Source organism: Micromonospora sp. NPDC048842, assembly GCF_040649935.1.
In the GTDB taxonomy this organism is placed as follows: Bacteria; Actinomycetota; Actinomycetes; order Mycobacteriales; family Micromonosporaceae; genus Micromonospora; species Micromonospora hortensis.
On sequence record NZ_JBEZGK010000003.1, the window covers coordinates 229,261 to 344,603 of the forward strand.

The following is a 115,343-nucleotide window of genomic DNA, read 5'->3' on the forward strand; positions in this document are numbered from 1 at the left end:
CGAGTTGCAGCCGGAGATGTTCGTGGAGGTGTCCCCGGAGTTGGCCGCCGAACGTGGTCTCACCCACCTGGGTTGGGCGCACCTGGTCACCGCCCGTGCGGCTATCGAGGCGAAGGTGCTGGTGACCGATCGGCTCACCCCGCTGCGGGTGGACGGTCGGATCATCCACCAGGTGTGGTTGCCGTACCACTTCGGTTTCGAGGGCCTTGTCACCGGTGACTCGGCCAACGATCTGTTCGGCATCAGCCTGGACCCGAACGTGCTGATCCAGGAGAGCAAGGTCGGCACCTGCGACGTCCGTCCCGGGCGACGCCCGAAGGGCGCCGAGCTGCTGGCTCTCGTCGTCGACTACCGGCGACGGTCCGGCGACCTCAGCCCGCACTACCCACCGCAGGTCACGACCGACTCCGCCGACAGCGGCCCGGACCAGGAGGTCTGACCCATGCCCCACGCCAACGCCCTGTACGGGCCGCTGGACCCCGCGCCGGACGCCGGCTACGAGAACCCGCCACCGCGGATGGGGTTCTTCACCGACACCAGCGTCTGCATCGGATGCAAAGCGTGCGAGGTGGCCTGCAAGGAGTGGAACGGCGTCCCCGAGAGTGGGCTCGACCTGCTGGGCATGTCGTACGACAACACGGGCGCGCTGACCGCCAACTCCTGGCGGCACGTCGCGTTCGTGGAGCAGCCCCGCTCGGCCGGCTGGGCGACCCCGGCGTTCGCGGGGGACCCGGACGGGCCGGCGATCAGCCCGGTGACGGCGGCGGTCGGCGCGCGTACCAGCACCGACACCGGAACGGACCCCGGCCTGGACACCGGCTCGCCGGCCGCGGCGGCCCGCATGTCGGGCGGGCCGGAGTTTCTGGGGATGCCGGGTGCGCAGCCGCCGGGGAAGGGCTCGGGCGCGGAGGAGCGGACGGATTTTCGCTGGTTGATGATGTCGGACGTGTGCAAGCACTGCACCCACGCGGCCTGCCTGGATGTCTGCCCGACAGGTTCCCTGTTCCGGACGGAGTTCGGCACAGTGGTGGTGCAGGAGGACATCTGCAACGGCTGCGGTTACTGCATCTCCGCCTGCCCGTACGGCGTCATCGATCAACGCAAGGACGATGGTCGGGCGTGGAAGTGCACGCTGTGCTACGACCGGTTGGGCGCTGGCATGACCCCGGCGTGTGCGCAGGCGTGTCCGACGGAGTCGATCCAGTACGGGGAACTGGACGAGTTGCGGGAGCGGGCCGCCGCGCGGGTGGCGAAGCTGCATGAGCGGGGCGTGCCGGAGGCGCGGTTGTACGGGCACGACCCGAACGACGGCGTCGGTGGTGACGGAGCGTTCTTCCTGCTGCTCGACGAGCCGGAGGTGTACGGGCTGCCACCGGACCCGATAGTGACCACCCGGGACCTGCCGGCCATGTGGAAGCGTGCCGGCCTGGCGGCGATGACGATGGCGGTCGCCACCGCGGTCGCGTTCCTGGGCAGGCGGCGATGACGCGCAGTGGCGAGCAGCTCACGGTGCCGGCGGCCGACTTCGCCTCCTACTACGGCCGACCGGTACTGAAGCCGCCGGTGTGGAAGTACGACATCGCCGGCTACCTGTTCACCGGAGGCCTTGCCGCCGGCAGTGCGCTGATCGGCGCGGGCGCCCAACTGACCGGACGCCCCGGGCTGCGCACTGTGGGCCGTTGGACGGCCCTCGGCGGCGTCGCCGCCAGCACGTACCTGCTGGTGCACGACCTCGGCCGGCCGGACCGGTTCCACCACATGCTCCGGGTGGCCAAGGTGACCTCGCCGATGTCGGTCGGCACCTGGATTCTCGCCGCGTTCGGCCCGCTGGCCGGCGTGGCAGCGGTCGCCGAGCTCGCACCGCTCCTTCCGCAGCACGGTGTGCTCGGCCTCGCCCGTCGGATCGCACCGCCCATCGGCAACGTCGCCGGCCTGGCCGCCGCGGCCACCGCGCCGGCGCTGGCCACGTACACCGGGGTGCTGCTCGCCGACACGGCGGTGCCGTCCTGGCACGACGCCTACCCGTCGCTGCCGTTCGTCTTCGCCGGCAGCGCGCTCGCCGCCGCGTCCGGGGTCGGACTGATCGCGGCACCGGCCGCGGAGACCGCCCCACTACGACGACTCGCGCTGGCCGCCGCGGCCATCGAGTTTGGCGGAGGGCACCAACTGGAGCGGCAGGGCCTCACCAGCGAGCCCTACACGCACGGACGCAGCGGCCGGCTGGTCAAGGCGGGACGCGCTCTGCTCGCCGTGGGCACCGCCACCGCGCTGGTCAGCCGACGCAGCCGGGTCCTGGCGGCGATCTCCGGCGCCGCCCTCGTGGCATCGTCGGTCGCCACCCGGTTCGGCGTCTTCGAGGCGGGACGGGTGTCCGCCCGCGATCCGAAGTACACGGTCGTGCCACAACGGGAGCGGCTCGACGAGAAGCGGTCGGCAACCCCGCTCTGAGCGGATCGGCGAGACGGAAGGCGCCCCTTCAAGGAGGGGCGCCTTCGGTTTCGGCGCAGGCGGTCTGGCCGCCGCGCGTCAGCCGGTGAACAGCTTCGCGGCGGTGATGGCGGTCTGGACGATGCCGTACCCGAGTAGCACCGCGACCAGCAGCCACGACAACCAGAGCCGTCCGGTCTGGTTACCGACGCGCGGCGGCGCCGGCGGCTGGCTGTCCCGCCCGAGAGCGACCGGCTCGGTGACGGTGGCCTTCGCCACTGGCGAGGTCGGCCCTCGGTTCGGTTCATGGAACCGCTCGGGCACGGAACGCACCAGCAGGTTCGCGATGAACCCGATGGCGAGGATGCCGACCATTGTGAACAGCGCGGGCCGGTACGCCGCAGCGGTGAGGGTGCCGGGCTTGCCCTGCGTGTCGAGGATTCCGTTGACGATCAGCGGGCCGGCGACACCCGCGGCCGACCAGGCGGTGAGGATCCGGCCGTGGATGGCCCCGACCTGGAAGGTGCCGAACAGGTCACGCAGGTAGGCGGGCATGGTGGCGAAGCCGCCGCCGTAGAAGGAGATGATCGCTGCGGCGATCAGCACGAAGACAGCGGTAGCGGAGTGCCCGGCCACGGCGAGCAGCAGGTACAGCACCATGCCGACGCCGAGGTAGACCATGTAGATGGGCTTGCGGCCGATGAGGTCGGACGTCGTCGACCAGACGAACCGCCCCGCCATGTTGAACAGCGACAGCACTCCAACGAAACCGGCCGCCGCCGTCACCGAGACCGTGGTGGCGGTCCCGTTGTCCCGGAAGAAGTCCTGGATCATCGGGCTTGCCTGTTCCAGGATGCCGATGCCCGCTGTGACGTTGCAGAACAGCACGATCCACAGCAACCAGAACGACCGGGTGCGCACGGCGTTCGACGCGGACACGCTGGCCGTCGTCACCAGAGGCCGGGCGGCGACGCTCGCGGGGTCGAACCCGGCGGGCCGCCAGTCCGGTGCCGGAACCCGGACGTTGAACGGGCCGAACATCATGATCACGAAATAGCCGATGCCGAACGTGACGAAGAGCGCCACGAGGGCATGTCCCGACGCTACGGCGGCCGGGTTGTTGGGGTTGTAGCCGGAGTCGTAGAGGGAGAGCAGTTGGCGCGCGAGCGGCCCGGCGACCAGGGCGCCGCCGCCGAACCCCATGATGGCGAGCCCGGTGGCGAGGCCGGGGCGGTCCGGGAACCACTTGATCAGTGTGGAGACGGGCGAGATGTAGCCGATGCCGAGCCCGATGCCGCCGATGACGCCGTATCCGAGGTAGAGGAGCCAGAGTTGTTGGGTCGCGATGCCGAGCGCGCCGACCAGGAACCCGACGGCCCAGAAGCACGCCGAGACGAACATCGCCCGGCGCGGTCCGTTCCGCTCCACCCAACGGCCACCCACCGCCGCCGACGAGCCCAGCATGACGATGGCGATACTGAAGATCGCCCCGATTGCCGTCTGGCTGACGTCGAAGTGCGCGATGAGGGAGTTCTTGTAGACGCTGGTCGCGTAGACCTGGCCGATGCACACGTGCACGGCCAGTGCCGCGGTCGGGATGAGCCAGCGGCTGTATCCCGGGGGAGCGACAGTGTGCCGAGGATCGAAGACCGACAGCATGGGCATCGTCCACACCTCCTGCGGCTGAGTAGGCCGCGACGTTGCCGAGCTGTCCGACCCGGCAGTTGGCCGAGGGGCGCCGCCGCAGTGGCGGCCCGGCGCACGTCTGGCGTCAGCCGTTGACCGGCTCAATCTCACGTTACGTGGCGATGAGTTCGCGCCAGGTCGTTACCGAGAAACGCGGAAACGGGGGCGGGCCAACCGGCCCGCCCCCGCTCTGCTGGCGTACGGCTCAGTGGATCGCGGCCTTTGCCGCTGCCTCCTCCTGGGCGCGTCGTTCGTCCCCGCTGAGGGTGTGCAGCGGCTTCTCCTTGATGAACAGCACGACGATCAGCGCGAGCAGCGCGATCGGCGCGCCGACCAGGAAGAGGTCAGCGGTGGCGATGCCGTACACGTCCTGGACGATGCGCAGCACCGGCTCGGGCAGGGTGGACAGGTCGGGCACCTCGGCGGAGCCACCGCCGGCGGTCGCCGCCGGGCCGAGCCGTTCGGTAGTCAGCGAGGTCACCCGACTCGCCAGGACCGCGCCGAGGGCGCTGACTCCGATCGCTCCGCCCATGCTGCGGAAGAACGTCAGCACGGAGGTGGTGGCACCGAGTTCGTGCGCCGGCACGTCGTTCTGCGCGGCGAGCACGAGGTTCTGCATGAGCATGCCGACGCCGACGCCCAGCACGGCCATGTAGATCGACAGCACGACGACGCTGGTATCGGCGTCGATGGTGCCGAGCAGCAGCATTCCGACGGTCATCACCGCGGCGCCGGCCACCAGGTACGCCTTCCAGCGGCCGTACTTCGTGATGAGCTGACCGGCCACCGTCGACGAGACGAGCAGACCGAAGATCATCGGAAGGCTCATCAGGCCCGCGACGGTGGGCGACTTGCCCAGCGAGATCTGGAAGTACTGGGACAGGAAGACGGTGCCGCCGAACATCGCGACACCGACCAGCACGCTGGCGATGGTGGCCAGGGAGACGGTGCGGTTGCGGAAGATGCTCAGCGGGACGATCGGCTCCGCCGCCCGCGACTCGACGACCACGGCCAGCGCCAGCAGAACCAGACCGCCGATGACCATCACCGCGGTCCAGCCGGAGGCCCAGTCGAACTTGTTGCCGGCCAGGGACGACCAGATCAGCAGCGTGGAGACGCCCGAGGTGATGAGCAGGGCGCCCAACCAGTCGATCTTCGCCTTGCGACGGACGACCGGCAGGTGCAGGGTGCGCTGGAGAAGGGCGATGGAGATGATGCTGAACGGGACGCCGATCAGGAAGCACCACCGCCAGCCCAGCCACGACGTGTCGACGAGCAGGCCGCCGATGAGCGGACCGGCGATGGTGCCCACACCGAAGACCGCGCCGAAGATGCCGGCGTAGCGGCCCAGCTCACGCGGCGGGATCATCGCCGCCATGACGATCGTGGCCAGCGCGGTCATGCCGCCGGCGCCGATGCCCTGGACGACACGGCTGAGCAGCAGAACCTCGACGTTCGGCGTGAAGCCCGCGATGAGTGAACCCACAACGAACAGTCCCAGCGACAACTGGATCAGCAGCTTCTTGCTGTACAGGTCGGCCATCTTGCCCCACAGCGGCACCGTCGCCGTCATGGCGAGCAGTTCGCTGGTGACGATCCACGTGTAGACGGTCTGGCTGCCGTTCAGATCCGCGATGATCCGCGGCAGCGCGTTCGCCACCACAGTGGAGGCGAGGATGGACACGAACATGCCGACCATCAGGCCGGAGAGGGCCTGCAGAACCTCCCGACGCGACATGCGCGTGCCGACGTCGGCGGTGTCGGCGGGCGGGACGGTGGTGGTCATTGACGCTCCCTTGTCGGGTTTGTGGCGCAGTGGCTGGCCCCGGAGCTGATGCGGCGGGGCGGGGACCTGCGGGTCAGGAGGGGGACGGCGGATCCGGCAGGCCGGCGGCGATCGCGGCGAACGCCTCGTCGACGAAGTCGTGCAGGGGCCGGGCGTCGTCGCCGGCGGCCCAGCGCAGCATCGCGGTGCGGAAGGCGGCACCGGCGACAGCGACGACCAGCGGAGGGTGCCCGTGGTCGAGGCCGACGCCGAGGCGGGTGGCGACGACCGTGACCATTGCCTGCTCGGTCGCGCTGTTGCCGGCCACCAGCCGGGGCAGCAGTGCGGGGTTCTGGGCGATGACAGTCAGTCGCAGCCGCCACAACTCCCGGTCGGCCTGGATCGAGTCGATCGACTCGTCGAGGGCGACCCGCACCGCCTGCAACGCCGACACCTGCGCCGGGGCGGCTGCCAGTCGCGCCACGACCGGGTTGCCGTCGAGTGCAGGGTCGTCGGTGAGGGCCTCGTCCTTGCAGGTGAAGTAGTTGAAGAAGGTCCGTGAGGACACGTCGGCGGCCTCGCTGATCTCTTCCACAGTGACGTGCTCCAGGCCGCGTTCGGCGACCAGCCGCAGCGCGGCGGCGGTCAGCGCGGCCCGCGTCTGCGCCTTCTTGCGGTCGCGACGTCCGGGCGCAGCGTGGTCGGTGTCGGTCACGCCGGCGAGATTAGGAGCGAACTTGCACAGCCTGCAAGTTTTTAGAGTGTGAAGTGATCTTCCTGACTCGTGACCTGGACGCGTACCGACTGGTCCGGTCGCTCGGTGCGGGGCACGGCGCCGGTGGTCTCCAGGATGAGCGCGGCGACCAGGTCCGGGTCGTCGCTCATCGGCACGTGCCCGCAACGGGGAAGCGTCACGACCCGCGCCGCCGGCAGGCCGGCCCGGGCGCGCTCGGCCTGGTGGACGCCGAATATCCGGTCGCAGTCCCCCCAGCCGATGGTCACCGGCACCGTCGCGTCGGACAGCCGAGGGCAGTCGAAGCGATAGTCGCGGGCGGCCCGGGCCACGGCGTTGAAGCCGACGCCGCGTCGCAGGGCGAGCGCGTCGCCCAGCGCGCGCTCGACATCCAGCAGCGTCGGGCGGGCCATCAGCGGCGCGAAGCACAACGCCCGTAGGTACGCCGAGCGCAGTGCGACCCGCATGACCGTGGTGGGCAGGTGCGAGTTGGCCCGCAGCAGCCGGAGGATGGCCAGCGCCCGTCGGCGCTCCGCCGGTGTGAAGAAGCCGGCGGGGGAGAAGGCGGTGGCCGAGGCGACAGCCCCGGTGGCGGCAAGCTCCAGGGCGATCGCCCCGCCGAGGCTGTAGCCGGCGACGTGCGGACGCTCCAGCCCCCACTCGGTCAGCGCCGGCAGGACCCCGGCCACTGTGGCGGCCATGTCGGCGGGCATGCCGGTGCCGGGCACCGGGGAGTTCCCGAAGCCGGGCAGGTCCAGCGCGAACACCTCGTGGTGGGCGGTGAGCCGGTCGAACACCGGCTCCCACGCCTGATGGCGGTGACCGATGCCGTGGATGAGCACGAGCGGCTCTCCGCTGCCCGCACGTCGGAAATGAATGCTCATGACCGCTCTCCCACCGACGTCCTGCCAAAGGAACGCCCGAGCTGGCGTACCTCGTCTTCCATCTGGCCGACCATGGTCTGGCCGCCGAACCGGGTGATCAACGCGTCCGAGAGGCCGCTCAGCACCACCGGCCGCAGCGCCTGGACCAGGGCGAGCGACCGCGGCACGTACACCTTGCGCTTGCGGCGCTCGATGCCGCGGAGCAGGGCCTCGACGCACTGCTCGACGGGCACGACTGTGGACAGCGGCCACGGCAACCGGCGCAGCGCGGTGCGGAACGACGCCAGGTCGTCACGGATGTCGCGGACCAGGTCGGTGTCGATCCAGATCGGATGCACCGTGCCGACTGTGACGCCGCGTGAGCGTGTCTCCAGGCGCAGCACGTTGGCGAACTGCTCCACGCCGGCCTTGGACGCGCAGTAGGCGGCCATCCCGGGCATCGCCGTGAAAGCGGCAGCCGACGAGACGATCAGGACGTGGCCACGGGCGGCGGTGACGTGAGGCAGCGCCGCGCTGACAGTGCGGATCGCGCCACAGAGGTTCACCTCGACGGTACGGACCAGCGCGTCGACCGGCCCCACCGCGACGGTGCCGAGGTTCGCGATGCCCGCGTTGGCCACGACGACGTCGATGCCACCGAGATGGTCCACAGTGGAGGCGACAGCGGCATCCAACGCCGTTTGATCGGTGACGTCACACTCGTACCAGTGCGCGTCGAGGTCGGCGCTGAGCTGTTCGAGCAGCTCGCCCTCCAGACCGACGAGGGCGACCCGGGCCCCGCGGGCGACGGCCTCGCGGGCCAGTTGCGCCCCGATGCCGCGCGCCGCGCCGGTGATGAGCATGGTCTTGCCCGCCAGGTCATACCGCATCGGCGTGCTCCCGCTCCGATTCGTTGGGCGTGCTGCCGGTCGAGGCGATCTGATAGTCGGCCGGGCGGAACCGGCGTAGCCGCATGCGGAAACTGGTGGCGAAGCCCGGCCAGATGGTGGTGTTGCGGCCGGTGGCGTCGAGGTACCAGCTCGAACAGCCGGTCTGCCATACGGTTCCGGCCATCTTCTGGTCGACCCGCTCGGTCCAGCGTCGTTGCGCCCGCGCGGTGGGCTCGATGGCCTGGATGCCAGTGGCCCGCATGTGACGCAGGGCCGCGAGCACCAGATGCAGCTGCGCCTCGATCATCAGCACCACCGAGGTGTGCCCGAGCCCGGTGTTCGGGCCGAGCAGGAAGAACAGGTTGGGGAAGCCGGCGATGGTAGTGCCCCGGTACGCGTGCATGCTGGGGGTCCACGCGTCGCCCAGGCTACGCCCGCCCCGACCGTGGATGCGCCGTACGACGGGGGAGTCGGTGACGTGGAAGCCGGTTCCGAGGATGATCGTGTCCGCTCGGTGGTGGACGTCGTCGTCGGTGACGAGACCGTCCGGCACGATCCGGGCGATGCCGGCGGTGACCACGTCGACGTTCGCTCGGGTGAGCGACGGCCAGTAGTCGTTGGAGATCAACACCCGCTTGCAGCCCATCGCGTAGCGGGGGGTGAGCTTGTCCCGCAGGATCGGGTCGGGGACCTGACGCCGCAGCGTACGAACTGACAGGCGCGAGGCGAGGCGGTTGACCGCGGGGTGCAGGAAGCCCAGGCCCATGCTTTCGCGTACCAGATAGAGCCCCGCCCGGGCGGCCCGCTGCGCACCGGGCACGGTGCGGAACGCGGCCTGCTCGACAGCGCTGATCCGGCGCGACATCCTCGGCATGATCCAGGCGGGGGTGCGCTGGAAGAGCATCAGCTTCTCGACCGTCGGCTGAATCTGTGGCACGAACTGGATGGCTGATGCGCCGGTGCCGATCACCGCGACGCGCCGGTCGGTCAGGTCGTGGTCGTGCCGCCATCGGGCGGAGTGGAACACGGTGCCGGCGAACTCGTCGATCCCGGGCAGGTCGGGGACGGCCGGGTCGCTGAGCGGGCCGGCGGCACAGATCAGGACCCGGGCGCTGTGGTCGCCGCCCGAGGTGCGCAACAGCCAGCGTTGGCGCTGGTCGTCCCACAGCGCCTGCCGCACCTCGTGGCGCAACCGCAACCTCGGACGTATCCCGAAGCGGTCGACGCAGCCGCGTAGGTAGTCCCAGATCTCCGGCTGGCTGGAGAACGTGTTCGACCAGCCGGGGTTGGGGGCGAAGGAGAACGAGTAGAGGTGCGACGGGACATCGCAGGCGCAGCCCGGGTAGCTGTTGTCACGCCAGGTGCCGCCGACGTCCTCACCCCGGTCGAACACGAGGAAGTCGGTGAAGCCGGCCCGCTGGAGGCGGATGGCCGCGCCCAGGCCACCGAAGCCGGCGCCGATGATGGCAACGTCTGTCTCCATTCACTCCTCCGTGAAGTCGGGCGCGCGAGTCGTGTCGGCCACCGGCGGCCAGGGTGGATCGCCCACGCCGGTGATTCGTACGCCGCCCCACGGATCGACCTCGGCCAGTCGGGCCGCCCGGACGCGGTCGGCGATGCGCACCTCGACGTCGCGCCGGCCGGAGCGCAGCAGGTGGGCCACCCGTGGCTCGGGCTCGATTCGCCCGCCCCAGTGGAAGCGACCGTCGACCGGCTCCCACCGCCCGCTGAGGTGCACCCGGACTGCGCTGCCCTCGATACCCGCCGGGCCGTGGTAGCTCACGGCACGATCCGCTCGTGGGCGCGGGTGAGCTCGTGCGGCAGGTCGGCGCTGGCCCGCACCCCCTCGATGCCGCTCCACAGCAGGGCGGTCAGGTAGTCGGTGAGGGCGGCCCGGCTGATCGGCTGGCCGTGCGTGGTCCACCAGTCGCCGACCGCCTGCACGAAACCCACAAGGCCGTACGCCCAGGGCTCGGCGGGACCGGCGTCCAGGCCCAACGTGCGTAGTCGGTCGCCGATCACCCGGGCGAGCCCGGCGGCCACCTGCCGGCTGGTGCCGGCGATCACCTGGTGGATGCCGGGGTCGCCGGACTGGTGTATCAGGAACCGGTAGAGCCTCGGCTCCGACTCGATCACGCCCAGGTAGGCGTCGATCGTCGCTTCGACCAGGCCACGTTCTTCGCGGACCTGTTCGATCGCGGGCGCGATGGTGTCGACCATCCGGGCCGCCACCACCTCGCTGACCGCTACCCAGAGCTGCGACTTGTCGGCGAAGTAGCGGTACAGGACCGGTTTGCTGACGCCCGCGGCGGCGGCCACCTGTTCCATGTCGACCTCCGGCCCGTGCCGCAGCAGCGCCTGCACGGCGGCACCGACCAACTGCTGCCGTCGTTGCTCACGATGGTCTGCCCAGCGGTCTCGGCGGCCGTTGCCCTTCGCCTTCGGACTGCCGTCGGGGGGCGTGGCCGGCGGATCGGGCGCATTGACATCGGTGAGCGGCGATTGCATGCTACTACTCGTAACAGTTACTGGTCGTCACGTCAATATGGAGGAGCCATGGAGGCGGCGGAAACCGGGCGCGCGGCGGTCGCCGAGCGACTACTCACGTCCTCACTGCGGACCAGCTACGACCCCACCGTCGAGATCGACTGGAACGCCCCGCACACCCCCGGCGCCTACTGGCTCCCGCCAGAGCGCAGCAGCCTCTACGGCACGTCACTGTGGGAGCAGCTCAGCGAGGAGCAGCGCGTCGAGCTGACCAAGCAGGAGGTGGCCAGCGCGGCCAGCGCCGGGCTGTGGTTCGAGACGATCCTCATGCAGATGCTGATCCGTGAGTACTACCGCGCCGACCCGACCAGCAGGCAGGCCCAGTACGCGTTGACCGAGGTCGCCGACGAGTGCCGGCACTCCATCATGTTCGGCCGGCTCATCGAGGCGATGGGTTGTCCGGTGTACCGCGCCAGCACTGTGGACCACCACCTCGGACGCTTCCTCAAGGCCACTGCCAGCGGCCCTCGGATGTACGCCGCGATCCTCATCGCGGAGGAGATCCTCGACGCGTTCCAGCGCGAGATCATGGCGGACGAGTCGCTCCAGCCGCTCATCCGGATGGTCTCCCGCATCCACGTGGTGGAGGAGGCGCGACATGTCCGGTTCGCCCGCGAGGAACTGACCGCCGCGGTCGCGGCCACCGGTCCGGTGGGCATGGCGTACGCCCGGCTGTTGGTCGGTCGCGCCGCCTCCACGATCGCCAACCGCCTGATCCATCCCGACGTGTACACGGCGGTGGGCATTCCGCCCGCGGTCGGTCGGGCCGCTGCCCGCGCCAACCCGCACTGGCGTGCCACCCTCCGCTGGTCCGCGGCACGGGTACACGCCAACCTGGCGCACGTTGGCCTGGTGGCTGGGCCGGGGCGTCTGCTGTGGGCCCGCGCCGGGCTGATCTGACCCGTTGCCCCTCAGGGGGCGGCATGGGGTGGGCCGATCCCGGCCGGACCCCACGCCGCCCGTGTGGGCTCACTCGCTGCGGGCGAAGCCACCCTTCGGCGCGATGATCTCCAGGTTCGTCCCGTCCGGGTCGTTGAAGTACGCGACAGCGGTGCCGACCGCCGCCGGCGGCTCCACCTCGCCGGACGCGAACGTGTACGGCTGTCCGAGGAACTCGAACCCGGCCTCGCTCATCCGGTCGTAGACGGCGCGCACGTCGTCCACGTGGAAGCACAGGTGCATCGAGCCGGGCCGGTTGGCAGCCACCTGGGCGGCGTCGCCGACCGGCTCCTGGAACTGGATCAGGTCGATCCCGAGGTTGTCGAGGTTGAACGTGGCGTACCGCAGCTTCGTCGTCGGCAATCCCTGTGACTGCGCGAAACCGGCACCGTGCATGCTTTCGTCCCGAACGACCGGTTCCGCGCCGAGCAGGGCCTGATAGAACGCGACCGAGCGGTCGAGGTCACTCACCGCGATCCCGACGTGCGCGGCCTTCTTCAGCCCGATGGACACGGTCGAGGGATTGGGGAATGCCATCCTGACTCTCCTTACCAGCGCTCTTTGTCGCCTGTGTTGATGCTGATCTTCCTGGCGTACCCAGGGCGAGATCAGTTCATGCGACGTCGCCGTCAGGCCCGTTCGACCCGCGCCTGCTGGTGATCGGTCAGCCGCAGCCCCACGCCGCGCACGACATCGATGGTGGCCCCGGTGCCCAGGTCGTGCAGCTTGCGGCGCAGCCGCTTGACCAGCGACTGAACGTCCGCCTTGCGTTCGCGCCCCTCATCACCCCAGACCGACCGGTGCAGCTCGGCGTAGCTCCAGACCCGTGCCGGCTCGGTGATCAGGCAGGTCAGCAGGTCGTGTTCCAGGCGGGTGAGGTCGATCTCACGTTCCCCGCAGCGGGCGCTGGAGCGGGCCGAGTCGATCACCAGGGCGGCGACCGGCGTCGGTTCGGACGGGACGGCTACCTGCTGCGGGGCGGCGATCAGCCGGCGCAGCTCGTCGAGGTCGGCGACCAGCAGCAGCGGTGCGATGCCGTCGAGAAGCTCCGCGAGCCGGATGCGCTCGGCCGGCGACGGGGTCACCGCGATCAGCAGTGGGAACGGCTCGTCGGCCGGATCACCCCTGTTCACCGTTGCCTCGTCCTCGGCCACCGCACCACCCGGGATCGATGGGCATCCCTGCCCAGCTCTCGTCACGGTTCTGACAATGATTGGCAAGCGTGCCGCCAGCCAGGGCAACTCTTAGCGACAAGTTGCTCACGGCAAGTTCTTGATCGTCCGTTCTTCTCGATCATAGTGTCCACTCGGGCAACCGGCGTGACCCGCGCGGTGCATGGGGGAGGTCTCACCATGGCCCATTACACCCTGGGTCGTTCTGAGGGAGGCAGCACCGATGTTCAGACGTCCACAATGGCGGCGCGCGGCCAGATCACTGGTGAGCGCCGGCGCGGCGACGATCCTCGCCGCGACATGCTTGGCCACGATCAGCTCGGGCGCGCAGGCCGCGCCGGGCGGTGCGATGGGGGCGGGCGCCCAGACCGGGGACAAGATCCGACCGGAGCTCGCCAAGCAGCTCCAGGCCAAGAGTGAAGGGGACTTCTGGATTCGGTTCAAGGACCGGGCGGACCTGAGCAAGGCCAGCGCCATCACTGACTGGTCGAAGCGTGGTACGGCGGTGGCGGACGCGCTGCGCAAGACCGCCGCCGCGAGCCAGGGCAAGATCCGGGCCGACCTCGACAGCTCGGGCACCAAGTACCAGACCTTCTGGGCCACCAACGCCATCAAGGTGAACAGCGGTTCGCTGGCGATGGCCAAGAAGTTCGCCGGGCACTCGGAGGTCGAGGGCCTCTACGCGCCGGTCGCGTACAAGGTGCCGGAGACGACCAAGGGCACCGACGAGAAGACGGTGAACGCCCTGGAGTGGGGCATCGCCAACATCAACGCCGACGACGTCTGGTCCCAGTACGGCGTCAAGGGCGAGGGCATCACCGTCGCGAACATCGACACCGGGGTGCAGTTCAACCACCCGGCGCTGGTGAACTCCTACCGGGGCAACAACGGCGACGGGACGTTCGACCACAACTACAACTGGTTCAACGCCGCCAACGCCACCGGGGCCTGCGCCACCGCCCCCTGTGACGACGATGGCCACGGTACGCACACGATGGGCACCATGGCCGGCTCCGACGGCGCGAACCAGATCGGTGTCGCCCCCGGGGTCAAGTGGATCGCGGCGAACGGTTGCTGCCCCAGTGACGCCGCTCTGGTCGAATCCGGTCAGTGGATGCTCGAACCGCTGGACCTCAACGGTCAGAACGCGGACGCGAGCAAGCGCCCCAACGTCATCAACAACTCCTGGGGCACCCAGGACCCGTCCAACGAGCCGTTCATGGAGGACGTGACGAACGCCTGGGCCGCGTCCGGGATATTCGGCGCCTGGTCCAACGGCAACAGCGGGCCGGCCTGCCAGACCAGTGGCTCGCCGGGCAGCCTCGTCAGCAACTACTCGACCGGCGCGTACGACAGCAACAACAACGTCGCCGGCTTCTCCTCGCGCGGCGCCGGTCAGAACGGCGAGATCAAGCCCAACATCTCGGCCCCGGGCGTGAACGTCCGGTCGAGCATCCCGGGCAGCGCCTACGGCAGCATCAGCGGCACCTCGATGGCCTCACCGCACCTCGCGGGCGCGATCGCGCTGCTGTACTCGGCGGCACCGTCGCTGGTCGGCGACGTCAACGCGACCCGCGCGCTGCTCAACGGCGCCGCGATCGACAAGGCCGACGACCAGTGTGGTGGCACCGCCGCCGACAACAACGTCTACGGCGAAGGCCGACTGGACGCCCTCGCGTTGCTCAACGCCGCCCCGACCGGCGACATCGGCACGCTGGCCGGCACTGTCACCGACGCGACCTCCGGCGCCCCGATCGCCGGCGCGACACTGACGCTGACCGGCGCGTCCGATCGTGAGCTGACCACCGGTGCCGACGGCACGTTCTCCACCCAACTGCCCGTCGGCGACTACCAGGTCGCCGTCGCGGCGTTCGGGTACGCCAGCACCACCAGGACGGCAACGGTCGCGAAGGGTGCCACCACGACGCTCAACGTCGCCCTCACGGCGGTGCCGAGTGTCACCGTCAGCGGAGCGGTCACCGACGGCTCCGGCCACGGCTGGCCGTTGTACGCGAAGGTGACAGTGACGGGCGTGTCCGGTGTCTACGACTACACCACCCCGTCGAACGGTCGCTACAGCATCAAGCTGCCGGCCGGCCAGACGTACACCCTGAAGTACGAGCCGCAGTACCCGGGCTACCAGACCGTCACCAAGGAGGTCGTTGTCGGCTCGGGCAACGCCACCGCCAATGTCGCGGTGCCGGTGGACAGCAGCGTCTGCACCACCGCGCCGGGGTACACGACCGGCTCCGACGGTGAGTACGAGACCTTCGACGCCACTACCACGCCGGCCGGCTGGACCGTCGTTGACAACGCGGGCAGCGGTCAGGTCTGGAAGTTCACCGACGACGGCGACCGGGGCAACCTGACCGGCGGCACCGGCAACTTCGCGATGATCGACAGCGACAACTACGGTGCCGGCACCAGCCAGGACACCTCCCTGGTCAGCCCGGTGGTCGACCTGACCAGCGTCACGGCCCCGGTCATCCGGTTCAACCAGGACTTCAACCAGCTCAACGACGACACCGCCGACGTGGATCTGAGCATCGACGGCGGTGCCACCTGGACCAACGTGCTCCGGCAGGAGACCGACGTCCGGGGACCGAAGCTGACCGAGATTCCGATCCCGCAGGCGGCCGGCCAGGCGCAGGTGCAGGTTCGGTTCCACTACTACGACGCCTCGTACGAGTGGTGGTGGGAGGTCGACAACGTCCTGATCGGCAGCCAGGTCACCTGCGTGCCGGTCGACGGCGGTCTGGTCGTCGGCAACGTCCGCGACAAGAACGACAACAGCTACGTCAACGGCGCGACAGTCACCAGCAAGGACCGGCCCGCCGAGAAGGCCGTCACAGTGGCGACCCCGGACGACCCGGGGCTGGCGGACGGCTTCTACTGGCTCTACTCGTCGCTGACCGGCGAGCACCCGTTCACGGCGACCGCCGGCAACTACGTCAGCCAGACCAAGCCTGTCGACGTCGAGGCCGACTGGGCGACCACCGCGAACTTCCAGCTCGCGGCCGGTCGACTGGCGGTGACGCCGACGCAGCTGAGCGCGACGCTCCAGATGCCCAACGGCAAGACGAGTAAGACGTTCACGGTGACCAACACCGGCGGCGCGCCGGTCGAGTTCAAGTTCGGTGAGCGGGACAACGGGTTCGAACTCCTGCGGGCGGACGGTTCCACTGTCACCCGGCAGCAGGTGCTCGGGTCCAGCGGCGCGCCGGAGCAGCGGCTCACCGTACCGACGTCGTTCGCCGCCAAGGCGTCCGGCAAGGAGGCCAAGGCGGCTGCCGCGGCGGCCGGCCCGCAGGCGGCGCCGTGGACCGACATCGCCAACTACCCGGCCACGATCATGGACAACCGGGTGGTGAACCTGGACGGCAAGGTGTATTCGATCGGTGGCGGCGACGGTGAGGCCTCCACCACCAAGAACTACGCCTACGACCCGGCCGCGCAGACCTGGACGGCGATCGCCGACCTTCCCGGCGCGCGTAACGCAGTGACAGCGGGCGTGGTGAACGGCAAGATCATTGTCAGCGGTGGCTGGGGCGACGCCGGCCCGGACTCCGCCACCTGGTCGTACGACCCGGGGGCCAACACCTGGACGGAACTGGCCGACAACCCGGCACCGCGGGCCGCGGCCGGTCAGGCCGTCGTCGACGGCAAGCTGTACGCGGTCGGTGGCTGCACGACGGCGGCCTGTCTGCCGATGTCGAACAGCGTCGTCCGGTACGACCCGACCGGTGACAAGTGGGAGGCGATGGCCAACTACCCGAAGTCGGTGGCCTTCGCCTCCTGCGGCGGGATCGACGGCGTCCTCTACTGCACCGGCGGCAACGATGGTTCCGTCGCGCAGAAGTCCAGCTACGCCTTCGACCCGGGCGCCAACACCTGGACCGCCGTCGCCGACGCGCCGGCCGACAACTGGGCCAGCTCGTACGCCGTCGCCAGCGGCAAGCTCCTCGTCGTCGGTGGCTCGCAGGGTGGGGCCATCAGCAACGCCGGCTTCGCCTTCGACCCGGCCGCCGGTTCGTGGTCCAACCTGCCCAACGCCAACACCGCGCGGTACCGCGGCGGCGCGGCGTGCGGCTTCTACAAGATCGGCGGCTCGTCCGGCAGCTTCAACGCGGCTCCGGAGAGCGAGGTGCTCCCGGGCTTCGAGGGATGCTCCGAGTCGGCCGCCGACGTCAGCTGGATGACCATCGACAAGTCGGCGGTCACCCTCGCACCGGGTGCGAAGGTCACTGTCACCGTCGGTCTGACGGCGAACGTGGACCAGCCGGGCACCTACTCCGGCGCGGTCGCGATCTCCGAGAACACCCCGTACTCGGTGGCGCCGGTCGCGGTGACCATGACCGCGAACCCCCCGAAGACCTGGGGCAAGCTCATGGGTACGGTCACCGGCACCAGCTGCCAGGGTGCGACAGCGCCGCTCGCCGGCGCGGTCGTGCAGGTCGACTCGTGGGCGGCGTCGTACACCTTCGCCACCGACGCCGAGGGCAAGTACGCCTACTGGGTGGACCGCCGCAACAATCCACTCACGATGATCGTGGCCAAGGACGGCTGGAAGCCGCAGACCCGTCAGACCAGGATCGACACCGCCGCTCCGACTGTGGAGAACTTCGGGTTGGCGCCCATCAAGTGCTGACGCCTGAGCACTAGCCGAAGAAGTCCGGCCCGCCTGGTCCCCGACCAGGCGGGCCGGACCGCGCCCGGGGTGATCAGACGGGAGCGAGCCGGAAGCCGACGCCGCGTACCGAGTGGATCGTCGCCGTGGCGTTGAGACTGGCGAGCTTGCCGCGCACCCGGCGGATCACCGAGTGCATGTCGGAGCCCCGGCCGAGGTGCCGGTTGCCCCAGACCTCGAGGTGCAGGCGCTCGTAGGTCCAGACCTGACCGGGCGCGTGCACCAGGCAGAGCAGGACGTCGTGCTCCAACCGGGTCAGGTCGATCTCCTGGTCGCGCCACCGCAGCACCCGGCGGTCGGAGTCCACGGCCAGATCCGGTGGTGGTGGCTGTGGGCTCGGCGCCACCTCGGCGAGCGCCACAGTGGTCGGGGGAGCCGAGGCGGCAGGCGCCTCGACCACCCCGAGGAACTCTCGTGCCTGGTCGACTGTCGAGACGATCAGGAAGGCGTCACTGCCGCCGAGCAGCCGGGCCAGATGTCGCCGCTCGGCCGGCGAGGATGCGATGCCGATGACCAGGCTGGCCACTGGAATTCCCTGCATGTGCCAACACCTTCCGGTTCCCCAACTCACTCCGGATGGATTTTTCGCGCCGCCGACCGAAATATCGATCGGCGTCCTGACCCTAGTGGTGGCTGATCTCGGCTGGGTAAAACATAGTTGCATGTAAGCATGTGAATCCCGCGGCGCCGTCCAGGTCCACCCGGCCCACCGCCGACGATCCGCTTTTCCGGAAGCGGTGGGAGTGGTTGTGACAGAACCAAGACAATTCGCGGACGGGGTACGGACCTGCCGAAGCGAGCATGGTCGCCATGTCCATCGGATCGTTGTACTCCGTCGGGCGGTCGACGCCCGGTCCGGCGCGACCGCTGCCCCACGCCCGCGCGGCGGTGCCACTGGGGCTTCGACTGCTCGCGGCGGCGCTGTCCGGTCTGGTTGCCCTGACCCTCACCGCCGCCGTCTTCGTGCGAACGTACCCCGGGCAGTGGCTGGACGGGGTGCTCCTGCCGCGCGCCGAGCGGGGCGGAGGGTACGAGCAGCAGACAGTGCTGGTCGGCCCGGCCAAGACCGTGCTGGCCACCTTCGGCAGCCCGAGCCTCATCGCGGCCCTGCTCGGCGTGGTGCTGCTGCTGGGTGTGCTCCGTCGCCGGCTGGTGGCGGGGGTCGTCGGCGTGGGCATGGTCGTCTGCGCGGTGCTGCTGGCCGGCGCGGTGAAATCGGAGCTGCCCCGCCCGGATCTCCAGATCCTGAGCTCCACCACTCACAACAGCTTCCCCAGCGGCCATGTCGCGGCGGCGACCGCCCTGCTACTGGCGTTCATGCTGGTCCTGCCCGGGTGGGCCCGGCGCTGGCTGGCGGCGCCGGGCGCGGCGGGTGTCTCGGTGATCGCCTCCGCCACGATGATCGCGGGCTGGCACCGGTTCAGTGACGTGCTCGGTGGCGTACTGCTGGGGGTGACAGTGTTCTGCCTGGCGGCGGCAGCGTTGGCGACCTGGTCCGACGGCCGCGACACGACCGGGGGTTCGGACGGTGGCAGCCTCTGGCGCAGGCTGGCCGAGGCGGGGGTTGGGCTGGTCGTCCTGGTCTGGGCGCTGCTGGTGGTTGTTCCCGGTCTGGCCGCGTCGGTGCAGCGCGGCCTGTTGATCGCCATTGTGGCCGCGGCCGCGTCGACGATGTTCCTGGTGGGCGCTGTGGTGTTCCTGGTGCGTTCGACGGATTTCGCGGTGCCGCTCTCCCCGCGGAGCCCCACGCAGCCACCGCCAACGACCGAAACCCGAAAGATCTCATGATGGGATACTTGACGACATGTCCCAGGTGCTGTTGATCGAAGACCACCAGACGGTGCGCGACGGACTGCAGTTGGCGCTCACCCGACAGGGCCACACCGTGCATGCCGTGGGCACCGGTGAGCAGGGGTTGGAGCGGCTGCGCACGACCCCGTCCGATGTCGTGGTCCTCGATCTCATGCTGCCCGGGATGGACGGGTTCGAGGTCTGCCGCCGGATCCGGCAGCTCGGCGACCTGCCGATCATCATGCTCACCGCCCGCAACGACGACATGGACGTGGTCGCGGGCCTGGAGGCTGGCGCCGACGACTACGTGGTCAAGCCCGTGCAGGCCCGGGTGCTGGAGGCGCGCATCCGCGCGGTGCTGCGACGGACCGGTGGCGACTCGCGGCGCGGCGGCGAGCGGACCGGCCTGGAACAGCACGGTGAGTTGACCATCGACCGGGCCGCGCTGGTGGTCAGCAAGGACGGGACGCCGGTCAGCCTCGCCCCGACGGAGCTGCGGCTGCTGCTCGAACTCTCGCACACGCCGGGCCAGGTTCTCAGCCGCCAGCAACTGCTGGAGGCCGTCTGGGAGCACGGCTATCTCGGCGACTCGCGACTCGTGGACGCGTGCGTCCAGCGGGTACGCGCCAAGATCGAGGCCGATTCGTCGGCACCGGTCTACATCCAGACCGTGCGTGGTTTCGGATACCGGTTCGGGCCGCTGTGACACAGTGGCGCCGGGTCGGCGCATGGGTCTCGGGTCTACGGGTCCGGCTCGTCCTGGCGTTCGCGCTGCTGGGCGTGACCACGACGGTGGCGGTGGCCGGTGGCAGCTACTTCCAGGCTCGGACCGTCATCCTCCAGCAGGCGCAGGACGCCGCGGTGATGTCGCTGACCGACCAGCTCACCAAGGTCTACCCGATCGCCCAGCTTCCGCCGACCCAGGACGACCTAGAACTGTTGGCCCAGCGCCTCAGTGACCGGGAGAGCTTCGCGGTGGTCGTCTACCGGGACATGCGGGCACAGGGCGGCGGCGAATTCGCCGACCCGCTCACCCCCGAGCTGCGGCAGAAGGTCCGTGACGGTCGCATCGCCTGGCAACGGGTCTCGCTCGCCGGACAACCCGCGCTGCTCATCGGTACCCAGTTGGCGCTCGACCGCCCGGACGGCACGTCCCGCCCGTCCGGGGTGGAGGTCTACTCGGTGCGCAATCTCGTTCCCGAGCAGCAGAGCGTCGACCAGCTCGCCACCAGGGCGTGGTGGACCGGTGGCCTGTCCCTGGTTCTCGCCGTCCTGCTGGCCCTGCTGTCCGCCCGCGGCGTCCTGCGACCCGTCCGCGACCTCAGCCGGGCGGCGCGCCGCCTCGGTGAGGGCGACCTGAGCACCCGGTTGACGGTTCGGGGTGCCGACGAGCTGGCGGATGTGGCACGGACCTTCAACGACACAGCGGGCACGCTGGAGCGGCAGGTCGGCGAGCTGCGGCGGTTGGAATCCGACGCCCGCCGCTTCGTGGCCGACGTCTCGCACGAACTCCGGACGCCGCTGGCCGCGATGACGGCGGTCACCGACGTGCTCGACGAGGAGGCGGAACACCTGCCCGGAGACGCGGGCCGGGCCGCCCGGCTGGTCAGCCAGGAGACCCAGAACCTCACCCAGTTGGTAAACGACCTGATCGAGATCAGCAGGTTCGACTCCGGCACCGCGCGGCTCGCCCTGGACGACGTGGACGTGGCCGCGGCGGTGACAGCGACCCTGCGGATCCGCGGCTGGCTGGACCGGGTACGAGCGGAGTTGCCACCCGGCATCGTGGCTCGACTCGACCCCCGCCGACTGGACGTCATCGTCGCCAACCTGGTCGGCAACGCCTTCCGGCACGGTGCCGAGCCGGTGTCGGTGCGACTGAGCGCCGACCGGGACTGGGTCACCATCGAGGTGGCCGACCGGGGGCCGGGACTGGACCCGGAGGTGTTGCCACACGTCTTCGACCGCCTCTACAAGGCCGACACCGCACGAACCCGCTCCGAGGGAAGCGGTCTCGGCCTCGCCATCTCCTGGGAGAACGCGCGCCTGCACCGCCACGGCGAGCGCCGGGGGAGTCTCGTCGCGGGCAACGGCACCCACGGCGGCGCGGTGTTCACCCTCCGCCTGCCCCGCGAAACGGCGGACACCGGAGGTGCCCGGTGACCGGCCGACGGACGGGCCGCGCGCTGCTCGCCGGCGGACTGCTTCTGACGCTGGTCGCGGCGGGGTGTGGGGTACGACCCAGCGCTGTCATCACCGGCCGTCCGCCGATCAGCGGCCCCGCCCAGGGCAACTGGCTCTACCTGCTCGCGCACGGCGAACTGGTGCTGGTCCTCCGCCCGGTCAACGGGGACCCGTCGCCCGCCGCCGCGCTCTCGCTGCTCGCGGCCGGTCCGCAGGAGAACGAACGCGCCCAGGGTTTCACCAGCGACGTTCCGGCCGGCCTCGACCCGGTCACTGTGACGGCGGGAGCCGATCAGGCCGGTGACCTCACGGTGCGGGCGAACATCGCCGCGCAGGCGTTGTCAGCGCACGCGGTCGACCAGATCATCTGCACGACGGTCGCCGCCGCGGCGCAGGTCAGCGCGGCGAACACCGCCACCACCGTCACGATCGTCGGGTCGGACGGCGTCCAAGCGCCCCGGGCGTGCCCGATCAGGTGACCGGGCACGCCCGCCGACTCACACCAGATGGTCGACCGCGCGTTCCGGCCGGGGCAACCCGCTGTGGTGGCCGTGGTCCTCATCGGCCAGCGCGCCGGCGATCAGGATGTCGATCAGGGAGGCGAAGCCGATACCGGCCTGCTGCCAGATCTGCGGGAACTGGGACGCGGCGGTGAAGCCGGGGAACGTGTTGACCTCGTTGACGATGGGCTCGGGCGACCCCTCGGTGGGCAGGAAGAAGTCGACCCGCAGCAGCCCACGGCAGTCGAGGGCCTGGAAGGCGCGAATCGCACGGTCCTGAAGCACCTCGGTGGTCGCCGCGTCGAGCGGGGCGGGAATCTGGAAGATCGCCCCGCCGTCGTACTTCGCGTCGTAGTCGAAGAAGCCGGCGCCGGTCACGCTGATCTCCAGCGGCGGGCCGGCCTGTACCCGGCCGTCCGGGTGCTGGAGGACCGCCACGTCGATCTCCCGTCCCCGCGCCCCCTGCTCGACGAGCACCTTCGGGTCGACCTGGCGGGCCTGTTCCAGCGCGGCGGGAACTCCCGCCCAGTCGTCCACTCTGACGACGCCCAGGCTCGACCCGGCCCGGGCCGGCTTGACAAAGACCGGCAGTTCCAGCCGACGCTGGTCCTCGGGCGACAGGGCCTCACCGGGACGCAGGGTCACCCCCGGGCTGACCCGCAGGCCCTCCGCCGCGAGGAGCCGCTTGGTGACCCCCTTGTCCATGCCGGCGGCGCTGGCGAAGACACCGTTGCCGACGTACGGCACGCCGAGCCACTCCAGCAGCGACGACACGGTGCCGTCCTCGCCGTACGGGCCGTGCAGGGCCGGGAAGACCACGTCCTGGGCACGAAGGACGCGCAACGCCGCAGGCAGAGGCGTCGGTCGACCGCCGACGTGCCACCCGCCCTCGCGGTCGATGAGCACCTCGGTCACCTGGTACCGCTCACGGTCCAGGTGGGCGAGGATGCTCGCCGCCGAGCGACAGGACACCTCGTGCTCGCCGCTCTGCCCGCCGTACAGCACTGCCAGTCGGGTTGTCATGAGTTCCGTGCCCTTCCGTGGAGGTGCTCGCGGGCCACCCGGGCCCCGATGCCGGTCAAGATCTCGTGTGGGTTGGTGTCGGCCCAGCGGGCCCACTCGACGACCGTCGGAGGGTGCTGGTCGCCCTCGGCCGGGCCGAACACCACGACCGGGTCGCCGATCGTCACGGGAAGATCCCCGGCGTCGACCACACACTGGTCCATGGCGATGCGCCCGACGATCGGGCACCGCCGGCCGGCGAGCCACACCGAGGCGCGGCCACCCGCGGCCCGGGGCAGCCCGTCGGCGTAACCGAGCGGCAGCAGCGCCAGCGTGGTCGGTGCGCCGGTCACGTGCTCGGGCCCGTAGGAGACGCCAGTGCCGGCCGGCACCCGCTTGACGTTGACAACGCTCGTGCGCAGGGTCATCGCGGGGTGCAGCCCGAACTCGCCCGGACCGCTCACGCCGAACGGGTCCACGCCGTAGAGGGCGATCCCGATCCGGCAGAGGTCGAATCGGGTCCGCGGTGCGGAGAGGGCGGCCGCCGAGTTGGCCAGGTGAACGAGATCAGGAGCCAGGCCGGCCGACCGTGCGGTCCGCAGCGCCTCCTCGAAGGTCGCCACCTGACGGGTGAGCGCGGGGGCGCCCGGCAGGTCGGCGTCGGCGAGGTGGGACCACACCCCGCGCACCCGGATCCCACCCTCTCGCTCGTACTTGCGGGCCCAACCGACCAACTCGGGCCAGTCGTCGCCGGCGGCCCCGTTGCGGGACAACCCGGTGTCCGCCTTGAGCTGCACCATCGCCGGTACGCCGAGCAGACGGGCCGCGTCGGCGACGGCGTGCAGGTGCGTCGTCGTGGACACGCCGACGTCGACGCCACTCTTGATCAAGATACCGAAGTCGTCATCCGGGCCGTGCAGCCAGCTCAACGTGGGCGCTGTCACACCCTCCTCGCGCAGGGTCAGCGCCTCGGCCGTCGAGGTCACTCCCAGCCAGGAGGCGCCGGCGCGCAGCGCGGCCCGGGCCACCTGCGCCGCGCCGTGGCCGAACCCGTCGGCCTTCACCACGGCCATCAGTCCGGTGCCGGTGACCGACGCGATCGTCCGCACGTTGCTGGCGATCGCGTCCAGGTCGATCAGGGCTTCGGCGAGGGCGCTCATCCGGCCGCCTCCACCCGTCGCGAGCCGGGCAGCGCGAACAGCCAGCCCGCGCGAGCCGCCAGCAGCCCGCGGTGAACGGCCAGGCTCAGAGCGATCACCAGCCCGCTCAGCAGAATCGGATAACCGAGCACGATCAGGCCCTGAGCGGACCCACCCAGCCCGGAAACCGGTGCGAGCAACAGCCGGTGCAGCAGGGCCAGGACCGGCATGTGAATGACGTAGATCGGCAGGGTGATGCGGCCGAGCCTAGCCAGCGGTTCGCTGAGCGCCGAGCACCGCGACAGCCGGGCAGCGGCGGTTATGCCGAAGATCACTGCCACCACGGAGACCGCCGGCCATACCCCGAACCACTGCTGGGCGCCGGTTGCCGCCATCGCGGCGAGCGCCAGGACGTAGCCACCCGAGGTCAGTAACAGCCGGCGGCGGGTGGCGGTGGCGGCCCACTGCTGGATCTGCGGCCGCAGGTACAGGCCGGCGAGGAAGAAGATCAGATTCTGGTAGAGGCCGGCGCGGTTGCCCGGCGTGTCGAGCAGGCCGGCGGCGGCGACGGCGGACAGCGCGGCGGCGGGGACCAGGACCAGCGCCCGGGGCACCCGGCGGGTCAACTTGGCGATCGTGAAGTACAGCGCCAGGGCGTACAGGTACCAGAGGTTGGACGGCGTGATGGTGAACTGCTCCAGCAGGCCGAGCGCCGAGGTGGCCCGGTCGGTCGGCAGTTCCGGTGCGGCGGCGAGGACCACTGTGTGGATCAGCAGCCAGACGGCGTACAGGTAGAGGAACCCGGCGATCCGGCTGCGGGCGACGACCCGCCACGGCCGCTGGGCGGCGTTCGCCGCGAAGACGCCCGAGATGGTGAAGAACAACGGCATCCGCAGCGGAAGGAACTGCTCACCCAGCGTTCCCCAGAAGCCCGGCACCGGTACGCCGATGTGCCAGTCGATCTGGAGGTAGTCCTTCACGACGACGTGCCACAGGACGACGAGGATGATGCAGACGCCCTTCGCGGCATCGGCCCACTGCGCCCGGTGTGATCCGGCGGCGGGTGCGGTCGCGGAGGCAGAGGTGGATCCGGTCCGTTGGCGGTGGCGGAACCGGACGCGTGGCGCGTCGGGCTCCGGCTCGGCGGGCCGGGATTCGGTGGGAGAGAGCTGTTGGATCACTCACCGAAAGCTGCCAGCCGGATATCCGCACGTGATCCACGAATTGTCATGGTCCGGTAATGGACGCCGTCGGACCCGATCCGTAGGCGGTTCGGAGCCGCCCCCGGCGGACGCCAGGCGGCACTAGGCTCGTTGCGGAGGTGTCGAACATGAAGCTCGGGCTGCACTACTGGAACTACTCGACTCCGGCCGACCCGGCCGCTATCGCACCGACCCTGGCGCAGACGGCGACAGTCGCCGAGCAGGCCGGCGTCGCGTCGTTCACTGTGATGGACCACTTCTTCCAGATGGACGCGGTGTTCGCGGCCGACGAGCCGATGCTGGAGGCGTACACCACGCTCGGCTACGTCGCGGCCATGACCCAGCGGATGACGCTGGGCGTACTGGTCACCGGCGTGATGTACCGCTACCCGGGGTTGCTCGCCAAGACCGTGACGACCCTCGACGTGCTCTCCGGCGGCCGGGCCCGCCTCGGCATCGGCGCCTCCTGGTACGAGCGGGAGCAGCTCGGGTTGGGTGTGCCGGTCGTCCCGGTGGCCGAGCGGTTCGAGCGGTTGGAGGAGACGCTGCGCATCTGCCTTCAGATGTGGAGTGCCGACGACGGCCCGTTCAACGGGAAGCACTACCAGCTCGCCGAGACCATCAACTCGCCGCAGCCGTTGAGCCGCCCGCGACCGCCCATCATGATCGGTGGTGGCGGCGAGAAGAAGACCCTGCTGCTGGTGGCCCGGTACGCCGACGCCTGCAACCTGTTCGGCCGCAGCGGTAGCGACGACATCGCGCGCAAGCTGGATGTGCTGCGCGGGCACTGCGCCGCCGAGGGTCGCGACTACGACACCATCGAGAAGACGGTGGTCGCCGCCCAGGCGCCGCTGGACGACACCGACGCGTTCCTCGCCGAGGTGTCCGAGTACGCCGCGCTCGGGGTGAGCGAGGTGCAGGTGACGCCGGATCGGGACCCGATCGAGTTCGCCCGGCGGCTCGGCGACGAGGTGCTGCCCCGGCTGGCCGACATCGGTTGATTCCGCCTCGACCGGTGTGGGTGCCATCGTGAACAAATAGCCAATTCCTGGTGGCTCAACGGCGCGCCCACACCGTCTGTGGCTCCACAAACGACGTCGTCGGCGCGAATGAGCCGAATCACATCCGGTGGTTCGCTTCGACTGCCGGAAATTGTTCGACGACGTGCCAGGTAGCCTCTCCGGGTGTCGCAGATGTTGCCGCTTCTTGTTACCGATCGGTATGACGTCGTCGAGCTCATCGGCCAGGGTGGAATGGGTCGAGTGTGGAAAGCCCGCGACCGAATGCTGCAACGGGACGTCGCCATCAAGGAAATCGTTCCGCCCCCTGGTCTGACCATTGAGGCGCGACAGGAATTGCGGGTCCGGTCACTTCGGGAGGCACGGGCAATCGCGCAACTCGACCACGTCAACGTCGTCCGGGTCTTCGATGTGCTGTTGAGCGCCGACGGTGACCCGCAGATCGTGATGGAGTACGTGCCGTCCCGTTCGCTGCACGACACGATCACCACCGACGGTCCCGTCCCGCCGGTGCGGGCGGCCGAGATCGGGCTGGCCGTGCTCGGCGCGCTACGCGCCGCCCACCGCGCCGGGATCATGCACCGCGACGTCAAACCGGCGAACATCCTCGTCGGTGCGGACGACCGGATCGTGCTCACCGACTTCGGCCTGGCCACCGCCGTCGAGGACGTGAACCTCACCCTCAGCGGTGTGGTGCTCGGCTCGCCCGCGTACGTCTCTCCCGAACGGGCCATGCGGGGCACTGTGGGTCCGGAGGGGGATTTCTGGTCGCTCGGCGCGACCCTGTACGCCGCCGTCGAGGGCCAGTCGCCGTACGCCCGGCCGTCGAGTCTGATGAGCCTCACCGCCCTGGTCACCGAGCCGCCGCCCGCGGCGCGACGGGCGGGACCGCTCGCGCCGGTGCTGGCCGGTCTGCTGCGCAAGGACCCGGCCGAGCGGATGGACGCGGACGCGGCCGAGCAGTTGCTCCGGACGGCGCTGGACGGCACACCCCGGCCGCCCATAGCGGTGACGTGGCGTCCGGCGCCCGCCGCGTCAACGGCGATCACGGCCCATCCGGTCGACACTCCCGACGTACCCCGGTCGTCGGCCCCGGTGGCCGCGGATCGTGCCGGTCGGGGACCGGCCCGCCGACGGCGGACCTGGCTTCTCGGTGGCCTCGCGGCAGTGGTCGCACTCGGCCTGGCGGTCGGGGTTCCGCTGGCCACCCGCCGTGCGTCGCGGCCGGCCGGGGGAGGGGCCGAGTTGGTGGACGCCGCAGTGCCGGGTGCGCCGTCGACGCCCGCTGCCGCACCGACGACCGCTGCGCTCCGACCGATCTCGTGGTCGGTCTACCGGGACAGCAGCGGCTTCTCGATGCCGGCGCCGCGCGACTGGCAGATCGTCCGGCGCGGGCAGCGGGTCGAACTGCACGAGCCGGGCGGCGAACGGATGCTGGTCGTCAGCCAGACCGACTCGCCGCGCAACGACCCGTTGGCCGAACTGGCCGGCCCGGCCGTCGGTGAGCGGTACCGCGACTACCGCCGGGTCGAGCTGCTCGCCGTCAACTACCAGCTCAAGGCAGCCGACCTGGAGTGGGTTTACACCAGCGAGGCGGGTACCGCGATGCGCGGGCGCCAGCGCACCTTCACGACGGAGAAGCGTCAGGGTTACCGCATCGCCTGGTTGACACCCGAGTCCGCCTGGGAGGTCGCCGGGACGGACGCGTTCCGGGAGATCACCGCGGGCTTCCGGCCGGCGTCGACGGCGGGTGGGGCCACCCCGTCGGCCACGCCGGACCGTCGAGTGTCACCGACCCCGAGCGTGCCCCCGGCGCGGTCGGGCAACCGGCTCGTCGGGGTGGCGAGCAAGCGGTGCCTGGACGTGAGCGCGCCGGAATCACCCGACCCGGTCCGGCTCGGGATCTGGGACTGCCGGGACGCCCGCGCCTCCCACCAGCTCTGGGCGATGCGCTCGGACCGGAGCGTGCAGTTGGGTGGGCGTTGCCTGGACGTGCTCTCCGCGTCCAGCGACGCCGGAGCGGCGATCCAGCTCACCACCTGCAACACGACCCCGGCGCAACAGTTCACACTGAACGAGGCCGGGCAACTCGTCAACGCGCACAGCGGACTGTGCCTGGGCACTGTCGGTCAGAGCACCGCGAACGGCGCGATGATCGAGCAGCGCAGCTGTAGTGCCGGCACGAGCCAACTGCAGTGGACCCGGCGATAGCGCCAGGACGCCGACGAGGGCCCTCCTCCCGGTGCTGCGGAGGACGGCCCTCGTCGGTGGTGGGGTCAGGCGACCGCTGCGGGGAATCGTTCCCAGACCCGGTGCGCGGCCATCAACTGCTGCACAGCGGTCAGCGCCTCGGCGCCCGAGCCCGCCGCCACGACGCCCGGGGTGCCGGCGACGCCGGCCTGCTCCAGCACTGTGACGCCGGCGCCCCAGGCGCCGATCGCCTTGGCGTGCCGCCAGCACTCCTCGACGAGCAGCAGCACGCGGGGGTCGACGGTTGCCGGGTCTGGCGTGCCCGCCTTGGCGTCGCGGGCGGGCAGGGCGTCCGGTGCGGGCGCCGGTGCTCCGGCCAGCAGGACCGCGTCGAACTCGACCGACCGGCCGGTGGCGAAGGTGCGCTGCACCGGCAGGTCACCCACCAGGCCGCCGTGCGGGGCGATCAGCAGCGGCACCATACCCGCGCTGAACACCGCCTGGCGGACCTCGTCGACGCCGTCCAGGTCGCCGTCGGGGTCGACGACGATCCCGACGGTGCGGCCATCGCTCGGCCACTCCCGACCGACCTGCGACAGCGCCGGGCTGGGCGTGACGTCGGGGAGCGGCACTGTCGGCTGGGGTGCGGGCAGGCCCAGGCCGGCGGCTACCTGCTCGCACAGCACCGGGTCGATGTTGGCGAGGCTCTGCAGCTGGCGCTCCTTGATCGCTTGGTGGTAGCACTTGCCCAGCTCGAAGGTGTACGCCCGGATGATGTGTTCCTTCTCGACCGGCGACATGCTCAGCCAGAACAGACGGACCTGGCTGTAGTGGTCGTCGAACGAGGCGGGGTTGGCGCGTACCTTCGGTGCCTGCGCGACAGTGACCGGCACGTCGACGAAGGCGTGCTCGGCGTCCCCGGCGGGGAACGGGTTGCCGCCGTCGAGCGAGTTCGGTCGGTACGGTGCGACGCCGCCGTGCACGGCGTGCTGGTGGAAGCCGTCGCGCAGCATGTCGTTCACGTCGGCGTGCGGGCGGTTGATCGGGATCTGCGTGAAGTTCGGCCCGCCCAGCCGGGTGAGCTGCGTATCGAGGTACGAGAAGAGCCGGCCCTGCAACAGCGGGTCGTTGGTGACGTCGATGCCTGGGGGCAGGTGACCGAGGTGGAAGGCGACCTGTTCGGTCTCGGCGAAGAAGTTCGTGGGCGTCCGGTTGAGCACCAGCTTCCCGATGGGCTGCACCTCGGCCAGCTCCTCCGGCACGATCTTCGTCGGGTCGAGCAGGTCGATCCCGTCGAAGGTCTCCTCGGGGGTGTCCGGGAAGACCTGGATGCCCAGCTCCCACTCGGGGTACGCGCCGGCCTCGATGGCGTCGTAGAGGTCGCGTCGGTGGAAGTCCGGGTCGATGCCGCCGAGCAGCTGGGCCTCCTCCCAGGTCAGTGAGTGCACGCCCAGCTTCGGCTTCCAGTGGAACTTGGCCAGCACCGTCTCCCCAGCCTCGTTGACGAGGCGGAAGGTGTGCACGCCGAAGCCCTCCATCGTCCGGTACGAACGCGGAATGCCCCGGTCGGACATGTTCCAGATGGTGTGGTGCTGCGCCTCGGTGTGCAGCGACACGAAGTCCCAGAAGGTGTCGTGGGCGCTCTGCGCCTGCGGGATCTCCCGGTCGGGGTGCGGCTTGCCGGCGTGGATGATGTCCGGGAACTTGATCGCGTCCTGGATGAAGAAGACCGGCATGTTGTTGCCGACCAGGTCGAAGGTGCCCTCGTCGGTGTAGAACTTCGTGGCGAAGCCACGGGTGTCGCGGACCGTGTCGGCCGAACCCCGCGAACCGAGCACCGTGGAGAACCTGACGAAGACGTCGGTCTCACGGCCCTTCTTGAGGAAGCCGGCACGGGTGACCGCCTCGGCGGTGCCGTACGCGGTGAAGACACCGTGCGCGCCGGCGCCCCGGGCGTGCACCACGCGCTCCGGAATGCGTTCGTGGTCGAAGTGCGTGATCTTCTCGCGGAGGTGGTGGTCCTGGAGGAGCACCGGGCCGCGCGGGCCGGCCTTGAGCGAGTGGTCGGTGTCGCGCAGCCGTGCCCCGTTCGCTGTCGTGAGGTAGGCCCCCTGCTGACCGTTCGCGATCGTCGGCGCGCCGGTCTCCGCGCCGGTCGGCGTGCGCGTCTGCGGTGCCCCCTGTTCCGGCTTCGGCGGCAGCGGGTCGTGCGGCGTCGTCGGCTCCTCGATCGGTGGCGGCGCGCTCCCCGGCGCACCGGGGATGTCGGGGGTGAGGGCGTCGGCGATCTTTCCTGAGGCGGTCTTCACGACGTTCTTGACCGCCTCGGCGGGCTTGCTGGAATCCACTGAATGAACCTCTCCATGGCGCGTGTGCGGGCCGGCGCCTGCCCTGCTACCCCAGGTCAGAGGGTCGAAACACGACTCATCTCGGCATCCTGCGCCGGGACTGGTGATTTCGCCGATGCCGGGATCGGCCAGGCAGCCAAAACTGACATACGTCGATATCCCTCGACTTTAGGGAGTGCCCGACGTGTCCTCACCAACCACCACCCGTCCCCGTTCCGTCGCAGCCCGTGCCACCCGGCTCGCCTTGGCCGCCGTCCTGGCCGCCGGCGGCGTCGTGGCCGGATCGTCCGGCGCCGCCCAGGCCGCCGGCCCGTACGAGCGAGGCCCCGCCCCGACCACAGCGATCCTGGAGGCGAGCCGCGGCCCGTTCGCGACGTCCTCGCAGAGCGTGTCCTCGCTGAGCGTCACCGGCTTCGGCGGCGGCGTCATCTACTACCCGACCAGCACCAGCGAGGGCACCTTCGGCGCCATCGCCATCTCGCCCGGTTACACCGCCGCCTGGTCCAGCATCAGCTGGCTCGGACCACGCATCGCCTCGCACGGTTTCGTGGTGATCGGCATCGAGACCAACAGTCGCCTGGACCAGCCGGACAGCCGGGGCCGGCAGTTGCTCGCCGCGCTGGACTACCTGACCCAGCGCAGTTCGGTGCGCACCCGGATCGACAGCAGTCGACTCGCTGTGGCCGGTCACTCCATGGGTGGCGGGGGCAGCCTGGAGGCGGCCTCGTCGCGGCCGTCGTTGCAGGCCGCGGTGCCGCTGGCACCGTGGAACCTGGACAAGAGCTGGTCCGAGCTACGGGTGCCCACGCTGATCGTCGGTGGGGAGAGCGACAGCGTCGCGCCGGTCTCGTCGCACTCGGTGCCCTTCTACAACAGCATCCCGGCGTCCGCCGAGAAGGCGTACCTGGAGCTGAACGGGGCGAGCCACTTCTTCCCGCAGACCACCAACACGCCGACCGCGCGGCAGATGGTGGCCTGGTTGAAGCGGTTCGTCGACGACGACACCCGCTACGAGCAGTTCCTCTGCCCCGGCCCGAGCGGCTCGCAGATCCAGGAGTACCGCAACACCTGTCCCAGCGCCTGACGGCGGTCACGGGGCGGTCGCCGCTGGCGGCCGCCCCGTCCACGTGCGTAAAGGGGGCATTGAAGGTCTTGACGCCAAACCCGAGAAACGTACACTGCGAGTGTAAATAAACACCCGCCACGACAGAGGGATGGGTGATGGAGCGCGGCCTCGAACTGCACCACATCGGCGTCCGTTTCGGCGGCCTCACCGCCCTCGACGACGTGTCCCTGCGGGTGCCACCCAACCGGGTGGTGGGCGTCATCGGACCCAACGGCGCCGGCAAGACCACGCTGTTCAACGTGATCTGCGGCTTCGTCGCACCGGAGACGGGCTCACTCACCCTCGACGGCCGGCCGCTGCGGCCACGGCCGCACCGGCTGACCCGGCTCGGCATCGCCCGGACCCTCCAGGGCACCGGGCTCTTCGCCGGGCTGAGCGTGCTGGAGAACGTGATGACCGGCGCTTCGCACACCGCCCGTGCCGGCTTCGTCCCGGCGCTGCTCGGGCTGCCGGCCAGCGACCGCGACGAGCGCCGGCTGCGCGCGGACGCCCTGGCCATCCTCGACGAGCTGGGCATCGCCGAGCACGCGGGGGCCGCGCCGGCCACCCTGCCCTTCGCCGTGCGCCAGCGGGTCGCCCTGGCCCGCGCGCTCGCCGCCCGGCCCCGGCTGCTCCTGCTCGACGAGCCGGCCGGTGGCCTCGGGGCGGACGACATCGCCGAGCTGGCGGAGCTGGTCCGGCAACTGCCCCGACGGGACACCGACCCCTGCGCCGTGCTCCTGGTCGAGCACCACATGGACCTGGTGATGGCCGTCTGCGACGAGCTCGTGGTCCTCGACTTCGGTCGGGTCATCGCCGCCGGCGCCCCGGACGAGATCCGCGACGACCCCGCGGTCACCGACGCGTACCTCGGTGCCACCGTCGAGGAAGAGGTCTCCCCATGAGCGGCACCGATCTGCTGGTCGTGCGGGGGCTGGTCGCCGGTTACGGCGCCGCGCCCGTGTTGCGGGCCATCGACCTCACCATCCCGGCCGGCACGATCGCCGCTGTCGTCGGCGCCAACGGCGCCGGCAAGACCACCCTCCTGCGCGCGCTCTCCGGCATGATCCGCCCGGCCGCAGGTCAGGTCCTGCTGGCCGGGGAGGACCTTCGCGGTACGCCGGTGGAGCAGCTCGTCCGACGCGGCATGGCGCACGTCCCGGAGGGCCGGGGCGTGATCAGCGAGCTGACCGTCGACGAGAACCTGCGGCTGGGCGGGCTGTGGCGACGCGACCGGGCCGACGCCGGGCGGGCGCTCGACGAGGTCTACCAGCTCTTCGAGCCGCTGGCCCGACGCCGCCGGCACCTCGGTCACCAGCTCTCCGGCGGGGAGCGGCAGATGCTCGCGCTCGGTCGGGCCCTGGTCGGCCGGCCCCGTCTGCTGTTGCTGGACGAGCCGTCGCTCGGCCTGGCGCCACGGGTGGTCGCCCGGACCATGGCCCTGCTCCGCCAACTGCGCGACCGCACCGGGCTGACCGTCCTGCTGGTCGAGCAGAACGTGCGCAGCGCGCTCGCCGTCGCCGACCAGGGCGTCGTGATGTCCCTCGGTCGGGTGGTGATCGCCGCCCCGGCGGTGCAGCTACGCGACGACGTCGACCTGCGCCACGCCTACCTCGGTTTCTGACCACCACCTCGTCCCCCGGAGGGAGAACTGTTGGACCGCTTCGTCTTCCTCACCGTCGACGGCCTGTCCCGGGGCGCGGTGTATGCCGCGTTCGCACTGGCCCTGGTGCTCATCTGGCGGGCGGCGCGGGTCGTCAACTTCGCCCAGGGAGCGATGGCCGTCGCCGCCGCGTACGTCGCCTACACGGTCAGCACCGCCACCGGTTCCTACTGGCTGGGCTTCGTTGTCGCGATCGTCACCGGCCTGCTGCTCGGTGCGCTGGTGGACCGGGTGGTGATGCGGCACGTCGATCACGCCTCACCGCTCAACCCGGTGATCGTCGCGCTCGGGCTGGTGCTGCTGATCCAGGCCGTGCTGGGCATGGTGTACGGCAGCGAGTTCCGCCCCGCCGAGGCCCCGTTCAGCCGCTCCGCCCTCACTGTGGGCGGGGTCGCCGTGCTGTCCCCGTACGACCTGTTCGTCTTCGCCACGATCGGCGTGGTGGTCAGTGGCCTGGCCTGGATGTTCGCGCGTACCCCGGTGGGGTTGCGGATGCGCGCGGCGGCCTTCGCTCCGGAGGTCTCCCGGCTGCTCGGGGTCAACGTCGGTGGGATGCTGACCCTCGGCTGGGCGCTCGCCTCCGGGGTGGGCGCGCTGGCCGCCATGCTGGTCCTGCCGACCGAGTTGGGCCTGCACCCGCACGCCATGGACCTGGTGTTCGTCTCGGCGTTCACGGCGGCGGTGGTCGGCGGGCTGGACAGTCCACCGGGGGCGGTGGTCGGTGGGCTGGTGGTGGGGCTGCTGCTCTCCTACGTGAGCGGCTACGCCGGCAGTGACCTCACCCCGCTCGCGGTGCTGGTCCTGCTGCTGGCGGTGCTGCTGGTCCGGCCCGGTGGGCTGTTCGCCCCGGTCGCGGCGAGGCGGGTGTGAGCGCCACGAAGGCGGCAGTGCCGCCGACGGAGCAGCTCGACGACCCGGGCGGCCGACCGGTCGACCGGCGACGCGGCTCCACACTGCTGCGCCACCTCGCGGTGGTGCTGGCCGCAGGGTTGCTGCTGGTGGCGCTCAGCTACTCCGTCGAGCCGTTCCGCAACTTCCAGCTCGCCACAGTGGCCGCCTACCTCTGCGCGACCGCGGGGCTGACCGTCCTCACCGGGCTCAACGGTCAACTGTCGCTCGGGCACGGCGCGCTGATGGCCACCGGGGCGTACACGGTGGCGCTGTGCCAGACCGCGTTCGCCGACCGGGGGATGACCGGCGGCTGGCTGTTGCCGCTGTCGTTGGCCGCGGCGATCGTCAGCACCGTCGCGGTCGGCGCTGTGGTCGGTGTGGCCGCGGCCCGCCTGCGCGGCCCCTATCTGGCCGGGGTCACCCTCGCGGTGGCAGTGGTGGTGCCGGCGCTGGCTGTCACCTTCGACGGCGTGTTCAACGGCGAGCAGGGGCTGTCGGTGCCGGTGGAGCCGCCGCCGCTGTCGCTCGGCCCGTACTTCCCGTACGAGCGGTGGCAGCTCTGGGTCACCGGCGCGGCCACCCTGCTCGCGTTGCTGCTGTTGGCGAATCTGGTCCGCAGCCGGTACGGGCGTACCTTCCGGGCGGTCCGCGACGACGAGGTGGCGGCCCGCCTCGCCGGCATCCACGTGGCCCGCACCCAGGTCCTCGCGTTCGTGGTCAGCGCGGCCACCGCCGGGCTCGGCGGCGCGCTGCTGGCGGTGCTCGCGCAGAGCGTCTCACCCGGCGCGTTCTCGCTGACCCTGTCGCTGTTCCTGCTGATGGCCGTGGTGATCGGTGGCCTGGGTCGACTGACCGGCGCGTTGTGGGGGGCCGTCCTGCTGGTCGCCCTGCCCGATCTGACCCACTCGGTGACCGAGATGCTCACGCTCTCGCCCGCTGTGGCGCAGCGGCTGGAGGGCAACCTCCCCCTGGCGATCTTCGGTCTCACCCTGATCGTCGTCATGATCGCCGCCCCCGGCGGTGTGCAGGGTCTGCTGTCGCGTCTCGGCCGGGCGTTGCTGGCCAGGCGGCCGACCCGGCGTTCCTGAGCTGTCCTCGGTCCGGCCTCGGCCGGGCGCCCCACCACCACACCGTTCCCACAGACAACCGGACCGAGAAAGGTCGGTGTTTCCCATGCACCGTAAAGCGCATCGCGGCCTCGCGATCGCCAGCACCCTTGCCCTGCTCATCACCGCAGCCGGCTGTAGCGGCGACGACGGCCCCGGCTCCGGCGGGGCGTCGGTGCCGGGCGTCACCGACACCGAGATCGTCGTCGGCACCCACATGCCGCTGACCGGTCCGGCCTCGGCCGGCTACTCGAAGATCGCTCCGGCGACGAAGGCGTACTTCGACTACGTCAACGCCAACGGCGGAGTGCACGGCCGCAAGATCACCTACAAGATCATGGACGACGGCTACAACCCGGCGAACACCCAGCAGGTGGTCCGTCAGCTCGTCCTCCAGGACAAGGTCTTCGCCGTCCTCAATGGTCTGGGCACGCCGACGCACACCGGTGTGCTCGACTTCCTCAAGAGCAACCGGGTGCCAGACCTCTTCGTCGCCTCCGGTAGCCGCAGCTGGGACCAGCCGGACAAGTATCCGGGCACGTTCGGGTTCAACCCGGACTACACCGTCGAGGGCAAGATCCTCGCCAACTACGCGAAGGCGAACCTGGCCGGCCAGAAGGTCTGCTTCCTCGGTCAGGACGACGACTTCGGCCGGGACAGCCTGGCCGGCGTGGAGAAGGTGCTCGGCGCCGGTGCCGTGGCGGTCAAGCAGACGTACGTCACCAGCAACACCAACGTGGCGCCGCAGATCGGCGCGTTCAAGGCGGCCGGTTGCCAGGTCGTCGTGCTCGCCACAGTGCCCGGCTTCACAGCGCTCTCCGTCGGCACGGCGGCACGGCTGGGCTTCAAGCCGCAGTGGCTGGTCTCCAACGTCGGCGCCGACCACCCGACCCTGGCCAAGCAGCTCGGCGCCGCCGCGCCGCTGCTGGAGGGGATGGTCGGCACCAACTACCTGCCGATGCAGAACGACACGGCGAACCCGTGGATCCAGCTCTTCACGAAGGTCAACAAGGAGCACAACGGGGACGCGCCGTTCGACGGCAACACCGTCTACGGCATGTCGGTCGGCTATCTCTTCGTGCAGACGCTGCTCGCCGCCGGCAAGGACCTCACCCGGGAGAAGGTGCTGGGGGCAGTGCAGAAGGGCGGCTTCCAGGGCCCCGGGCTGGTGCCGCTGCGCTTCTCGGCCACTGATCACTCCGGGTACGGCGGCCAGCGGTTGAGCCGGGTGAGCGGGGGAGTGCAGACCTACTTCGGGCCGGCGTACGAGACGGACGAGGCGGACGGGGCGGTCAACGAGTACACCGTCGCCCCGGCCGCGCCGCCGGCGAACGGGGTGCCGACCGTCTCCTGAGGCCCCGCAGCCCCGACGTCCGACCGGGCGTGGTTTCCCCCGACCACGCCCGGTCGGACTGCTGCGCGCGTGCTGCCGGAGCGGCCTGTCGACCAATCGTCGAAGGCGTTGACCGATACCGATCGACGCTCCTACTATCTGCACCGTGAATGCATATTCGGGCCGACTCGCGGATAGGGTCGCCATCGTCACCGGCGCCAGTCGGGGGATCGGTCTGGCCATCGCCCAACGCCTCGTCGCCGAGGGCGCGCGGGTGGGTCTGACCGCCCGCCGTCCCGAAGGGCTGGCCGAGGCGGTCGCCACCCTGGGCGGTTCGGCACACGCCCTCGCGGTGCCGGGTCGGGCCGACGATCCCGAGCATCGGGCCGCCGCGGTGAGCCAGGTGAGCGCGGCGTTCGGGCCGGTGGATCTGCTGGTCAACAACACCGGCATCAACCCGGTGCACGGCCCGCTGGTCGAGCTGGACCTGGCCGCGGCCCGCAAGATCCTCGACGTGAACGTGGTCGCCGCGCTCGGCTGGGTGCAGGAGGTCTGCGCCGCCGGCATGAGCGAGCGCGGTGGCTGCGTCGTCAACGTCTCGTCGATCGCCGGGCTCGGCCCGTCGCCCGGCATCGCCTGCTACGGGGTCAGCAAGGCCGCGCTCAACCACCTCACCGCCAGCCTCGCCGTGGAGCTGGGGCCGACGGTCCGGGTCAACGCGGTCGCCCCCGGCGTGGTGAAGACCCGCTTCGCCGCCGCCCTCTACGACGGGCGGGAGGCCGAGGTCGCCGCGCGGTACCCGCTCGGGCGCCTCGGTCTGCCGTCGGACGTGGCCGGCGCGGTCGCCTTCCTGGCCTCCGACGACGCCAGTTGGATCACCGGGCAGACCATCGTCTGCGACGGCGGCGTCTCGCTGACCGGCCGGGCCGGATGACGGCGTCGGCGGAGCGTCCGGAGCCGCTGATCAACGGCTGTCTAGACTCGGCGGTGCGTCGGGGGACGTCGTGGCGGTGAGGGGGCGAGGGCGGATGGACGCAGTCGATGTGGCGGGCCGGGTCGACGGGCGCACCGCCCGCGCCGAGCGGACCCGCGCCGCCATCGTCGAGGCGCACCTCGCGCTCATCTCCGAGGGTGACCTCCGCCCGACCGGGGAACGCATCGCCGAGCGGGCCGGCATCTCGCTGCGCACCCTCTGGACCAACTTCAAGGACATGGAGACGCTCTTCGAGGCCAGCGGCGCGGAGGTGCTCCGCCAGCAGGACGCCGCCTACCGGCCGATCTCACCGGGGCTGCCATTGGCGAAGCGGGTCGACGCGTACTGCCGGCAGCGGGCTCGACTGCTCCAGCTCATCGCGTCGTCGGCGCGGGCCGCGCAGATGCGTGAGCCGGTCTCCGAACAGCTGCACCGCAACCGTCTCAAGCACATCGAACGGGTCCGCGACGAGGTCGAGGAGCTCTTCGCCGTCGAGCTGGCCGAGGCCGGGCCGGGGCGCGAGCAGTTGCTCAACGCCCTGGTGGCGGCGAGCACCTGGCAGGCCTGGTCGATGCTGCGTTACGGGCTCGGTCTCGGCGTGGACCAGGCCCGCGCGGTGATGGCCCGGACCGTGGGCGCCCTGCTGGCCGAGGTCGCGCCCGACTGATTCCGGCCCGGCCCGATATCGCCCCCTCTTTCCATTCGGTTTCCGATGGGTAACACTGGCAGGCATGGTTACTGCATCAAGAGTGCAACTAACCGTGCTGCGTGGCCGGGACGACGAGTGCCGGGCTGTCCGGAGCCTGCTCGACGGCATGACCAACGCCGGCGGTGCCCTGCTGTTGCGCGGAGAGCCCGGATCGGGCCGGACAGCGCTTCTCGGCTACGCCCATCGGCACGCCGAGGGTGGCTGCACAGTGCTGGCCGGCAGCGGGCTCGCCGAGGAGGCCGCCCTGCCGTACGCCGGCCTGCAACGTCTGGTCGACCCGGTGCTCGACCGGGCCGCCTCGCTCCCTGGGGAGCAGCGGCAACTGCTGCGGCGGGCACTGGCCGGGGAGAGCTGCCCGGCCGACAGGCAGTTGACCCTGTCGATGGCGGTGCTCGGGCTGCTCGCCGCCGCCGCCCGGGACCGGCCGTTGCTCGCCACCATGGACGACATCGACCGAGGTGACCCGCAGACCGCGCAGGTGCTGGCGTTCGTGGCCCGCCGACTGCGGCACCTACCGCTCGCCGTCCTGCTCACCGCGGACGTCACCGCCAACCTCGACGGGATACCGGCACACCGACTGCGCGCGCTGACCGAGCACGAGAGCAGCGCCGTCCTCACCGATCGACTCGACCGGCTGACCGGGCGTGAGGGCGTCGACCGGCTCCCCGACCGGCCAGCCGCGTCGGCCCTTACCGCGTTGGCCACGATCGGCGGCGGCAACCCGCAGGCCCTGGTGGACCTCGCCGAGGTGCTCACCGCGGGGCAGTGGCGGGGCGAGGAGTCGCTGCCCGCCGCGCCACCGGCGGATGGAGCGCTGGGTCGCGCGTACCGCGCCCGGCTGGACCGGCTGCCCCCGGAGACCCGACGGGTGCTGTTGCTCGCCGCGCTCGACGAGGACGGCGAGCCGGGCACCCTGATCCGGGCCGCGTCGGCCGCCGGCGCCGAGGTCGAGGCGCTCGCACCGGCGGAGGTCGCCGGCCTGGTCCGCGTCGAGCAACGAGGTGTCACCTTTCCGCAGCCGCTGGTGCGCACGATGATCGCGGCCAGCGCGCCGCTCGCCGAGCGGCGCGCGGCGCACCGACTGCTCGCCGAGGTGCTGGTAGCGGACGGGCAGCGGCTCCGCCGGGCGATGCACCTCGCCGCCGCGACGGCGGGTGCCGATCCGGTCCTCGCCGCCGAGCTGGAACAGGCGGCGGTCGGCGGATCCGACGGTTGGGCCGCCGCTTCGGTGGCCCTGCGGTGGGCCGCCGAACTGAGCGACCAGCCGAGGCTGACCGTCACCCGTCTGCTGACCGCCGCCCGGTACGCCTGGGCCGGGGGGCAACCCGACGAGGCCCGGCTGCTGCTCGACCGCCTCCGCGCGGTCTGCGTCGACCCGGTCGTTCGAAGCCGCGCCGACCTGCTCCGCGGTGAGCTGGAGCTGCGCTGCGGCACCGCGTCGAGTGCGTCGGCCACGCTGCTGGCCTCCGCCGCGGCGGTGGACGGCACCGACCGTGCCCTGGCGTTGACCGGGCTGGTGCGGGCCGGTGAGGCGGTCTGCTTCACCGGCGACCAGTACCGGTACGCCGAGGTCGGCCGCCGGGCGCTGGCGTTGCGGCGCCCGGACGACCCGCCGGCCCTGGAGGTCATGGGCTGTCTGATCGCCGGGGTGGCGGCGACTCTGCGGGGCGACCACGAGCGAGCCGGGCCCGCGCTGCGCCGCGCCGTGGTGCTGGGCGACCGGCTGACCGGTTGGGCGTTGACCCCCACCGCGCTCAGCTGCGCCGCGGCGGCCGGGCTGCTGGTGGCCGTGGACGGCGCGGCCCACCGGCTCGCCGAACGCGCCGTCGAGCTGGCCCGGGAACGAGGTGAGCTGTCCATGCTGTCGCGGGCGTTGGAGCTGCGGGCGGTCGCCGAGTACTGGCTGGGTCGACACGAGGCGGCGGCGGAGACCTCCCGCGACGGGTTGCGCGTCGCTCGGGCAACCGGGCAGGTCAACTGCGCCAACGTCCATCTGGGCATGCTCGCCGTCCTCGCCGCGATCCGGGCCGATCGGGAGACCAGCCTGCGGCGGATCCGCGAGATCGGCGAGTCGCCGACGCCGGGCAGCCGCCCGCACGCGCTCGCCGCGTGGGCCCTGGCGGTGCTCGACCTGGTCGACGGCCGGCACGCCGAGGCCGCGGAACGGTTGGCGTCGCTGGCCCGGCTCGGCACGCGTCGAGGTCAGGTCCTGGTGCAGGTGATGGCGACCCCGTACCTGGTGGAGGCGGCGGCGCACCTGGCGCACCGGCCGGCGGCGACGGCCGCGCTCGCCGCGTTCGACAGGTGGGCCAGCAGCACGGCGAGCCCGTTGCGCCGGGCCCTGTCCGCGCGGTGTCACGCACTGCTCGCCCCTCGGGGCGGCGCCGATGCGGAACGGGACTTCCGGGCGGCGCTGCGCCTGCACCCGACCGAGGCCGGCACGTTCGAGCGGGCCCGCACCGAACTGCTCTTCGGCCAGGAGTTGCGCCGCAGTCGACGCCCTCGCGACGCGCGGACGCACCTGCACCAGGCCCGCGAGATGTTCAGCCTGCTCGGGGTGGAGTGCTGGGCCGAGCAGGCCACCACGGAGCTGCGGGCGGCCGGGGAGTCGATCGGTCCGCCGGACCTGCCCGCGGCGCGGTTGTTGACCGGCCAGCAACTGCGGATCGCCGAGTTGGTCGCCGAGGGCGCCACCAACCGGGAGATCGCCGCCCGGATGTTCCTCTCCACCCGTACTGTCGATCACCACCTGCGCAACGTGTTCCACCGGCTGGGCATCCGTTCGCGGACCGAGCTGGCCCGCGCGTTCACCGCCGAGCGGCACGTCGGTCTGGCCTCCGACCGGTGAACGTCCGGTCTGGACGCGTTTAACTATCACCGCTAGTTTGAGCGTCATGGACCTCACCCTCTCCGCCGAGCAGGCGGCGGTCCGCCAGCTGGCCGCCGAGTTCGCCGACCGCGAGCTGCTGCCGCACGCGGCCGCCTGGGATCGCCGCGAATCGGTCGACCCCGCCATCGTCGGCATGCTCGGTGACCTGGGCTTCCTGGGGCTGACCATCGCCGAGACCGACGGAGGTTCCGGCGGCGACCACCTCGCGTACTGCCTGGTCCTGGAGGAACTGGGCCGGGGCGACTCGGCGGTGCGCGGCATCGTCTCGGTCTCCCTCGGCCTGGTCGCGAAGTCGATCGCCGCGCACGGGAGCGCGGAACAGCGCGCCGAGTGGCTACCGAGGCTCTGTGCCGGCAGCGCACTCGGCTGCTTCGCGCTGACCGAGCCGGACAGCGGCTCGGACGCGGCCGCCCTGCGCACCCGTGCGGTCCGCGACGGCACCGACTGGCTGCTCACCGGCACCAAGACGTTCATCACCAACGGCACCACCGCCGAGGTCGCGCTGGTCTTCGCCCGCACCGGCGGCCCCGGGCACCGAGGAATCAGCGCTTTCCTGGTGCCCACCGACAGCCCGGGGCTGACCCGGCGGGAGATCCACGGCAAGCTCGGCCTGCGTGGTCAGGCCACCGGCGAGCTGGGCTTCGACGAGGTGCGCGTACCCGACACGGCCCGCCTCGGCGCCGAGGGCGCCGGATTCCGGCTGGCCCTGGCCACCCTCGCCAAGGGTCGGATGTCGGTGGCCGCCGGATGCGTCGGCATCGCCCAGGGTTGCCTCGACGCGGCGGTCGCTTACGCCGGGCAGCGCACCCAGTTCGGCAAGCCGATCGCCGGACACCAACTCGTCCAACAACTGCTCGCCGCGATCGCTGTCGACACCGCTGCGGCCCGGCTGCTGGTGTGGCAGGTGGCCGACCTGATCGACAGCGACCAGCCGTTCGCCACCGAGGCGTCGATGGCCAAGCTCTTCGCCAGTGAGGCCGCCGTCCGCGCGGCCAACAACGCGGTCCAGGTCTTCGGCGGGTACGGCTACATCGACGAGTATCCGGTCGGCAAGTATCTACGCGATGCCCGGGTGGCCACGCTCTACGAGGGCACCAGCCAGATTCAGCAACTCCTCATCGGACGCGCGCTCACCGGCGTCAACGCCTTCTAGTAGCTGTAGGGAGATCCGGCATGAGAGTCTTCACCTCGTTCGAGGAGTTGGCCGCCGCGACCGGCGAGAGCTTCGGGCCTGGTCCGTGGCAGCGCATCGAGCAGAGCCGCGTCGACCTCTTCGCCGACGCCACCGACGACCACCAGTGGATCCATCTCGACCCGGTCCGAGCCGCGGCGGGGCCGTTCGGCGGGACGATCGCCCACGGGTACCTCACCCTGTCGCTGTTGCCGGCGTTGGCGGGCGGGCTCTACCGGGTCGAGGGGGTGGCGATGGGCGTCAACTACGGGCTGAACCGGGTGCGCTTCCCCGCGCCGCTGCGGGTCGGCGCCGCCGTACGCGCCACCGCCACCATCGCCGACGTGTCGCCGGTCAGCGGCGGCGTGCAGTTGGTCGTGACGGTCACAGTGGAGAGCGACAGCGGCGGCAAGCCCGTCTGCGTGGCCGAGACCGTGAGCCGGCTCTACCGTGCCGTGGAGCGGTGACCGCGCCTCCGCGAGCTGACGGGGCGCCGACGGATTCCGTCGCCGCCCCGTCGCCGCACCGCACTGGCAGTCGGTGCGGACCGAACTGGTCTTGTTACTTGCGCTGGTCGCCAGAGTGATAGGGAAATCGTAATCGAATAGAATCCCCCTCGCCAATCCGGGATTGCGTGACACCCCCCGATTCCAGGACGACGATCAGTGCTGCGGGTAACAACACCGATGCCGTTTCTGGTGTGCATCACACACCCCCTCCCAGTCCTCCTCCGTGTCGTCGATCGCGTCGGGTCGTCGAACGTTGCCGCACGCCTAGTCGCGCTGTGGCTGCTACCCGACACTCGCCGATCGGCGTCCACGGAACTAGATATAGTCCCCCATGGATTGTTTGCCAATCATGTCGCCAGGCTGACAAACAACTCCGTGACGGGGGACATCGTGGGCAGACCTGAGCGGCCGCTCGACCCGGAGGCAGGCGAGCTGGAGCGGTTCGCGCTCGACCTGCGCCAGTTGCGGACGAAGGCAGGTTCGCCGACCTACCGTCAACTGGCCAGACGCGCGCACTTCTCGGTGACCACCCTGGCGAAGGCGGCCAGCGGGGAGACCGTGCCGAGCCTTCAGGTGACGCTGGCGTACGTGGCCGCCTGCGAGGGCGATCCGGCTGAATGGACCGAACGGTGGCACAGCCTGATCGCCAGCGTGACGTCCGCCGGGACGGCGGGGGGCAGCCGCGGGCCGTACTGGGGGATGGCAGCGTTCCAGCCGCAAGACTCGGAATGGTTCTTCGGACGCGAGCGCCTGGTGGCTCAGCTCTGTGAAATGCTCACCCGCCTCCGATTCGTCGCGGTTTTCGCCCCGTCCGGTGCGGGCAAGTCATCCCTGCTACGAGCGGGTCTGATAGCGGCCGTGGTCGAGAATCCGGTGAAGGGTCAGCCGGCCTGGGCCACGGTGCTGATGACGCCCGGCGAACATCCCATCGAAGAACTCGCGTTTCAGCTCGTCAAGGAACAGGACCTGGCTCGTGAAACGGTCCAGCGTCAGTTGGCCGATGACCCGGCCAGCATTCGCGCGACGCTCGAGCACATTCTTGACGCCCGTCCATCGGTGGCGAACATGCTCATCGTGGTGGACCAGTTCGAGGAGCTCTTCACCCTCTGTCGCGACGAAGAGGAGCGGTCGGGGTTCATCGCCGCGCTGCTCGCCGCGGCGGAGGTCCCCAGGGTCCGCGTGGTGCTGGGAGTGCGAGCCGACTTCTATGGTCGGTGTGCCGCCCATCCGGCCTTGGTGGCCGCTCTCCACGAGCACCAACTGTTGATCGGCCCGATGGACGGTGCGGATCTGCGTCGAACCATCACCGGCCCCGCCGAGCGCGCCGGGCTGCTTGTCGATCCGGCGTTGGTGGAGATGGCCGTGGCGGACGTCGGCGGTCAGACGAGTGCGCTGCCGCTGCTGTCCCACGCGCTGTTGGAGACGTCGCGCCTGCGGCAGGGCAAGCGGATCACACTGGCCCACTACCGCGAATCGGGCGGGGTGAATGGCGCCATCACCCGTACCGCTGAGGGGGTGTACGCGCAGTTCGATGAGGGGCAGCGAGCGCTGGCCCGGGACATCTTCCTGCGCCTGACGGCCCTCGGTGACGGCACCGAGGACACCCGACGCCGGGCACCCCTGGCCGAGTTGGTGGGCGGGGCAGACCCATTGGCCGCGGCTGAGGTGGTGGGCAGGTTGACGGCCGCGCGGCTGGTCACCGCAGACGAAAAGGGCGTCATGGTGGCCCACGAGGCACTGATCCAGGAGTGGCCCCGGCTGCGTCGCTGGCTGACCGAAGATCGGGAGCTGCTGCGCTCCCACCGCAGGCTGACGGAGGCTGCCGCCGAGTGGGATCGGCACGACCGCGTGGACGGATTCCTGTATCGGGGGGTCCAGTTGGCGCTCTGGGGAACGCAGCAGGTGATGGACCTCAGTGACCTGGAACGGGACTTTCTGGAGACCAGCCGTGCACGAGAGAGCCGACGCCGGGCAGCCCGACGGCGGCGGACCAGCATGGCGTTGACCGGGCTCGCGGCAACCGTTGTCGTGGTGAGCGTCCTCGCGGCAGTGGCACTGGTGCAGGCGAACCGGGCGGCCGCCGAACGAGACCTCGCTGTTTCCCGGCAGCTGACGGTCGAGGCCAACAACCAACTGCAGATCGATCCGCAGCAGGCGCAGCGCCTCGCCCGACGCGCTCTGACCACCCGCCCGACCGTCGGCGCGGAGATGGTGCTCCGCCAGGCTGCCGTGGATGACCGACTGCAGGCGATTGTGCCGATGAGCAGCCAGAAGGCATTGGGCGTGGCGTTCAGTCCGGACGGAAGGCGGGTGGCGGCCACCGGGACGGACGGCGAGGTGCGGGTGTGGACCTGGGCCGGCCACGGCGTCTCTGGACCGGGACTGGCTCTCACCGGCGGGCCCGAGGGGCAGGTCTGGAGCCCGATGTTCAGCCCGGACGGGAAGCGACTGGTCACCGCCGGCTCGGACGGCACCGTCCGGATCTGGCAGGTCGATGGAAACGCCGGGCCCATCGTCCTACGCGGGCACGTGGGCCCGGTCTGGGGAGTGGCCTTCAGCCCCGACGGACTGTTGGTCGCCAGTGCCGGCGAGGACACCACCGTTCGGGTCTGGGATGCCCGCGGCGACGACCTACCGGTGGTGCTGCGTGGGCACAGCAAGGTGGCGGTCGGCGTGGCCTTCAGCCCCGACGGGCGCCAGTTGGCCAGCAGCGGCCACGACGCGACGGTACGCCTCTGGGACCTGGCCGCGCGATCCACCAGGACGATTCTCACCGGGCCACGCGAGGCCACCAGGACGTTGGTGTTCAGCCAGGACGGCACCCGTCTGGCCTGCTCCAGCGCCGACGGCACGGCCTGGGTGTGGCCGCTGACCGGGTCGGCGGCCCCGGTGGTGCTGCGTGGGCATGAGGGCACTGTGGAAGGGCTCGCGCTGAGCCCGGACGAGCAGTGGCTCGCGACCACCAGTGACGATCTGACCGTACGGATCTGGAACGCCAGCGGCACCGGTGACCCGTTGGTGCTGCGTGGCCACACCAACCGGGTCTGGGCGTTGGCGTTCAGCCCGGACGGATCCCGGCTGGTGAGCGCGGCCGATGATGGGACGCTACGGGTCTGGGACCCGGGCAGCGATCGTCTGATCCTGCGGGGCCACGAGAAGGCCACCTGGTCCGCCGCGTTCACCCCGGACGGGCGGCGGGTGGTCAGTGGCGGCGAGGACGGCACGGTACGGGTCTGGAACCTGGCCACACCGGCCGAGCCTCGGGTACTCGGCCGCCACGACGGCGACGTCTACGGTCTCACTGTGAGTCCGGACGGGACGAGTGTGGCCACCGGCGGCCGCGACGGCAGCGTACGCGTCTGGGACCTCGCCGGCAGACAGGATCCCGTGGTACTTCGCGGGCACGAGAAGCAGGCGTGGATCGCCGACTTCAGCCCTGACGGCCGTCGCCTGGCCAGCGTCAGCAACGACAGGAGCCTGCGAATCTGGGACCTCACCGGTCAGAGTGCCCCGGTGGTCCATCGAGTCGCCGAAGAGATCCGGTACGCCGCCTTCAGCCCGGACGGCAGGAAGGTCGCCACAGCTGGTGCGGAGGGCACCCTACGGATCTGGGACGCCTCCGGCACTGCCGAACCACTGCTACTTCCCGGTCACGAGGGACTGGTATGGGCAGTGGCCTTCAGCCCGGACGGACAACGGGTCGTGAGTGCCGGCTTCGACGGCACCGTGCAGATCCATTCCGTCACGAGCGGCAGCGCGCCAATGGTGTTGCGAGGACACGAGGGTCCCGTCTGGCACGTGTCGTTCAGCCCGGATGGGCAATGGGTGCTCAGTTCTGGAAAGGACGGCACCGCCCGGCTGTGGCACGCGTCGGAGGCCGCCCAGTCCGTGACCTTCGGCGGATTCGGCGCCTCCGTGGAGACCGTCGACTTCAGCCCGGACGGCGAGCGGCTCGTCTCGACGCATGACGACGGCACCGTACGCGTCTGGTCCTGCCGCGCGTGTGCCCCGGTCAAGAGCCTGCTGGAGCCGTGACCAGGAAGGGGTGGACCGTTCAGGCCCGCGCTGTATCTATCACCGAGCCCAGCCAGCGCAGCTGACGCCGCACGTGCACGGCCTCCCCACCCTCATGGCCGTTGAACGGGTAGACGTGCATCTCCCGCTCGGGCGGGACCGGCCTCCCGTTCGCGGCTCCGTATTGGTTGTAGGCGGCGAAGGCGGTTCGCGGCGGGCAGACGGTGTCGCGTCCGCCGACCCCGAAGTGCGCCGGCGCCGTCGCCCGACGCGCGAAGCTCACCCCGTCGACATAGGACAATGTGTGCCACACCGCCTCCTCGGCCTCCCGGTGCACCGCCAGGTACCGTGCGATCTCGCCGTACGGCGCGAGGTCGGTGAGCGCGACGGCCCGGCGCATGTCGCACAGGAACGGGGCGGTGGTCAGCACCGCGCTGAGTTCCTCGACGAGACCCGCCACCGCCAGGGCGATGCCACCGCCCTGGCTGTTGCCGACCACGGTGACCCGGTCACCCTCGACCCCCGGTAGGGCACGGACCGCCTCGACCGCCCGCACGGCGTCGGTGATCAGGCGGCGGTAGTGGTAGGTGCGCGGATCGAGAATCCCCCAGGTGACCGGCCAGGGCCCGCCGGGCGCGCCGTGCGGGTCGGGGGTGTCCCCGGCGCCGTGCTGCCCCGCCTGGCCCCGGTTGTCCATCAGCAGGTGCGCGTACCCGGCCACCGCCCAGGTCGGCCGCTCGTGGGGCAGGCCGCGCCCGCGTCCGTAGCCGGCGTACTCGACCACCGCCGGCAGCGGCTCTCGGACCCCGGCCGGGCGGGTGTACCAGGCGCGGACCGGGTCACCACCGAAGCCGGCGAACGTGACGTCCCAGGAGTCGAGCAGCCGTAGGTCGGTGGGTTCGGGGCGGACGTCGACGAGCACCGGTACGGCGGCAGCCTCGGCGAGCGTGGCTCGCCAGAACTCGTCGAAGTCGTCGGGTTCGGCGACCTCGGGTGCGTACCGCTGAAGGTCGTCGACGGTGGAGGCGGAGTGGGGCACGGGTCCTCGCAGGGGCCGGGGTCAGTGCGGGTGGGCGGGGGGCGCGGTGCTCTCCCGGACGACCAGCTCGGTCACCAGGTCGATCCGGCTGGTCGCCGGCTCGTTCCCCCTGGTCAGGTCGAGCAACATCTGGGTGGCGATGCCGGCCATGTCGCGCAACGGCTGGTTGATCGTGGTGAGCGCCGGGTCGGTCCAGGCGGAGACCGGCAGGTTGTCGTACCCGATCACCGAGAGGTCCTCGGGCACTCGCAGGCCGCACTGGCGGGCGGCCCGGAGCACCCCCATGGCCTGGATGTCCGACCCGGCGAAGATCGCCGTGGGCCGGTCCGGCCGCTGGAGCAGTTGCAGCCCGTGGGCGTGCCCCGCTCCGGCGGAGAAACTGCCGTAGCGGATCAGCTCGCGGTCGACCACGATCCCGGCTTCGTCGTGGGCCGACTGGAAGCCGGCGGCGCGGGCGCGGCTGCACAGCACGTCGGGCGGCCCGGAGATGATGGCGATCCGTCGGTGCCCCAGCTCCAGCAGGTGCCGGGCGGCGAGCAGGCCGCCGTTCCAGTTGTTCGACCCGACTGTCGGCACGGATGCCGAGGTGGCGCTGTCGGTGTCGACGACGACGAACGGTATGCCCTGTCGGCGCAGGTGCTGCTGCTGGGCCTCGGCCAGGTGGGAGAGGACGAACACCACGCCCAGGGGGCGGTCGGCGAGTAACGCCTCCAGCCATCGTGCCGGCGGGCGGTGCGCGCCGTCGAGTTGGGCGATCGACAGCCCGATGCCGGCCGCGGAGGTCACCGCCTCGACGCCCCGCAGGATCTCCATCGCCCAACCCGTGTCGAACTCGTGGAACACGAGGTCCACACGGCCGCCGCTTGTCGCGTGTCGACGTGCGCGGCGCTGGTACTGGTGGCGGTCGAGGCTCGCCTCCACCCGGGCTCTGGTGCCGGGGGCGACATCGCCGCGTCCGTTGAGGACCTTGGAAACGGTCGCGACCGAGACGCCGACATCGTTGGCGATGGTCGCGATGGTGGTGGAGGCGGGTGGGTCGAGCGGGCGGTGCTCTGTCATCGCGGCCTCATACAACATCCGAAAGTTTCGGGCGACTTTAACATGATGAGACATTCACGCCAGTGGGTGCCGCAGTCGGGCTGCGCATTCCCGGGACACCGTGCGGCTTGTTGGCGACGGAGCGCCGATCGTGGGGTCACGGTGTGCAGGAAACACCCCCTGGTGGTCCGATTGAGACTCTTGACAGGCATCGATGGGGCACTTAGGTTGCCGAAAAGGTTACGCAGGCTTCCGGAAAGTTTCGGATCGTGGGAAACGTCCGCCACAGAGCTGGTTCCACCAGGGCGCGGGGATGTGGCCGGAGCTAAGGGGTCAGGGCATGAGAAGTCAGTCGCTCGGGGACGGCGGCGCCGCGCCGTGGCGTGATCAGCGGCTGTCGCCGACCGAGCGGGTCGAGGCGCTTCTGCCATTGATGTCCCTCGAAGAGAAAATCGCCCAGCTCGTCGGGGTCTGGGTCGGTGCCGACGCCAGTGGCGAGGGCGTCGCACCGCACCAGTCGGACATGATCAGCGAGTTGCCGCCGTGGAGCACTGTCATCCAGTACGGGTTGGGCCAGTTGACCCGCCCGTTCGGCACCGCCCCGGTCGACCCGGTCCTCGGGGCCCGGTCGCTGGCGGCCTCCCAGGCGCAGATCGTGGCCGCCAGTCGGTTCGGCATTCCGGCGCAGGTGCACGAGGAGTGCCTCACCGGGTTCGCGGCGTGGCGGGCCACCGTCTACCCGACTCCGCTGAGCTGGGGCGCGTCCTTCGACCCCGAACTGGTCGAGGCGATGGCCGACCGGATCGGGCGGTCGATGCGCGCAGCCGGTGTGCACCAGGGTCTCGCCCCGGTGCTGGACGTCACCCGGGACTACCGCTGGGGCCGTACCGAGGAGACGATCGGCGAGGACCCCTACCTGGTCGGTACGACAGGTGCCGCCTACGTGCGGGGCCTGGAGCGGGCCGGCGTGGTGGCCACGCTGAAACACTTCGCCGGCTACTCCGCCTCCCGAGGCGGACGCAATCTCGCGCCGGTGCCGATGGGTCGCCGCGAGCTGGCAGACGTCATTCTGCCGCCGTTCGAGATGGCGCTGCGCCTCGGCGGCGCCCGCTCGGTGATGAACTCCTACGCCGAGATCGACGGCCTGCCCGTCGCGGCCGACAGTGGGCTGCTGACCGGGTTGTTGCGTGACGAGTGGGGCTTCACCGGCACCGTGGTGGCCGACTACTTCGCCGTACGGTTCCTTCAGACCCTGCACGGAGTCGCAGGGGATGCCGCCGACGCGGCCCGGCTCGCCCTGCGGGCCGGAATCGACGTCGAGCTGCCCACGGTGGACACCTTCGGCGAGCCGTTGGTGGAGGCGGCTCGCCGCGGTGAGGTCGATGAGGCGCTGATCGACCGCGCGCTGCGTCGGGTGCTGATCCAGAAGATCGAGCTCGGTCTGCTCGACGAGGGCTGGCAGGAACTGCCCGACGACGTCGCGTCCCTGCGTTTCGACGACGAGGCCAGCCAGGACATCGCCCTTCGTCTGGCCCGGGAGTCAGTCGTCCTGGTGCGCAACACCGGCGTCCTCCCGCTGCCCATGGGTAGCCGGGTCGCCCTCGTCGGTCCGGTCGCAGACGACCCGATGGCCATGCTCGGCTGCTACTCGTTCCCCAACCACGTGGGCGTCAACCACAGCGACTTCGGGCTCGGCCTGGACATCCCCACCCTGCGCGACGAGTTGGCCCGACGCGTCCCGCTGCTCACCCACGAGCCGGGCTGCGCCATCACCGGCGAGGACACCTCGGGCATCCCGGCCGCTGTCGCCGCGGCGGCCGCCGCCGACGTGTGCGTGCTCGCCGTCGGTGACCGGGCGGGAATGTTCGGCCGGGGCACCTCCGGTGAGGGCTGCGACGCCGTCGACCTGCGACTACCCGGCGTGCAAAGCGACCTCGTCCGCGCCGTCCTGGCCACCGGCACCCCGGTCGTCCTGGTGTCGATGGCCGGCCGCCCGTACGCGCTCGGCCCGGAGTTCGACGACGCGGCGGCCGTGGTGCAGGCGTTCTTCCTCGGTCAGCTCGGTGGGCAGGCGCTCGCCGAGGTGCTCACCGGCGCGGTCGACCCCTCCGGGCGGTTGCCGGTCAGCGTTGCCCGCGACGCCGGCGGGCTGCCGAGCACCTACCTGGCGCCACCGCTCGGCCGGCGTAACAAGGTTTCCTCGATCGACCCGACCCCGGCGTACCCGTTCGGCCACGGGCTGAGCTACACCACCTTCGAGTGGTCCGACGCGACGGTGGTCGAACCGCGCGAAGATCCGATCGCCTGGCCGGTCGACGGCGAGGTGCGGGTGCGGATCACCGTCGCCAACACCGGTGAGCGGGGGGGCACCGAGGTCGTGCAGCTCTACCTGCACGACCCGGTCGCGCAGACCACCCGTCCGGTGGTCCGGCTGATCGGCTACACCCGGCTGCCGTTGGCACCCGGTGAGGTGGCGCACGTGACGTTCGGCGTACCTGCCGACGTGGCGTCGTTCACCGGGCTGACCGGCCAACGGATCGTCGAGCCCGGCGACGTCGAGCTGCGCTTCGGCCGGTCGAGCGGCGATGTGGCGGCGGCCCTACCGCTGCGACTGGTCGGCGCCGAGCGCCAGGTCGGTTTCGAGCGGGAACTGCTCACCTCGGTACGGGTCGAGCCCCTCGTGGCCGTTCCACAGTCGGCATAGGAGGCCACGGATGACATCCACCCTGCGGCCACCACCGCCGGCGCCGCCGAGTTCTCCGCAGCAGGCGCAGAGCCCTGCCCCGCGCTCGCCACGACGCCGTCGCAGTTGGCGGCAGGCGCTGCGTCGGGACTGGCAGCTCTACTCGCTCGCCATCCTGCCGCTGCTGTTCTTCCTGGTCTTCCGGTACCTGCCCATGATCGGCAACATCATCGCGTTCCGTCGGTTCAAGCCGGGCGGCAGCATCTTCGGTGAGTACTGGGTCGGGCTGCGCTACTTCCGGATGTTCCTCAGCGACCCGACGTTCTGGGAGGTGTTCACCAACACCCTGGTGCTGGGGACGCTGACCCTGCTGTTCTGCTTCCCGCTGCCGATCGTGCTGGCGCTGCTGCTCAACGAGGTCCGGGCCCGCCGCTTCAAGCGGTTCGTCCAGTCCGTCTCCTACCTGCCGCACTTCCTGTCGATCGTGATCGTGGCGGCGATGGTCATGCAGTTGACCTCGATCGAGGGCACGGCCAACCAGATCGTCAGCTTGTTCGGTGGCGACCCGGTGGCGTTCCTGCAGAAACCGGAGTGGTTCCGCACCATCTACGTCTCGTCCGAGGTCTGGCAGACCGTCGGGTGGGGCACGATCCTCTACCTCGCCGCCCTCACCACCGTCGACGAGGACCTGTACGAGGCCGCCCGGATCGACGGCGCCGGCCGGCTGCGGCAGACCTGGCACGTCACGTTGCCCGGCATCCGTCCGACGATGGTGACCCTGCTGATCCTCAACATCGGCAGCTTCCTGGCGGTCGGGTTCGAGAAGATCCTGCTGCTCTACAACCCGTTGACGTATCCGACAGCCGACGTGGTCTCCACCTATCTGTTCCGGATGGGCTTCCAGTCGAGCAACTTCAGCTACGCGGCCGCCATCGGCCTCTTCGAGGCGGTGATCGGGCTGATCCTCGTCCTGTCGGCGAACGTCATCTCCCGTCGCACTGTGGGGACGAGCCTGTGGTGACCCTCGGTACGAAGATCGACGCCCCGAAGACGCGCGGGCCGGTGGACAGCCGGGGTTACCGGATCTTCCGGGTGGTCAACACCGTCGTCCTGCTCGGCGTCGTGGTCGTGACGCTGTACCCGTTCCTCAACATCGTGGCCCGCTCGCTCAGCGAAGAGGCGTACATCATCGCCGGCGAGGTGACCATCGTCCCGCGTGGCTTCGACCTGACCGCGTACAAGCTGCTGATGTCGGACGCGATGTTCTGGACGAACTACCGCAACACAGTGGTGTACACGGTGGTCGCCACGCTCATCTCGATCGTGCTGACCACGTGTTACGCGTACGTGCTGTCGAAGCCGCAGCTCAAGGGGCGCCCGTTCCTCATCGGTGTCGCACTGTTCACCATGTTCTTCTCCGGTGGCCTGATCCCCAACTACGTGCTGGTCACCAGCCTGGGCATGAAGAACACCATCTGGGCCGTGGTGATCCCCAATGCCATCAGTGTGTTCAACCTGCTGGTGATGAAGGCGTTCTTCGAGAGTCTGCCGAGCGAGTTGGAGGAGGCCGCGGCCGTCGACGGGCTGAACACGTACGGCACCCTCCTGCGGATCGTGCTGCCGCTGTCGAAGGCGATCATCGCGACGATGGTGCTCTTCTACGCGGTGTCCTTCTGGAACTCGTGGTTCGCCGCGTTCCTCTACATGGACCGGCAGGACCTGCTGCCGGTAACCGTCTACCTGCGCAACCTCATCGCGGGAGCCACCAGCGCCGAGTCCGCCGCCGCCGACGCCGACAAGGTCCAGGCCGCGGCCACCCTCCAGGCCGTGACGATCGTGCTGACCACACTGCCGATCCTGGCGGTCTACCCCTTCGTCCAACGCTACTTCGTCCGCGGCGTGATGCTCGGCGCGGTCAAGGGGTGACGTCGACGCCGCACCGTTCCACATTCGAATCCCCACCACCGAAAGGACGAGCCATGCTCCACAAGACGTGGCGCCGCGTGGCATTGACCACCGCGGGTCTGCTCGCGCTCTCCCTTGCCACCGCCTGTTCTGAGGACCCCGGTGAGTCGACCGACCTCTCGGAGAACAAGGTCGGCGCGATGGCCAACTACGGCGTCGGCGACCAGTTCAAGGCCACCGAGGCGCTCTCCTTCACCACCCTCTACAACAACCACACGTTCTACCCGCTCAAGGAAGACTGGCTGTTCTGGTCGGAGCTCACCAAGCGGACCAACGTCAAGATCGATCCGGTGGCCGTGCCGCTGAGTGACTACGAGCAGAAGCGCAGCCTGCTGATCGGCGCCGGAGACGCTCCGCTGATCATCCCGAAGACGTACCACCCGCAGGAGGACGCGTTCGTGTCCTCCGGGGCGATTCTCCCGGTGAGCGACTACCTGGATCTGATGCCGAACCTCAAGGAAAAGATCACCAAGTGGAACCTCAAGCCGGAGATCGACAACCTGCGGCAGTCCGACGGTAAGTTCTACCTGCTGCCCGGCGTCCACGAGAAGCCCACCCAGGACTACACGGTGCTGGTGCGCACCGACATCATGCAGGAGCTCAACCTGCCCGTCCCGAAGACCTGGGACGACCTGTACGCCGTGATGAAGGCGATGAAGGCGAAGTACCCGAACGTCTACCCGTACTCGGACCTCTTCAGCAAGCCCAATCCGACCGGCGCGCTGCTGAACCTCCTCGGCTCGGCCCACGGCACCTACGCGGGCTGGGACTTCCAGCACGCCACCTGGGACCCGGCAGCGAAGAAGTTCAACTACACCGGCTCGTCCGACCAGTACAAGCAGATGGTCACGTTCCTGCACAAGCTCGTCGCCGAGGGTCTGCTCGACCCGGAGAGCTTCACCCAGACCGATGACCAGGCACGGCAGAAGCTGGCCAACGGGAAGTCCTTCATGGTCACCGGCAACGCGCAGACGCTCGTCAACAACCACCGGCCCGACCTGGCCAAGACCCTGCCGAACGCGAAGATGGCCAAGATCCCGCTGCCGATCGGCCCGGCCGGCGAGATCAACCCGTTCCCCCGGCTGGAGAACGGCATCATGATCTCCTCGAAGGCCCGGGAGAGCAAGAACTTCGTGGCCATGATGCAGTTCATCGACTGGCTCTGGTATTCCGACGCCGGCATGGAGTTCGCCCGCTGGGGCATCGAGGGCACCACCTTCACCAAGGACGCGTCCGGCAAGCGCTCGCTCACCGCCGACGTCGATTTCCTCGGGCTCCACCCGAAGGCGCCCAAGCACCTGCAGAAGGAGTTCGGCTTCCAGAACGGCGTCTTCGCCTACGGCGGCACCCCCGACCTGGTTCGTGGGTTCTTCTCCCCGGAGGAGTTGGAGTTCCAGAAGGTGATGGACGCCCGCAAGCCGAGGGAGGTCCCCCCGCCGCGCCCGTTGACCGACGAGGAACGCGAGCAGGTGTCGCTCTGGGAGACCCCGCTGAAGGACTTCGTCACTCAGAACACGCTGAAGTTCGCCCTGGGGCAGCGTCCGCTCAGCGAGTGGGACGCGTACGTGGCCGAGCTGAAGGCCAAGAACTCCGACCAGTACATCGACCTGGTCAACAAGGCGTACGAGCGGTTCCAGAAGAACAACGGCTGATCAGCGGAGTCCGGTCGGGCGGCCTGTCGCGGCCCGACCGGACTCCGACGACCACGGATCGGCCACGTCGACCGGAGGGAGCGAGCGTGAGTGGCGCGACTCAGACCCGGCGACAGTTCGGCGACGGACCACTGTCGCGGATCACCTCACGCGTCTACATCCTGCTCGCGGTCGAGCTGCTCCTGCTGCTCGTCACAGTGCCCGCCCTGCTCCCGCTGCTGGTGCTGGGCCGCGACCCCAGCAACCTGCCGCTGGCCGCGCTTCTCCTGGTACCGGTCGGCCCGGCTGTCTCCGCCGCCCTGTACGCCCTGCGCCACCAGCGAGCCGACCTGACCGACCTGCGCCCGGCTGCCCTGTTCTGGCGAGGCTACCGGGCCAACGGGCTCGGCGTGCTGCGCGTCTGGGTCCCGACGCTGCTGTGGCTGACAGTGCTCGCCGTGAACCTCGCCTACTCCGGTGCGGTCGGCCTGTCGAGCTGGTGGGCGGTGCCACTGGTGCTGATCGGAGTGGGAGTGACGCTCTGCGCGGCAAACGCCCTGGTGATCACGTCACTGTTCGACTTCCGCACCCGCGACGTGCTCCGGCTGGCCGTGCACTTCCTCGTGCGTACCCCAGGTGTCTCCGTCGGCAACGCCCTGCTGCTGGCCGCGGCGGCCGGGATCACAGCGGTCTTCTCCGATGCGGTGCTGATGCTGCTCGCGTCGATCGCGGTGCTGGCGTACCTGCGCATCAGCGAACCGATGATCCACTTGATCCGGAAGGAGTTCACCTCATGAGCCTGCCCCTCAGCGCCAAGGTGCCCTTCGGGGGCGACTACAACCCGGAACAGTGGCCGGAGGACGTGTGGAAGCAGGACTACCGTCTCTTCGACAGCGCACGGATCGACCTGTTCACCCTCGGGGTGTTTGACTGGGCGCTCACCCAACCCGCCGAGGACACCTACGACTTCGCGTTGCTGGACAGGATCGTCGAGCGGGCCAGTGCCGAGGGACGCGGGATCTGCCTGGCCACCGGCACCGGAGCCCACCCGCCGTGGTTGGCGAAGGCGTACCCCGAGGTGACCCGGACCGACTTCGAGGGCCGTAAGCACCGGTTCGGGCAGCGACACAACTCCTGCCCCAGCTCGCCGGTCTTCCGCCGGCTCTCGACCGAGCTGGCCCGCCGGGTCGCCCGCCGCTACGCCGACACCCCGGCGGTGCTGGCCTGGCATGTCGGCAACGAGTACGGCGGCGCCTGTTACTGCGCACTGTGCGCGTCCGGCTTCCGGAGCTGGTTGCGCCACCGCTACGGCACCCTCGACGAGCTGAACGAGGCCTGGTACACCACCTTCTGGTCGCACACCTTCACCGACTGGGACGAGATCGAGCCGCCGTCGGCGCTGACCGAGCACTGGCGCGGCCCGGACCACACCGCGTTCCCGGGCATCACAGTGGACTACCTGCGGTTCACCTCCGACGCGATGCTGACCAACTTCCGCGACGAGAAGGCGGCCATCCGGGAGTCCAGCCCGACGCTGCCGGTGACCACGAACTTCATGGGCATGTACCGGCCGATCGACTACCACCGCTGGGCTCCTCATCTGGACTTCGTCTCCTGGGACAACTACCCGCCCGACGACGAGTCGGCGGCCCGGATGGCGCTGACCCACGACCTGATGCGCGGGCTCAAGGACGGCCAGCCGTTCTGGCTGATGGAACAGACCCCGAGCTTCACCGCGTGCCGTGACGTCAACCCGTTGAAGCGCCCCGGGCTGATGCGGCTGTGGAGTTGGCAGGCCGTGGCGCACGGTGCCGACGCTGTGCTCTTCTTCCAGCTGCGTGCCTCCCGTGGGGCCAGCGAGAAGTACCACGGTGCGGTCATCGGGCACGCCGGTCGCTCCGACACCCGGGTGTTCCGGGAGGTAGCCGAGCTGGGCGCCGAACTGGAACGGCTCGGCCCGGCATCGCTGGGCGCGCGCACCCCGGCCCGGGTGGCGTTGCTGTTCGACTGGGACAGCTGGTGGGCGTTGGAGCTGTCCGACGGCCCGTCCCGGCTGATCCGCTACCAGCAGGTAGTGCTCGCGTACCACAGGGCGCTCTGGGACGCCGGTGTGGACCTGGACGTCGTCGCGGTGACCGCCGACCTGTCCGGCTACGACGTGGTAGTGGCCCCGGCCCTGCACCTGCTCAAGGGTGACCTGCCGCAGCGGCTGGAGGCGGTGGCGACGCGCGGCGGGTCGGTGCTGACCACCTACCTGTCCGGCCGGGTGGACGAGAACGACCAGGCGTTCCTGATGGACGTACCGGGCCCGCTCGGGCAGCTCATGGGCGTCCGGATCGACGAGTGGGACGCCCGCGGCCCTGAGGTGGTCAACAGGGTCCGCCTCGGCGACGGCGTGGATCAGGTCGACGTCGACGCGCGACTGCTGTTCGAGCTGGTGATTCCGCAGGGCGCGCAGGTCGTCGGCACCTACCAGGCCGACTTCTACGCGGGCACGCCGGCGGTGACGCGCAACTCCTTCGGTGCCGGCGACGGCTGGTACGTGGCCGCCGGACTGGACCAGACCGGGGTGTCCTGGGTGGTGCGGCAGGTGCTCGCCCGGCACGACCTGCTCGGGCCCTACCCGGACGTGCCGGACCTGGAGTCCGCCGTGCGGGTCGCGGCGGACGGGTCGCGGCTGCTGTTTCTGCTCAACCACCGCGCCGAGCCGGTCGAGGTGACCGCCCGGGCCGGCGGCGTCGACCTGCTCACCGGCGACCGTACGGCGGCCGGCGGTGCCCTGCGGCTGCCGGCGTACGGGGTTGTCGTGCTGGAGGAGGACCGGTGAACGCCGAAGAGTCGGTGGAGTTGGAGCAGCTGATGTTCGTCGAGGAGCCGATGGACGGTGACGAGCCGCGCGTCCACCCGGCCTGGCTGCCCCCGGAGGCGTTCCGGTCGCTCGGCGCGCGCCGCATCCTCCTGCACGGCGAGGGGTTGCTCGTCGACACCGTCCTCAACGAGGTCTCGCGCGCGTGCGCGCGTTACGGCGGACGGGTGTGGCACTCCCCGTCCTGGGATGTCGACGTCGACCTGGTGCTCGCCCTGCGCGATGCCACTGAGCTGCCCAACCCGGCGGTGGAGGCGGCGCGCGCCGCCGGTGAAGCGGCGCTGGTCGAGCTGGGCGACGGCGGGACGCTCGGCGACGAGGGTTTCGTGCTGGCGCGGGCCGGCGACGTGACAGCGGTGCTGGCCGACGCTCCCGCCGGCCTGCTGTACGGGCTCTTCCACGTGGTCCGGCTCTGCGCTGCGGCCTTCGACCCGGCCCGACCCCCGGAGCGGCACCGGCCGGCGCTACGCCGACGAATGCTGAACCACTGGGACAACGTGGCCGTGCACCCGGTGATGGGCCAGGTCGAACGGGGGTACGCGGGCGGCTCGATCTTCTGGCAGGACGGCCGTCCGCGCGGCGACCTGGCCCGGGTGCGGGAGTACGGGCGGCTGCTGGCCTCCTGCGGGGTCAACGCGATATCGGTGAACAACGTCAACGTGGCCCGTACCGAGGCGCTGCTGCTCACCGAACGGCTCGGCGACGTGGCCGAGATCGCCGACGCGCTGCGCCCGTACGGCATCCGGGTGCACCTGTCGGTCAGCTTCGCCGCGCCGGTGGTCCTCGGTGGCCTGCCGACCGCCGACCCTCTGGACGAGGCCGTGCGGGTCTGGTGGTCCGCTACCACCCGGCGGGTGTACGACCGCATCCCGGACTTCGGCGGCTACCTGGTGAAGGCCGACTCGGAGGGGCAACCAGGCCCGTTCACGTACGACCGTGACCACGCCGACGGGGCGAACCTGCTGGCCGAGGCGCTCGCCCCGCACGGGGGAGTGGTGCACTGGAGGGCGTTCGTCTACAACCACCACCAGGACTGGCGGGACCGGTCCACCGACCGGGCTCGGGCCGCGTACGACCACTTCGCCCCGCTCGACGGGCGGTTCCGCACCAACGTGGTCGTCCAGGTGAAGTTCGGCCCGGTGGACTTCCAGACCCGCGAGCCGGTCTCGCCGGTGCTCGCCGCGATGCCGGCGACCCGGCTGGCGGTGGAGTTGCAGGTCACCCAGGAGTACACGGGCCAACAGCGGCACGTCTGCCACCTCGGCCCGTGGTGGAGTGAGGTGCTTGGCTTCGCCCCCTGGGGGCCGGGCGGGCGGACGATCGCCGACGTGGTCACGGGGGAGTCGGCGGCGGGCGGCGGGATGGTCGCCGTCGCCAACGTCGGCGACGACCTCTTCTGGACCGGGCATCCGTTGGCACAGGCCAACCTGTACACGTTCGGCCGGCTGGCCTGGGACCCTCGGCGGGACCCGACGGCGATCCTCGACGAGTGGATCACGCTGACCTTTCCGCCGTCGGCGACCGCCGACGCGGAACTGGTGCGGCGGACCCTGCACGAGATCATGGACGACTCGTGGCGCACGTACGAGCGCTACACCGCCCCGCTGGGCGTCGGCTTCATGGTCAACCCCGGCGACCACTACGGCCCCGGCGTCGACGGATACGAGTACACGCGGTGGGGCACCTACCACTTCGCCGACCGCGACGGCGTCGGCGTGGACCGCAGCCGCGCGTCGGGCACCGGCTTCGCCGGCCAGTACCCGCCGTACTGGGCGCAGGTGTACGAGTCACTGGAGACCTGCCCCGACGAGCTGCTGCTCTTCTTCCACCACGTGCCGTACGGGCATGTGCTGCACAGCGGCTCGACAGTCATCCAGCACATCTACGACACCCACTTCGCGGGGGTCGAGGAGGTGACGGTGATGCGACGGAAGTGGCAGACGTTGACCGGCATGATCGACCCGAGTGTGTACGAGCGGGTCGCCGAACGCCTCGACGAGCAGGTGCGCTGCGCCACCGAGTGGCGCGACCAGATCAACACGTACTTCTTCCGCAAGTCCGGGGTGCCGGACGAGCGAGGGCGGGACATCTACTGAGCGGCGGTGAGGCGCGGCTCGGCCATCCGGTCGGGCCGCCCTCGTGCCGTGCGCCTCAGTGGCCTGGCAGCTTCCGAAAACGTCCCGATAATTTATCGCGACCCGTCGGCGCTGACCATGTCCGCCGATGCCCATTTCTGCGCAGGTGACCACCGGAACCGTTGCGGCGAAAGGTTTCCGGAAGTCTTGACAATCGAGTGTGCTCGATCGAAGCTGACATGGTCACGCGAGCCGCGGTCAAGGTCGGGCGAAGGGCAGTCCTCGACTTAAGTCCCCTTCCACGCGCCTTTTTCGCAAGGGATCGCGACGATGACACTGAAGACGAGAATGCTTGGCGTCGTCATGGCGGCCGTTTCGCTGGCCGCCGCCGCGTTGACGTTCGCCACCCCCGCGTCGGCGGCGACGCTCACGCAGGTGACCAACTTCGGCACCAACCCCACCAACCTGCAAATGCACCTGTACGTCCCGGACCGGGTGGCGACCCGACCGGCGATTCTCCTGGCCATGCACTACTGCACCGGGACGGGCCCCGCGTTCCACTCGGGCACCCAGTACGCCTCACTCGCCGACCGGTACGGCTTCATCGTGATCTACCCGTCGGCGACCCGCAGCAGCAAGTGCTGGGATGTCTACTCGCCGCAGGCGTTACGCCGTGGCGGCGGCAGCGACCCGGTCGGGCTCATGTCGATGGTCGACTACGTGCGGCAGCGCTACTCCGCCGACCCCGCGCGGATCTTCGCCACCGGCACCTCTTCCGGGGCGATGATGACCAACGTCATGCTGGGCGTCTACCCGGACGTGTTCGCGGCGGGCGCCTCGTTCGCCGGGGTGCCGTTCGCCTGCTTTGCCACCGGCGGCACCTCGGAGTGGAACAGTCAGTGCGCCAACGGGCAACTGATCCGTACCGCGCAGCAGTGGGGTGATCTGGTCCGGGAGGCGTACCCGGGCTACACCGGCCAACGGCCCCGGATGCAGATCTGGCACGGCACCAACGACGAGACGCTGCGCTACCCGAACTTCGGTGAGCAGGTCAAGCAGTGGACCAACGTGCACGGGCTGAGTCAGACCCCGACGTACACCGACACCCCGCAGTCCGGCTACACCCGCACCCGGTACGGCGGCAGCGGCCCGATGGCGCCGGTCGAGGCGATCAGCATGCAGGGTGTCACGCACAACCTGCCTGTCGACGCTACGCAGGTGATCCGCTTCTTCGGGCTGGACGGCACCGCGCCGCCGACCACGCCGCCGCCGACCACGCCGCCGCCGACGACTCCACCCCCGACCACTCCGCCCCCGACGACTCCGCCCCCGACCGAGGGCGCCTGCCGGGTCGGTTACACGGTCAACGCCTGGAACAGCGGCCTCACCGCGAGCGTGGCCATCACCAACACCGGTGCCACCGCCGTGAGCGGCTGGGCGCTGACCTTCGCGCTGCCCAGCGGACAGCGCATCACCAGCGGCTGGAACGCGCAGTACGCCCCGGCGAGCGGTGCGGTGACCGCCCGCAACGTCTCCTACAACAACACCATCGCCCCGAACGCGTCGGTCGAGATCGGCTTCCAGGCCACGCACGAGGGCGGCACCGGCAAGCCCACCTCGTTCGCCCTCAACGGTGCCGCCTGTTCGGTGTCCTGATGTCCCTTCCCACCCCACCACCCTCAGAAGGAGTCACACGATGAGAAGTACGAGATGGAAGGCGGCATCCAGAGCCGCCATCGCGCTGGCCGGCGCGGGTGCCCTCGCCGCCGGCATGGCGCTGTTCTCGACGGCACCCGCGGCCGCCGGGACGACGCTCGGCGCGTCCGCCGCCGAGAAGGGTCGGTACTTCGGCACGGCGGTTGCCGGATTCAAGCTCTCCGACAGTGCGTACACCACGATTTTGAACCGTGAGTTCAACATGGTGACCGCCGAGAACGAAATGAAGATGAACGCCACCGAGCCGCAGCAGAATCAGTTCAGCTACGGGGCGGCGGACCAGATCGTCAACCACGCGCGCAGCCGTGGGATGAGCGTGCGGGGTCACACGCTGGCGTGGCACTCGCAGCAGCCCGGCTGGATGGAGAGCATGAGCGGCAGCGCGCTGCGGCAGGCGATGCTCAACCACGTCACGCAGGTGGCCACCCACTTCCGCGGTCAGGTCGTGGCGTGGGACGTGGTGAACGAGGCGTTCGCCGACGGCAGCTCCGGCGGCCGGCGCGACTCCAACCTCCAGCGCACCGGCAACGACTGGATCGAGGCGGCGTTCCGGGCGGCGCGTGCCGCGGATCCGGGCGCGAAGCTCTGCTACAACGACTACAACACCGACAACTGGACGCACGCCAAGACCCAGGGCGTCTACAACATGGTGCGTGACTTCAAGGCCCGTGGCGTGCCGATCGACTGCGTGGGCTTCCAGTCGCACTTCAACAACGAATCCCCGTACGTGAGCAACTACCGCACCACGCTGTCGAGCTTCGCGGCGCTCGGTGTGGACGTGCAGATCACCGAGTTGGACATCCAGGGCGCGTCGGCGAACACGTACCGCAGCGTCGTGGAGGACTGCCTGGCCGTGGCCCGCTGCAACGGCATCACCGTGTGGGGCATCCGCGACAGTGACTCCTGGCGAGCTTCGCAGACCCCGCTGCTGTTCAACAGCAACGGCTCGAAGAAGCCGGCGTACGACGCGGTTCTCGCCGCCCTGAACAACGGCACCACGCCCACGGACCCGCCCACGGATCCGCCCACGGATCCGCCGACCGACCCGCCGACCGACCCGCCCACGACTCCGCCTCCGGGCACGGGCGGCTGCACAGCGACGGTGTCGGTGAACCAGTGGACAGGTGGCTTCGTGGCCACTGTGAAGGTGACGGCCGGTTCGTCGGCCATCAGAGGCTGGACGGTCGGCATCGGCCTCCCGTCCGGCGCGACGGTCACCAACGCGTGGAACGCCAACCGCAGCGGTAACACCGGCACGACGAACTGGACGAACGTGGCGTACAACGGCCAGGTCGGCGCCGGACAGTCCACCGAGTACGGCTTCCAGGCCAACGGCACCGCCGGAAGCCTCAGCCCCACCTGCTCAGCAAGCTAAAGCCCGACCGGACGGTGCGGAGGCCATGCCTCCGCACCGGCCCAGCCCTCGGTGATCAAGAGGTTCGCGTCACGCCACGCCAGACAGGATGACGCAAACCTCTTGATCACCGAGGGCAGTGGGGGACGTGGGGCCGAACCATCTCTGCTCCGCCAGCCCCTCGATCGCGGCCAGGTGCTCGCGGGTCAGCCGCTCGGTGCCGGCATGGCGCTGTGCCTCGGCGCAACAGTGCCGGCACGGTAGCGGGCAGCACCGACATCGGTGGGGGAGCAGTTCACCGAGTTCGACCCACCTTCCCTCTCAGGCCTGGGCGGCGACGAGGAACATCGGCACGACGACGAGGACCAGCCGACGAGTGGTTTCCGGCTCATCCGAGTCAATGGCGATCATGTCCCAGTCCTGGCCGAGCAGGACGGCCCGGCCGCCCGGTGCGAGCACCCGGCGGGCCTCGGCCACGGCTCGCGCTGGGTCGTCGAGCACGTGCAACACCTTGTCCGCCCGGTAGAAGGCCACCGATCCGCTCTCAAGCGGTAACTCGGCGGCGTCGCCGACACGGAACTCGCCGGCAGGCCAACGCTGTCGGGCCACGGCGATCATCTCGGGGTCGAGGTCGACGCCGACCGCGTGGGCGCCGCGCTCGGCTAGCTCGGCGACGGCGCGGCCACTGCCACAGCCGGCGTCGACGACGGTTCGGCCGGCGAGGTCGCCGAGCAACTCGTAGGAACGGGTGCGCAGTTGGACGGCCGCAGGCGCGCTCTCGATGGCATCGAGGACAGCAAGAAGACTGGACATGCCCGCCATCGTCGGACTTAATATCGACATGAAGTCAAGCCCGATGACTATCGGCGAAGTGGCCGACCACTTCGGCCTGCCGGCGCACGTCCTGCGGCACTGGGAATCGGTGGGCCTGCTCTGTCCCGCCCGGGTCACCGGCGGCCGTCGCCGCTACACCCGCGACGACCTGTTCCGGGTTGCCTCGATCCTGCGCGCGAAGCAGGCCGGCCTGCCGCTGCCCGACATCCGGGCGTTCCTCGCCGCGCGCGACCCGGCCGCCCGCAAGGACGTGCTGCGCCGCAACCACAGCTCGCTCCAAGCCAGGATGGCGGCGCTGCGGTCGGCACTCGATCTGCTTGAGGCCGGGCTGACCTGCTCACACGAGGACATCTCGATCTGCCCGAAGTACCGCGCCCATCTGGCGGAGCTGGTGGAGGTCGGAGGCGGTGGCTAACCGTCGATGCGGGTGATGTTGCGGATCTTGTTGGACGCGTCCAGGGCGGCGACCTTGTACGCCTCGGCCAGCGTCGGGTAGTTGAACACCGTGTCGACCAGGTAGTCGATAGTGCCGCCGCAGCCCATCACGGCCTGACCGATGTGGACGATCTCGGTGGCGGCGGTGCCGAAGACGTGCACCCCGAGCAGCCGGCCGTCTTCGGGGGAGACGAGCAGCTTCAGCATGCCGTACGAGTCGCCCACGATCTGACCCCGGGCCAACTCGCGGTAGCGGGCGATGCCCACCTCGAACGGTGTGGAGCTCTCGGTGAGCTGTGCTTCGGTCTGCCCGACGAAGCTGATCTCCGGGATCGTGTAGATGCCGATCGGTTGTAGGCCGTGCATCTCCCGGATCGGTTCGCCGCAGGCGTGTTGTGCGGCCAGCCGGCCCTGCTCCATCGAGGTGGACGCGAGCGCGGGGAAGCCGATCACGTCGCCGACGGCGTAGATGTTCTCCACCGAGGTGCGGTAGTTGGCGTCGACAGTGATCCGGCCGCGTCGATCCGCCTCCAGTCCGGCCGCCTCCAGTGCCAGGTCGTCGGTCTGGCCCTGCCGCCCGGCCGAGTACATCACCGTGTCGGCGACGATCTTCTTGCCGCTCTTGAGGATGCACAGCGCCGCCGTCTGGTGCTTTTCCACGGCGGCCACCTCCTCGCCGAAGCGGAACGCCACGGACAGGTCACGTAGGTGGTACTTGAGTGACTCGACGACCTCGTCGTCGCAGAAATCCAACATCCGCTCGCGGCGCTCCACCACAGTCACCTTGGTGCCGAGGGCGGCGAACATCGAGGCGTACTCCATGCCGATTACGCCGGCGCCGACCACGACCATGCTGCGGGGTACGGCCTGGAGGTTGATGACGCCGTCGGAGTCCACGATCGTCCGGTCGTCGAAGTCGACGCTGTCCGGGCGGGCCGGGCGGGTGCCCGCGGCGATGACGATCTTGTCGAAGGTCACCTTGGACTCGCGACCGGAGCCACCGTCGACCCAGATCGAGTGCGCGTCGGCGAAACGCCCGGTGCCGGTGATCATCGCGACCCGGTTGCGGGCCAGTTGATTGCGGATGACGTCGGTCTGTCGGGTGATGACGTGCTGGGTCCGGGCGGCCAGGTCGCTGACCGTGATCTCCTCCTTGACCCGGTAGCTGCTGCCGTAGAGGTCCCGCTGGCTCAGGCCGGTCAGGTAGAGCACTGCCTCGCGCAGTGTCTTGGAGGGGATGGTGCCGGTGTTGATGCACACCCCACCGATCATGTCGCGGCGGTCCACGATGCCGACCCGCCTGCCGAGCTTGGCGGCAGCGATCGCGGCCTTCTGACCGCTGGGTCCGGAGCCCAGCACCAACAGGTCGTAGTCATACACAGGCGCTAGCGTCGCAAGTTGTCGCGGCGCGCGCCAGACCTCGTGCGCGAGTGTTACTTGTCTGCCACCGCGCGGATGGTGTGGTGTTCGCTGCCCGTGCCGCCGGCCAGTCGGCGGAGCATGGACTGGGCGATTCGGCTTGCCTGGAGCTTGGCCAGCTCCGCCTTGGGGCCGGTGTGCCGGTCATCGATGGTGGCGCACCACAGCGTCAGCCAGCGCTCGAAGTGTCGATCGGTCAGCGGTTCCTTGCGATGCAGGTCGACGTGCAGCTTCAGGGCGTTGCGCTGGTAGGAGCCCGTTCGGAACAGCACGGTCTCCCAGAAGTCGCACATGATCGGCAGGTGGGCGGGCAGGTCCATTCGTGCCACGTCGATGAAGACCGGGCCGAGTAGGTCGTCGGCGAAGGCCCGGGCGTAGAACTCGGTCACCACGGCGGCGATATCGGCGCGGTGGGAGATGTCGGTCGTCACGGTCGCCCCTTTCTCACGACGCTCATCGTATAAAATAGGCACGTGGATTCACACGTGACCTTCGGCGCACTGGCGATCCCCAGCCGCCGCCGTCTCCTTGATGAGCTGCGCGTCGCTGGTCGTGCCATGGATCTCAAGGAACTGGCCGCCGTCAGCGGCCTGCACCCCAACACCGTCCGCTTCCACCTTGCCGTTCTGGTGCAGGCGGGGTTCGTCGTCGCCGGCCCGGGGCAGCCGCGTGGCCGAGGGCGCCCCCAGACCGTCTACCGCAGTGTCGTTCCGGCGATCCCGGCGTCCGGCTACCAGTTCCTCAGCGAGCTGCTGGCCGCCGAGATCGACAGGCGAGGCGTGGAGGACCTCGCGGAGGCGGCCGGCCGGTCCTGGCTGCGCTCCACCACTGTCAGCCCACCCGCCGACGGCGCCGATCCGCTCGCCGCGGCAACCACGCGCGTCGTGGCGCTGTTCACCGAGCTGGGCTTCGAGCCGGTCGTCACCGTCGAGGAGCCCGCAGTCAGCCGGATAGAGCTGCCCACCTGCCCGTTCATCACTGTCGCCCGGGAGCACCCGGACGTCGTGTGCGGCCTGCACCGCGGGCTCCTGCAGGCCGCCGCCGAGGCGGTCGGCCCCGGCAACACCACGGAGCTCGTGCCGTTCGCCCGTCCCGGCGTGTGCCTCGCCCACATCCTCCGCCCCGAAGGAACCACACCCTCATGACCAGGATCAGAGAGTCACTGCAACTCGCCCTGCCTTTCCTGTGGCTCGGTATGGTGCTGGCCATCTCGTTCATCGAGGCGCCACTGAAGTTCCGGGCGCCCGGCATCACCCTGCCCCTCGGCCTCGGCATCGGTCGTCTGGTGTTCCGCGGCCTGAACATCGCCGAGATCGCCCTACTGGCGGCGTTGACCATCACAGTGCTCGGTTCCGCGATCGGCCCCGCTCGATGGAGCGCGCTCGGTGGGCTGTGGCTGATCCTGCTCACCCAGGCCGTCGTCCTGCGCCCACTGCTCGACCGACGTGCCCAGCTCATCATCGACGGCCACCAGCCACCGCCGTCCGTCCTGCACCTGGGCTACATCGGGCTCGAAGTGCTCAAGGTTGCGATCCTGGTGCTTCTCGGCGCTTCCCTCATCGCACGCCTCACCCGCTAGACGTCGCTCAGCCGACGAGGCGCAGTCGAGTGTTGTTCGTCTGCCACTGTGCAGAGGCCGCCGTTCAGCGTGATCTCCTCCGGCAGTTGCGTGCCGGAGGCGACGAGCCCCAGCGACACAGTGCCGCCGGGCGGGATCACGGCGTTGCGACCGGTGTTGCGCACCCGCAGGTAGCTGTTGTTGAGGCGGTCGACGACCGTCGCGCCCCAGATGCCGTGGACCTGCTGGCTGGCCCAGAACCGCCACGTCATCGTCCACCCCTCGACCGCAGTGGTGCCGGTGTTCTCGACGACGAGGTGGGCCACGAAGCCGTCCGGCCACTGCCGTACGGCGGATCGGACCGCGCAGCTCGGCGGCGGCGGCAGGGTGGTGACAGTGACCGGCGCGGACAGCGGGGACAGGTTTCCGACCTCGTCGCGGGCCCGCACCACGAAGGTGTACGTGGTGTTCGGCGTCAGCCCGCTGATCTGGGTCATGGTGGGCGTGGGCGGGTACTGGTACAGCTCGCGGACCCGGGTGAGCGTGCCGCCGGCATCGACCCGGAACACCTCGTACCGATCCAGCACGACGTTCTCGACCGAGGGGGCCCAGCGAAGCCACACCAGTGTGGCGGCGACGTCGTACGCCACCGGTTGACCCGGCGCGCTCGGCGGTTGGTCGTCCCCTGGTGGCATGGTCAGCCGCAGGGTCGGGTTCGACACTGAACTGTTGCCGGCCGCGTCCAGAGCCCACACCGAGAAGGTGTACGTGCGCGAGGGCCGCAGGTTGGTGATCCGGATGCTGTTGGTGTCGGTCGAATACTGGGCGCCGGAGTCCTCGAATCGCGCGCCGACCGGGTAGCGGACCACCCCCACGTCGTCGGTCGAGGCCGCCCAGGTCAGCTCGACCGAGGTGGTGTCGATGGCGACGACTGTGATCGGGCCGGGTGCGGTGGGTCGTTCGGTGTCGTCGGCGGCGGCGTACGCCGGGGTCGCGCCCGCCGCGACCAGGGTTGCTGTCAGTGTGCACGCGATCATCGCGGCGGCCCTGGACCGGATACCTCGGAACGGATGATGACGCACGATGAAGTCCTCGCTTCCGGGTGTCCGCAGCGGACCAGGCATAGACTGACCTAAATTTTAGGGCAGCTGTGGCCAGGTCGGTGTCCCGTCAGCCGACGAGGCGGCGTTCCCAGGCCCAGGCGGCGATCTCGACCCGGTTGCGGGCCTTGAGTTTCATCTGCACGCTCGCCAGGTGGGTCTTGACGGTGCCCACGGCGATGAAGAGCTGGGTGGCGATCTCGGCATTGGTCAGGCCCCTGGCGACGAGCTTCACCACGTCGAGTTCCCGTGGCGACAGGCCACCGTCGTCGCGCGCCGGGGATGGCGAGCTGAGGTGCTCCAACAGACGTACCGTGATCGAGGGGCTGATCAGCGCGTCGCCGGACACGGCCGCGCGGACCGCCTCCACCAGCAGGGCCGGGCCGGAGTCCTTGAGCAGGAAGCCGCACGCGCCGTTGGAAAGCGCTGTGTGCACGTACTCGTCGAGGTCGAAGGTCGTCACGACGACCACCCGGATCGGGTCGGCGACGCCCGGCCCCGCGAGCAGCCGCAAAGCCTCGAGACCGTCGAGGCGGGGCATCCGGATGTCCAGCAGCACCACGTCCGGGCGCAGTCGTCGGGCCAGTTCGACGGCCTGGACGCCGTCGGCGGCCTCGCCGACCACCTCCATGTCCGACTGGGCACCAATGATCATGCCGAAGCCGGTCCGGACCATGGCCTGGTCGTCGGCGATCAGCACCCGGATCACCGGGCCACCGCCACCCGGAGCGGGAACGCCGCGTCGAGCACCCAACCACCGGCGACGCCGGGCCCGGCGGTGATCGTGCCGCCGAGGGCGCGTACCCGCTCGGTGAGGCCGATCAGGCCGAAGCCGTGCCCCCGCGCCGGCGCGGTCCGCGGCGACGCGCCGTCGTCGGCGACCCGGACCAGCAACCAGTCCGGGGTACGCCGAACGGCCACGGACACTGACCGGGCGTCCGGCGCGTGCTGGCGGGTGTTGGTCAGCCCTTCCATCACCACCCGGTACGCGGACGTCGACACCTCCACAGGTAGTCCGTTCAGATCGCCGTCGACGTGCAGTCGAGCCGGCGCGTTCGCCGCGCCGTTGAATCCGGTCAGTAGCGGCTCCAGCTCGGTCACCCCGGCGAGTGGCGCCAGCGGCGCGTCCGGCGGCGCGTCCGGGTTGCGCAGGATGCCGACCATCCGCCGCATCGAGGCCATCGTCTCCGCGCCGGCCCGCTCGATCTGCTCCAGTGCGACGATCACCCGTTGCGGGTCCTGCTCGGCGACGAACCGGGCACCCTGTGCCTGCACCACGATGCCGGTGACGTGGTGGGCGATGAAGTCGTGCAGGTCCCGGGCGAACTCGGCACGCTGCTCGGCCCGGACCAGCGCGATGGCCCGGTCTCGTCCGGCGGCCACGATCCGCAGGTAGAGCCCCACCCCGGCGGCGCCGGCCGCGGCGAGCACCTGGAGCAAACCGAAGATCACCAGCAGGCTCTCGGTGCCGACGCGCAGCGGTAACGCGGCCACGGCGAGCCCGGCGGCCACCGCCGCCCACGGGGCGAGCCGCGGCGCACCCCAGCGGGCCACCACGAAGACCACCCCGATCAACCCGGCCGACTCGGCGAGCCCCCAGCTACTGCTCATCAGATATCTGCCGTTGAAGACGACCAGGACGGCTGCCGTCACGGCCAGTGAGGCGCAGGCGAGCACCAGCGCGGCCAGCGGCAGCAGCCGCGAACCCAGCCGGTGCACCGGCAGCCAGAGCGGCACCGTCGCCATCGCCAGCCCCATCCGCACCAGCAGGAGCAGGAGAGCGGCCAGGCTCTCCGGCGCGCCGAACCGCAGGTCGAAGAGGACGAGCAGCCCCATGGCCACCAGCCCGGCGGCCTGGGCCAGGCGTACCCACCATCGTCGAAGATCCGGCGTGCTCATGGTGACCCAGCGTAGCCAGCCCGGTGGAGGTGACGGATCGGCCAAAAGGCAGACCCGGCACCGGCGATACCCGGCCCCGGGCCGATGCGCCCACCCGCCGGTGGCGGCGACGCTTTGCCGGTCACCACGCAGCCACTGGAGGAACGATGACAACCCACGCCCCGCCGGAGACCAGCCACGCCGCGGTCGCCGCGGTCGACCTGGTGAAGGTGTACGGCAGCGGCGACACCGCCGTCCGTGCCCTGGACGGGGTCTCGGTCGGCTTCGGCCGGGCCGAGTTCACCGCGATCATGGGCTCGTCCGGGTCCGGCAAGTCGACACTGATGCACTGCCTCGCCGGTCTCGACACGGCCACCTCCGGTCGCGTCCTGCTCGGCGGCACGGAGCTGACCGGCCAGTCGGACCGGACGCTGACCCGGGTACGCCGGGAGCGGATCGGTTTCGTCTTCCAGTCCTTCAACCTGCTGCCGCAGCTCACCGCCGCGCAGAACATCACGCTGCCGCTGGACCTCGCGGGTCGGCAGCCCGACGCCGAACTCCTCGCGCACCTGGTGCGGGTGCTGGGCCTCGGCGACCGCCTCAACCACCGGCCCAGCGAGTTGTCCGGCGGCCAGCAGCAGCGGGTGGCGCTGGCCCGGGCGCTGGTGGCGCGGCCCGAGGTGGTCTTCGCCGACGAGCCGACCGGCAACCTCGACTCCCGCTCCGGCGCGGAGGTGCTCACCATCCTGCGCGACTCGGTACGCGACCTCGGCCAGACCGTCGTCATGGTCACCCACGACCCGATCGCCGCCGCATACGCCGATCGGGTGGTGCTGCTCGCCGACGGGCGACTGGCCGGCGAGATCGACAAGCCGAACCAGGTGTCGGTCACCGACGCCCTGCGTGACCTGGCGGCCCGCCGATGAGGGCGACGGTGCTGCGTACCCAGACGACCGCCGCGGCCCGACGGCCGGGCCGGCTGATCCTGACCGGCCTGGCGATCCTTGTCGCGTCGTTCGTCGTCTTCGGCACCGTGCTGGTGCAACAGATCACCGAACGGACCGTGCGGGACAACCTCAGCGGCACCCCGTCCGTCACCGACCTGGTGATCGGCAGCGTCGACGTGCCGCCACCCACGGTGACCGACGTGCGGCAGATCCGGGCCGTGCCCGGGGTGGCCGAGGCGGTGGCCCGGGTCTCGACCGGGGTATCCATCGGCGAGGGGTACCTCAACCTCCAGTCCGATGCGGGCACCGGCCCGCTGAGCACGGTCCGGGTCATCGAGGGCAGCTACCCGGATCAGCCCGGCGAGATCGCGATCACGCCGCGTACCGCCGAACGGCTCGGGCTGTCGGTCGGCACCACCACGAGCGGTACGGGCGGTGAACTCACCACGCCCGCCCCGCTCACAGTGACCGGCCTGGTGGAGAGCAGCGCCGACGCCGGCTACGACGCGTACGCCCCGGACAGCGCCGTGATCGCCTGGGCGCGCCTGGCGACGGTGGAGCGCGTCGACCTACGGGTGACGCCCGGCGCCTCGATCGACGCGGTCCGCCAACGGGTGACCGCAGCGGTCGCCGGCCAGCCGATCCGCTCCGGTGCCGAGGTGCGCGATGCCGAGGCCCACGCGGCGGCGCAACAGGTCGGGAAACTCTTCATCCTGGTCGGCATGTTCGTCTCCATCGCTGTCGTCGCGGCGGCGCTGGTGGTCACCTCGACCTTCCGCATCGTCTTCGCCCAGCGGATGCGCCAGCTCGCGTTGCTGCGGGCGGTCGGCGCGAGTCGGGCCACACTGGTCGGGGCCCTGACCGCCGAGGGAGCCCTGACCGGGCTGGTCGCCGGCGTCGTCGGGGTCGCCAGCGCCCTCACCCTCGGGTACGCGCTGCCGGCGATCCTGCGCGCCACCGGGCACGAGGTCTCCTCGCCGGGCCTGCCACTGGCGGAAGCGGTCGCTGTGGTGATCGGCGCCGTCGTGATCACCGTGCTGGCCGTGCTGGCACCGGCGCTCTCCGCCGCCCGGGTCTCCCCGCTGGAGGCACTGCGGGCGGCGAGCGTCACCGCCGGCCGCCGCGGCATCAGCGTGTCCCGTCTGGTCCTCGGGCTGCTCCTGGCCGTCGGCGCGATCCTGGCGGCGATCGGGACGATCAGCCAGTTGCCGAAGCCGGAGCAGTCGGACTACGACCCGTCGATGCCGCTGCTCCTGCTGGTCGGGTCCGGCGCGTTGGCGTTCTTCGCGCTGGTGGCCCTCGGCCCGCTGCTGGTGCGCCCGGTGCTGGCCGTGGTGGGTTGGCCGCTGCGCCAGCTCGGGCCGCTCGGGCGGATGTCGGTCGGCGGGATCGGCGGGACGCCGCGCCGCGCCGCCGCGGTCTCCGTCGTGGTCGCCCTCGGCGTGACCCTGATCTCCGGGGTGGTCATCGGCGGCGCGTCGTTGCAGATCCTCGCCGACCGCGAGATGGCGCTCTCGGCCCCTACCGACTTCGAGGTCACCAGCAACGGTGGGACGCTGCCGCCGGCCGTCGTGACCCGGGCCGAGGCGGCACACGGCGCGCTGGCGAGGGTGGTGCCGTACCGGATGGTCGGCGACGCCACGCTGCTGCGCGGCGCCGACAAGCTCGGCGACGTGGAGGACGGTTATCCGACCAGCGACCTGGACCTGGCGGCGTTGCCGAGCACCGGTGCCCTGGACGTGGCCCAGGGCACCCTGACCGATCGTGGCCCCGGGCGGATCGTGCTCAACAGCTGGGTCGCGCGGGACGCGGGTCTGCGGGCCGGCGACACTGTCAAGCTCGCCGTCGCCACCGGCTCTGTCGACGTGCGGGTGGCCGCGGTCCTGCCCGGTGACGGGCCGCTGCACGCGGGCATCCTCGCGGATCCGGCCGACCTGGACCGGCTCGGTGTGCCGGCCGCGTACACCGGTCTGCTGGCCGACGCGGCCGGCGCCGGCGAGGACGGTCGTACCGCCGGTGTGCGGGCGCTGCGGCAGGCGATCGGTGGCAGCGAAGGGGTGGGCCTCGCGGTGCTCGCCGACGAACGGGACCGCAACGACGCGTTGGTGCGCACCCTGGTCTGGATCGCTGTCGGTCTGGTCAGCCTGACCGTGCTGATCGCTGTGGTCGGCGTGGGCTCCACTACCGCGCTCTCGGTGGTGGAGCGGGTACGCGAGTCCGGGTTGCTCCGGGCGATCGGGCTGTCCCGGACCGGTTTGCGCACCATGCTGACCGTCGAGTCCGGCCTGTACGGGGTGATCGGCGCGACCATCGGCCTGGTGCTCGGCATTCCGTACGCCTGGTTGGCGGTCCAGACCCTCGGGATCGAGGCTCCGCTGACCGCGCCGCTGCTGCCGCTGGCGGGGCTCTTCGTGGTGCTGGTCGGGCTGACCGCGCTCGCCGGGGTGCTGCCGGCCCGTCGGGCGTCGCGGGTCAGCCCGGTGGAGGCGCTGGGGGCCGACAACTGAGCAGCGTCGTGGGGTGACGCCGCGCCTTCGGCGCCACCCCACGACGGCCTGGTCAGTTGGGGTTGTTGGCGTGGGTCAGCGTCTCCCAGGCGACGAAGAGGTTGTTGGTTCCGGCCGGGCGTTGTTGCAGCGTGAGGGTCTGGGTGTTGGTCATGACGTTGCCCAGCCGGGTGCTCATCGCGTTGAAGCCGACCTCGGTGATCGGCCCGAGGCCCCGGGTGAGGCTGCCGCCGCAGAGCCAGGAGGGTGGCGCTTCGCCGAGCTGGTAGCGCGAGTGGAACCCCAGCGCCTGACGCAGCCGTTCACCGACCTGTGGGTACAGGTCCCGTCCCTGGATTCGGGAGGTCTCCGCTACGTGCGAGATGGCGGAGATCCCGTACCCGGTGTGGACGAAGTCGCGGCAGGTCTCCTGGGCGAGGCCGGCGACGAAGGTGGACTGGCCCTGCCAGTAGCCGATGATCTCCGCGCTGGTGTCCAGGCCGCTGCCGGGCATCGTGTACGGCAACGCGCCGTCGGTGGGCAGGTAGACGAAGGCCCGGGTGCGGTTGAGGAAGCGGCTTACCGCCGCGTCGTAGGCGGACCGGTCCTCCAGGAAGACCGAGATGCCGACGGCGGCCTCCATCATTGTCAGTTCCCAGTTGCCGTTGCTGTTCGACCCGTTGCGCACCACAGGCAGGTAGACGTTGCGCAGCATGGTGGCGAAGCGGTTGGCGTTGGGCCAACTCGTGTACGTGTACTTGATGATCTCGGCGGCCCGGGGCCAGACCGAGGCGGCCCAGCCGGTCTGCAGTGGGGCGTTGCTGCCGGTGTGCGCGGTGATGGTGGCCGACCACGCGTCCATGATCTGGATCGACTTCTGCGCGTACCGGGCGTCGCCGGTGACGTACCAGGCGAGCGCGTCGGTGTACGCCGCGATCGCGTCCTCCCGCTCGTCGGTGCAGCCGTTGTTCGGATTGGAGTAGGAACCGCACTCGACCACCGAACGGGGCGCCGGGGTGCGCGACAGGGAGGCGTACCGGCTGCTCATCATCTGGTTGTAGGCCGCCGCCCACGGCTGCGCTCCGGCCTGCACCCGGCCGCGGACGAAGTCGAGCTGGCCTCGGCTGACCAGCACGCCCGGGTGGGTGAAACCACCCGAGGGCGGTGGTGTGGTGCCGCCGCCGGTGGGCAGCGTCCAGGTCTGGTTGGCGGTGCCGGTGCAACTCCAGATCTGCAGCGGGGTGCCGTCGGCCGAGCTGGGGCCGGTCGCGTCGAGGCACTTGCCCGAGGTCGGGTTGACCAGTTGCCCGGCGCTGGAGGACCACTGCTGCGCTCCGGTGCCGTTGCAGTCGTAGATCTGCACCCGGGCGCCGTTGGCGGTGCTGGCGGCGGCGATGTCCAGGCACTTGCCCAGCGCCCGGATCGTGCCGTCGTCGGCCACCGTCCACTGTTGCGCTGTGGAGCCGTTGCAGGTGAAGAGCTGCACCGGTGTGTGGTTGGCCGGGTTCGCGGCGGCCACGTCGACGCACTTGCCGCCGTACCCGGTGATGGCGCCCGTCGCGGCCGCCGCCGCTGGCGATGCGCCGACGACCAGGCCGGTCGGTACGGCGAGCAGGGCCGCGGCGAGCGCGGAGGTCAGTCTGATGCGGGGGCGGCGGGGCAGGAGCCCGGCCGATCGTCGCGCCATGTGGGGGTCCTTCCGGGGTGGCGAAACAACTGTAAAGTGTGTTAATCATTACAGCCATACACACCGATATCAATGTCTTCGTCGCCACGGATGCCGTTACGGGTGCATGGACGCACCCTTGAGCACCTTGTCCACCACGTTGCGCGGCGCGTGCAGCGCCAGGCCCACCAGGTCGAGCTTCTCCCGTCCGACCGCCTGCACGGCGGCGCGGTTGTCCCGGTCGTTGCCGGTGGCGAACAGCTCGGACGTAAAGATCGCCAGCCGCAGGCCACGGGCCAGGGCGCGCGAGTGCGCGCCAACCACCGTCGCCCGGTCCCCGGCGAAGACCAGCACCGGCTGGCCGAACATCGGCAGGTAGCTGGTGCCGTCCGCGTCGCGGTACTCCTCGCCGACCAGCTCCGGCAGCGTGCTCGCGATGCCGCTGACCAGAAAAGCCGTGACGTTCAGCCGCTGCCAGCTCGCCAGGTCGTTGCGGAGCAGTACGGCGATCTTGGTGGGAAAGCGGATCGGTTCGGTCATGCCGTCGAGCCTGCCCGCCCCGACGCCTACCGGTCTTGTACGTTCTTAGCGTGGCCACCCGCCCGGCGGGCTCGCACGTCAGCGCGTGGCGACCCGCGGTAGCCGGGGTCGCCGAGGTCTTCCACGCCCATTTCGTCGACCACGCCTACCCCCGGCACATCCACGACGTGTGGACGCTGTTGATCGTCGACGACGGCGCGGTCCGCTTCGACCTGGACCGGCACCGGCACGGCGCGCTGCGCACGTCGGTCACCCTCCTGCCGCCGTACGTGCCACACGACGGCAGCTCCGCCACACCGGACGGTTTCCGCAAGCGGGTCCTGTACCTCGACACCTCGGTGCTCGACGCCGAGCTGGTCGGCCGGGCCGTCGACGAGCCGGACCTGGCCGATCCGCAGCTGCGCGACCGGATCCACCACCTGCACCAGGTGCTCGCCGCCCCCGGTGACGAGTTCGAGGCCGAGAGCCGGCTCGCGTTCATCCTGGACCGGCTCCGCCGTCAGCTCCGCCAGCGCCGCCCGGCCAATGGCCCGTCGGGCGGACGCGGCCTCGCTGTGCGACTACGGGAGCTGCTGGACGCCCGTACCGTCGAGGGCGTCACGCTGGGGGAGGCCGCGGAGCTGCTGCATGCCCACCCGACCCACCTGGTCCGTACGTTCACCCAGGCGCACGGCGTGCCACCGCACTCGTACCTGACCGGCCGTCGGGTCGAGCTGGCACGTCGCCTGCTCCTCGCCGGGCAGCGGCCCGTCGAGACCGCCGTCGCGGCCGGGTTCTTCGACCAGGCGCACCTGACCCGCCACTTCCGGCGCTACCTGGGCGTCAGCCCGGCCCGCTACCCCCGCCCGAGCTGATCGCTGTCAGACGAGCTGACCGCCGATGACGGCGAGCAGGCGCAGCTTCTCGTCGCTCGGCGACCCGGGTACCGCGGTGAAGACCAACAGTGTCTGGGACTGGTCGGGGTCCACCAGCGTCTGGCAGTGCAGCTCCAACGCCCCGACCTCCGGGTGCACGAAGTGCTTGGGCGGGCAGTAGCCGGCGGGCACCGGGTGCTCCCGCCACAGGTGCGCGAACTCCGGGCTCCTGGCCAGCAGGTCGTCGACGAGCGCGGCGGCCCGCGAGCCGCGCCCGTCGCGGGTGTACGCCGCGTGCAGGTGCGCCACGAGCAGGCGACTCTGCGTCTGGTGATCCTGCGCTGGGTGCAGCTGCCGTGCCGTCGGGTCGGTGAACCAGCGGTGGTGCGCGCTGCGCGCCAACCCGGTGTACCGGGTCTCGTCACCGAGCAGGGCGACGGCCGGAGCGGTCTGCGCCAGGGTCTCGCCCAGGTGGTTCACCACCTGGGCCGGGGTGTCGTGCATCCGGTCGAGGATGCGCATCATTCCCGGGTTCACGTGGTCGGCCCGCACCGCGCGGCGCGGAACGGCGTGACCGGCGAGCTGGAACAGGTGGTCCCGTTCGGCGAGGGAGAGCCGCAGGCCCCGGGCCAAAGCGGCGAGCATCTGCTCCGAGGGGTGCGGCCCGCGCTGCTGCTCCAACCGGCTGTAGTAGTCGGTGGACATTCCGCTCAACGTGGCGACTTCCTCGCGCCGCAGCCCTCCGGTGCGCCGGCGCGGGCCCCGGGGCAACCCGACGTCCTCGGGCTGGAGGGCCTCGCGGCGGGTGCGCAGGAAGCTGGCGAGTTGGGCGCGGTCCACGGTGTCTCCGATCACGAGGTGCCGGCGGGTGGACCGGCACATGGATTGCAACAGACCATCCCTGCCCCGGTGTTCCACCCCGCGCTCCAGCCCCGCCCCGCCCCCTGATTTCGCGATCTTGCACTTTGTGTCGAGACATAAGGGTTGTAACACCCCATGTCGGCAACCGAAAGTGCAAGATCGGCGCGGGCGGGCGGGCGGGCGGGCGGGGCGGGCGGGCGGGCGAGGGCTGGGGCTGGGGCTGGGGCGAGGGCTGGTGCGGTCAGCGCTGGATGGACTTGGTCTCCAGGAACTCCTCCAGCCCGAAGCGGCCGAACTCGCGGCCGTTGCCGGAGTGCTTGTAGCCGCCGAACGGGGCGAGCGGGTTCCAGTGGCCGGCGTTCACGTCGACCTGGCCCACGCGCAGCCGCCGGGCGATCGCCAGCGCGTGCTCCGGCTCACCGAAGACGCCGCTGGTCAGGCCGTACAGCGTGCCGTTGGCAATGGCCACGGCCTCCTCCTCGTCGGCGTAGGGGATGATCGTCAGCACCGGGCCGAAGATCTCCTCCTGGGCGATCGCGGAGGCCGGGTCGACGTCGGCGAAGATCGTCGGCCGGACGTAGGCCCCGACGGGCAGCCCCTCGGGCCGCTGCGGGCCGCCGAACACGAGCCGGGCGCCGTCGGCGATGCCCCGCTCGATGTAGCCGACGACCTTCCGCCGGTGGGTCTCGGACGCCAGCGGGCCGATCCGGGTGGCCTCGTCGCCCGGGTCGCCGACCGTGTACTGCTTCGCGGCCTCGACGGCCAACGCCACGACCTCGTCCTGACGGGAGGCGGGCACCAGCATCCGCGGCCACGCGCCGCAGACCTGACCGCCGTTGGCGAACGCCATCATGAGACCTCGCTCGACAGCGGCGGGCAGGTCGGCGTCGTCGAGGATGATGTTCGCGCCCTTACCGCCCAGCTCCAGCGCGATCCGTTTGACGGTCGCCGCGGCCACCGCGGAGATGCGCTGCCCGGCACGGGTGGACCCGGTGAACGAGATCATGTCGATGTCCGGGTGGGCGGAGATCGCCTCGCCGACTGTCGCGCCGGTGCCGTAGACGACGTTGAGGACACCCGCCGGTACGCCGGCCTCGGCGGCGACCTCGGCGAGGACGCGCGCGGTCAGCGGGGCGTTCTCGGACGGCTTGAAGACCATCGTGTTGCCGGCGAGCAGGGCCGGCGCCAGCTTGGAGACGATCTGCTGAAGCGGGAAGTTCCACGGCGTGATCGCGCCGACGACACCGATCGGCTCGCGGACGATCAGCGAGTTGCCGACCTCCTCGGTCCAGGCGAAGTCGTCGGCCAGGCCGGCGATGGACTCGACCACAGCGGCCGGGAACGCGACCTGGGCGGTCCGGGACATACCGATCGGAGAGCCCATCTCGGCGGTGATCGCCTGGGCGATCTCCTCCGTACGGGCGGCGAGGCCGGCGCCGAGGCGGCGCAGCACGTCCGCCCGGTGCTGCGGAGTGGTCGCCGACCAGGCCGGGAAGGCGGCTCGGGCGGCGGCGACGGCGCTGTCGACGTCGGCGGCGGTGCCGGCCGGGGTCTCGGCGACGACCTCGCCGGTGGCCGGGTTCACGACGGAAAGGGTGCCGGCGGAGCCGGGGACGGTCTCGCCGCCGATCCAGTGGCCGGCGACGGTGTAGGTGAGAGGTGTCATGGACCGACCGTCGCACCGCCGCCGAACCCCAACCAGGTGCGGTTTATCCACGGTTCAGCGATCCCTGGCTGGGATCCGACACCTCAGAGCGCGAGGACGATCCGGCCGGCCGTGGTGCCGGCGTCCTGCCGGGCCCAGGCGTCCGCGATGGCGTCGAACGGCACTATCTCGTGGTCGACGGTGAGCCGGCCGGCCGCCGCGTGCCCGGCCACCACTGTCAGCGCCGCGGCCCGGTCGGCGGTCGACAACCCGTTGTTCGTGTAGCCGATCATCCGCAGTGCGCCGCTGCGCAGCACGGCGGACTCGATGGGTGCCGTCGCGCCGGCCGCGCTACCCAGGTTGACCAGCCGCCCACCCGGGCGCAGCATCCGCAGCGCCGCCGCGGCCGGAACACCGAAGACCGGGTCGAGGACGAGGTCGACCGGCCCGTCGGCGGCGTGGCGCAGCCGGTCGGCCATCGACGCCACATCGTCGTCGGGAAGCAGCGGGACGGCGACGGCGGCGCCGAGCTCCTCGGCGCGGGCCCGCGCCGCGGCAGAGCGGGCCACGGCGATGACGCGGCGGGCGCCGCCGAGCAGGGCGAGCTGGACGGCGGCCTGCCCGACCACACCCCCGGCGCCGAGCACGATGACCTGGTCGTCGGCCGCCAGGCCGCCGGCGTGGGTCAGGGCCGCGTGCGCGGCGACCGCGGAAAGACCGAGGGCCGCGAGCAGGGTGAGCGGTACGCCGGCCGGCAGGGCCACCACGTCGACGGTCGGCACTGTGACAGTGGTCGCCATGCTGCCGTCGACACCGGAGCGCATGCCGGCCGACGTGCCGAACCAGACCGGTGTGCCGTCGGCGAGCCGACCAACCCCCTGCACACCCGGCACGTACGGGGTGCTCGGCGGTCCGAAGTAGCTGGTGCCGCTGGCGCAGAGCACGTCCAGTGGGGTGATCGGCACGGCCTCGACGGTGACCGCCACCGCACCGTCGGCCGGCACGGGCGCCGGCCGCTCGGCGATCGTCGGCGCGACGCCGCAGGTGGTGAGCACTGCCGCGCGGATCACGTCGCGATGTCCGGGTAGGGCATGGAGAAGTGGGCCAGCCGCGCGCCGTAGGACTTCTGGTATTCCAGCGGCTCGGTGTTGTCCCGCTCGAAGAGGGCGATGAAGAGGGTCAGGGTGAGGAACGGGTGCGCGCCCAGCTCGAAGAGCTTCACGTGGTCGTGGGTGGCCAACGCCTCGCGCTCCACGTCGTCGAAGCGCAGCCAGGTGCTCGCCTCGCCGGTGTGGCAGTTCAGCACAGTGTTGGCGCACTCGGCCTCCCACCAGGCGACCAGCTCACGCGGCTCGCTGCGGTAGCGCTCGACCAGCTCCGGGTCCCGGTCGATCATGAAGAGGAACTTGTTCAGCAGATACCTGCTCATGCCGGCGCTCCGTTCGGGTACCAGGTGAAGTACGCCTCCATGGTGTGGAACAGATCGAGGGTGTCGACGTAGTCGGCCTTCACGCCGGCACCGGCCACGCCCATCATCAGCATGAAGTCCATGAAGCCGTGGGTGGCGTTGCCCGGTGAGTGCAGGCTGTCCAGGGTGACCTCGCGCAGGCACTCGTCCAGGTCGCCGTTGGCGATCCACTCGACGGCCCGCTGGTCGAACTCCGGGTCCGGGCCGTGCGGGCCGAACTGCCGGGGACCGCCCAGCTCCAACGAGAGGTGGCCGGTGCCGATGACTGCCACCCGCAGGTGCGACGGCCACGACTCGACGATGTCGCGGATGCTCTGGCCGAGCTGGACGAAGCGCTTCGGCTGCGGCAGCGGCGGCGCGAAGATGTTCGTGTAGATCGGCACGATCGGCAGGTCGGCCTCGGGCCGCAGCGTGATGATCGGGCAGGTGATGCTGTGGTCGATGCGCAGCTCGTTGCTGAACGCGAGGTCGAAGCCAGCGTCGAGCCCGGCCCGCAGGATGTGCCCGGACAGGTCCTCCTGGCCCTTGAGCAGCATCCGGGGCAGCCCGAACTCGCGCTCCTCGTTGTACCAGTTGGCGTCGTAGTGGGGCGCCTTGCCGACCAGGAACTGCGGCATGTTGTCCAGCCAGAGCTGGTGGAAGTGGTCGGAGCCGACCATCACCAGCACGTCGGGTCGGGCTCGGGTCAACGTCTCCCGGAACGCCAGGATCTTGCGGGTCCACTCGTCGGCGAACGGTGGCCGATCCTCGCCGGTGGCGGTGCTGGCCCGGTAGTAGAAGGGGTGGTGGGTGGAGGCGATGACCGCGACGATGGAGGCCATTCCCGCTCCTTTCGGGGGTGGGGGAGCAGATCAGGGTTCGTAGACGGCGTTGCGGTCGACGGTGCGGTAGATGTCCATGCCGAGCGGTCGCCGTCGCTCCTCGGCGATGTGCCCGAGCAGCCCCGCCGCGCGGGCCAGCAGGGCGAAACCGCGCAGCATCTCGACCGGGAGCCCGAGGTCGGCGAGGGCCGCCCCGCAGACTCCGGCGCCGTTGAGCGGCAGGGTGCGGCCGAGCACCTGCTGGTGTACGCGTCCGATCGCCTCGAACAGCCGCAGGTGCGGGCCGTGCAGACCCTCCTCGGTGGCGATCCTGATCAGCACGGGGGTGCGCGGGTCCTGCTCCTTGTGCACGGGGTGTCCGAGCCCGGGGACCAGTCGACGCTCCTGCTTGGCCCGGGTGACCGCGTCGAGCGCCACCGCGTCGTAGTCGGTCACTTCGCCGGCCTGGGCGAGCGTGTCGGCGAGGAAGCGTCCACAGTCCTCGGTGACACCGAGGAAGCGGGAGCCGCCGCCGAGCAGGCCGGCGGCGAGGGCGCCCTGCAACGACTCGGGCGCGGACAGGTACGTCAGTCGGGCGGCGATCGCCGTCGGGGTGAAGCCGTGGTCGGCGAGGGCCACCAGCACCGCCTCGAAGACCCGTACCTCACCTCGGGTGGGGCGGCGGCCGGCGACCAGCCAGTATGCCAGCTCGCCGAAGCCCACAGTGCCCATCAGGTCGGCGGCCAGGTCCTGCCCGAGCAGGGAGATGGTGGTCGGGTCGGAGGTGCCGATCCCGGTGGGGAAGCTCAGTTCTTCAGCCACGCGCGGATCTCCTCGCCGTGTTCGTCGAGCCCGGGCGGCGGCAGCTCGTACCGGGCCGGGGTGTCGGAGAAGGTGATGGGGTTGCGGACACCGGGCACGTCTCCGACGGTGACGACCGGGTCGAGCCCCAGCTCCTCGGCGAGCGCCACACCACCGTCGATGGTGTTTATCGGCGCGCAAGGGACGCCGGCGGCGAGCAGGTCCCGGAACCACTCGTCAGTGGTCCGCTTGGCGAGGCGTTCGACGAGCAGGGGTCGCAACTGTTCGCGGTTGGCCGTGCGGTCCTGGTTGCGCCCGAAACGGCTGTCGTCCGGCAGGCCGGGCAGGTCGAGCACCTGGCAGAGCTTGCGGAACTGCCCGTCGTTGCCGGCGATGACGATCAGGTCGCCGTCGGCGGTGGGCAGTGGCTCGTACGGGAAGAGGCTGGGGTGCGCGTTGCCCATTCGGAACGGGACGGTGCCCCCCGCGACGTAGCCGCTGGAGTGGTTGACCAACCCGGACAGCGCCGAGCTGAGCAGGTTGACCTCGACGTGCTGGCCTCGTCCGGTCTCGCCACGGTGGTGCAGCGCGGCGAGGATGCCGATGCTGGCGTGCAGCCCGGCCATCACGTCGAAGACGGAGATGCCGGCCCGGTACGGCGAGCCGTCCGGGTCGCCGGTGAGGCTCATCAGGCCCGAGATGGCCTGCACCATGAGGTCGTAGCCGGGGAAGTCCTTACCGGCGCCGGTGCCGAAGCCGCTGATGCTCGCGTACACGATCTTGTCGTTGTTCGCGGTGACGGTGTCGTAGTCGAGGCCGAACCGGGCGAGGCCACCTGGCCGGAAGTTCTCGATCAGCACGTCGGCGCGGCGGGCCAACTCCTGTGCGGCGGCCAGGTCGTCGGGTTTCCTGAGATCCAGGGCGACCGACCGCTTGTTGCGGTTGATGCCGAGGTAGTACGTCGAGATCCCGTCGCGGGTGGGCGGCATCCAGGTGCGGGTGTCGTCGCCACCGGGGCTCTCCACTTTGATCACCTGGGCGCCCAGGTCGGCCAGGAGCATCGTCGCGTACGGCCCGGCGAGGATCCGGGAGAAGTCCGCGACGAGCAGGCCGGCCAGTGGGCCTGTCGAATGCTGCACCATGTTTCCGCCCGTTCTGCGGACACCTGTCCGCTGAGACAGCTTGCGATACCGCAGAGTGCGTGTCAACGGGGCTTTCGCCGAAGAGGATCGCGCTCTTGACACGCTTCGTGACCGGGACCACACTTGCGCCACTCGGGCTGGCCGCACAGCGGACAACGGTCCGGTTTCCCCTCGTACTCCGAAAGGAGGGTGGCGAATGAGCGCAACCGACCGGCCGGTGGTCTTCCGTAACGGCCTGGTTCTCACCATGGACGACGCGCGCACGGTGCTGCCCGGCGCCGACGTGCTGGTCGTCGGCGGCCGGATCGCGCAGGTCGGCGTCGGTCTCACCGCACCCGACGACGCCCTGGAGATCGACGCCACCGACGGCATCGTCATGCCCGGCATGGTCGACACCCACCGGCACCTGTGGCAGACCGCGATGCGCGGGTACGGCGCCGACTGGACCCTCACCCAGTACTTCGTCTGGTACTACCTCGAGTCGGGCAAGCTGTTCCGGCCCGAGGACGTCTACGCCGGCAACCTGCTCGGCGCGATCGAGGCGATCGACGCCGGCGTCACCACCACTGTCGACTGGTCGCACGGGTTGCAGACACCCGAGCACGCCGACGCCGCCGTGGACGCCCTGGAGGCGGTCGACGGGCGGTTCGTGCTCGCCTACGGCAACATCCAGCAGGGGCCGTGGGAGTGGGCCACCTCGCCGGAGTTCCGCGACTTCCACCGCCGCCGTATCGACGGTGGCAAGCTGGCCGGCTTCCAGTTGGCGTTCGACGTCACCGGTGACCCCGCCTTCCCGGAACGGGCCGCGTTCGAGGTGGCCCGGGAGTTGGGCGTCGCGGTGACCACCCACGCGGGCGTGTGGGGCGCCACCAACGACGACGGCATCCGGCTCATGCACGAGAACGGGTTCATGAACCCGTCGACCGTGTACGTGCACGCGGCGACGCTCACCCAGGACTCGTACAACCGGATCGCCGCGACCGGCGGCTCGGTCTCCGTCTCGACCGAGAGTGAGCAGAGCGCCGGCCAGGGTTATCCGCCCACCTGGCAGTTGCGCCACCACGACATCCCGGTGTCACTGTCGATGGACACCAGCGTGTGGTGGAGCGGCGACCTCTTCTCCGCGATGCGGAGCACGCTCGGCGCGGACCGCTCCCGGGAGCACCTGGAGGCGCACGCCAAGCAGGAGACCATCACCCACTGTCACCTGCGCGCGGAGCAGGTAGTCGAGTGGGCCACCCGAGGCGGCGCCCGTGCGCTCGGCATGGACGCCACGATCGGCGCCCTCACCCCCGGCCGTCAGGCCGACGTCGTCCTGATCAAGAACGACGCCTCGCCGGCGATGTTCCCGATCCTGAACCCGCACGGTCACGTCGTCTTCCAGGCCCAGCGTGCCGACGTGCACACGGTGCTGGTGGGCGGCCGGGTCGTGAAGCGGGACGGTCGCCTCGTCGGCGTCGACCTCGCCGCGGCGCGGGCCAGGGTGGCCGCGACCATCGACCACCTGCGCGAGACGATGGGGGAGGAGGCGTGGCAGCGGGGAATGAACCCGGACGTCCCCGAGACCGCGATCCTGGAGAACCCCTACCAGTACACCGAGTGGGACGCCGGGTCGGCGCAATGGAAGCATTAAGGACATGAGTGACAACGGAAGGGGCGCCGGGCCCGACTTCATCGAGGCTCTCGCCCGTGGCCTCGACGTCCTGCGCTCCTTCCGTCCCGCCTGCCCCTCGATGACGCTCAGCGAGCTCGCCACCGCCACCGGCCTGGCCCGCCCCACCGTCCGGCGCATCCTCATCACGCTCGAATCGCTGGGCTACGTCCGCGCGGTCGGCCGCGGCCACACCCTCACCCCGCGCGTCCTGGAACTGGGGATGGCGTACGTCAACGCGCTGAACATGTGGGACGTGGCCCGGCCGCACATGGAGAAACTCGTGGCGCAGACCAACGAGTCGACCTCGATGGCCCAGCTCGACGGCAGCGACATCGTCTACGTCGCCCGGGTGGCCGTCCCCAAGATCGTCACGCTGGGCGTCACCATCGGCACCCGCTTCCCGGCAGCCGCGACGTCGATGGGCAAGGTGCTGCTCGCGGCCCTCCCACCGGACACGCTGGCGACCGTCCTCGCCGAGCCCAGCCGCTCCGGCATCACGCCGCGCTGGCAACCCGCACCGGGCGACCTCGACGCCGTGCTGCGCGAGGTCCGGGCGAAGGGCTGGGCGCTCGCCGACCAGGACCTGGCACCGGGAATCCGGTCCGTCGCCACCGGCGTACGCGACGGCGACGGGAGGGTCGTCGCCGCCATCAACGTGACGGTGCACGCCGCCGAGACCTCGCTGGAGACCCTGCGCGAGGAGCATCTCCCGAGGTTGCTGCGCGCGGCCGCCGACATCGGGCACGACTGGGCGCTCACCGCCGCCGTGCCGGTGGTCACTGTCTAGGGGCGTGACCTGGCCGCACCCCCTACGCCAAACGCGTGTCCCTCCACCGATCCAGCATGGTCCTGATCGCCGCGATCATGTGGCTTCCATGATCGGCACTCCCTAGACTGCGTCGATGACGGACGAGGACCTGACGCTGCCCGCGGTGCTCGTCGAGGCACATTCGGCGGGCTTCTTCCACGAGCACAGTGGGCATGACTTCGAGCCGTACGACCTGTTCATGTGGTCGGGCGAGATGATGGAGTGGTGGCAGAGCTGGACGAAAGGCCCCATGGCCGGCGTTCCTCCATTCCGGGCCTTCGGCCAGGACGGCACCGGTGGTCTGGCCGCCTTCTGGCTCCGTAACCCAGACGACCCTCTCGACCGCCAGCCGGTCGTCTTCCTGGGCTCTGAAGGCGAGTACACCGTCATCGCGCGCGACCTTGGCGACTATCTGTGGTTGCTGGCGAACGGCGTCGGCCCGCTCGAGACTGTCGACGGCATCGAGCGCGTGCCCGAGCCCATCGCAGCGCTCACGGCAATCGCACAGCGGCACACCGCCTCCGCCCGACGGTCGACCGCAGAGGTGATCACCGCGGCGCAGGCCCACGTGCCCGCCTTTGAGGCACTGCTCCACACGCACGCACCGGTGAGGTAGCAGTGGAGTTCGACCTGCCGATGATGCAAGCCGGGGCAACGCCGACACCCGAGCGGATGCCATAGTGCCGCGATGAAGGCGGACCTGCACAGCTACCTGAAGGGCGGCCGCGAGTCGCTGCTGTGGAAGCTCGACGGGCTCGGCGAATACGATATTCGGCGTCCGTTGACCCCGACCGCGACCAACTTGCTCGGTCTGGTGAAGCACTCGGCGGCCATGGAGATCCTCTACTTCGGCGTCGTGTTCGGCCGGCCGTTCGAGCAGGAGCTGCCGTATGTCGGCGACGGGGCGGAGACCAACGCCGACATGTGGGCGAGCGCGGACGAGACCCGCGAGGAGATCGTGGCAACGTACCGTCGCGCGATCGCCCACGCCGACACCACAATCGAAGCCCTTGCCCTGCATGAGGTGGGCCACGTGCCGTGGTGGGGCGATGCGGCGGTCACGTTGCACCACGTCCTGGTCCACGTCATCGCGGAAACCCAACGGCACGCCGGGCACGCCGACATCGTGCGCGAACTCATCGACGGCACGGCCGGGCTGCTGCCCACCAACGACAACCTGCCCCCCGTGGACCAGTCATGGTGGCTGAACCACCGCCAGCGAGTGGAGCAGGCTGCCCTCGACGCCAGCAAGCGCAGCAGCTAGGCCCTGTTTCAACGGTTTGTTCTCTGCCGGTCATGGCAGCCAAATAGCCGGCCTGCCGCCTGGGCCGGCCTGCCGCGGGTCGATCATGATGACTGAAAGTGTCGTACAGATGTACTAGGTTCGGGTCGTGGTTGAAGAGTTGACGCAGGCAGAGGACGCCATCGCGGCCTGCGCCGATACGCCCACGTGGGCACGATCCGAGGACGAGTTGATCGCCGCACTCGACACCGCTCACCGCATCGAGCAGCGGCTCGCGGCGGTGAAACTGGCTCTGATCCGTGAGCTCGACGGCCGAGGCGTCCCCACCGCGCAGGGCGCCTCCTCCACTGCGGTCTGGCTCCGCGAACGGTTACGCCTCACCATCCCCGCCGCCCGCCGCCTCGTCGACCTCGCGGAGGTTCTGGACACCGGCAACCCTGGGGTACGCCACGCACTGGCCGATGGCCACATCGCCGTCGATCAGGCCCGGCTCATCGCCGACACGGTCGACAGCGTGCAGACCGCCGCTGGCCCCGAGGCTGCCGACAAGGCAGTCGGAGTGCTCGTCGAGTGGGCCGGGCAGTTCGATCCCACCCTCTTACGCAAACTCAGCACCCGCATCCTCGACCACGTCGCACCCGACATCGCCGACGCCGCCGCCCAAGCAGCCCTGGACGCCGAGGCCCGCCGTGCCGCCCGCGACCGCCACCTCACCCTCTCCACCCTCAGCGATGGCCGGCTGCGACTCACCGGCATCCTCGACACCGAGACCGCTGGGCTGCTCCGTGCCGCCATCGACCCGCTCAGCGCACCCTCGGGCCCTGACGACCAGCGCTCTCCCGGGCAACGCCGGCACGACGCTCTCAGCGACGTGTGCCGCCTCGCCCTGCGCACCGGCGAGTTGCCCGAGCACGGTGGTGATCCCGCCCAGATCGTCGTCACCACCAGCTACGACGGGTTGACCCGGCAACTCGGCAGCGGTGCCCTCGACACCGGCCTGCGCCTCACCCCCGAGGCCGTGCGCGGCCTCGCCTGCGACGCCGCCATCCTCCCCGCAGTCCTCAACGGAGCCGGCCAACCACTCGATCTTGGCCGACAACGTCGTCTCATCACCGGCTCCCTCCGGCGAGCCCTGGTGCTGCGGGACGGGGGCTGCGCCTTCCCGGGCTGCGACCGACCACCGCGCTGGTGCGACGCCCACCACATCCACCACTGGGCCGACGGCGGCGACACCAGCCTCGCCAACGCCGTCCTGCTCTGCGGCCACCACCACCGGCACCTGCACCACAGCGACTGGGCGGTGCGGCTGGCAGGCGACGGCCACCCCGAGTTCGTGCCACCGGCCTGGCTCGACCCCGAACAGGTCCCCCGCCGCAACCACTACCACCGACGGACGTGAGCATCACCAGCACGCACGATCACCCCGGTCAGCAGGCCGTTCGAGTGGCCAGCCCCGCACGCCCCACGGCCAGTGGGCCGATGGAGTGCCCACCCGGCACGGCCCCACGCCCGCGCGTCCACCGAGGCGGAGGGAGACGCGCAACCAGGGCCCGGCACGCAGCTCCGCCGCGATCTCGTACCCGACTCCCTCGTTCGTGCCGGGGGCCAGCGCGATTCTCGGTTCGACCTCGCCGCTGTGCCGTGGGTGGACGTGCCAACCCTCACGACGGTGATCGCTTGGCAGCCGCACAGCCGCACAGCCGCACAGCCGACCCCCCGGGCCGCACTGGGCGAAACACCTAGCTCGCGACTCTGCCGACTGATTGCCACCCCGACGTCCGGCCACAGTCGCACGGCCGTTCGGATACGCGGCCGGGCCGTCACGAAAACCGGCGGCGAATCGTCACAGCTGGCGGTTAGTCTTCCTCCGCGCGTCGTCGTCCTGGCACCTCGCGCCCCGCGCCCGGTTGGCGCGGCATCGCCGCCACCGCCCACCGTCGGCCGGCTCAATCGACTTCAGGAGAGTTAGTGACACAGCAATCCCTCGCGACATCGGACAAACTCGACGCCGCGGTGCTCAAGGTGGCGGGCGTCGTCGTCCTCGGCGCGATCATGTCGATCCTCGACGTGACGGTGGTCAGCGTGGCGCTGCCCAAATTCCAGAGCGAGTTCGACGCGTCCTACGCCCGCGTGGCCTGGACCATGACCGCCTACACCCTCGCGCTCGCCACAGTGATTCCGCTCAGCGGGTGGGCGGCGGACCGGTTCGGCACCAAACGCCTCTACATGGTGGCGCTGGCCCTGTTCACTATCGGCTCGGGGCTCTGCGCCATGGCCGACACGATCGGCGAGCTGATCGGCTTCCGGGTCCTGCAGGGCCTCGGTGGCGGCATGCTCATGCCGCTGGGCATGACCATCATGACCCGGGCGGCCGGGCCGCACCGGATCGGCCGGTTGATGGCGGTCCTCGGCATCCCGATGCTGCTGGGGCCGATCGGCGGCCCGATCCTCGGCGGCTGGCTGATCGACACCGCGAGCTGGCACTGGATCTTCCTGATCAATCTGCCGATCGGCGTGATCGCACTGATCTACGCGCAGTTCGCGCTGCCGAAGGACGCGCCCGAGCCGTCCGAGTCGTTCGACTTCGTCGGCATGCTCATGCTCTCGCCGGGTCTCGCCCTCTTCCTCTACGGCGTCTCGTCCCTGCCGGAGGCGGGCACCTTCGCCGAGGCCAAGGTCTGGGCCCCGATGCTGGTCGGCGGCGCGCTGGTGGTGGCGTTCGTGCTCTACTCGTTCAAGCCCCGGCACCCGCTGCTCGACCTGCGGCTGTTCAGCAACCGCAGTCTGACCATCGCGTCGGTGACGATGTTCGTGTTCATCATCGCGTTCATGGGCGCCGGCCTGCTGTTCCCGAGCTACTTCCTGCAGGTGCGTGGTGAGTCGACGCTGGCCGCAGGCCTGCTGATGGCGCCGCAGGGCATCGGCGCGATGATCACCATGCCGATCGCCGGCACGCTGGCCGACCGGGTCCCGATCGGGCGTACCGTCCCGTTCGCGCTGGGGCTCATCGTCGTCGGGTTCTTCGGTTTCACCCAGGTCGACCCGCAGACCTCGTACTGGCTGCTCGGCGGTTCGCTGTTCGTGATGGGTCTGGGCATGGGCGGCACGATGATGCCGATCATGACGTCCGCGCTGCGGACGTTGCAGGCGCAGGAGGTGGCCCGCGGCTCGACGCTGGTCAACATCCTCCAGCAGATCGGCGGCTCGGTCGGCGCCGCCGTGATGTCGGTGATCCTCACCAACGAGCTGAACGGGTCCCGGCCGATCCCCGGCCTGGTGGACGAGAGCGGCAAGCCGGTCACCGAGGCCGGGTTGGCCATCGCCTCCCAGCAGCGGCCGGAGTTGCTTCAGCAGATGCCGGTGGACCCGTCGCTCATCGAGCGTGGTCTGGACTTCGCCGCCAAGTCGTTCGCCAGCACGTTCTGGGTCGCGTTCGCGTTGGTCGTGCTCACGATCATCCCGGCGTTGTTCCTGCCGCGCCGACGTCAGCCGGCGCAGCTCGACGACCCGCAGGGCGAGCAGGTCAGGACGCCCGTCGTCATCCACTGACCGACCCCGCCGCGCCCGGCACCTCAGATGCCGGGCGCGGCGGGTACGGGGTCAGCGCAACGGACCGTCGCCGGGCCCGTCCGGGTCGTCGACCAGGTGGATCGCCGCTTCCTCCGCGCTGGCGGCACCCGCGTCGATACCGGCGTCCCACGCCACCGACTCGGCCTCGTCGTCCTCGCGGACGCCCTCGTCGTAGGCGACGAGACGGCCGGCGCGTGCTTCCGCCTCGTACCCCCGGCGGGTCAGCTCGTCCTCGTCGTCGCCACCCTCGGCGTACGGGTCGACATCCGGCACCTCCTGGGCGAGGTGTTGCTCCAGGGACTCGCCCGCCCGCTCCTCGGCCGGCGTGGTGCCGAACCGGTTTGCCGCGGTCCAGTGGTCCTCGGCGATGATGCCGGTGTCGAGGGGGTCGCCGACCCGATCGTCGTCGAGGGTGTCGGAGGCGTCCAAGACCCCGTCGTCCTCGGCCACGTTCCACTCGTCGACGGAATCCATCCGTTCGGTCTGGCTCACGGCGGTCTCCTCTTCGTCACGGTGCAGCAAAGCGCTCAGCCTATGACCGTGCAACGCGCCCGCACCCCGAGGCCTGCCCGCTGTGACGAACCGACCTCGGGGGGCGCTGTTGCCGCGGTGCGGTCACCGCTTCAGCAGCTCCGCCACGGCGTCGGTGAACTCCACCGGCTGCTCGATGTGCGCGAAGTGTCCGCTTCGTTCCAGCGTCACCAGCCGCGAGTCCGGAAGCCCCGCGTGCAACTGCTCGGCCCAGCGGGGGCCGCAGATGAAGTCGTGCGCCCCGACGATCACCACGACCGGCACTGTGATCTCAGCGAGGTTCTCCCGCACGTCGAAGGGCGTGGGGTCCTGCGCGCCGGCCGGCGTCGCCCAGATTCGGACGGCCGCCTGAAACCTGGCGAACTCGTCCTGCCGGCCCCAGAAGTCCGCGAAGTACACGGGCAGGGCGGCGCGCAGAGCGGCCCCCAGCGACTCGTCGTCCGTCGCGCCGCCGATCTGCGCGAAGGCAGCCGGGACCGCCGCCGCCTCCGGCCGGTCCGGGTGCCGCTGCGGGTAGGCGGCGAGGCCGGCCATGGCTTCGCCCCAGAACTCGGCGCCGGTGACGGGCGAGGTGTCGTACAGGGCGAGGCCGGAAAGCCGGTCCGGGTGGGCGAGCGCGTACCGCTGGACGACGAAACCGCCGTGCGAGTGCCCGAGGAGGTACACGCGGGGTTCGCCGAGATGCTCGATGACGGCGTGCAGGAACCGGACATATGCGTCGAGACGGTAGTCTTCGGGGTTGTCGAGCTGCCCCGACGCGCCAGTGCCCACCGGCTCGACGTAGACCATTGTGAAGTGCGTCTCAAGGCTGGGCGTCCGCAGATACGCCCACTCGATGCCCGGCCCGCCGGAGTGCGCGACGCAGACCGGGCCGCTGCCGGCGACGTGGTAGACCTGCCGAACGCCATCCACTGTGAACGTGTGGGCACCGGGTGCGAGGGCGCTGACGTCGTGGCTGGTGGAACCCATGAACTATCTCCCGATCCGAGACCCGCGTGGCGTCCGCCGACACGGCAACTGGTGCATGACACGGACCAGATGCGCGGGTCGAGGGGAAAGTTCGCTCGGCCGGGGAAGTTTTTTCAGGCCAGCGCGGGGACGGGGTGGAAGAGGGTGAGTTGGCGCACCCGGCCCTCGCGCAGCACCTGCAGCCACAGCGCCGCGGGCGGGCAGTGCTCCGGGTCGTCGGGTGGGCTGATCAGGTCGGTCTCCCAGATCAGCACGTCGCCGCTGGCCGCCACGTTGCGCAACCGCTGACGTACCCCGGCGGCCAGGTCGCGGTTCATGCCGCTGATCGCCAGGTCACGGCCACCCCGCGGGCCGCCCGGCACGATCAGCTTGGCGTCCGGCCACCAGCTCTCGCGGACCACCCGCTCGAAGTCGCCGCCCATCGCCGTGGTGATCATGTCGCGGCCCTCCCGCCACCGCGAGTCGTTCGAGGCGGCGACGTCCGTGTGCGCCGCGTCCGCCGCCGTCCGCAGGCCACCGGCGAGCGCCCGGCGGGCGTGGCTGAGGCGGCTGCGGACGGTGCCGACCGGTACGCCACACACGGCCGCGATCTGCTCGTACGAGGACGCGTCGCTGAAGTACCGCAGCAGGGTGACGAGCCGGTCAGGTTCGGACAGCTGCCCGATGGAGTGCCACACCCAGTCGCGCATCGCGGCCCGGTCCAGTGCCTCTTCCGGGGTGGGTGTGTCGGCGGGACCGGTGAGCCACTCGGGTTCGGCGACCGGGACGGCTCTGGGCCCGCGCAACGCCATCCGGCTGTTGTTGCGGACGATGGCCCGCAACCAGGGGCCGACGGCGCCCGGGTCGCGGATCTCGCCGATGCGACGCAGGGCGACGACCATCGAGTCCTGCACCGCGTCCTCGGCGTCCGGCCCGTAACCCAGGACGCTCAGCGCTACGGCCCGCATCCCGGCCTCGTGCCGGGCCAGCAGCGCCCCCAGCGCGGCCGCGTCTCCCGCCTGCGCGAGCACGACCAGTTCCCCGTCGCTCTGCGTCACGCGTACATCCTCCTGTGGGTTCCCGAGGACTTGAGTGGATCATGCCCCTTCCGGGCGGACCTGCGGTGCCGGCCCTTGGAGAGGAGTGCGGCCGGGGGCGCGCATGCCGTCGAGCAGGACCGTGACGACTCGACGCCACCCGTCGGGCCCTGCGTCGACGCCGAGGCAGTGGTCGGTGTCCAGCGCCGCGCGTGAGCAGAGCATGACGTCCTGCCAGGTTACGTCGGCGCGGAGATCACCCGCCGCGTGTGCTCGCTCGGTCAGTTGGGTGACGGCCTCCTGCAACGCGACGGTGCGCTGCGCGAGTTCGGGTGTCGGCGGCCTTTCGCAGGCCGCGGTGACCTCGGCCAGGCCGCGGCTGTCCCGGTGGGCCCCGGCCAGCTCCAGCACGAACTCCGCCATTCCGTCCCACGGATCCGGGCGCTCCAGGCAGGCTCGTGCGGTGTCGCACAACTCGTCGTAGAGGCCGAGCACCGCGTTGTCGAGCAGCGCCTCCTTGGTCCCGAAGCGCCGGTACAACGTCCCCACCCCCACGCCGGCCGCTGTTGCGATGTCCAGAGCCGAGACGTCGAGCCCGCGGGCGGCGATTGCCTCCCTGGTCGCGATGATCAGTTGGCGTCGGTTCTGCCGGGCGTCCGCCCGGACGCCCGACGCCGGATCCAGATCAGGCATCCGGAAAGCGTAGCACAAGCGGACGCGGCTCGTCCGATTGTTGTCCGCGACCGCCTCGACGCGCTCAGTGGACGGGCACCGGGACGCCGACAGGCGCGACGTCGTCCGACGCCGTGGTCGGCGGTAGCTCCGGTGCGCCCGCGTTGACCATGATCGCGGAGACCAGTGCCGCGGCCACGACGAAGATGGTGGCCAGCCAGTACGCGGCCGAGTAGCCATGCATCAACGCCTGGTTCTGGACGTGGAGGGGGGCCGCCGTACCGCCGTGAGTGACCAGGTAAGAGGCGGTGGAGCCGGTCGCGACGGTGTTGAGCAGCGCGACGCCGATCGACCCCCCGACCTGTTGCGACGAACTGATCATCGCGGAGGCGACACCGACGTCGGCGGGCGCGACGCCGTGGGTGGAGATGCTCATCGCGGGCATGAACGCGGTGCCGACGCCAATTCCGACCACCGCCTCGGCGATCGCGATCTCCAAGAAGCCGCTGTCGGCGTCGAGGAGGGCGAGCAGGACGAGGCCGGCCGCGCTGACGAGGTAGCCGCCGACCATGATCGGCCGTGGAGCGATCCGGTGCGCGAGTCGGGCGCCGACCTGCGTGGCCCCGAGAGCCTGCAGCACCGCCATCGGCATGAACGCCAGGCCGGCCATGACCGGCGACCATCCCTTGACCTGCTGGAAGTAGTAGCTCAGCAGAAGGAACATTCCGAACATGCTGACAATGGCGAGACCCACCGAAAGGTAGGCGGCTGCCCGGTTGCGTTCGCTCAGGACTCCCAGTGGGAGCAGCGGAGCCTTCACCCGTGACTGCACCACGACGAAGGCCGCCAGAAGCAGCGCGCCGGCGACGAAGGATCCGATGGTCGTAGCCGCCGACCAGCCGTGGCTCTCCGCGGCGCTGAAACCGTAGACCAGACCGACGAGACCGAGGCTGGCCAGCAGCACGCCGGGGATGTCGAGCCGGGCACGGTGTCGCTCACCGTCGTCGTGCACCGTGGAGATGGCGCCCACAATCCCGATGATCGCGATCGGAACCAGGATGAACATAGCGAAACGCCAGTTCAGGTACTGGGTGAGCAGACCGCCGGCGATCAGACCGACGGCGCCACCGGCGATCGAGACCGCGGCGAACACGCCGAAGGCCTTCGCTCGTTCCCGCGGCTGTGTGAACAGCAGGGAGATCAGCGAGAGCGCGGCCGGCGCGAGCAGGGCCGCGAAGACCCCCTGCAGCGCACGGGCGACCAGCAGCATCTCCACGTTGGCCGCCAGGCCGCCGATCGCCGAGGCGATCGCGAAGCCTGCCAGCGCGAACAGGAAGACGCGTTTGCGCCCCACCATGTCACCGACCCGGCCGCCCACCAGCAGGAGGCCACCGAAGGCGAGACCGTACGCGGTGACCACCCACTGACGACTGCCGTCGGTGAAGTGCAGTGCCTGCTGCGCAGAGGGGAGAGCGATGTTCATGACCGCGCCGTCGAGAACGACCATCAGTTGGGCGATCGAGACGAAGAAGAGGGCTCTCCACCGCTGCGAGTTCGGAGCCTTGTGACGAGTGGGCATCATTGTTCCTTCGGGAGAGGTGATGGGCACCGGGCCGTCATGCGGCGGTAAGGCCGCCATCGATCGCGAGAGCGGCACCGGTGATGAACGGCGCTTCGTCGCTCAGCAGGAAGGCCGCCAGCGCGGCGACCTCGTCGGGCCGTCCGATCCGGCCCACGGGGTGCATGGCGTTGCCCATTTGGAGGGCCTCCTCCGGGTTCGGGCCCAGGTTGCGCCGTAGCAGAGGGGTGTCGACGCCGCCGGTGACGAGCGCGTTGATCCGTACACCCGTGGTGGCCACCTCGAGTGCCGCCGACCGGGTGAGCCCGACGACGCCATGCTTGGCGGCGCTGTAGGAGGCGAGGCCGGCAGATCCGGTGACACCACTGACGGAGGCGTTGTTCACGATCGAGCCGCCGCCGGAGGTCTGCAGCGCTGGGATCTGGTACTTGAGCCCGAAGAAGACGCTGCTCAGGTTGAGCGCCATCTCGGCGTCCCAGGCGTCCGGGCCGATCTCAGTGATCGGACCGAGCGCGGTGGCCGCTCCCACGTTGTTGAACACGCCGTCGAGCCGGCCGTAGTGGTCGACCGCCCGCTGCACCAGCTTCGCCATCTCGGCTCCGACGGTCACATTGGTCGGGACAAAGATCGCGTCTGCGCCGGTGGAGCGCAGGGTGGCGGCGAGTGCCTCGCCGGCTTCCTTGCCACGTGCCGCCAGGACGACCTTCGCGCCTTCGGCGGCGACTCGTTCCACGAGGGCACGCCCCATACCGGAGGTGGCACCGGTGACCAGAATGACCTTGTTTGCGAAGCGTTCGGACATGGTTGATCCTTCTCTGGGCGTAGAGGCTGGGGTGTGTCCGCAGCTGAATGCTGGCCGTAGCGGACGATCGTCGTCCGCATCAGCGAAGCTAGCCCAATCGGACGAGTGCCGTCCACTTCCGCTGGCGGTCGGCGGAGTGACCCTGACCATCCCCGCACCAGGAACAAAACTGACCCGCCACCACCCGGGACGTCTCGCCCGAAGGGTGCGCGCCCGGGAAAGTGACACACGTCGGTCGTAGCGTGGGCGGCATGAGGATCTGGCCTGTCGAAGCCCTTCGGTGGTGCGCGGCCGGCGTCAGCGCCTGCGACGGGCATCTGCGGTGATCGAGCTGAGCTGGGCTCAGGTGTCCGCCCGACGACTACAGCGCCACCGGCTGTGCACACCCGCGTCGGGCGCCGCACCGGACGCCGCACGCGTCGCCGAGGTGGTGTCGGCGATCAGCGGCGCACAGGCCCAGATCGCGTCGGCCGCCGAGCTGTCCATCGGGCTGCGGGTGCCGGGCACGACCCGCGCCCTGGTGCGTCGGGCACTGTGGACCGACCGCACCCTGGTCAAGACCCGTGGGCCACGTGGAACCGTGCACCTGCTCGCCGCGGCGGACCTGCCGATGTGGGTCGGCGCGCTGACCGCGTTGCCGGCGCCGTCCTGGGAGCGGAGCGTGGCCCTGCTGACGCCCCGACAGACCGAGCAGGTCCTCGCGGCCATCGCCGACGCGGTCGCCGAGGCCGACCTGACCACCGCCGAGCTGACCGAGGAAGTCGTCGCCCGCACCGGGCCGTGGGCGGGCGACCTGGTGATGGAGGCGTTCCAGGACATGTGGCCCCGGTGGATCGCCGCGATGACCGCCGCCACCCGGGCCGGAGTGGTTTGCTTCGGCCCGAATCGCGGTCGGGCCAGCACGTACACCAGCCCGACCCGGTGGCTGCCCGACTTCGCGCCGATGCCCGGTCCCGCCGCCCTGGCCGCCCTCGTTCGCAGCTACCTGCACGCGTACGGGCCGGCCACCCCGGCGCAGTTCGCCCGGTGGCTCGGGGTGCCCTCGGGGTGGGGGACGTTGCTGTTCAATTCGCTGGACCTGACCGAGGTGACTGTGGAGGGCACCCGGGCCTGGGTGACCGCCGACGACACCGAATTCCCCGACGACCGGCCGTCCGGGTTGCGGCTGCTGCCGTACTTCGACGCGTACGCGGTCGGCTGCCACCCCCGTGAACGGCTGTTCCCCGATGCCGCCGCCGAGCGGGCGCTCGCCGGTGGCCAGGCCGGCAACTATCCGGTGCTGCTGGTCGACGGGGTGGTCGTCGGCGTGTGGCATCAACGCCGCTCCGGCCGCTCGATCCGTGTCACAGTCGAGCCGTTGCGGACGCTCGGTGCCGCCCAGCAGCGGGCGCTGGGGGCGGAGGCCGAGCGGATCGGCGAGATCCTGGAGGGCAAGGCGTCGCTGACCATCGGCACCGTCAGTGTCGGTCCGCACGCCTGAGGCCACGCCGGCCCACCGCCTGGGCCACGATGAGAGCGTGCACCCCGAACCGGTCGACCACGCGCCCCGGCAGGCGTTCCCCTGGGCGCTCCTGCGCCAGCGCTGGGAGGACCTCACCTTCCTGCACTGGGCCGTCGCTCCGGAGGTGGTCGCGCCGTTGCTGCCGACCGGCACTCGTCCGGACACGATGCAGGGGGTCAGCTACGTGGGCCTGATCGGTTTCCGGATGGTCGGGCTGGGCTTCGGCCGCGGCCCGAGGGTCCCGTACTTCGGCACGTTCTGGGAGACCAACGTCCGGCTCTACTCCGTCGACGACGCCGGCCGACGAGCGGTCGTGTTCCGGTCGCTCGACGCGTCCCGCCTGCTGCCGGTGCTGGTGGCGCGGGCGACGCTGCGCCTGCCGTACCTCTGGTCGTCGATGCGGTTGGATCACGACGGCGACCGTCGCACCTACCGCTGCCGGCGGCGCTGGCCGGGGCCGGCGGGCGCGACGAGCCGGTTGGTGGTGCGGGTGGGGGAGCAAATCGTCGAGCCGACCCCGCTCGAACACTTCGTCACCGCCCGCTGGGGGCTGCACACCCGGGCGTACGGGCGCACGCTGCACCTGCCGAACTGGCATCCGAGCTGGCCGCTGCACCGGGCCGAGGTGCTGCACCTGGATGACGAGCTGGTCGCCGCCGCCGGGCTGCCGGCACCGGTCGGGCCACCGGTCAGCGTGCTCTACTCGCCAGGTGTCGGGGTGAGGTTCGGCCCGCCGGTGGCGGCCCGGTCACGTGGTGCCGGGCCGCCGGAGCCTCAGTAGCGGCCACCCTCGGGTGCGGGCAACGCGTCCAGGTCGGCCAGGTTCTCGGTGCTGAGCCGCACGTCAGCCGCAGCGCAGTTGTCCACCAGGTACTTCGGGGTCTTGGTGCCGGGGATCGGGATGACCTGGTCACCCTGGGCGACCACCCACGCGAGGGCGACCTGCGCGGGGCTGAAGCCGGCCCGGTCGGCGATCTCCCGGACCCGGGCGACGATGGCGAGGTTGGCGCGCAGCGCGTCCTGCTGGAAGCGCGGCAGGCCGCGCCGGAAGTCGTCGGCGGGCAGGTCGTCGAACGAGGTGAACCGGCCGGCGAGGAAACCGCGACCGAGTGGGGAGAACGGCAGGAAGGCGATGCCCTGTTCGTGGCAGTACGGCAACACCTCGGTCAACGGGTCGCGCGTCCACAGTGACAACTCGGACTGCACCGACGCCACCGGGTGCACCGCCTGGGCCCGCACGATCTGCGCGACAGTCACCTCTGACAGCCCGATCTGCCGGGCCTTGCCCGCCGCGACGATCTCGGCCATCGCGCCCCAGGACTCCTCGATGGGCACCTCCGGGTCGACCCGGTGCAGCTGGTAGAGGTCGACGTGGTCGGTGCCGAGCCGGCGAAGGCTCTCGTCGATCGCCGCACGGATGTGCTCGGGGCGGCCGTTGTTGCCGATCTTCGGTGAGTTGCCGGGGCCACCGGTGGGGGAGGTGGCCACCAGGCCGACCTTCGTGGCCAGCACGGCCCGCTCCCGGTGCCCGCCGGCCAGCGCCCGCCCGACCAGCTCCTCGTTGGTGTACGGCCCGTACACGTCAGACGTGTCGATCAGCGTCGCGCCCAGGTCCAGTGCCTGTCGGATGACGGAGATCGACGTGTCGTCGTCGCGCGGGCCGGTGATGTCGTAGCCGTGGCTCATGCCCATGCAGCCGAGGCCGATGACGCCGACCTCGGGGCCGGTGCTGCCCAGCGTGGTGGTTCGCATGCGCCCCACGCTACGACCGGACGGGCGGACCCGCACCCGCCGTGGCGGGGTGCGGGTGTTCCCCGGGCACGTGACGACTCTCACCGGAAGTGGACTCTGGAGTCCGGTACGGTGGGCGCTAAGCGGACCAGCGAGTCCGGATGTGACCGACGGCGACGCACGAGGAGCCCCGATGAACCCGGTACGGATCAGCGACGCCCTGCGCGCTGTGGTCTTCGAGCCGACGCGCGACCTGACCGACGCGCTCGACGAGTTCTACGCCCCCGACTACACCCACCGCAGCGACGGCGAGACCCTCGACCGGGCCGGATTCGTCGCGATGGTGACCCGGGTACGCGGTCAGATCGCCAGCGGCACCGTGTTGGTCCTCGACGAGCTGCGCGACGGTCTCCGCTACGCCGAACGACACGTCTACGAGATCACCCTGGCCGACGGGTCGACCGCCAGACGGGAGATCGCCGTCTTCGGGACGTACGCCGAGGACGGCCGCTTCCGCCACCTCAGCGAGACGGGTTTCGACCTGTCCGCCTGAACCGTCTCGACGACCAACGCAGGAGAGAGAGCCATGCCCCGCCTTGCCGACCCCGACCCGAACGCGATTCCGGCCGACGTCCGCGACGTCCTGTCCGCCCTGCCGCCCGACCCGATGGTCAAGATGCTGACCCACTCGATCGGCACTGTGAACCTCTTCATCCAGCTCGCGAGGGCGCAGTTCACCTCGTTGGAGCTGCCCGCCCGCTCGCGGGAACTGGTCATCCTCACCGTGGCCGAGTACACCGAGTGCGAGTTCGTGGCAGCCCAGCATGGCCCGATGTCGGCGGCGGCCGGCGTCGACGAGCGCACCCGCGAGATCATCAGCAGCCGGGACATCGACAACCCGCACCTCTCCGCGTACGACCGCACGCTCCTCCGGTTCGCCGCCGAGGTGGTGCGGTCACCGCGCGTTCCCGACGACCTCTTCGACCAGGTGCGGCACCTCCTCAGCGAGCGCGAGATCGTCGAGGTGCTCCAGGTGGTCGGCTACTACTGGTCGTTCGGCCGGGTGGCCACGGTGCTCGACGTCGAACTCACCACCGTGTACGGCGACGAGCCGCTGCTGACCGACGAGACCGAGCGGGCAGACTGAGGCCATGGCCCCACCGACGCCGAGCGACCCCGATGCTCCCCATCGGCGTCTGGACGCCCGTCGCAACCAGGAGCGGGTCATCGCCGCCGCCCGGGAGCTCTTCAGCGAGCAGGGTCTGCAGGTGACGGTGCCGCAGGTGGCGGAGCGGGCCGGGGTGGGCCGCGCCACTGTGTACCGCAGCTACCCCAGCAAGGAAGACCTGATCGTCGCGGTCGTCCAGCGGCAGTTTCAGGAGCTGGAGCAGCGCACCCGCGCGGCGCTCGACGGCGTCGACGCGTACCGGGAGTGGTGTTCCTTCGTGCCCGACCTGTTCGGACGCCTCGCGCGCGACCGGGTCCTCGCCGACGCGTTCTTCGAGGGCAGGCTGGTGCCCGCGGCGCGCATCCTGGATCTGATCGGGCAACTGGTGGCGGCGGCCCGAACATCCGGCAAGGTCCGCCCGGACGCAGGGGAGCTGGACATCCGGGTAATCCTGTGCGGCGCGGTCCGGCAGCTCATCGTGCTCGACGAGCGTGACCCGGCGGTGTGGCGCCGGTACGCCGACCTCGTGCTCAACGCGCTGCGCCAGTGACGGCCAGGGCCGACACTGGGAGAAAGCTCGGCCGACGTGTCGAGGACTGTCGCGCCGGCTTCGACAGTGGGTTGCGGGCCAGACAGCGGGCCTCGCCGACGAGCCGGCACGGCACGGACCGAGGAGTGGATCGATGACGAAGGTGACGACCTGGGCGACGATGTCGTTGGACGGCTACATCGCGGACGTGTCCCACGGTGGCTTCGAGTACCTCTTCCAGTGGTACGAGAACGGCGACGTCGAGACGCCGACGGCCGACCCCGAATTGACCTTCCGGACCTCCGCCACGAGCGCCCGGCATCTGCGGGCTCTCACCGAACGCACCGGCGCGCTCGTCGTCGGCCGGAGGCTCTTCGACATCACCAGCGGGTGGGGTGGCCGGCATCCGTTGGACGTGCCCGTCGTGGTGGTCACGCACAGCGTGCCGGAGGGCTGGGAGCCGGAGAGCGACTCCTTCGTCTTCGTCACCGACGGCATCGAGAGCGCCATCGCCCGGGCGACGGCGATCGCCGGCGACAAGGAGGTCGGTGTCAACGGCGGCACCATCGCCGCCCAGGTCGTCGAGGCCGGCCTGCTCGACGAGGTGCACGTCGATCTCGTCCCGGTCCTGCTCGGCGCCGGGATCCCGCTCTTCGCCGACCTGAAGATCGCGCCACTTCAGCTGGACGGCCCGTTCAGCGTCGTCGAGGGCGACGGCGTCACCCATCTGGCCTACCGGGTACGCCCAGCGGCCTGAGCGCCGCGGGGGCCAGTGCCCCACCTTGCTCCCATCGCCAGTGATCGATATCCTGCGCGCAGGCGCCGCCCCGCCTCAGACCACCACCGTCGATCCGAAGCGGGTTCCGCATGCGCGCACTGAGACTTGTCACGACCCTGGCCGTCGCCGGCCTGCTCGCCGGTGGGGTGGCGCTGGTCGCCGCCACACCGGCCAGCGCGGCGACCGCCGTGTTCTCCGTGACGAACAACTGGGGCAACGGCTACCAGGGGCAGGTCACCGTCACCAACGACACCTCCGCACCGATCACCAGTTGGCGGGTCGAGTTCGACCTGCCGTCCTCCTCGACGGTCAGCCAGTCGTGGAACGCGCAGCAAACGACCTCGGGCAGCCACTACACCTTCGCCAACGTGTCCTGGAACGGCACCCTCGGCGCCGGCGCCTCCACCTCGTTCGGCTTCCTCGTCAACGGCACCGGCACCCCGGTCAACTGCACTGTGAACGGAGCGTCCTGCGCCGGCGGTCCACCCCCGACCACCCCGCCGCCCACCACCCCGCCGCCGACCACACCACCGCCGACCACCGGCACGCCGGTCGAGCGGCACGGGCAACTGCGGGTCTGCGGCACCACCATGTGCGACAGGTCCGGCGCGCGGGTGCAGCTACGGGGCATCAGCAGCATGTGGCTCAACTGGGAGACCGCCCCGTACGCCGAGAACCTCTCCGCGTTGACCTGGATGCGCGACAACTGGAACCTCCAGGTGATCCGCGCGGCAATGGGCGTGGAGCCGGCGGGGGCGTACCTCAGTGACCCGACCAGGGCGCGCGCGCAGGTGGAGACCATCATCAACAACGCGGTCACCGCCGGGGTCTACGTGATCGTCGACTGGCACGCGCACGAGGCGCAGAACAACCAGTCCCAGGCGGTGGCGTTCTTCGGTGACCTGGCCCGCCGGTACGGCCATTTGCCAAACGTCATCTGGGAGCCCTACAACGAGCCGCTCCAGGTCAGCTGGACCAACGTCATCAAGCCGTACCACCAGGCGGTGGTGTCCGCGATCCGCGCCGCCGATCCGGACAACATCGTCGTGCTCGGCACCCCTACCTGGTCACAGGACGTGGACGTCGCCGCGGCCAGCCCGGTCAGCGGCACCAACCTGATGTACACCCTGCACTTCTACTCCTGCACGCACGGGGCGTCGCTGCGCGCCAAGGGCGACGCGGCGATCCGCGCGGGTCTGGCGCTGTTCGTCACGGAGTGGGGCGCCAGCAACGCCGATGGCGGCCTCGACGGCCGGGCCTGCCTGCCGGAGGCACAGTCCTGGATCGACTGGATGAAGGCGAACGGCATCTCCTGGACGGCCTGGAAGCTCGACGTCGGCACCGACACCACCAACCTGCTCAGCCCGGGAGCGCCGGTGACCGGTGGGTGGACCAACTACCTGCACGGCCACGCGCCGTTCGTGGTGGCGAACATGAGGTGATCCCGGCGGCCCCTTGACCGGGATTGATCGAATCGAGACTGCTGGTGTCGGGGTGTCCAGGCCGGCGGGACACCCCGACATCGCCGGCCGCCACCACGACCATTATCGAAGGGTCATTGTGTGAAAGCTCGCCGGTACGCGGTAGGGGTGGTGGCGAAGGCCCGCTGGAAATGCGCACGGAGGTTGGTCGCCGTGCCCAGGCCGGTACGCCGTGCGACCTCGTCGATGGTGATCCCGCCGTTCTCGAGCAGGGTGCAGGCGGCGCGCAGTCGTTGCTGGATCAGCCACGCTCGGGGGCTCATCCGGAACCGACTCTGGAAAGTGCGGTGCAGCGTACGGCTGGACATCACACCCTGCCGGGCAAGGTCCGCGACGGTGATCGGGCGGTGCAGGTTGCTGCTCGCCCACGTGATGACCCCGGCCAACTCGTCGCCCTCATCCGGAACGCCGACCGGGATGAACTGGGCCTGACCGCCGGCGCGGTGCAGGGGGGTGACCATGTGGCGGGCCCGTTGGATGGCGGCGGCCTGCCCGTGATCGCGGCCGACGAGGTAGAGACACATGTCCAGACCGGCGGCGAGTCCGGCGCTGGTGATCACCTCGCCTTCGTCGACGTACAGCGCACTCGCGTCCACGAGAATCTCCGGATGCTCAATGGCGAGCGAGTCGGCGTGCGCCCAGTGGGTCGTCGCGCGACGGCCGTCGAGCAGACCGGCCTGGGCCAGCGCGAAGGCGCCGGTGCAGATCGACGCGATGCGGGCGCCACGACGGTGCGCCCGCCGCAGCGCATCGAGAGCACGCGGCGGTGCCGGACCACGGCGGAACCCGGGCACGATCACCGTGTCGGCGTCGTCGAGCGCATCGAGCGTCGCGGCGACGGTCAGCTCCAGGCCGGCGGTGGTGGTGGTGACCGAACCACAGTCCAGTGCGCACACCGTCATCGCGTACCGGCCGTGGCCCTCGTGGCCGAACACCTGCGTCGCGATGGTCAGATCGAAGGCGACGACAGTGGGCAGGGCGAGGACGGCGACCCGATGCGTGGCGGGTTTCTTACGCATGATGGCAAGGATGCCACTCGCCGCCGCCCTGTCGGCAGGAGATTCTGGGCCGTATGCGGATCGAGATCGTGGTGTTCGACGGCTTCGACGAGCTGGACGTCTTCGGGCCGTTCGAGGTGTTGTCGATGGCCGGCTTCGACGTGGCGCTGGTCGCCGTCGAACGATCGGGGCCGGTCATCAGCATGCGTGGCGTCCAACTCCAGGTGCCCGAGGTGCTGGGGCAGGCCGATGGCGTGATCGTCCCGGGTGGCGGATGGCTGAACCGGGCCCCGGAGGGTTCCTGGGCGCAGGCGCAGCGCGGTGTGCTGCCGGCGAAGCTGGCCGCACTGGCGCCATCGGCGCGGTGGGTGGCGTCGGTGTGCACCGGTGCGCTGCTCCTCGCCGCCGCCGGCCTGCTGACCGGACGGCGGGCGACCACCAACCGCAACGCGTACGACGAGTTGCGCGCCCACGACGTGACAGTCCTCGACGAGCGGGTGGTCGACGACGGTGACCGGGTCACCGCTGGCGCGCTCTCGGCCGGCCTCGATCTGGGGCTGTGGCTCACGGAACGGGAACTCGGCGTCGCCACCGCCGACCGGGTCGGCGCGACCATCGAGTACCGGCCACAGACCCGCACTCGCTGAGCAGCGCGGACAGAACGGGCGCGTCACCTTAACGCGCCGGAAACGCCCCCGCTACCAACCCTGGGAACGCTCGTCGGACAGTCGAGACCACCGACACGCGAACCGGGGTGACCATGGCCGACAGCACCACGAACGCGCCGACGTACGACGAGCCGGTGGGCCGGTCCGGAAACGGCCGGACGCTGCCCGCCCCCCGTACGAATCCGGTCCTGTCGCTGGACGACGGCGACCCGGCGGACCTGGCCACGATCGGGGTGGAGGAGGAGTTCCACGTCGTCGACCTGCACACCCGGGAGTTGGTGCCCCGCGCCGGGGAGTTGCTCGACCGACTGCCGACGGCCTCGTTCACCGCCGAGCTGCACCGCAGCGTGGTGGAGACCAACACCGCTGTCTGCCGCACCCTGGACGAGATCCGCGCCGAGCTGACACGGCTGCGTCAGGCGGCCGTCCAGGTCGCCGACCGGGTCGGTCTGGGCATCGTGGCGGCCGGCACGGTGCCGCTGCGGGCCGACGGCGACCCCAGCGTCACCCCCACCTCCCGCTACCGGCGGATGCTCGACGAGTACCAGATGCTCGCCCGGGAGCAGTTGATCTGCGGCGCGCAGGTGCACGTCGGCGTCTCCGACCGGGACCTGGCGGTGGCTGTCACCCGCCGGGTCCAGCCGTGGCTACCGGTGCTGCTCGCCCTCTCCACCAGTTCGCCGTACTGGATGGGCCAGGACAGCGGCTACGCGAGCGTCCGGTCCCTGGTCTGGCAGCGCTGGCCCACCGCCGGCGACCCGGGCGAGGTGACCAGCGCCGCGGACCACGAGGCGCTGGTCGCCGAGCTGATCTCCTCCGAGACCATCACCGACCCCGCCATGATCTATTTCGACGTCCGGCCGTCGGCGCACGTGCCCACAGTGGAGCTGCGGGTCACCGACGCCAACGCCGACGTGGAGACCATAGTCCTGCTCACCGGCCTGTTCCGGGCACTCGTCCGACGGGAGGTCGCCGCCCTGCGCGCAGGGGCGGAGCGCACTGCCGTACGACCACCGGTGCTGCGCGCCGCCCTGTGGCGGGCCGCCCGCTCCGGGTTGGAAGGTGACCTGCTCGACCTGCCCCGCTCGGCCCGACCGGTGCCGGCCGCCCAGGCGGTCCGCCGCCTGGTGACCGACCTGCGCCCACAGCTGGAGGCGATCGGGGACTGGGAGCAGGTCAGCGACCTGAACCGGTACGCGCTGGAACGTGGCAGCTCCGCCGCCCGGCAGCGGCGGGCGTACGAGCGACGGGGCCGATTGGCCGACGTGGTCGACCTGCTGCTCGACGAGACCCGGGGTCGGGTCCGCGGTCCGCTGCCGGGTGCGCCGACACCGCCGGCGCTGCCCACGTACGCCGACGCCGGTGACGAGGTCTTCGGACCGGCCGGACCGCAACCGGCGTACGCGCCGATGCTCGCGGCCCTGCGCCAACTCGGCGCCGGGGTCCTGCGTCAACGCGAACACGACCGGGACGAGGAGCAGCGGGCCCGGGGCGTGACGTTCAGCGTGGCCGGCGAGGCGAGCACCCGGCTCTTCCCGGTCGACCTGGTGCCCCGGGTGGTGCCCGCCGCCGACTGGCGGACCCTGCGTACCGGCCTGGTGCAGCGCGCCCGCGCCCTCGACGCGTTCCTGCGCGACGTCTACGCCGACCGGGCCGTGGTGGCCGACGGCGTGGTGCCGGCGTGGGTGGTGGAGTCCTCACCCGGGCTGCGCCCGACCGGGGCGCTGATGGGCCGGCGAGGCACCCGCGCCCAGGTGTCCGGCACCGACCTCGTCCGGGACCCGGACGGCGGCTGGTACGTGCTGGAGGACAATCTGCGGGTGCCCTCCGGGATCGGCTACGCGGTGCAGAACCGTCGGCTGACCCGGGCGGTGCTGCCGGAGCTGCCGGTGCCGGAGGATCTGCTGCCCGCCGACGAGACGCCGGCGATGCTGTACCGGGCGCTGGTCGCCGCCGCGCCCGCCGCGGCCGACGACCCCGCCGTGGTGGTGCTCAGCAGCGGCCCCGGTGATCCGGCGTGGTTCGAGCATCGGCTGCTCGCCGACGAGATGGGTGTGCCGCTGACCGAGACCAGCGACCTGCTGGTGGAGGAGGGCCGGGTTCGGCTGGTCCGCGAGGGCTGCCGCCGGGAGGTCGACGTGATCTACCTGCGGATGGACGAGGAGGCACTGCTGCACGCGCCCGGCGCGGACGGGGTGCCGCTGGGCTGGCCGCTGCTCGCCGCCGTGCACGCCGGACGGCTCACCCTGGCCAACGCGCTGGGCAACGGTGTCGGTGACGACAAGGCGCTGTACGCGTACGTGCCCCGGCTGATCGAGTACTACCTGGGCGAGAAGCCGCTGCTCGGGGACGTGCCGACGTACCTGTGTGGGCTGCCCGAGCAGCGGGCCGAGGTGCTGGGCCGGCTCGACGAGCTGGTGCTCAAGCCGGTCGACGGGTACGGCGGTGACCGGGTGGTGATCGGCCCCCGCGCCGAGGCGGAGGAGTTGGACGCCGTCCGGGAGCAGATCCTCGCGGCCCCGCACCGGTGGATCGCCCAGGAGATGATCGCGCTGACCACCCACCCGGTCTTCGACGGCACGGCGCTGGCTCCCCGCCACGTCGATCTGCGGGCGTTCGTGTTCCTCGGCGACACCGCCGAGGTCGCGCCGGTGGCGCTGACCCGGGTGGCCCCGGCCGGCAGCATGATCGTCAACTCGTCGCGCGGTGGCGGGTCGAAGGACACCTGGCTGCTCGGTGGAGCCGACGAACCGTCGGCGTAACCGACGCTTGACCCACCCGTCATCGGGACGCAACCCGGTCCGCCAAGCCTGGACCGGTCAGCGGCCCCCAGCGGATCCAGCCGATGAGAGGTGTGTGCCATGTGCGGTATCGGAGGCGAGTTCCGCCTCGACGGGGCGCCACCGGATCTGGCCGCCGTCGAGCGGATGCTTCCCGCCCTGGCCTCCCGGGGCCCGGACGGCGAGGGTCGGTGGCAGCAGGGGTCGGTGGCCCTGGTGCACCGCCGGCTGCGCATCATCGACCTGTCCGACGCGGGCGCCCAGCCGATGGTCGACACCGAGCTGGGTCTGGCAATGGTCTTCAACGGCTGCATCTACAACTACCGGGAGCTGCGCGACGAGCTGACCTCGGCCGGTTACTCCTTCCGGTCCACCTCGGACACCGAGGTGATCCTCAAGGCGTACCACAGGTGGGGGACGGCCTGTGTCGAGCGGTTCTACGGGATGTTCGCGTTCGCCCTGGTCGAGCTGGCCACGCACACCCTGGTGCTGGCCCGGGACCGGCTCGGCATCAAACCGCTCTACCTGGCCGAGGGGCCGGGCCGGGTGCGTTTCGCCTCGACCCTGCCGGCGTTGCTCGCCGCCGGTGACGTGGACACCGACCTCGACCCGGTGGCGCTGCACCACTACATGAGCTTCCACTCGGTGGTGCCGGCGCCACGCACGATCCTCGCCGGGGTCCGCAAGCTGCCACCGGCCACCGTGCGGGTGATCACCGCGGACGGCCGGCGCACCGACACCACCTACTGGCGGCCGGAGTTCAACCGCGCCGCCGTCCCCGCCATGTCCGCCGACGAGTGGCAGGAACGGCTCATGGCGGCGTTGCGCACCGCCGTACGACGGAGGATGGTCGCCGATGTGCCGGTCGGCGTACTGCTCTCCGGCGGTCTCGACTCCAGCCTGATCGTCGCCCTGCTGGCCGAGCAGGGCCAGACCGGCCTGGCCACCTTCAGCATCGGCTTCGAGGCGGCGGCGGGGGAGAGCGGCGACGAGTTCCACTACTCCGACCTGATGGCCCGTCACTTCGACACCGACCACCAGCAGATCCGCATCGGCGCGAAGCGGTTCGTCCCCGCCGTGCACCAGGCCATCGCGGCGATGAGCGAGCCGATGGTCAGCCACGACTGCGTCGCGTTCCACCTGCTCTCCGAGGAGGTCTCGCAGCGCATCACAGTGGTGCAGTCCGGGCAGGGCGCCGACGAGATCCTCGCCGGCTACGACTGGTACCCGCCGATGGCCAACGTGGCCCGCGCGGACGCCGTCGAGGCGTACGCCAGGGTGTTCTTCGATCGTCGTCACGACGCGCTCGGCGGGCACCTGGCGCCCGAGTGGATGCTCGACCACGACGCCAGCCTGGAGTTCGTCGCCGCGCACTTCGGCGCGCCCGGCGCGGACACCGCGCTGGACGCGGCGCTGCGCCTGGACAGCCTGGTGATGCTCGTTGACGACCCGGTCAAGCGGGTCGACAACATGACGATGGCCTGGGGGCTGGAGGCCCGTGTGCCGTTCCTCGACCACGAGGTGGTCGAGTTGGCCGCCGCCTGCCCACCGGCCATGAAGCTGGCGCAGGGCGGCAAGGGGGTGCTGAAGGCCGCGAGTCGGGGCATCGTCCCGGACGAGGTGATCGACCGGCCGAAGGGCTACTTCCCGGTGCCCGCCATCCGGCATCTCTCCGGCCCACTGCTCGACGACGTGCGGGACGCGCTGACCGCCCGACCGGCGCGCGAGCGGGGCCTGTTCCGCAAGGACTACCTGGAGGAGTTGCTGGACGCGCCGAACGCCCGGCGGACCACGCTGGGCTCCAACGCGCTCTGGCAGCTTGGGCTGCTGGAGCTCTGGTTGCAGCGGATCGGGGTTTAGATGAGCGTACGGATTGAGTCGCCGCGCACCACCCGGCGGCCCCGACCCGCGAGCCACCGGCCGGTGTCACCGCCGGTGCCGATCAGCGAGGACTTCGCCCCCGCGCCGTCCCCCGACGGCCGCCGGGTGGCGTTCCTCTCCGACCGGGCCGGCACGCCCGGCGTCTGGGTCTGTCAGGTCGACGCGGGTGCGCCCGTCGCGCTGCCCGTCGGTGACGAGCCGGTCCTCGCGCTGAGCTGGTCCCCGGACGGCCAGTGGTTGGCCTGTGTCGTCGCCCCCGGTGGCGCGCCCCGCACCGAGCTGTGGGTGCTGCGCCCGGACGGCACGCGACGCCACCAGGTCGCCGGGTTCGGCCGCCGCAGCGCCGCGCTGGCCGGCTGGCTGCCGCACGGCGCGGTGCTGGCGGTCACCGAGACCGACGAGCACGGGCAAGCCCTGCTGGTCGACGCCGACACCGGGCACCGGCGGGTGCTCGCCCAGGGCGACCTGCTCACCCTCCTGGACGTGACCCCGGACGCCGGCACCGCGCTGCTGCGCCGCGGCCCTCGTAACGCCCGCTGGCTGGAGGTGCTCGACGTGGCCACCGGCGTTCGACGGCGGCTCCTCCCGGACACCGGGCGGGGCAGCACCGACCAGGGTTGGTTCGGCCCGGACGGCACGAGCGTGCTGGCCCGCACCGACGCGTACTCCGAACTCGCCGCGCTGGTCCGGGTCGACCTGGCCCGACCGGAGCAGCCGCCGACCCGGCTGGCCGGACGACCGGACGCCGAGTTGGAACACATCACGCCCAGCGCGGACGGGCAGCGTGGCGCGTTGCTGTGGAACACCTACGGCGGGCGCAGCGAGCTGACCCTGCTCGACTTCGCCAGCGGTGTGCAGCGGGCCGTCGCCGCCCCCGGCGAGGTGCTCGGCGACGTCGTCCTCGCCGCCGACGGCGGCCTGCTCTGCCTCACCGCGCAGGGGCCGGTGCAACCACGGGAGGTGTGGCTGGTCGACCCGTCGACCGGGGCGCCGCGCCCGCTGCGGCCGGACACCGGCCCGCGTACTGACGATGCCGGTGTCGCGCCGCAGCTGGTCGACCTCCGGGCCCGCGACGGGCTGCCGCTCTCCGGCTGGCTCTACCGCCCGGCCGGGCCGGGTCCCTGGCCGACGGCGATCAGCCTGCACGGTGGCCCGGAGGCGCAGGAGCGTCCTGGCTACAACCGGCTGTTCCAGGCCCTCGTGGCCCAGGGCATCGCGGTCTTCGCGCCCAACGTCCGGGGGTCGTCCGGGTTCGGCCGCTCGTTCGTGGCCGCCGACAACCTCGCCGGCCGCTACGGCGCGATCGCCGACGTGGCGGCCTGCGCGGACTTCCTCGTCGACACCGGCGTGGCCCGGCCCGGCCAGCTCGGCGTCCTGGGCCGCTCCTACGGCGGTTACCTGGTCCTCGCGGTGCTGGTGAACTTCCCGGGTCTGTTCGCCGCCGGGGTCGCCGAGTGCGGCATCTCCGACTTCCGGACCTTCTTCGCCGGCACCGAGCCGTGGATCGCCGCCGCCGCCGTCAGCAAGTACGGCGACCCCCGGCGGGACGCCGACCTGCTGCGCGACCTCTCCCCGCTGACCCACATCGACCGGCTGGACGTGCCGGTGCTGCTGATCCACGGCGCCAACGACACCAACGTGCCGGCGGGCGAGTCGGCGCAGGTCGCCCGGGCCCTCGCCGAGCGCGGTGTGCCGCACGGGCACCTGGTGCTCGCCGGGGAGGGGCACGACTTCCTGTCGCGAACCAACGCCGAGGCGGCCCGTAGGGCCACCACCGGCTGGCTGACCCGGCACCTCGCCGCGACCGCGACCGTCGTCGGCTGAGGCGTTATCCTGCGCCGGTGGAGGTCGCGGCGCAGGACGAGCGGTTGGCCGCGGACCTGGGTCGCTGGCTGGCCGAGGTGACCTTCGTCGACCTGGACACCGACGAGGTCACCGCGCGGGTGATCGAGTCGGTGGTGCGGTGGGCCGAGGCCCAGGGCTGGCGGGTCTACCGGCGCGCACCCAGCGTGCTGCCGTTGCCACCGCCGCTGGAGCAGCGGCACTCGGTGCTCGACGTGGCGTGTGCCCGTCCCGACGGTCCGCCCGTCGTGGTGGAGGTCGACCACACCGACCGGGCCCGTACGGTGCAGAAGTTGCGCGCGGAGGCGGACGCCGGCCGGATCCCGATCTGGGTCCGGTGGGGCGTCGGGCGTTTCACAGCGCCGCCACCGCCGGTGCGGATGGTGACCGTCGAGGTGACCCGGCGGGCCGGTCCGGCCGGGCGCGGGCGGCTGCACAGCCGCGGCGGGGACCGCCCCGCCCCGGCCCACTCGACCGGCGCCGGCACTGTCACCCCGCAGGCGCTGCCGATCCCGTTGACCGACAGGGCGCAGGGCCCGACCGACGACGCGGGTAAGAGCATCGAAAGCGAATCGTAAGCGGGCTCCGGCAGAGTTCTGGGTGTCACCGGATAGCACGACAAACACCCAGGAGATCCCGATGCGCAAGCTCGTCAACTCGACCTACATCACCCTCGACGGCGTCATCGACAACCCGATGTGGACCATGCCGTACTTCGACGAGGAGGCCGCCAGCCTGGCCGGTGCGCAGACCGAGGCGGCCGACGCGATGCTGATGGGCAGGGCCACCTACGACGGCTTTTCCTCCGTCTGGCCGAACATGGATGAGAGCGACCCGACCACTGGCGCCGCGTACTTCAACAACGTCAAGAAGTACGTCGCCTCGACCACCCTGACCAACCCCACCTGGAACAACACGGAGGTGCTCCAGGGCGATCTGGTCGAGGCGGTCACCGCGCTCAAGGCCCAGGAGGGCAAGAACATCATCCAGTACGGCTTCGGCTCGGTCACCGCCCAGCTGATCCGGGCGGGCCTGGTGGACGAGGTTCGGTTCTGGATCCACCCGGTGCTGGAGGGCGGCCCCAGCCTCACCACAGCGCTGACCGACGTCAAGGCGTCGTTCGACCTGGTCGACACCCGGGTGCACAAGAGCGGCGTGATCGTCGCCTCGTACCAGCCGAAGGTGACCTCCTGAGCACCGGTCAGAGCTGGGCCCGGGCCTCGCCCGGGCTCAGCTGCGCGCCCTCGGCGAGCAGCGCGTCGAAGCGTTCCGGCCCGAGCTCGGCCCGCAGCCGTGCTGTCGTCCGGTCGGTGTCGTCGCGTTCGGCCGGCGCGGCGGGGGACTGCGTGGCGAGCCGGGCGGCGGCCGCGGCGCCGAGCAGCCGGGCGGCGACCTCGGGGGAGCGGACCGCCGCGGCCATCCCCTCCAGGGGGCCGACCGCGTCGCGCATCGTCGCCATCGCCTCGGCGACCTCGAACGCCTCGATGTGCAGGGCCAACGCGGCGTCCGGGTCGCCGCCCTGCTCGACGGCGTAGCCCAGCTCCACCAGCACCATCGGCAGGTAGAGCGCGGTTTGGCTCTCTCCCCGGCCCAGGTCGGCGAGGTGGCTGAGGTGGGTGACGGCCAGGTCGAGCTTGCCGTCGCGTCGGGCGGCCAGCCCGAGGCTCATCTCCGCGAAGATCAGTGCGCCGGGCGAGCCCTGCTCCACCGCCAGGTCGTAGGCGCGTTCGGCCAGTTCCCGACCCTGGGCGTAGTCGCGGGTCTGCACGGCGAGCCAGGCCAGCCAGGACAGTTCGGCGCAGACCTGCGGCCACAGCGCCAACTCCTCGGCCCAGCGCAGCCCCTCCCGGTGCAGTGCGAAGGCGCGCTCGTGCTCGCCGCGCATGTCGGCCAGCCCACCCACCCACTCGGTCGCCCGGAGCCGACCCCACCGGTCGCCGAGGTCGGCGAAGAGCGCGGCGCTGCGGGTCGCGGTGCGCTCCAGGGTGGCCTGGTCGCCGTTGGCGTGGGCGATGTGGGCCACTGAGGTGAGTACCGCGGCCTCGGTCCACGGGTCGGTGGCGGCGGTGGGCAGCAGCTCCGACGCCAGGGCCAGGTCGCCGTGCTCGATCACCGCGTTGGCCGCGAACCACGCGGCGTGGCTGTCCGGGTCGGCGGCCACTGCGGCGCGCACGTCGTCCGGGGAGATCACCTCACCCTGCGACAGGGCGAAGCCGACCCGCCAGGGTGCCGCGCGGGCCTCCTGCTCCGGGTCGCCGGGCACGGCCAGCGCCCGCCGTGCCTCGGTGAGTCGACCGCGCAGGAACCAGTACCAGCTCAGTGCGACCGCCAGGCGCAGCCCACCACCGTGCGCCAGTGCCGAGCGCAGGTTCGCCAGCTCGGTGTCGAGCAGCGCCAGCCACCGCCGCTGGTCGGCCCCGCGCAGCCCGGGGTCGGCGCGTTCGGCCAGCTCGGTGTAGTAGGTGGCGTGGCGCCCGCGTATCTCGTCGGCGTCGGTGAGGCGTTCCAGGCAGAACGCGGCCACCGATTCGAGCAGCCGGTATCGGGGGGCCGCGCCGGAGTCGTCGAGCACCACCAGCGACCGGTCCACCAGCCGGGCGAGGGCGTCCAGGTCGGTTCGGCAGACCTGTTCGGCGGCCTCCGGGGTGCAGCCGTCCGGGAACACCGCCAGGTGGGCGAGCACCACCCGGTCGGACTCGTCCAGGAGGTCCCAGCTCCAGCCGATCACAGCGGTGAGCGTCCGCTGCCGGGGCGGCACGTCCCGCTGCGCGGTGGTGAGCAGCCGGAACCGGTCGTCGAGCCGGTCCACCACCCCGCGTACGCCCAGCGCGCGGACCCGGGTCGCCGCCAGCTCCAACGCCAGCGGCAGACCGTCGAGGCGGCGGCACAGCTG

Annotated in this window: 98 protein-coding genes (2 of these 98 only partly in view); 57 read left to right on the forward strand and 41 right to left on the reverse strand. The window is 70.8% G+C overall.

The features are described from left to right. The 3 genes in view from fdh to nrfD are tightly spaced (at most 3 nt apart) and all read left to right on the forward strand, a layout consistent with a single transcriptional unit that may run on beyond the window. On the forward strand, positions 1 to 439 hold the 3' portion of the coding sequence (gene fdh / locus AB0C19_RS05895; protein ID WP_357180056.1) for a formate dehydrogenase. It extends 2,837 nt beyond the left edge of the window; only the last 439 of its 3,276 coding nucleotides appear in the window; its start codon lies beyond the left edge, outside the window; it ends in the stop codon at positions 437 to 439. A 3-nt stretch (positions 440 to 442) separates the two neighbouring features. Then, complete coding sequence (locus AB0C19_RS05900; protein WP_357180058.1) at positions 443 to 1,486, forward strand: 4Fe-4S dicluster domain-containing protein; 1,044 nt, start codon at positions 443 to 445, stop codon at positions 1,484 to 1,486. Then, a complete protein-coding gene (gene nrfD / locus AB0C19_RS05905; RefSeq protein WP_357180061.1) occupies positions 1,483 to 2,448 on the forward strand; it encodes an NrfD/PsrC family molybdoenzyme membrane anchor subunit in 966 nt (321 codons plus the stop codon). The genes AB0C19_RS05900 and nrfD overlap by 4 nt, the downstream gene beginning before the upstream one ends. A gap of 78 nt (positions 2,449 to 2,526) precedes the next feature. Here the strand turns inward: nrfD and AB0C19_RS05910 are convergent, their stop codons facing one another. The 8 genes from AB0C19_RS05910 to AB0C19_RS05945 all read right to left on the reverse strand — a co-directional run bounded on the left by AB0C19_RS05910 (position 2,527) and on the right by AB0C19_RS05945 (position 10,872). Continuing rightward, positions 2,527 to 4,086 carry an OFA family MFS transporter gene (locus AB0C19_RS05910; RefSeq protein ID WP_238682613.1) on the reverse strand — a complete coding sequence of 520 codons (1,560 nt, stop codon included), beginning with the start codon at positions 4,084 to 4,086 and terminating at the stop codon, positions 2,527 to 2,529. Positions 4,087 to 4,318: 232 nt separating this feature from the next. Beyond that, positions 4,319 to 5,899, reverse strand: a complete 1,581-nt coding sequence (locus AB0C19_RS05915; protein ID WP_357180065.1) for an MDR family MFS transporter — start codon at positions 5,897 to 5,899, stop codon at positions 4,319 to 4,321. Between the two features lie 73 nt (positions 5,900 to 5,972). Further along, a complete protein-coding gene (locus AB0C19_RS05920) occupies positions 5,973 to 6,593 on the reverse strand; it encodes a TetR family transcriptional regulator (protein ID WP_357180068.1) in 621 nt (206 codons plus the stop codon). 41 nt (positions 6,594 to 6,634) lie between these two features. Next, positions 6,635 to 7,495 carry an alpha/beta fold hydrolase gene (locus tag AB0C19_RS05925; RefSeq protein ID WP_357180071.1) on the reverse strand — a complete coding sequence of 287 codons (861 nt, stop codon included), beginning with the start codon at positions 7,493 to 7,495 and terminating at the stop codon, positions 6,635 to 6,637. Continuing rightward, positions 7,492 to 8,364 (reverse strand): SDR family oxidoreductase, encoded by an 873-nt coding sequence (locus AB0C19_RS05930; RefSeq protein ID WP_357180074.1) that lies wholly within the window; start codon positions 8,362 to 8,364, stop codon positions 7,492 to 7,494. Before AB0C19_RS05930 ends, AB0C19_RS05925 begins: the two co-directional genes overlap by 4 nt. Then, positions 8,354 to 9,847 carry an NAD(P)/FAD-dependent oxidoreductase gene (locus AB0C19_RS05935; RefSeq protein WP_357180076.1) on the reverse strand — a complete coding sequence of 498 codons (1,494 nt, stop codon included), beginning with the start codon at positions 9,845 to 9,847 and terminating at the stop codon, positions 8,354 to 8,356. Before AB0C19_RS05935 ends, AB0C19_RS05930 begins: the two co-directional genes overlap by 11 nt. Next, positions 9,848 to 10,147 carry a DUF4873 domain-containing protein gene (locus AB0C19_RS05940; RefSeq protein ID WP_357180079.1) on the reverse strand — a complete coding sequence of 100 codons (300 nt, stop codon included), beginning with the start codon at positions 10,145 to 10,147 and terminating at the stop codon, positions 9,848 to 9,850. Beyond that, positions 10,144 to 10,872, reverse strand: a complete 729-nt coding sequence (locus tag AB0C19_RS05945) for a TetR/AcrR family transcriptional regulator (protein ID WP_357180082.1) — start codon at positions 10,870 to 10,872, stop codon at positions 10,144 to 10,146. The genes AB0C19_RS05940 and AB0C19_RS05945 overlap by 4 nt, the downstream gene beginning before the upstream one ends. 48 nt (positions 10,873 to 10,920) lie before the next feature. On the opposite strand from AB0C19_RS05945, the gene AB0C19_RS05950 reads away from it, so the two are divergent. Next, positions 10,921 to 11,811 carry a diiron oxygenase gene (locus tag AB0C19_RS05950; RefSeq protein ID WP_357180085.1) on the forward strand — a complete coding sequence of 297 codons (891 nt, stop codon included), beginning with the start codon at positions 10,921 to 10,923 and terminating at the stop codon, positions 11,809 to 11,811. Positions 11,812 to 11,880: 69 nt separating this feature from the next. On the opposite strand, the gene AB0C19_RS05955 is transcribed toward AB0C19_RS05950, so the two are convergent. Both AB0C19_RS05955 and AB0C19_RS05960 read right to left on the reverse strand, forming a co-directional pair. Then, on the reverse strand, positions 11,881 to 12,387 hold the full coding sequence (locus tag AB0C19_RS05955) for a VOC family protein (protein ID WP_357180087.1): 507 nt from the start codon (positions 12,385 to 12,387) through the stop codon (positions 11,881 to 11,883). A gap of 92 nt (positions 12,388 to 12,479) precedes the next feature. After that, positions 12,480 to 13,004: a winged helix-turn-helix domain-containing protein gene (locus tag AB0C19_RS05960; protein ID WP_238682553.1), complete on the reverse strand. Its 525-nt coding sequence runs from the start codon at positions 13,002 to 13,004 to the stop codon at positions 12,480 to 12,482. A 241-nt stretch (positions 13,005 to 13,245) separates the two neighbouring features. On the opposite strand from AB0C19_RS05960, the gene AB0C19_RS05965 reads away from it, so the two are divergent. After that, complete coding sequence (locus tag AB0C19_RS05965) at positions 13,246 to 17,670, forward strand: S8 family serine peptidase (protein WP_357180090.1); 4,425 nt, start codon at positions 13,246 to 13,248, stop codon at positions 17,668 to 17,670. 73 nt (positions 17,671 to 17,743) lie between these two features. Here the strand turns inward: AB0C19_RS05965 and AB0C19_RS05970 are convergent, their stop codons facing one another. Next, complete coding sequence (locus tag AB0C19_RS05970; protein WP_357180093.1) at positions 17,744 to 18,250, reverse strand: winged helix-turn-helix domain-containing protein; 507 nt, start codon at positions 18,248 to 18,250, stop codon at positions 17,744 to 17,746. 269 nt (positions 18,251 to 18,519) lie between these two features. Here AB0C19_RS05970 and AB0C19_RS05975 point away from each other — a divergent pair, with 269 nt between their 5' ends. From AB0C19_RS05975 to AB0C19_RS05990, 4 genes are read left to right on the forward strand one after another with little or no spacing between them, the layout of a single operon-like run. After that, a complete protein-coding gene (locus AB0C19_RS05975) occupies positions 18,520 to 19,497 on the forward strand; it encodes a phosphatase PAP2 family protein (RefSeq protein WP_357180096.1) in 978 nt (325 codons plus the stop codon). A 16-nt stretch (positions 19,498 to 19,513) separates the two neighbouring features. Beyond that, a complete protein-coding gene (locus AB0C19_RS05980; protein ID WP_238682549.1) occupies positions 19,514 to 20,206 on the forward strand; it encodes a response regulator transcription factor in 693 nt (230 codons plus the stop codon). Next, positions 20,203 to 21,663 (forward strand): ATP-binding protein, encoded by a 1,461-nt coding sequence (locus AB0C19_RS05985; RefSeq protein ID WP_357180100.1) that lies wholly within the window; start codon positions 20,203 to 20,205, stop codon positions 21,661 to 21,663. Before AB0C19_RS05980 ends, AB0C19_RS05985 begins: the two co-directional genes overlap by 4 nt. Further along, positions 21,660 to 22,163, forward strand: coding sequence for a hypothetical protein (locus AB0C19_RS05990; protein ID WP_357180102.1), 504 nt, complete (start codon positions 21,660 to 21,662; stop codon positions 22,161 to 22,163). Before AB0C19_RS05985 ends, AB0C19_RS05990 begins: the two co-directional genes overlap by 4 nt. Before the next feature lie 18 nt (positions 22,164 to 22,181). Here AB0C19_RS05990 and AB0C19_RS05995 read toward each other — a convergent pair whose 3' ends face one another. The 3 genes from AB0C19_RS05995 to AB0C19_RS06005 are packed head-to-tail and all read right to left on the reverse strand — an operon-like array spanning position 22,182 to position 25,506. Next, entirely contained in the window at positions 22,182 to 23,207 is a 1,026-nt protein-coding gene (locus AB0C19_RS05995) for a D-alanine--D-alanine ligase family protein (protein ID WP_357180105.1), read from the reverse strand. Then, positions 23,204 to 24,346, reverse strand: a complete 1,143-nt coding sequence (gene alr / locus AB0C19_RS06000) for an alanine racemase (protein ID WP_357180108.1) — start codon at positions 24,344 to 24,346, stop codon at positions 23,204 to 23,206. Before alr ends, AB0C19_RS05995 begins: the two co-directional genes overlap by 4 nt. Next, positions 24,343 to 25,506 (reverse strand): acyltransferase, encoded by a 1,164-nt coding sequence (locus tag AB0C19_RS06005; protein ID WP_357180111.1) that lies wholly within the window; start codon positions 25,504 to 25,506, stop codon positions 24,343 to 24,345. Before AB0C19_RS06005 ends, alr begins: the two co-directional genes overlap by 4 nt. A gap of 149 nt (positions 25,507 to 25,655) precedes the next feature. On the opposite strand from AB0C19_RS06005, the gene AB0C19_RS06010 reads away from it, so the two are divergent. Further along, a complete protein-coding gene (locus AB0C19_RS06010) occupies positions 25,656 to 26,528 on the forward strand; it encodes an LLM class F420-dependent oxidoreductase (protein ID WP_357180114.1) in 873 nt (290 codons plus the stop codon). Positions 26,529 to 26,720: 192 nt separating this feature from the next. Continuing rightward, positions 26,721 to 28,757 (forward strand): serine/threonine protein kinase, encoded by a 2,037-nt coding sequence (locus AB0C19_RS06015; RefSeq protein WP_357180715.1) that lies wholly within the window; start codon positions 26,721 to 26,723, stop codon positions 28,755 to 28,757. A 65-nt stretch (positions 28,758 to 28,822) separates the two neighbouring features. Here AB0C19_RS06015 and AB0C19_RS06020 read toward each other — a convergent pair whose 3' ends face one another. Beyond that, a complete protein-coding gene (locus tag AB0C19_RS06020; protein WP_357180117.1) occupies positions 28,823 to 31,084 on the reverse strand; it encodes a catalase in 2,262 nt (753 codons plus the stop codon). Positions 31,085 to 31,268: 184 nt separating this feature from the next. Here AB0C19_RS06020 and AB0C19_RS06025 point away from each other — a divergent pair, with 184 nt between their 5' ends. The 12 genes from AB0C19_RS06025 (at position 31,269) to AB0C19_RS06080 (ending at position 47,469) form a co-directional block, all read left to right on the forward strand. Further along, the gene (locus AB0C19_RS06025) at positions 31,269 to 32,168 is read left to right on the forward strand and encodes an alpha/beta hydrolase (RefSeq protein WP_357180120.1); all 900 of its coding nucleotides are present in this window, start codon (positions 31,269 to 31,271) and stop codon (positions 32,166 to 32,168) included. A gap of 137 nt (positions 32,169 to 32,305) precedes the next feature. Further along, complete coding sequence (locus tag AB0C19_RS06030) at positions 32,306 to 33,094, forward strand: ATP-binding cassette domain-containing protein (protein WP_357180123.1); 789 nt, start codon at positions 32,306 to 32,308, stop codon at positions 33,092 to 33,094. Further along, on the forward strand, positions 33,091 to 33,813 hold the full coding sequence (locus AB0C19_RS06035; protein WP_238682540.1) for an ABC transporter ATP-binding protein: 723 nt from the start codon (positions 33,091 to 33,093) through the stop codon (positions 33,811 to 33,813). The genes AB0C19_RS06030 and AB0C19_RS06035 overlap by 4 nt, the downstream gene beginning before the upstream one ends. Before the next feature lie 30 nt (positions 33,814 to 33,843). Next, positions 33,844 to 34,722, forward strand: coding sequence for a branched-chain amino acid ABC transporter permease (locus AB0C19_RS06040; protein WP_357180127.1), 879 nt, complete (start codon positions 33,844 to 33,846; stop codon positions 34,720 to 34,722). Beyond that, positions 34,719 to 35,831, forward strand: a complete 1,113-nt coding sequence (locus tag AB0C19_RS06045; RefSeq protein ID WP_357180130.1) for a branched-chain amino acid ABC transporter permease — start codon at positions 34,719 to 34,721, stop codon at positions 35,829 to 35,831. Before AB0C19_RS06040 ends, AB0C19_RS06045 begins: the two co-directional genes overlap by 4 nt. 85 nt (positions 35,832 to 35,916) lie before the next feature. Beyond that, a complete protein-coding gene (locus tag AB0C19_RS06050; protein ID WP_357180133.1) occupies positions 35,917 to 37,203 on the forward strand; it encodes an ABC transporter substrate-binding protein in 1,287 nt (428 codons plus the stop codon). A 145-nt stretch (positions 37,204 to 37,348) separates the two neighbouring features. Next, on the forward strand, positions 37,349 to 38,116 hold the full coding sequence (locus tag AB0C19_RS06055) for an SDR family oxidoreductase (protein WP_357180137.1): 768 nt from the start codon (positions 37,349 to 37,351) through the stop codon (positions 38,114 to 38,116). 94 nt (positions 38,117 to 38,210) lie between these two features. After that, positions 38,211 to 38,822, forward strand: coding sequence for a TetR/AcrR family transcriptional regulator (locus AB0C19_RS06060; RefSeq protein WP_357180140.1), 612 nt, complete (start codon positions 38,211 to 38,213; stop codon positions 38,820 to 38,822). Between the two features lie 64 nt (positions 38,823 to 38,886). Then, positions 38,887 to 41,712, forward strand: a complete 2,826-nt coding sequence (locus tag AB0C19_RS06065; RefSeq protein WP_357180143.1) for an AAA family ATPase — start codon at positions 38,887 to 38,889, stop codon at positions 41,710 to 41,712. Between the two features lie 46 nt (positions 41,713 to 41,758). Beyond that, positions 41,759 to 42,907: an acyl-CoA dehydrogenase family protein gene (locus AB0C19_RS06070; RefSeq protein WP_357180146.1), complete on the forward strand. Its 1,149-nt coding sequence runs from the start codon at positions 41,759 to 41,761 to the stop codon at positions 42,905 to 42,907. A gap of 20 nt (positions 42,908 to 42,927) precedes the next feature. After that, positions 42,928 to 43,392 carry a MaoC family dehydratase gene (locus tag AB0C19_RS06075; RefSeq protein WP_357180149.1) on the forward strand — a complete coding sequence of 155 codons (465 nt, stop codon included), beginning with the start codon at positions 42,928 to 42,930 and terminating at the stop codon, positions 43,390 to 43,392. 432 nt (positions 43,393 to 43,824) lie between these two features. Then, on the forward strand, positions 43,825 to 47,469 hold the full coding sequence (locus tag AB0C19_RS06080; RefSeq protein WP_357180152.1) for a hypothetical protein: 3,645 nt from the start codon (positions 43,825 to 43,827) through the stop codon (positions 47,467 to 47,469). Positions 47,470 to 47,488: 19 nt separating this feature from the next. Here AB0C19_RS06080 and AB0C19_RS06085 read toward each other — a convergent pair whose 3' ends face one another. Together AB0C19_RS06085 and AB0C19_RS06090 are read right to left on the reverse strand one after the other, a co-directional pair. Then, the gene (locus AB0C19_RS06085) at positions 47,489 to 48,487 is read right to left on the reverse strand and encodes an acetylxylan esterase (protein WP_357180155.1); all 999 of its coding nucleotides are present in this window, start codon (positions 48,485 to 48,487) and stop codon (positions 47,489 to 47,491) included. Between the two features lie 21 nt (positions 48,488 to 48,508). After that, the gene (locus AB0C19_RS06090; protein WP_112698181.1) at positions 48,509 to 49,546 is read right to left on the reverse strand and encodes a LacI family DNA-binding transcriptional regulator; all 1,038 of its coding nucleotides are present in this window, start codon (positions 49,544 to 49,546) and stop codon (positions 48,509 to 48,511) included. 319 nt (positions 49,547 to 49,865) lie between these two features. On the opposite strand from AB0C19_RS06090, the gene AB0C19_RS06095 reads away from it, so the two are divergent. From AB0C19_RS06095 to AB0C19_RS06135, 9 genes are all read left to right on the forward strand, one after another. Continuing rightward, complete coding sequence (locus AB0C19_RS06095) at positions 49,866 to 52,229, forward strand: glycoside hydrolase family 3 N-terminal domain-containing protein (RefSeq protein ID WP_357180160.1); 2,364 nt, start codon at positions 49,866 to 49,868, stop codon at positions 52,227 to 52,229. A gap of 10 nt (positions 52,230 to 52,239) precedes the next feature. Beyond that, positions 52,240 to 53,229 carry an ABC transporter permease subunit gene (locus tag AB0C19_RS06100; protein ID WP_357180163.1) on the forward strand — a complete coding sequence of 330 codons (990 nt, stop codon included), beginning with the start codon at positions 52,240 to 52,242 and terminating at the stop codon, positions 53,227 to 53,229. Further along, entirely contained in the window at positions 53,226 to 54,134 is a 909-nt protein-coding gene (locus AB0C19_RS06105) for a carbohydrate ABC transporter permease (RefSeq protein ID WP_357180166.1), read from the forward strand. The genes AB0C19_RS06100 and AB0C19_RS06105 overlap by 4 nt, the downstream gene beginning before the upstream one ends. A gap of 53 nt (positions 54,135 to 54,187) precedes the next feature. After that, positions 54,188 to 55,825, forward strand: a complete 1,638-nt coding sequence (locus AB0C19_RS06110; RefSeq protein ID WP_357180169.1) for an extracellular solute-binding protein — start codon at positions 54,188 to 54,190, stop codon at positions 55,823 to 55,825. Between the two features lie 86 nt (positions 55,826 to 55,911). Then, a complete protein-coding gene (locus tag AB0C19_RS06115) occupies positions 55,912 to 56,601 on the forward strand; it encodes a DUF624 domain-containing protein (RefSeq protein ID WP_357180172.1) in 690 nt (229 codons plus the stop codon). Continuing rightward, positions 56,598 to 58,631, forward strand: a complete 2,034-nt coding sequence (locus AB0C19_RS06120; protein WP_357180175.1) for a beta-galactosidase — start codon at positions 56,598 to 56,600, stop codon at positions 58,629 to 58,631. The genes AB0C19_RS06115 and AB0C19_RS06120 overlap by 4 nt, the downstream gene beginning before the upstream one ends. Beyond that, the gene (locus tag AB0C19_RS06125) at positions 58,628 to 60,766 is read left to right on the forward strand and encodes an alpha-glucuronidase (RefSeq protein WP_357180179.1); all 2,139 of its coding nucleotides are present in this window, start codon (positions 58,628 to 58,630) and stop codon (positions 60,764 to 60,766) included. Before AB0C19_RS06120 ends, AB0C19_RS06125 begins: the two co-directional genes overlap by 4 nt. A gap of 309 nt (positions 60,767 to 61,075) precedes the next feature. Continuing rightward, entirely contained in the window at positions 61,076 to 62,401 is a 1,326-nt protein-coding gene (locus AB0C19_RS06130) for a PHB depolymerase family esterase (RefSeq protein WP_357180184.1), read from the forward strand. A 40-nt stretch (positions 62,402 to 62,441) separates the two neighbouring features. Continuing rightward, complete coding sequence (locus tag AB0C19_RS06135) at positions 62,442 to 63,836, forward strand: endo-1,4-beta-xylanase (protein WP_357180187.1); 1,395 nt, start codon at positions 62,442 to 62,444, stop codon at positions 63,834 to 63,836. Positions 63,837 to 64,136: 300 nt separating this feature from the next. Here the strand turns inward: AB0C19_RS06135 and AB0C19_RS06140 are convergent, their stop codons facing one another. Beyond that, entirely contained in the window at positions 64,137 to 64,628 is a 492-nt protein-coding gene (locus AB0C19_RS06140) for a methyltransferase domain-containing protein (RefSeq protein WP_357180191.1), read from the reverse strand. Here AB0C19_RS06140 and AB0C19_RS06145 point away from each other — a divergent pair. Continuing rightward, positions 64,627 to 65,064 carry a MerR family transcriptional regulator gene (locus tag AB0C19_RS06145; protein WP_357180195.1) on the forward strand — a complete coding sequence of 146 codons (438 nt, stop codon included), beginning with the start codon at positions 64,627 to 64,629 and terminating at the stop codon, positions 65,062 to 65,064. The genes AB0C19_RS06140 and AB0C19_RS06145 overlap by 2 nt on opposite strands. On the opposite strand, the gene sthA is transcribed toward AB0C19_RS06145, so the two are convergent. Next, positions 65,061 to 66,464: a Si-specific NAD(P)(+) transhydrogenase gene (gene sthA, locus AB0C19_RS06150; protein ID WP_357180198.1), complete on the reverse strand. Its 1,404-nt coding sequence runs from the start codon at positions 66,462 to 66,464 to the stop codon at positions 65,061 to 65,063. The two genes, AB0C19_RS06145 and sthA, sit on opposite strands and share 4 nt — an antisense overlap. A 53-nt stretch (positions 66,465 to 66,517) precedes the next feature. Then, on the reverse strand, positions 66,518 to 66,934 hold the full coding sequence (locus AB0C19_RS06155) for a group III truncated hemoglobin (RefSeq protein ID WP_357180202.1): 417 nt from the start codon (positions 66,932 to 66,934) through the stop codon (positions 66,518 to 66,520). A gap of 42 nt (positions 66,935 to 66,976) precedes the next feature. Here AB0C19_RS06155 and AB0C19_RS06160 point away from each other — a divergent pair, with 42 nt between their 5' ends. Continuing rightward, positions 66,977 to 67,648, forward strand: a complete 672-nt coding sequence (locus tag AB0C19_RS06160) for a helix-turn-helix domain-containing protein (RefSeq protein WP_357180205.1) — start codon at positions 66,977 to 66,979, stop codon at positions 67,646 to 67,648. Continuing rightward, positions 67,645 to 68,082 carry a hypothetical protein gene (locus AB0C19_RS06165; protein WP_357180208.1) on the forward strand — a complete coding sequence of 146 codons (438 nt, stop codon included), beginning with the start codon at positions 67,645 to 67,647 and terminating at the stop codon, positions 68,080 to 68,082. Before AB0C19_RS06160 ends, AB0C19_RS06165 begins: the two co-directional genes overlap by 4 nt. Here the strand turns inward: AB0C19_RS06165 and AB0C19_RS06170 are convergent. The 3 genes from AB0C19_RS06170 to AB0C19_RS06180 form a co-directional block, all read right to left on the reverse strand. Beyond that, on the reverse strand, positions 68,079 to 69,143 hold the full coding sequence (locus tag AB0C19_RS06170; protein ID WP_357180211.1) for a cellulose binding domain-containing protein: 1,065 nt from the start codon (positions 69,141 to 69,143) through the stop codon (positions 68,079 to 68,081). The genes AB0C19_RS06165 and AB0C19_RS06170 overlap by 4 nt on opposite strands. A gap of 88 nt (positions 69,144 to 69,231) precedes the next feature. After that, complete coding sequence (locus tag AB0C19_RS06175; RefSeq protein ID WP_357180214.1) at positions 69,232 to 69,870, reverse strand: response regulator transcription factor; 639 nt, start codon at positions 69,868 to 69,870, stop codon at positions 69,232 to 69,234. Continuing rightward, positions 69,867 to 71,060: a histidine kinase gene (locus tag AB0C19_RS06180; protein WP_357180218.1), complete on the reverse strand. Its 1,194-nt coding sequence runs from the start codon at positions 71,058 to 71,060 to the stop codon at positions 69,867 to 69,869. Before AB0C19_RS06180 ends, AB0C19_RS06175 begins: the two co-directional genes overlap by 4 nt. Positions 71,061 to 71,206: 146 nt before the next feature. Between AB0C19_RS06180 and AB0C19_RS06185 the strand changes: the two genes are divergently transcribed. Next, positions 71,207 to 71,965: an ABC transporter ATP-binding protein gene (locus AB0C19_RS06185; protein ID WP_238682516.1), complete on the forward strand. Its 759-nt coding sequence runs from the start codon at positions 71,207 to 71,209 to the stop codon at positions 71,963 to 71,965. Between the two features lie 8 nt (positions 71,966 to 71,973). Next, positions 71,974 to 74,493, forward strand: coding sequence for an ABC transporter permease (locus AB0C19_RS06190; protein ID WP_357180223.1), 2,520 nt, complete (start codon positions 71,974 to 71,976; stop codon positions 74,491 to 74,493). 52 nt (positions 74,494 to 74,545) lie between these two features. Here the strand turns inward: AB0C19_RS06190 and AB0C19_RS06195 are convergent, their stop codons facing one another. Then, positions 74,546 to 76,159 carry a ricin-type beta-trefoil lectin domain protein gene (locus tag AB0C19_RS06195; RefSeq protein ID WP_357180226.1) on the reverse strand — a complete coding sequence of 538 codons (1,614 nt, stop codon included), beginning with the start codon at positions 76,157 to 76,159 and terminating at the stop codon, positions 74,546 to 74,548. Positions 76,160 to 76,255: 96 nt separating this feature from the next. Continuing rightward, positions 76,256 to 76,678, reverse strand: a complete 423-nt coding sequence (locus tag AB0C19_RS06200; RefSeq protein WP_357180229.1) for a DUF2000 domain-containing protein — start codon at positions 76,676 to 76,678, stop codon at positions 76,256 to 76,258. A 50-nt stretch (positions 76,679 to 76,728) separates the two neighbouring features. On the opposite strand from AB0C19_RS06200, the gene AB0C19_RS06205 reads away from it, so the two are divergent. Next, on the forward strand, positions 76,729 to 77,532 hold the full coding sequence (locus tag AB0C19_RS06205; RefSeq protein ID WP_357180232.1) for an AraC family transcriptional regulator: 804 nt from the start codon (positions 76,729 to 76,731) through the stop codon (positions 77,530 to 77,532). A 6-nt stretch (positions 77,533 to 77,538) separates the two neighbouring features. Here AB0C19_RS06205 and AB0C19_RS06210 read toward each other — a convergent pair whose 3' ends face one another. From AB0C19_RS06210 to AB0C19_RS06240, 7 genes are all read right to left on the reverse strand, one after another. Further along, on the reverse strand, positions 77,539 to 78,372 hold the full coding sequence (locus AB0C19_RS06210) for a helix-turn-helix transcriptional regulator (protein ID WP_357180235.1): 834 nt from the start codon (positions 78,370 to 78,372) through the stop codon (positions 77,539 to 77,541). Between the two features lie 262 nt (positions 78,373 to 78,634). Then, positions 78,635 to 80,059 carry an aldehyde dehydrogenase family protein gene (locus AB0C19_RS06215; protein ID WP_357180238.1) on the reverse strand — a complete coding sequence of 475 codons (1,425 nt, stop codon included), beginning with the start codon at positions 80,057 to 80,059 and terminating at the stop codon, positions 78,635 to 78,637. An 83-nt stretch (positions 80,060 to 80,142) separates the two neighbouring features. Beyond that, complete coding sequence (locus tag AB0C19_RS06220; protein WP_357180241.1) at positions 80,143 to 81,108, reverse strand: zinc-binding alcohol dehydrogenase family protein; 966 nt, start codon at positions 81,106 to 81,108, stop codon at positions 80,143 to 80,145. Further along, positions 81,105 to 81,467: a hypothetical protein gene (locus AB0C19_RS06225; RefSeq protein ID WP_357180244.1), complete on the reverse strand. Its 363-nt coding sequence runs from the start codon at positions 81,465 to 81,467 to the stop codon at positions 81,105 to 81,107. Before AB0C19_RS06225 ends, AB0C19_RS06220 begins: the two co-directional genes overlap by 4 nt. After that, positions 81,464 to 82,327, reverse strand: a complete 864-nt coding sequence (locus tag AB0C19_RS06230; protein ID WP_238682502.1) for an extradiol ring-cleavage dioxygenase — start codon at positions 82,325 to 82,327, stop codon at positions 81,464 to 81,466. Before AB0C19_RS06230 ends, AB0C19_RS06225 begins: the two co-directional genes overlap by 4 nt. 30 nt (positions 82,328 to 82,357) lie before the next feature. Further along, complete coding sequence (locus AB0C19_RS06235) at positions 82,358 to 83,128, reverse strand: citryl-CoA lyase (protein ID WP_357180248.1); 771 nt, start codon at positions 83,126 to 83,128, stop codon at positions 82,358 to 82,360. Further along, a complete protein-coding gene (locus tag AB0C19_RS06240) occupies positions 83,113 to 84,249 on the reverse strand; it encodes a CoA transferase (protein ID WP_357180251.1) in 1,137 nt (378 codons plus the stop codon). Before AB0C19_RS06240 ends, AB0C19_RS06235 begins: the two co-directional genes overlap by 16 nt. Positions 84,250 to 84,445: 196 nt before the next feature. On the opposite strand from AB0C19_RS06240, the gene AB0C19_RS06245 reads away from it, so the two are divergent. From AB0C19_RS06245 to AB0C19_RS06270, 6 genes are all read left to right on the forward strand, one after another. Beyond that, positions 84,446 to 85,882, forward strand: a complete 1,437-nt coding sequence (locus AB0C19_RS06245) for an amidohydrolase family protein (RefSeq protein WP_357180254.1) — start codon at positions 84,446 to 84,448, stop codon at positions 85,880 to 85,882. A gap of 4 nt (positions 85,883 to 85,886) precedes the next feature. Further along, the gene (locus AB0C19_RS06250; protein WP_357180256.1) at positions 85,887 to 86,690 is read left to right on the forward strand and encodes an IclR family transcriptional regulator C-terminal domain-containing protein; all 804 of its coding nucleotides are present in this window, start codon (positions 85,887 to 85,889) and stop codon (positions 86,688 to 86,690) included. A gap of 115 nt (positions 86,691 to 86,805) precedes the next feature. Then, a complete protein-coding gene (locus AB0C19_RS06255) occupies positions 86,806 to 87,327 on the forward strand; it encodes an SMI1/KNR4 family protein (RefSeq protein ID WP_357180260.1) in 522 nt (173 codons plus the stop codon). Positions 87,328 to 87,399: 72 nt separating this feature from the next. Next, on the forward strand, positions 87,400 to 87,975 hold the full coding sequence (locus tag AB0C19_RS06260; protein ID WP_357180263.1) for a DinB family protein: 576 nt from the start codon (positions 87,400 to 87,402) through the stop codon (positions 87,973 to 87,975). A 127-nt stretch (positions 87,976 to 88,102) separates the two neighbouring features. Further along, positions 88,103 to 89,353 (forward strand): DUF222 domain-containing protein, encoded by a 1,251-nt coding sequence (locus AB0C19_RS06265; protein ID WP_357180266.1) that lies wholly within the window; start codon positions 88,103 to 88,105, stop codon positions 89,351 to 89,353. Between the two features lie 569 nt (positions 89,354 to 89,922). Continuing rightward, the gene (locus tag AB0C19_RS06270) at positions 89,923 to 91,503 is read left to right on the forward strand and encodes a DHA2 family efflux MFS transporter permease subunit (RefSeq protein WP_357180269.1); all 1,581 of its coding nucleotides are present in this window, start codon (positions 89,923 to 89,925) and stop codon (positions 91,501 to 91,503) included. A 51-nt stretch (positions 91,504 to 91,554) separates the two neighbouring features. On the opposite strand, the gene AB0C19_RS06275 is transcribed toward AB0C19_RS06270, so the two are convergent. From AB0C19_RS06275 to AB0C19_RS06300, 6 genes are all read right to left on the reverse strand, one after another. Then, complete coding sequence (locus AB0C19_RS06275; protein ID WP_357180272.1) at positions 91,555 to 92,016, reverse strand: DUF5709 domain-containing protein; 462 nt, start codon at positions 92,014 to 92,016, stop codon at positions 91,555 to 91,557. 123 nt (positions 92,017 to 92,139) lie between these two features. After that, complete coding sequence (locus AB0C19_RS06280; RefSeq protein WP_357180275.1) at positions 92,140 to 93,024, reverse strand: alpha/beta hydrolase; 885 nt, start codon at positions 93,022 to 93,024, stop codon at positions 92,140 to 92,142. 113 nt (positions 93,025 to 93,137) lie between these two features. Next, entirely contained in the window at positions 93,138 to 94,061 is a 924-nt protein-coding gene (locus AB0C19_RS06285; protein WP_357180278.1) for a sigma-70 family RNA polymerase sigma factor, read from the reverse strand. A gap of 39 nt (positions 94,062 to 94,100) precedes the next feature. Beyond that, a complete protein-coding gene (locus AB0C19_RS06290; RefSeq protein WP_357180281.1) occupies positions 94,101 to 94,733 on the reverse strand; it encodes a TetR/AcrR family transcriptional regulator in 633 nt (210 codons plus the stop codon). A 64-nt stretch (positions 94,734 to 94,797) separates the two neighbouring features. Next, positions 94,798 to 96,291 (reverse strand): DHA2 family efflux MFS transporter permease subunit, encoded by a 1,494-nt coding sequence (locus tag AB0C19_RS06295; protein ID WP_357180284.1) that lies wholly within the window; start codon positions 96,289 to 96,291, stop codon positions 94,798 to 94,800. Positions 96,292 to 96,328: 37 nt separating this feature from the next. Continuing rightward, complete coding sequence (locus AB0C19_RS06300) at positions 96,329 to 97,093, reverse strand: glucose 1-dehydrogenase (RefSeq protein ID WP_357180287.1); 765 nt, start codon at positions 97,091 to 97,093, stop codon at positions 96,329 to 96,331. Between the two features lie 322 nt (positions 97,094 to 97,415). Between AB0C19_RS06300 and AB0C19_RS06305 the strand changes: the two genes are divergently transcribed. After that, a complete protein-coding gene (locus AB0C19_RS06305; protein WP_357180290.1) occupies positions 97,416 to 98,573 on the forward strand; it encodes a winged helix DNA-binding domain-containing protein in 1,158 nt (385 codons plus the stop codon). Between the two features lie 37 nt (positions 98,574 to 98,610). Next, positions 98,611 to 99,375 carry a DUF2071 domain-containing protein gene (locus AB0C19_RS06310; RefSeq protein ID WP_357180293.1) on the forward strand — a complete coding sequence of 255 codons (765 nt, stop codon included), beginning with the start codon at positions 98,611 to 98,613 and terminating at the stop codon, positions 99,373 to 99,375. Here AB0C19_RS06310 and AB0C19_RS06315 read toward each other — a convergent pair. Then, positions 99,369 to 100,346, reverse strand: coding sequence for an aldo/keto reductase (locus AB0C19_RS06315; RefSeq protein ID WP_357180296.1), 978 nt, complete (start codon positions 100,344 to 100,346; stop codon positions 99,369 to 99,371). The two genes, AB0C19_RS06310 and AB0C19_RS06315, sit on opposite strands and share 7 nt — an antisense overlap. Positions 100,347 to 100,518: 172 nt before the next feature. On the opposite strand from AB0C19_RS06315, the gene AB0C19_RS06320 reads away from it, so the two are divergent. The 5 genes from AB0C19_RS06320 to AB0C19_RS06340 all read left to right on the forward strand — a co-directional run bounded on the left by AB0C19_RS06320 (position 100,519) and on the right by AB0C19_RS06340 (position 104,242). Continuing rightward, positions 100,519 to 100,878: a hypothetical protein gene (locus tag AB0C19_RS06320; protein ID WP_357180299.1), complete on the forward strand. Its 360-nt coding sequence runs from the start codon at positions 100,519 to 100,521 to the stop codon at positions 100,876 to 100,878. Between the two features lie 33 nt (positions 100,879 to 100,911). Further along, complete coding sequence (locus AB0C19_RS06325) at positions 100,912 to 101,472, forward strand: hypothetical protein (protein ID WP_357180302.1); 561 nt, start codon at positions 100,912 to 100,914, stop codon at positions 101,470 to 101,472. A gap of 4 nt (positions 101,473 to 101,476) precedes the next feature. After that, positions 101,477 to 102,043: a helix-turn-helix domain-containing protein gene (locus AB0C19_RS06330; protein ID WP_357180305.1), complete on the forward strand. Its 567-nt coding sequence runs from the start codon at positions 101,477 to 101,479 to the stop codon at positions 102,041 to 102,043. A gap of 133 nt (positions 102,044 to 102,176) precedes the next feature. Next, positions 102,177 to 102,779 carry a dihydrofolate reductase family protein gene (locus AB0C19_RS06335; protein ID WP_357180308.1) on the forward strand — a complete coding sequence of 201 codons (603 nt, stop codon included), beginning with the start codon at positions 102,177 to 102,179 and terminating at the stop codon, positions 102,777 to 102,779. Positions 102,780 to 102,889: 110 nt separating this feature from the next. Continuing rightward, positions 102,890 to 104,242 carry a cellulase family glycosylhydrolase gene (locus AB0C19_RS06340; protein WP_357180311.1) on the forward strand — a complete coding sequence of 451 codons (1,353 nt, stop codon included), beginning with the start codon at positions 102,890 to 102,892 and terminating at the stop codon, positions 104,240 to 104,242. 113 nt (positions 104,243 to 104,355) lie between these two features. On the opposite strand, the gene AB0C19_RS06345 is transcribed toward AB0C19_RS06340, so the two are convergent. Beyond that, entirely contained in the window at positions 104,356 to 105,300 is a 945-nt protein-coding gene (locus AB0C19_RS06345; RefSeq protein ID WP_357180314.1) for a DJ-1/PfpI family protein, read from the reverse strand. Between the two features lie 53 nt (positions 105,301 to 105,353). Between AB0C19_RS06345 and AB0C19_RS06350 the strand changes: the two genes are divergently transcribed. The 6 genes from AB0C19_RS06350 to AB0C19_RS06375 all read left to right on the forward strand — a co-directional run bounded on the left by AB0C19_RS06350 (position 105,354) and on the right by AB0C19_RS06375 (position 113,644). Further along, complete coding sequence (locus AB0C19_RS06350; protein WP_357180317.1) at positions 105,354 to 105,926, forward strand: DJ-1/PfpI family protein; 573 nt, start codon at positions 105,354 to 105,356, stop codon at positions 105,924 to 105,926. A gap of 113 nt (positions 105,927 to 106,039) precedes the next feature. Then, on the forward strand, positions 106,040 to 108,709 hold the full coding sequence (locus AB0C19_RS06355; protein ID WP_357180320.1) for a carboxylate--amine ligase/circularly permuted type 2 ATP-grasp protein: 2,670 nt from the start codon (positions 106,040 to 106,042) through the stop codon (positions 108,707 to 108,709). A 99-nt stretch (positions 108,710 to 108,808) separates the two neighbouring features. Continuing rightward, positions 108,809 to 110,587 carry an N-acetylglutaminylglutamine amidotransferase gene (locus AB0C19_RS06360; RefSeq protein WP_357180324.1) on the forward strand — a complete coding sequence of 593 codons (1,779 nt, stop codon included), beginning with the start codon at positions 108,809 to 108,811 and terminating at the stop codon, positions 110,585 to 110,587. Continuing rightward, positions 110,588 to 112,432 (forward strand): S9 family peptidase, encoded by a 1,845-nt coding sequence (locus AB0C19_RS06365; RefSeq protein ID WP_357180327.1) that lies wholly within the window; start codon positions 110,588 to 110,590, stop codon positions 112,430 to 112,432. Positions 112,433 to 112,449: 17 nt separating this feature from the next. Further along, a complete protein-coding gene (locus tag AB0C19_RS06370) occupies positions 112,450 to 113,028 on the forward strand; it encodes a hypothetical protein (RefSeq protein WP_357180329.1) in 579 nt (192 codons plus the stop codon). Between the two features lie 61 nt (positions 113,029 to 113,089). After that, positions 113,090 to 113,644 (forward strand): dihydrofolate reductase family protein, encoded by a 555-nt coding sequence (locus AB0C19_RS06375; protein ID WP_357180332.1) that lies wholly within the window; start codon positions 113,090 to 113,092, stop codon positions 113,642 to 113,644. A 7-nt stretch (positions 113,645 to 113,651) separates the two neighbouring features. On the opposite strand, the gene AB0C19_RS06380 is transcribed toward AB0C19_RS06375, so the two are convergent. After that, on the reverse strand, positions 113,652 to 115,343 hold the 3' portion of the coding sequence (locus tag AB0C19_RS06380; RefSeq protein ID WP_357180335.1) for a BTAD domain-containing putative transcriptional regulator. The gene runs 1,350 nt beyond the window's last position; the window shows 1,692 of its 3,042 coding nt (coding positions 1,351-3,042); its start codon lies beyond the right edge, outside the window; the stop codon is at positions 113,652 to 113,654.

Bases quoted from the DNA above. Each gene is read 5' to 3' on its own strand.
- AB0C19_RS06180 (WP_357180218.1), bottom strand. From the start codon at position 71,060: ATGAGCACGCCGGATCTTCGACGATGGTGGGTACGCCTGGCCCAGGCC.
- AB0C19_RS06140 (WP_357180191.1), bottom strand. From the start codon at position 64,628: ATGTCCAGTCTTCTTGCTGTCCTCGATGCCATCGAGAGCGCGCCTGCG.
- AB0C19_RS05945 (WP_357180082.1), bottom strand. From the start codon at position 10,872: ATGCAATCGCCGCTCACCGATGTCAATGCGCCCGATCCGCCGGCCACG.
- AB0C19_RS06240 (WP_357180251.1), bottom strand. From the start codon at position 84,249: ATGGTGCAGCATTCGACAGGCCCACTGGCCGGCCTGCTCGTCGCGGAC.
- AB0C19_RS06260 (WP_357180263.1), top strand. From the start codon at position 87,400: ATGAAGGCGGACCTGCACAGCTACCTGAAGGGCGGCCGCGAGTCGCTG.
- AB0C19_RS06035 (WP_238682540.1), top strand. From the start codon at position 33,091: ATGAGCGGCACCGATCTGCTGGTCGTGCGGGGGCTGGTCGCCGGTTAC.
- AB0C19_RS06075 (WP_357180149.1), top strand. From the start codon at position 42,928: ATGAGAGTCTTCACCTCGTTCGAGGAGTTGGCCGCCGCGACCGGCGAG.
- AB0C19_RS06325 (WP_357180302.1), top strand. From the start codon at position 100,912: ATGCCCCGCCTTGCCGACCCCGACCCGAACGCGATTCCGGCCGACGTC.
- AB0C19_RS06250 (WP_357180256.1), top strand. From the start codon at position 85,887: ATGAGTGACAACGGAAGGGGCGCCGGGCCCGACTTCATCGAGGCTCTC.
- AB0C19_RS06145 (WP_357180195.1), top strand. From the start codon at position 64,627: ATGCCCGCCATCGTCGGACTTAATATCGACATGAAGTCAAGCCCGATG.
- AB0C19_RS06225 (WP_357180244.1), bottom strand. From the start codon at position 81,467: ATGAGCAGGTATCTGCTGAACAAGTTCCTCTTCATGATCGACCGGGAC.
- AB0C19_RS06010 (WP_357180114.1), top strand. From the start codon at position 25,656: ATGAAGCTCGGGCTGCACTACTGGAACTACTCGACTCCGGCCGACCCG.
- AB0C19_RS06130 (WP_357180184.1), top strand. From the start codon at position 61,076: ATGACACTGAAGACGAGAATGCTTGGCGTCGTCATGGCGGCCGTTTCG.
- AB0C19_RS05910 (WP_238682613.1), bottom strand. From the start codon at position 4,086: ATGCTGTCGGTCTTCGATCCTCGGCACACTGTCGCTCCCCCGGGATAC.
- AB0C19_RS05975 (WP_357180096.1), top strand. From the start codon at position 18,520: ATGTCCATCGGATCGTTGTACTCCGTCGGGCGGTCGACGCCCGGTCCG.
- AB0C19_RS06360 (WP_357180324.1), top strand. From the start codon at position 108,809: ATGTGCGGTATCGGAGGCGAGTTCCGCCTCGACGGGGCGCCACCGGAT.
- AB0C19_RS05935 (WP_357180076.1), bottom strand. From the start codon at position 9,847: ATGGAGACAGACGTTGCCATCATCGGCGCCGGCTTCGGTGGCCTGGGC.
- nrfD (WP_357180061.1), top strand. From the start codon at position 1,483: ATGACGCGCAGTGGCGAGCAGCTCACGGTGCCGGCGGCCGACTTCGCC.
- AB0C19_RS06335 (WP_357180308.1), top strand. From the start codon at position 102,177: ATGACGAAGGTGACGACCTGGGCGACGATGTCGTTGGACGGCTACATC.
- AB0C19_RS06060 (WP_357180140.1), top strand. From the start codon at position 38,211: ATGGACGCAGTCGATGTGGCGGGCCGGGTCGACGGGCGCACCGCCCGC.
- AB0C19_RS05930 (WP_357180074.1), bottom strand. From the start codon at position 8,364: ATGCGGTATGACCTGGCGGGCAAGACCATGCTCATCACCGGCGCGGCG.
- AB0C19_RS06255 (WP_357180260.1), top strand. From the start codon at position 86,806: ATGACGGACGAGGACCTGACGCTGCCCGCGGTGCTCGTCGAGGCACAT.
- AB0C19_RS06320 (WP_357180299.1), top strand. From the start codon at position 100,519: ATGAACCCGGTACGGATCAGCGACGCCCTGCGCGCTGTGGTCTTCGAG.
- alr (WP_357180108.1), bottom strand. From the start codon at position 24,346: ATGAGCGCCCTCGCCGAAGCCCTGATCGACCTGGACGCGATCGCCAGC.
- AB0C19_RS05970 (WP_357180093.1), bottom strand. From the start codon at position 18,250: ATGCAGGGAATTCCAGTGGCCAGCCTGGTCATCGGCATCGCATCCTCG.
- AB0C19_RS06110 (WP_357180169.1), top strand. From the start codon at position 54,188: ATGCTCCACAAGACGTGGCGCCGCGTGGCATTGACCACCGCGGGTCTG.
- AB0C19_RS05965 (WP_357180090.1), top strand. From the start codon at position 13,246: ATGTTCAGACGTCCACAATGGCGGCGCGCGGCCAGATCACTGGTGAGC.
- AB0C19_RS06070 (WP_357180146.1), top strand. From the start codon at position 41,759: ATGGACCTCACCCTCTCCGCCGAGCAGGCGGCGGTCCGCCAGCTGGCC.
- AB0C19_RS05955 (WP_357180087.1), bottom strand. From the start codon at position 12,387: ATGGCATTCCCCAATCCCTCGACCGTGTCCATCGGGCTGAAGAAGGCC.
- AB0C19_RS06340 (WP_357180311.1), top strand. From the start codon at position 102,890: ATGCGCGCACTGAGACTTGTCACGACCCTGGCCGTCGCCGGCCTGCTC.
- AB0C19_RS06065 (WP_357180143.1), top strand. From the start codon at position 38,887: ATGGTTACTGCATCAAGAGTGCAACTAACCGTGCTGCGTGGCCGGGAC.
- AB0C19_RS06095 (WP_357180160.1), top strand. From the start codon at position 49,866: ATGAGAAGTCAGTCGCTCGGGGACGGCGGCGCCGCGCCGTGGCGTGAT.
- AB0C19_RS06230 (WP_238682502.1), bottom strand. From the start codon at position 82,327: ATGGCCTCCATCGTCGCGGTCATCGCCTCCACCCACCACCCCTTCTAC.
- AB0C19_RS06100 (WP_357180163.1), top strand. From the start codon at position 52,240: ATGACATCCACCCTGCGGCCACCACCGCCGGCGCCGCCGAGTTCTCCG.
- AB0C19_RS06375 (WP_357180332.1), top strand. From the start codon at position 113,090: ATGCGCAAGCTCGTCAACTCGACCTACATCACCCTCGACGGCGTCATC.
- AB0C19_RS06050 (WP_357180133.1), top strand. From the start codon at position 35,917: ATGCACCGTAAAGCGCATCGCGGCCTCGCGATCGCCAGCACCCTTGCC.
- AB0C19_RS06195 (WP_357180226.1), bottom strand. From the start codon at position 76,159: ATGGCGCGACGATCGGCCGGGCTCCTGCCCCGCCGCCCCCGCATCAGA.
- AB0C19_RS06185 (WP_238682516.1), top strand. From the start codon at position 71,207: ATGACAACCCACGCCCCGCCGGAGACCAGCCACGCCGCGGTCGCCGCG.
- AB0C19_RS06215 (WP_357180238.1), bottom strand. From the start codon at position 80,059: ATGACACCTCTCACCTACACCGTCGCCGGCCACTGGATCGGCGGCGAG.
- AB0C19_RS05980 (WP_238682549.1), top strand. From the start codon at position 19,514: ATGTCCCAGGTGCTGTTGATCGAAGACCACCAGACGGTGCGCGACGGA.
- AB0C19_RS06090 (WP_112698181.1), bottom strand. From the start codon at position 49,546: ATGACAGAGCACCGCCCGCTCGACCCACCCGCCTCCACCACCATCGCG.
- AB0C19_RS06315 (WP_357180296.1), bottom strand. From the start codon at position 100,346: ATGCGAACCACCACGCTGGGCAGCACCGGCCCCGAGGTCGGCGTCATC.
- AB0C19_RS06165 (WP_357180208.1), top strand. From the start codon at position 67,645: ATGACCAGGATCAGAGAGTCACTGCAACTCGCCCTGCCTTTCCTGTGG.
- AB0C19_RS06280 (WP_357180275.1), bottom strand. From the start codon at position 93,024: ATGGGTTCCACCAGCCACGACGTCAGCGCCCTCGCACCCGGTGCCCAC.
- AB0C19_RS05915 (WP_357180065.1), bottom strand. From the start codon at position 5,899: ATGACCACCACCGTCCCGCCCGCCGACACCGCCGACGTCGGCACGCGC.
- AB0C19_RS06365 (WP_357180327.1), top strand. From the start codon at position 110,588: ATGAGCGTACGGATTGAGTCGCCGCGCACCACCCGGCGGCCCCGACCC.
- AB0C19_RS06015 (WP_357180715.1), top strand. From the start codon at position 26,721: ATGTTGCCGCTTCTTGTTACCGATCGGTATGACGTCGTCGAGCTCATC.
- AB0C19_RS05925 (WP_357180071.1), bottom strand. From the start codon at position 7,495: ATGAGCATTCATTTCCGACGTGCGGGCAGCGGAGAGCCGCTCGTGCTC.
- AB0C19_RS05950 (WP_357180085.1), top strand. From the start codon at position 10,921: ATGGAGGCGGCGGAAACCGGGCGCGCGGCGGTCGCCGAGCGACTACTC.
- AB0C19_RS06120 (WP_357180175.1), top strand. From the start codon at position 56,598: ATGAGCCTGCCCCTCAGCGCCAAGGTGCCCTTCGGGGGCGACTACAAC.
- AB0C19_RS06345 (WP_357180314.1), bottom strand. From the start codon at position 105,300: ATGCGTAAGAAACCCGCCACGCATCGGGTCGCCGTCCTCGCCCTGCCC.
- AB0C19_RS06030 (WP_357180123.1), top strand. From the start codon at position 32,306: ATGGAGCGCGGCCTCGAACTGCACCACATCGGCGTCCGTTTCGGCGGC.
- AB0C19_RS06290 (WP_357180281.1), bottom strand. From the start codon at position 94,733: ATGCCTGATCTGGATCCGGCGTCGGGCGTCCGGGCGGACGCCCGGCAG.
- AB0C19_RS06295 (WP_357180284.1), bottom strand. From the start codon at position 96,291: ATGCCCACTCGTCACAAGGCTCCGAACTCGCAGCGGTGGAGAGCCCTC.
- AB0C19_RS06200 (WP_357180229.1), bottom strand. From the start codon at position 76,678: ATGACCGAACCGATCCGCTTTCCCACCAAGATCGCCGTACTGCTCCGC.
- AB0C19_RS06350 (WP_357180317.1), top strand. From the start codon at position 105,354: ATGCGGATCGAGATCGTGGTGTTCGACGGCTTCGACGAGCTGGACGTC.
- AB0C19_RS06245 (WP_357180254.1), top strand. From the start codon at position 84,446: ATGAGCGCAACCGACCGGCCGGTGGTCTTCCGTAACGGCCTGGTTCTC.
- AB0C19_RS05995 (WP_357180105.1), bottom strand. From the start codon at position 23,207: ATGACAACCCGACTGGCAGTGCTGTACGGCGGGCAGAGCGGCGAGCAC.
- AB0C19_RS05900 (WP_357180058.1), top strand. From the start codon at position 443: ATGCCCCACGCCAACGCCCTGTACGGGCCGCTGGACCCCGCGCCGGAC.
- AB0C19_RS06300 (WP_357180287.1), bottom strand. From the start codon at position 97,093: ATGTCCGAACGCTTCGCAAACAAGGTCATTCTGGTCACCGGTGCCACC.
- AB0C19_RS06355 (WP_357180320.1), top strand. From the start codon at position 106,040: ATGGCCGACAGCACCACGAACGCGCCGACGTACGACGAGCCGGTGGGC.
- AB0C19_RS06135 (WP_357180187.1), top strand. From the start codon at position 62,442: ATGAGAAGTACGAGATGGAAGGCGGCATCCAGAGCCGCCATCGCGCTG.
- AB0C19_RS06330 (WP_357180305.1), top strand. From the start codon at position 101,477: ATGGCCCCACCGACGCCGAGCGACCCCGATGCTCCCCATCGGCGTCTG.